The 115343-nt window shown below is 67.5% G+C and carries 106 protein-coding genes, 3 tRNA genes and 1 pseudogene (1 of these 110 only partly in view); 43 read left to right on the top strand and 67 right to left on the bottom strand.

Features of this window, described 5'->3' with window-relative positions; genetic code table 11:
- Positions 1-134: 134 nt before the first annotated feature.
- The 14 genes from cls to tilS all read right to left on the bottom strand — a co-directional run bounded on the left by cls (position 135) and on the right by tilS (position 14210).
- Positions 135-1592: a cardiolipin synthase gene (gene cls, locus ET475_RS08475; protein ID WP_129388568.1), complete on the bottom strand. Its 1458-nt coding sequence runs from the start codon at positions 1590-1592 to the stop codon at positions 135-137.
- Between the two features lie 97 nt (positions 1593-1689).
- Positions 1690-1878 (bottom strand): hypothetical protein, encoded by a 189-nt coding sequence (locus ET475_RS08470; protein ID WP_129388565.1) that lies wholly within the window; start codon positions 1876-1878, stop codon positions 1690-1692.
- A 51-nt stretch (positions 1879-1929) separates the two neighbouring features.
- Positions 1930-3447, bottom strand: coding sequence for a lysine--tRNA ligase (lysS, locus tag ET475_RS08465; protein WP_129388562.1), 1518 nt, complete (start codon positions 3445-3447; stop codon positions 1930-1932).
- A 570-nt stretch (positions 3448-4017) separates the two neighbouring features.
- On the bottom strand, positions 4018-4710 hold the full coding sequence (locus ET475_RS08460; protein ID WP_129388558.1) for a DUF2520 domain-containing protein: 693 nt from the start codon (positions 4708-4710) through the stop codon (positions 4018-4020).
- Complete coding sequence (locus tag ET475_RS08455) at positions 4707-6833, bottom strand: PH domain-containing protein (protein WP_242497815.1); 2127 nt, start codon at positions 6831-6833, stop codon at positions 4707-4709. Before ET475_RS08455 ends, ET475_RS08460 begins: the two co-directional genes overlap by 4 nt.
- Positions 6830-7483, bottom strand: a complete 654-nt coding sequence (locus ET475_RS08450; protein ID WP_129388554.1) for a PH domain-containing protein — start codon at positions 7481-7483, stop codon at positions 6830-6832. The genes ET475_RS08455 and ET475_RS08450 overlap by 4 nt, the downstream gene beginning before the upstream one ends.
- Positions 7401-7922 carry a DUF3180 domain-containing protein gene (locus tag ET475_RS08445; RefSeq protein ID WP_129388551.1) on the bottom strand — a complete coding sequence of 174 codons (522 nt, stop codon included), beginning with the start codon at positions 7920-7922 and terminating at the stop codon, positions 7401-7403. The genes ET475_RS08450 and ET475_RS08445 overlap by 83 nt, the downstream gene beginning before the upstream one ends.
- Complete coding sequence (gene folK / locus ET475_RS08440) at positions 7919-8431, bottom strand: 2-amino-4-hydroxy-6-hydroxymethyldihydropteridine diphosphokinase (RefSeq protein WP_129388548.1); 513 nt, start codon at positions 8429-8431, stop codon at positions 7919-7921. The genes ET475_RS08445 and folK overlap by 4 nt, the downstream gene beginning before the upstream one ends.
- Positions 8428-8799: a dihydroneopterin aldolase gene (gene folB / locus ET475_RS08435; RefSeq protein WP_129388545.1), complete on the bottom strand. Its 372-nt coding sequence runs from the start codon at positions 8797-8799 to the stop codon at positions 8428-8430. The genes folK and folB overlap by 4 nt, the downstream gene beginning before the upstream one ends.
- Positions 8796-9602, bottom strand: coding sequence for a dihydropteroate synthase (folP, locus tag ET475_RS08430; RefSeq protein ID WP_129388542.1), 807 nt, complete (start codon positions 9600-9602; stop codon positions 8796-8798). The genes folB and folP overlap by 4 nt, the downstream gene beginning before the upstream one ends.
- Positions 9599-10189: a GTP cyclohydrolase I gene (gene folE / locus ET475_RS08425; RefSeq protein ID WP_129388539.1), complete on the bottom strand. Its 591-nt coding sequence runs from the start codon at positions 10187-10189 to the stop codon at positions 9599-9601. The genes folP and folE overlap by 4 nt, the downstream gene beginning before the upstream one ends.
- A gap of 8 nt (positions 10190-10197) precedes the next feature.
- The gene (ftsH, locus tag ET475_RS08420; protein WP_129388536.1) at positions 10198-12195 is read right to left on the bottom strand and encodes an ATP-dependent zinc metalloprotease FtsH; all 1998 of its coding nucleotides are present in this window, start codon (positions 12193-12195) and stop codon (positions 10198-10200) included.
- Positions 12196-12494: 299 nt separating this feature from the next.
- The gene (gene hpt / locus ET475_RS08415) at positions 12495-13046 is read right to left on the bottom strand and encodes a hypoxanthine phosphoribosyltransferase (protein WP_129388533.1); all 552 of its coding nucleotides are present in this window, start codon (positions 13044-13046) and stop codon (positions 12495-12497) included.
- Between the two features lie 168 nt (positions 13047-13214).
- Positions 13215-14210, bottom strand: a complete 996-nt coding sequence (gene tilS / locus ET475_RS08410; RefSeq protein ID WP_129388530.1) for a tRNA lysidine(34) synthetase TilS — start codon at positions 14208-14210, stop codon at positions 13215-13217.
- 849 nt (positions 14211-15059) lie between these two features.
- On the opposite strand from tilS, the gene ET475_RS08405 reads away from it, so the two are divergent.
- Positions 15060-15542: an inorganic diphosphatase gene (locus ET475_RS08405; protein ID WP_129388527.1), complete on the top strand. Its 483-nt coding sequence runs from the start codon at positions 15060-15062 to the stop codon at positions 15540-15542.
- A gap of 58 nt (positions 15543-15600) precedes the next feature.
- Here ET475_RS08405 and ET475_RS08400 read toward each other — a convergent pair whose 3' ends face one another.
- Entirely contained in the window at positions 15601-16995 is a 1395-nt protein-coding gene (locus tag ET475_RS08400; RefSeq protein ID WP_242497814.1) for a M23 family metallopeptidase, read from the bottom strand.
- Between the two features lie 269 nt (positions 16996-17264).
- On the opposite strand from ET475_RS08400, the gene ET475_RS08395 reads away from it, so the two are divergent.
- The 3 genes from ET475_RS08395 to ET475_RS08385 all read left to right on the top strand — a co-directional run bounded on the left by ET475_RS08395 (position 17265) and on the right by ET475_RS08385 (position 17581).
- A tRNA-Glu gene (locus ET475_RS08395) sits at positions 17265-17337 on the top strand.
- A 26-nt stretch (positions 17338-17363) separates the two neighbouring features.
- Positions 17364-17437, top strand: a tRNA-Asp gene (locus ET475_RS08390).
- 71 nt (positions 17438-17508) lie between these two features.
- A tRNA-Phe gene (locus tag ET475_RS08385) sits at positions 17509-17581 on the top strand.
- Between the two features lie 140 nt (positions 17582-17721).
- Here ET475_RS08385 and ET475_RS08380 read toward each other — a convergent pair.
- The 3 genes from ET475_RS08380 to ET475_RS08370 form a co-directional block, all read right to left on the bottom strand.
- A complete protein-coding gene (locus ET475_RS08380) occupies positions 17722-18096 on the bottom strand; it encodes a hypothetical protein (protein WP_129388521.1) in 375 nt (124 codons plus the stop codon).
- Between the two features lie 339 nt (positions 18097-18435).
- Entirely contained in the window at positions 18436-19251 is an 816-nt protein-coding gene (locus ET475_RS08375) for a hypothetical protein (RefSeq protein ID WP_129388518.1), read from the bottom strand.
- Positions 19248-19619: a hypothetical protein gene (locus ET475_RS08370; RefSeq protein ID WP_129388515.1), complete on the bottom strand. Its 372-nt coding sequence runs from the start codon at positions 19617-19619 to the stop codon at positions 19248-19250. Before ET475_RS08370 ends, ET475_RS08375 begins: the two co-directional genes overlap by 4 nt.
- Positions 19620-19778: 159 nt before the next feature.
- On the opposite strand from ET475_RS08370, the pseudogene ET475_RS08365 reads away from it, so the two are divergent.
- A pseudogene (locus tag ET475_RS08365) lies at positions 19779-20680 on the top strand (IS982 family transposase).
- A gap of 676 nt (positions 20681-21356) precedes the next feature.
- On the opposite strand, the gene ET475_RS08360 reads toward ET475_RS08365, so the two are convergent.
- The 4 genes from ET475_RS08360 to ET475_RS08345 all read right to left on the bottom strand — a co-directional run bounded on the left by ET475_RS08360 (position 21357) and on the right by ET475_RS08345 (position 23481).
- Positions 21357-21941: a GNAT family N-acetyltransferase gene (locus ET475_RS08360; protein ID WP_129388511.1), complete on the bottom strand. Its 585-nt coding sequence runs from the start codon at positions 21939-21941 to the stop codon at positions 21357-21359.
- A complete protein-coding gene (locus tag ET475_RS08355) occupies positions 21938-22213 on the bottom strand; it encodes a type II toxin-antitoxin system TacA family antitoxin (RefSeq protein ID WP_129388508.1) in 276 nt (91 codons plus the stop codon). Before ET475_RS08355 ends, ET475_RS08360 begins: the two co-directional genes overlap by 4 nt.
- A gap of 203 nt (positions 22214-22416) precedes the next feature.
- Positions 22417-22650, bottom strand: coding sequence for a hypothetical protein (locus ET475_RS08350; protein ID WP_129388505.1), 234 nt, complete (start codon positions 22648-22650; stop codon positions 22417-22419).
- Between the two features lie 585 nt (positions 22651-23235).
- Complete coding sequence (locus ET475_RS08345; protein WP_129388500.1) at positions 23236-23481, bottom strand: hypothetical protein; 246 nt, start codon at positions 23479-23481, stop codon at positions 23236-23238.
- Between the two features lie 291 nt (positions 23482-23772).
- On the opposite strand from ET475_RS08345, the gene ET475_RS08340 reads away from it, so the two are divergent.
- The 3 genes from ET475_RS08340 to ET475_RS18405 all read left to right on the top strand — a co-directional run bounded on the left by ET475_RS08340 (position 23773) and on the right by ET475_RS18405 (position 24589).
- Positions 23773-24027, top strand: coding sequence for a DUF2283 domain-containing protein (locus ET475_RS08340; protein ID WP_165310840.1), 255 nt, complete (start codon positions 23773-23775; stop codon positions 24025-24027).
- 95 nt (positions 24028-24122) lie between these two features.
- Entirely contained in the window at positions 24123-24347 is a 225-nt protein-coding gene (locus tag ET475_RS17965; RefSeq protein WP_207205445.1) for a DUF1016 N-terminal domain-containing protein, read from the top strand.
- Entirely contained in the window at positions 24239-24589 is a 351-nt protein-coding gene (locus ET475_RS18405) for a DUF1016 N-terminal domain-containing protein (protein ID WP_207205444.1), read from the top strand. The genes ET475_RS17965 and ET475_RS18405 overlap by 109 nt, the downstream gene beginning before the upstream one ends.
- 336 nt (positions 24590-24925) lie before the next feature.
- On the opposite strand, the gene ET475_RS08330 is transcribed toward ET475_RS18405, so the two are convergent.
- From ET475_RS08330 to ET475_RS08290, 10 genes are all read right to left on the bottom strand, one after another.
- Positions 24926-26161, bottom strand: coding sequence for an RNA polymerase sigma factor (locus ET475_RS08330; RefSeq protein WP_129388494.1), 1236 nt, complete (start codon positions 26159-26161; stop codon positions 24926-24928).
- Positions 26158-26481, bottom strand: coding sequence for a YciI family protein (locus ET475_RS08325; protein WP_129388491.1), 324 nt, complete (start codon positions 26479-26481; stop codon positions 26158-26160). Before ET475_RS08325 ends, ET475_RS08330 begins: the two co-directional genes overlap by 4 nt.
- 45 nt (positions 26482-26526) lie before the next feature.
- Positions 26527-26892 (bottom strand): MmcQ/YjbR family DNA-binding protein, encoded by a 366-nt coding sequence (locus ET475_RS08320; protein WP_129388488.1) that lies wholly within the window; start codon positions 26890-26892, stop codon positions 26527-26529.
- Positions 26893-27240: 348 nt separating this feature from the next.
- A complete protein-coding gene (locus ET475_RS17830; protein WP_165310838.1) occupies positions 27241-27465 on the bottom strand; it encodes a hypothetical protein in 225 nt (74 codons plus the stop codon).
- Positions 27466-27901: 436 nt separating this feature from the next.
- Positions 27902-29005 (bottom strand): enolase C-terminal domain-like protein, encoded by a 1104-nt coding sequence (locus ET475_RS08315; RefSeq protein WP_129388485.1) that lies wholly within the window; start codon positions 29003-29005, stop codon positions 27902-27904.
- Positions 29006-29015: 10 nt separating this feature from the next.
- Positions 29016-30842 carry a thiamine pyrophosphate-requiring protein gene (locus tag ET475_RS08310; RefSeq protein WP_129388482.1) on the bottom strand — a complete coding sequence of 609 codons (1827 nt, stop codon included), beginning with the start codon at positions 30840-30842 and terminating at the stop codon, positions 29016-29018.
- Positions 30830-32497 carry a GMC family oxidoreductase gene (locus ET475_RS08305; protein WP_129388478.1) on the bottom strand — a complete coding sequence of 556 codons (1668 nt, stop codon included), beginning with the start codon at positions 32495-32497 and terminating at the stop codon, positions 30830-30832. The genes ET475_RS08310 and ET475_RS08305 overlap by 13 nt, the downstream gene beginning before the upstream one ends.
- Entirely contained in the window at positions 32494-33150 is a 657-nt protein-coding gene (locus ET475_RS08300; RefSeq protein ID WP_129388475.1) for a gluconate 2-dehydrogenase subunit 3 family protein, read from the bottom strand. The genes ET475_RS08305 and ET475_RS08300 overlap by 4 nt, the downstream gene beginning before the upstream one ends.
- A complete protein-coding gene (locus ET475_RS08295) occupies positions 33147-33614 on the bottom strand; it encodes a hypothetical protein (protein ID WP_129388472.1) in 468 nt (155 codons plus the stop codon). The genes ET475_RS08300 and ET475_RS08295 overlap by 4 nt, the downstream gene beginning before the upstream one ends.
- Before the next feature lie 260 nt (positions 33615-33874).
- Positions 33875-34852, bottom strand: a complete 978-nt coding sequence (locus tag ET475_RS08290; protein ID WP_207205443.1) for a DNA topoisomerase IB — start codon at positions 34850-34852, stop codon at positions 33875-33877.
- A gap of 264 nt (positions 34853-35116) precedes the next feature.
- On the opposite strand from ET475_RS08290, the gene ET475_RS08285 reads away from it, so the two are divergent.
- From ET475_RS08285 to ET475_RS08270, 4 genes are read left to right on the top strand one after another with little or no spacing between them, the layout of a single operon-like run.
- Positions 35117-35668, top strand: coding sequence for a Dps family protein (locus ET475_RS08285; protein ID WP_129388469.1), 552 nt, complete (start codon positions 35117-35119; stop codon positions 35666-35668).
- Positions 35665-36732 carry an acyl-CoA dehydrogenase middle domain-containing protein gene (locus tag ET475_RS08280; protein ID WP_129388466.1) on the top strand — a complete coding sequence of 356 codons (1068 nt, stop codon included), beginning with the start codon at positions 35665-35667 and terminating at the stop codon, positions 36730-36732. Before ET475_RS08285 ends, ET475_RS08280 begins: the two co-directional genes overlap by 4 nt.
- 5 nt (positions 36733-36737) lie before the next feature.
- Positions 36738-38087 carry a bifunctional PIG-L family deacetylase/class I SAM-dependent methyltransferase gene (locus ET475_RS08275; RefSeq protein ID WP_242497813.1) on the top strand — a complete coding sequence of 450 codons (1350 nt, stop codon included), beginning with the start codon at positions 36738-36740 and terminating at the stop codon, positions 38085-38087.
- Entirely contained in the window at positions 38084-38851 is a 768-nt protein-coding gene (locus ET475_RS08270; protein WP_242497812.1) for a glycosyltransferase, read from the top strand. Before ET475_RS08275 ends, ET475_RS08270 begins: the two co-directional genes overlap by 4 nt.
- Here ET475_RS08270 and ET475_RS08265 read toward each other — a convergent pair.
- The 3 genes from ET475_RS08265 to ET475_RS17960 all read right to left on the bottom strand — a co-directional run bounded on the left by ET475_RS08265 (position 38824) and on the right by ET475_RS17960 (position 40944).
- Positions 38824-39681 carry a Rieske (2Fe-2S) protein gene (locus tag ET475_RS08265; RefSeq protein WP_129388463.1) on the bottom strand — a complete coding sequence of 286 codons (858 nt, stop codon included), beginning with the start codon at positions 39679-39681 and terminating at the stop codon, positions 38824-38826. The genes ET475_RS08270 and ET475_RS08265 overlap by 28 nt on opposite strands.
- Positions 39682-39848: 167 nt before the next feature.
- A complete protein-coding gene (locus tag ET475_RS08260; protein WP_129388460.1) occupies positions 39849-40277 on the bottom strand; it encodes a cytotoxic translational repressor of toxin-antitoxin stability system in 429 nt (142 codons plus the stop codon).
- On the bottom strand, positions 40270-40944 hold the full coding sequence (locus ET475_RS17960; RefSeq protein ID WP_207205442.1) for a ribbon-helix-helix domain-containing protein: 675 nt from the start codon (positions 40942-40944) through the stop codon (positions 40270-40272). The genes ET475_RS08260 and ET475_RS17960 overlap by 8 nt, the downstream gene beginning before the upstream one ends.
- 583 nt (positions 40945-41527) lie before the next feature.
- On the opposite strand from ET475_RS17960, the gene ET475_RS08250 reads away from it, so the two are divergent.
- A complete protein-coding gene (locus ET475_RS08250; RefSeq protein WP_129388457.1) occupies positions 41528-42187 on the top strand; it encodes a CAAX protease in 660 nt (219 codons plus the stop codon).
- A 404-nt stretch (positions 42188-42591) separates the two neighbouring features.
- Here ET475_RS08250 and ET475_RS08245 read toward each other — a convergent pair whose 3' ends face one another.
- The gene (locus ET475_RS08245; RefSeq protein WP_242497811.1) at positions 42592-43056 is read right to left on the bottom strand and encodes a (deoxy)nucleoside triphosphate pyrophosphohydrolase; all 465 of its coding nucleotides are present in this window, start codon (positions 43054-43056) and stop codon (positions 42592-42594) included.
- A gap of 200 nt (positions 43057-43256) precedes the next feature.
- On the opposite strand from ET475_RS08245, the gene ET475_RS08240 reads away from it, so the two are divergent.
- The 5 genes from ET475_RS08240 to ET475_RS08220 all read left to right on the top strand — a co-directional run bounded on the left by ET475_RS08240 (position 43257) and on the right by ET475_RS08220 (position 48971).
- Positions 43257-44855 (top strand): sugar transferase, encoded by a 1599-nt coding sequence (locus ET475_RS08240; protein ID WP_129388454.1) that lies wholly within the window; start codon positions 43257-43259, stop codon positions 44853-44855.
- Between the two features lie 140 nt (positions 44856-44995).
- The gene (locus ET475_RS08235; protein WP_129388451.1) at positions 44996-45829 is read left to right on the top strand and encodes a WecB/TagA/CpsF family glycosyltransferase; all 834 of its coding nucleotides are present in this window, start codon (positions 44996-44998) and stop codon (positions 45827-45829) included.
- Between the two features lie 41 nt (positions 45830-45870).
- On the top strand, positions 45871-46602 hold the full coding sequence (locus ET475_RS08230) for a hypothetical protein (RefSeq protein ID WP_129388447.1): 732 nt from the start codon (positions 45871-45873) through the stop codon (positions 46600-46602).
- Positions 46603-46611: 9 nt separating this feature from the next.
- Positions 46612-47943, top strand: a complete 1332-nt coding sequence (locus ET475_RS08225) for an MFS transporter (RefSeq protein ID WP_422879936.1) — start codon at positions 46612-46614, stop codon at positions 47941-47943.
- Positions 47940-48971: a PD40 domain-containing protein gene (locus tag ET475_RS08220; protein ID WP_129388444.1), complete on the top strand. Its 1032-nt coding sequence runs from the start codon at positions 47940-47942 to the stop codon at positions 48969-48971. The genes ET475_RS08225 and ET475_RS08220 overlap by 4 nt, the downstream gene beginning before the upstream one ends.
- 4 nt (positions 48972-48975) lie before the next feature.
- Here ET475_RS08220 and ET475_RS08215 read toward each other — a convergent pair whose 3' ends face one another.
- The gene (locus ET475_RS08215) at positions 48976-49410 is read right to left on the bottom strand and encodes a VanZ family protein (protein ID WP_165310836.1); all 435 of its coding nucleotides are present in this window, start codon (positions 49408-49410) and stop codon (positions 48976-48978) included.
- A 51-nt stretch (positions 49411-49461) separates the two neighbouring features.
- Between ET475_RS08215 and ET475_RS08210 the strand changes: the two genes are divergently transcribed.
- Both ET475_RS08210 and ET475_RS08205 read left to right on the top strand, forming a co-directional pair.
- A complete protein-coding gene (locus ET475_RS08210; RefSeq protein WP_129388439.1) occupies positions 49462-50409 on the top strand; it encodes a glycosyltransferase family 2 protein in 948 nt (315 codons plus the stop codon).
- Entirely contained in the window at positions 50406-51308 is a 903-nt protein-coding gene (locus ET475_RS08205; RefSeq protein WP_129388436.1) for a DUF6492 family protein, read from the top strand. The genes ET475_RS08210 and ET475_RS08205 overlap by 4 nt, the downstream gene beginning before the upstream one ends.
- Before the next feature lie 230 nt (positions 51309-51538).
- Here ET475_RS08205 and ET475_RS18090 read toward each other — a convergent pair whose 3' ends face one another.
- Positions 51539-51736, bottom strand: a complete 198-nt coding sequence (locus tag ET475_RS18090) for a hypothetical protein (RefSeq protein ID WP_242497810.1) — start codon at positions 51734-51736, stop codon at positions 51539-51541.
- 19 nt (positions 51737-51755) lie between these two features.
- Between ET475_RS18090 and ET475_RS08200 the strand changes: the two genes are divergently transcribed.
- Positions 51756-53501 carry a DUF4082 domain-containing protein gene (locus ET475_RS08200; RefSeq protein WP_277985773.1) on the top strand — a complete coding sequence of 582 codons (1746 nt, stop codon included), beginning with the start codon at positions 51756-51758 and terminating at the stop codon, positions 53499-53501.
- A 71-nt stretch (positions 53502-53572) separates the two neighbouring features.
- Here ET475_RS08200 and ET475_RS08195 read toward each other — a convergent pair whose 3' ends face one another.
- From ET475_RS08195 to ET475_RS08125, 15 genes are all read right to left on the bottom strand, one after another.
- On the bottom strand, positions 53573-54994 hold the full coding sequence (locus ET475_RS08195; protein WP_129388430.1) for an O-antigen ligase family protein: 1422 nt from the start codon (positions 54992-54994) through the stop codon (positions 53573-53575).
- Entirely contained in the window at positions 54991-55626 is a 636-nt protein-coding gene (locus tag ET475_RS08190; RefSeq protein WP_129388426.1) for a hypothetical protein, read from the bottom strand. Before ET475_RS08190 ends, ET475_RS08195 begins: the two co-directional genes overlap by 4 nt.
- Before the next feature lie 146 nt (positions 55627-55772).
- Positions 55773-56435, bottom strand: coding sequence for a hypothetical protein (locus tag ET475_RS08185; protein WP_129388423.1), 663 nt, complete (start codon positions 56433-56435; stop codon positions 55773-55775).
- Between the two features lie 197 nt (positions 56436-56632).
- Positions 56633-57445: a glycosyltransferase gene (locus tag ET475_RS08180; protein ID WP_129388420.1), complete on the bottom strand. Its 813-nt coding sequence runs from the start codon at positions 57443-57445 to the stop codon at positions 56633-56635.
- A 291-nt stretch (positions 57446-57736) separates the two neighbouring features.
- Complete coding sequence (locus ET475_RS08175) at positions 57737-58897, bottom strand: glycosyltransferase family 4 protein (protein ID WP_129388417.1); 1161 nt, start codon at positions 58895-58897, stop codon at positions 57737-57739.
- Complete coding sequence (locus tag ET475_RS08170; protein ID WP_165310832.1) at positions 58894-59988, bottom strand: glycosyltransferase family 2 protein; 1095 nt, start codon at positions 59986-59988, stop codon at positions 58894-58896. The genes ET475_RS08175 and ET475_RS08170 overlap by 4 nt, the downstream gene beginning before the upstream one ends.
- Before the next feature lie 10 nt (positions 59989-59998).
- A complete protein-coding gene (locus tag ET475_RS08165; protein ID WP_129388412.1) occupies positions 59999-61579 on the bottom strand; it encodes a lipopolysaccharide biosynthesis protein in 1581 nt (526 codons plus the stop codon).
- A complete protein-coding gene (locus ET475_RS08160; RefSeq protein WP_129388409.1) occupies positions 61580-62854 on the bottom strand; it encodes a glycosyltransferase in 1275 nt (424 codons plus the stop codon).
- Entirely contained in the window at positions 62851-63975 is a 1125-nt protein-coding gene (locus tag ET475_RS08155) for a DegT/DnrJ/EryC1/StrS family aminotransferase (RefSeq protein WP_129388406.1), read from the bottom strand. The genes ET475_RS08160 and ET475_RS08155 overlap by 4 nt, the downstream gene beginning before the upstream one ends.
- An 8-nt stretch (positions 63976-63983) precedes the next feature.
- Positions 63984-65084: a glycosyltransferase gene (locus ET475_RS08150; protein WP_129388403.1), complete on the bottom strand. Its 1101-nt coding sequence runs from the start codon at positions 65082-65084 to the stop codon at positions 63984-63986.
- Positions 65085-65101: 17 nt separating this feature from the next.
- The gene (locus tag ET475_RS08145) at positions 65102-65728 is read right to left on the bottom strand and encodes a NeuD/PglB/VioB family sugar acetyltransferase (RefSeq protein ID WP_129388400.1); all 627 of its coding nucleotides are present in this window, start codon (positions 65726-65728) and stop codon (positions 65102-65104) included.
- A complete protein-coding gene (locus tag ET475_RS08140; protein WP_242497808.1) occupies positions 65725-66867 on the bottom strand; it encodes a DegT/DnrJ/EryC1/StrS family aminotransferase in 1143 nt (380 codons plus the stop codon). Before ET475_RS08140 ends, ET475_RS08145 begins: the two co-directional genes overlap by 4 nt.
- Positions 66864-67859: an NAD-dependent epimerase/dehydratase family protein gene (locus ET475_RS08135; protein ID WP_129388397.1), complete on the bottom strand. Its 996-nt coding sequence runs from the start codon at positions 67857-67859 to the stop codon at positions 66864-66866. The genes ET475_RS08140 and ET475_RS08135 overlap by 4 nt, the downstream gene beginning before the upstream one ends.
- Positions 67856-68917, bottom strand: coding sequence for a Gfo/Idh/MocA family protein (locus tag ET475_RS08130; RefSeq protein WP_129388394.1), 1062 nt, complete (start codon positions 68915-68917; stop codon positions 67856-67858). Before ET475_RS08130 ends, ET475_RS08135 begins: the two co-directional genes overlap by 4 nt.
- Before the next feature lie 53 nt (positions 68918-68970).
- Positions 68971-74310: a DUF4082 domain-containing protein gene (locus tag ET475_RS08125; protein ID WP_242497807.1), complete on the bottom strand. Its 5340-nt coding sequence runs from the start codon at positions 74308-74310 to the stop codon at positions 68971-68973.
- A gap of 280 nt (positions 74311-74590) precedes the next feature.
- Between ET475_RS08125 and ET475_RS08120 the strand changes: the two genes are divergently transcribed.
- From ET475_RS08120 to ET475_RS08110, 3 genes are all read left to right on the top strand, one after another.
- The gene (locus ET475_RS08120) at positions 74591-75874 is read left to right on the top strand and encodes an integrase catalytic domain-containing protein (RefSeq protein WP_207205441.1); all 1284 of its coding nucleotides are present in this window, start codon (positions 74591-74593) and stop codon (positions 75872-75874) included.
- A gap of 141 nt (positions 75875-76015) precedes the next feature.
- Positions 76016-76618 (top strand): acyltransferase, encoded by a 603-nt coding sequence (locus tag ET475_RS08115; protein ID WP_129388391.1) that lies wholly within the window; start codon positions 76016-76018, stop codon positions 76616-76618.
- A gap of 66 nt (positions 76619-76684) precedes the next feature.
- A complete protein-coding gene (locus ET475_RS08110) occupies positions 76685-77059 on the top strand; it encodes a hypothetical protein (RefSeq protein WP_129388388.1) in 375 nt (124 codons plus the stop codon).
- A gap of 127 nt (positions 77060-77186) precedes the next feature.
- On the opposite strand, the gene lhgO is transcribed toward ET475_RS08110, so the two are convergent.
- Positions 77187-78389 carry an L-2-hydroxyglutarate oxidase gene (gene lhgO / locus ET475_RS08105; RefSeq protein WP_129388385.1) on the bottom strand — a complete coding sequence of 401 codons (1203 nt, stop codon included), beginning with the start codon at positions 78387-78389 and terminating at the stop codon, positions 77187-77189.
- Between the two features lie 241 nt (positions 78390-78630).
- Here lhgO and ET475_RS08100 point away from each other — a divergent pair, with 241 nt between their 5' ends.
- Together ET475_RS08100 and ET475_RS08095 are read left to right on the top strand one after the other, a co-directional pair.
- Positions 78631-78873, top strand: a complete 243-nt coding sequence (locus ET475_RS08100) for an AbrB/MazE/SpoVT family DNA-binding domain-containing protein (protein ID WP_242497806.1) — start codon at positions 78631-78633, stop codon at positions 78871-78873.
- Positions 78854-79279 (top strand): PIN domain-containing protein, encoded by a 426-nt coding sequence (locus tag ET475_RS08095; protein WP_129388382.1) that lies wholly within the window; start codon positions 78854-78856, stop codon positions 79277-79279. Before ET475_RS08100 ends, ET475_RS08095 begins: the two co-directional genes overlap by 20 nt.
- A gap of 98 nt (positions 79280-79377) precedes the next feature.
- Here the strand turns inward: ET475_RS08095 and ET475_RS08090 are convergent, their stop codons facing one another.
- The 4 genes from ET475_RS08090 to ET475_RS08075 all read right to left on the bottom strand — a co-directional run bounded on the left by ET475_RS08090 (position 79378) and on the right by ET475_RS08075 (position 84262).
- On the bottom strand, positions 79378-80535 hold the full coding sequence (locus tag ET475_RS08090; protein ID WP_129388379.1) for a glycosyltransferase: 1158 nt from the start codon (positions 80533-80535) through the stop codon (positions 79378-79380).
- Positions 80536-80640: 105 nt separating this feature from the next.
- Positions 80641-82308, bottom strand: a complete 1668-nt coding sequence (locus ET475_RS08085; protein WP_129388376.1) for a GMC oxidoreductase — start codon at positions 82306-82308, stop codon at positions 80641-80643.
- The gene (locus ET475_RS08080; RefSeq protein WP_129388373.1) at positions 82305-83237 is read right to left on the bottom strand and encodes a glycosyltransferase; all 933 of its coding nucleotides are present in this window, start codon (positions 83235-83237) and stop codon (positions 82305-82307) included. The genes ET475_RS08085 and ET475_RS08080 overlap by 4 nt, the downstream gene beginning before the upstream one ends.
- A gap of 80 nt (positions 83238-83317) precedes the next feature.
- The gene (locus tag ET475_RS08075) at positions 83318-84262 is read right to left on the bottom strand and encodes a zinc-binding alcohol dehydrogenase family protein (RefSeq protein WP_129388370.1); all 945 of its coding nucleotides are present in this window, start codon (positions 84260-84262) and stop codon (positions 83318-83320) included.
- A gap of 65 nt (positions 84263-84327) precedes the next feature.
- On the opposite strand from ET475_RS08075, the gene ET475_RS08070 reads away from it, so the two are divergent.
- The 15 genes from ET475_RS08070 (at position 84328) to ET475_RS07995 (ending at position 100911) form a co-directional block, all read left to right on the top strand.
- Positions 84328-85044 (top strand): TetR/AcrR family transcriptional regulator C-terminal domain-containing protein, encoded by a 717-nt coding sequence (locus ET475_RS08070; RefSeq protein ID WP_207205440.1) that lies wholly within the window; start codon positions 84328-84330, stop codon positions 85042-85044.
- Positions 85041-85295: a glutaredoxin domain-containing protein gene (locus tag ET475_RS08065; protein WP_129388365.1), complete on the top strand. Its 255-nt coding sequence runs from the start codon at positions 85041-85043 to the stop codon at positions 85293-85295. The genes ET475_RS08070 and ET475_RS08065 overlap by 4 nt, the downstream gene beginning before the upstream one ends.
- A gap of 516 nt (positions 85296-85811) precedes the next feature.
- The gene (locus tag ET475_RS08060) at positions 85812-87320 is read left to right on the top strand and encodes an HNH endonuclease signature motif containing protein (RefSeq protein ID WP_129388362.1); all 1509 of its coding nucleotides are present in this window, start codon (positions 85812-85814) and stop codon (positions 87318-87320) included.
- 190 nt (positions 87321-87510) lie between these two features.
- On the top strand, positions 87511-87738 hold the full coding sequence (locus tag ET475_RS08055) for a FitA-like ribbon-helix-helix domain-containing protein (RefSeq protein WP_129388359.1): 228 nt from the start codon (positions 87511-87513) through the stop codon (positions 87736-87738).
- Positions 87735-88139 (top strand): type II toxin-antitoxin system VapC family toxin, encoded by a 405-nt coding sequence (locus tag ET475_RS08050; protein ID WP_129388356.1) that lies wholly within the window; start codon positions 87735-87737, stop codon positions 88137-88139. Before ET475_RS08055 ends, ET475_RS08050 begins: the two co-directional genes overlap by 4 nt.
- A gap of 130 nt (positions 88140-88269) precedes the next feature.
- The gene (locus ET475_RS08045) at positions 88270-88863 is read left to right on the top strand and encodes a winged helix-turn-helix domain-containing protein (RefSeq protein ID WP_129388353.1); all 594 of its coding nucleotides are present in this window, start codon (positions 88270-88272) and stop codon (positions 88861-88863) included.
- Positions 88864-89007: 144 nt separating this feature from the next.
- Positions 89008-89331 carry a HEPN domain-containing protein gene (locus ET475_RS08040; protein WP_129388350.1) on the top strand — a complete coding sequence of 108 codons (324 nt, stop codon included), beginning with the start codon at positions 89008-89010 and terminating at the stop codon, positions 89329-89331.
- A 129-nt stretch (positions 89332-89460) separates the two neighbouring features.
- Complete coding sequence (kynA, locus tag ET475_RS08035) at positions 89461-90321, top strand: tryptophan 2,3-dioxygenase (RefSeq protein WP_129388347.1); 861 nt, start codon at positions 89461-89463, stop codon at positions 90319-90321.
- Position 90322: 1 nt separating this feature from the next.
- Positions 90323-91294, top strand: coding sequence for an amidohydrolase family protein (locus tag ET475_RS08030; RefSeq protein ID WP_129388344.1), 972 nt, complete (start codon positions 90323-90325; stop codon positions 91292-91294).
- Positions 91284-92543 carry a kynureninase gene (locus tag ET475_RS08025; protein ID WP_129388341.1) on the top strand — a complete coding sequence of 420 codons (1260 nt, stop codon included), beginning with the start codon at positions 91284-91286 and terminating at the stop codon, positions 92541-92543. The genes ET475_RS08030 and ET475_RS08025 overlap by 11 nt, the downstream gene beginning before the upstream one ends.
- 424 nt (positions 92544-92967) lie before the next feature.
- Positions 92968-94665 carry an MFS transporter gene (locus tag ET475_RS08020; RefSeq protein WP_129388338.1) on the top strand — a complete coding sequence of 566 codons (1698 nt, stop codon included), beginning with the start codon at positions 92968-92970 and terminating at the stop codon, positions 94663-94665.
- Between the two features lie 70 nt (positions 94666-94735).
- Positions 94736-96580: an aldehyde dehydrogenase family protein gene (locus ET475_RS08015; protein WP_129388335.1), complete on the top strand. Its 1845-nt coding sequence runs from the start codon at positions 94736-94738 to the stop codon at positions 96578-96580.
- 192 nt (positions 96581-96772) lie between these two features.
- Entirely contained in the window at positions 96773-97480 is a 708-nt protein-coding gene (locus tag ET475_RS08010) for a DUF2306 domain-containing protein (protein ID WP_129388332.1), read from the top strand.
- A 40-nt stretch (positions 97481-97520) separates the two neighbouring features.
- Entirely contained in the window at positions 97521-99350 is a 1830-nt protein-coding gene (locus ET475_RS18085) for a GMC family oxidoreductase (protein WP_242497805.1), read from the top strand.
- A 550-nt stretch (positions 99351-99900) separates the two neighbouring features.
- Positions 99901-100911 carry a malate dehydrogenase gene (locus ET475_RS07995; RefSeq protein WP_129388329.1) on the top strand — a complete coding sequence of 337 codons (1011 nt, stop codon included), beginning with the start codon at positions 99901-99903 and terminating at the stop codon, positions 100909-100911.
- A gap of 987 nt (positions 100912-101898) precedes the next feature.
- Here ET475_RS07995 and pip read toward each other — a convergent pair.
- Entirely contained in the window at positions 101899-102921 is a 1023-nt protein-coding gene (pip, locus tag ET475_RS07990) for a prolyl aminopeptidase (RefSeq protein WP_129388326.1), read from the bottom strand.
- 184 nt (positions 102922-103105) lie between these two features.
- On the opposite strand from pip, the gene ET475_RS07985 reads away from it, so the two are divergent.
- Positions 103106-104863 (top strand): cation:proton antiporter, encoded by a 1758-nt coding sequence (locus ET475_RS07985; protein WP_129388322.1) that lies wholly within the window; start codon positions 103106-103108, stop codon positions 104861-104863.
- Positions 104864-104894: 31 nt separating this feature from the next.
- On the top strand, positions 104895-105317 hold the full coding sequence (locus ET475_RS07980) for a recombinase family protein (protein WP_242497804.1): 423 nt from the start codon (positions 104895-104897) through the stop codon (positions 105315-105317).
- 91 nt (positions 105318-105408) lie between these two features.
- On the opposite strand, the gene ET475_RS07975 is transcribed toward ET475_RS07980, so the two are convergent.
- The 8 genes in view from ET475_RS07975 to ET475_RS07940 are tightly spaced (each overlapping or abutting the next) and all read right to left on the bottom strand, a layout consistent with a single transcriptional unit that may run on beyond the window.
- Positions 105409-106167 carry a hypothetical protein gene (locus ET475_RS07975; RefSeq protein ID WP_165310828.1) on the bottom strand — a complete coding sequence of 253 codons (759 nt, stop codon included), beginning with the start codon at positions 106165-106167 and terminating at the stop codon, positions 105409-105411.
- A complete protein-coding gene (locus ET475_RS07970; protein ID WP_129388312.1) occupies positions 106155-107720 on the bottom strand; it encodes a serine/threonine-protein kinase in 1566 nt (521 codons plus the stop codon). Before ET475_RS07970 ends, ET475_RS07975 begins: the two co-directional genes overlap by 13 nt.
- A complete protein-coding gene (locus ET475_RS07965) occupies positions 107717-109225 on the bottom strand; it encodes an FHA domain-containing protein (protein ID WP_129388309.1) in 1509 nt (502 codons plus the stop codon). Before ET475_RS07965 ends, ET475_RS07970 begins: the two co-directional genes overlap by 4 nt.
- Positions 109222-110076 (bottom strand): PP2C family protein-serine/threonine phosphatase, encoded by an 855-nt coding sequence (locus ET475_RS07960; RefSeq protein ID WP_129388306.1) that lies wholly within the window; start codon positions 110074-110076, stop codon positions 109222-109224. The genes ET475_RS07965 and ET475_RS07960 overlap by 4 nt, the downstream gene beginning before the upstream one ends.
- On the bottom strand, positions 110073-111356 hold the full coding sequence (locus ET475_RS07955; protein WP_129388303.1) for an RDD family protein: 1284 nt from the start codon (positions 111354-111356) through the stop codon (positions 110073-110075). Before ET475_RS07955 ends, ET475_RS07960 begins: the two co-directional genes overlap by 4 nt.
- Entirely contained in the window at positions 111353-113740 is a 2388-nt protein-coding gene (locus tag ET475_RS07950; RefSeq protein ID WP_242497803.1) for a transglutaminase-like domain-containing protein, read from the bottom strand. Before ET475_RS07950 ends, ET475_RS07955 begins: the two co-directional genes overlap by 4 nt.
- Positions 113737-114993, bottom strand: coding sequence for a DUF58 domain-containing protein (locus ET475_RS07945; protein WP_129388300.1), 1257 nt, complete (start codon positions 114991-114993; stop codon positions 113737-113739). Before ET475_RS07945 ends, ET475_RS07950 begins: the two co-directional genes overlap by 4 nt.
- On the bottom strand, positions 114993-115343 hold the 3' end of the coding sequence (locus ET475_RS07940) for an AAA family ATPase (protein ID WP_129388297.1). Its footprint extends 621 nt past the window's final position; only the last 351 of its 972 coding nucleotides appear in the window; its start codon lies beyond the right edge, outside the window; it ends in the stop codon at positions 114993-114995. The genes ET475_RS07945 and ET475_RS07940 overlap by 1 nt, the downstream gene beginning before the upstream one ends.

The following is a 115343-nucleotide window of genomic DNA, read 5'->3' as shown; positions in this document are numbered from 1 at the left end:
AAGGACTGCAGGGATGCCGCAGCGCGGCGATGGCGCAACACAACGCACCCGCAACGCAACGCACCCACAGCGCACCCGCACCCGCACCCACAGCGCGCCCGCAACACAGCGCACGCGCACCCGCAGCGCACCCCCTACTGCAGCGCCGAAGTCAGCCGCGCGATATTGTCGAGCACCGTCGAGCGCAGCGGCTGCTGCAACCACTCCTCGAGCGTGATCTCGCGCGAGAGCTCGCGGTACTGCTGTTCGACCTGGCGCATCTCGGTGACGAACTCCTCGCCGCGCACGAGCATCGAGATCTCCAGGTTCAGACCGAACGAGCGCATGTCCATGTTGCTCGACCCGATGATCGCAACCTCGTCGTCGATCGTCATCGACTTGGAGTGCAGAATGTACGGCGCGCGGTACAGCCAGATGCGCACGCCCGCGCGCAGCAGCGCCTCGTAGTAGCTGCGCTGCGCGTGATACACGAGAGCCTGGTCGCCGATCTCCGACACGAACAACTCGACCTGCAGTCCGCGGTGGCACGCGGTGGTCACCGCCAGCAGCAGCGCCTCGTCGGGCACGAAGTATGGGCTGACGATGATGAGCTTGCGCTGCGCGGCATACATCAGCCCGAGGAACAGCCGCAGATTGTTCTCGAACCTGAAGCCCGGCCCGCTCGGCACTATCTGGCAGTCCAGGTCGCCCTCGCTGGGAGTTATCGCGAACATCTCGTCTTCGGTCTGCAGCGCCTCGTCGGTCTCGCTGTACCAGTCCGAGAGGAACACGGCGTTCACCGATCCGACGATCGGCCCCTGCAGCTTCACCATCAGGTCGACCCAGTGCAGCCCGCGGCGGATGTTCTTGCGCAGGTTGTACGTCGAGTCGGTGATGTTCTGCGAGCCCATGAACGCGACCTCGCCGTCGACGACGAGAAGCTTGCGGTGGTTGCGCAGATCGGGCCGCTGATACGTGCCCCGCAGCGGCTGCACCGGCAGCATGAGCCGCCAGCGCGCGCCCATCCGGGTCAGCCGCTTGAGGGTCTTGCGATAGTGGGGTTTGCGCAGGTTCGCCCAGTGGTCCAGCAGCACGCGCACCGGGATGCCGCGGCTGCGGGCTTCTTCGAGCGCCGCGAAGAACCCGTCGGTCGCGGCATCCGTCTGCAGAATGTAGAACTCGACGTGCACGAACTTCTTCGCCCCGCGGATCGCCTCGGCCATGGCATCCAGGCTGCGCTGATAGTCCGAGATCAGGTGGGCCTCGTTGTCGCCCGACAGCGGCATGGCGCCCAGCGTGTGGTTCATCGTCACGAGCGAGGTGAACCAGGCGGGCGCGTGCGGGCGCAGCGAACCCAGGTCGAGCTGCGAGCTGGCATCGCGGATGAAGTCGTTGATGGCGTCTTGCTTGCGGCGCCGCTTGCGGGGCAGCCGCGGCGTGCCGATGAGCAAGAAGAGCAGAACGCCGATGACGGGAATGAAATAGATCGCCAGCAGCCACGCCATCGCGGCGGTGGGCCGGCGATTGCGCGGCACGATGATGATCGCCGCGATGCGGATGATGATGTCGAAGACGAGAACGACGATCGGCCACCACTCGACGATCAGCGCCATCCCGCCTCCCCCGATCTTCTCGGCACTCAGCGTATCCAAAAAGCGCCCGCCGATTGGCGCGGCGGGCGGGCAGAGCGCGCAGAGGGAGGGGGATGCCTCAGTGCGAGGCTGCGGGAGGCGTCGGCGGGAGCCCGCGCTTCGCGCGCTCCTCAGCCTGGACCTTCGCATAGGTGCGTCGCTCGTTGCGGTCCATGTGCACAACCGAGCGCAGGATGAAGATCAGCAGTCCGAGCACGACGACGGTGGGGATCAGCGACCACACCGCGGCGACCCAGAAGTTGTCCATGCCTCTATCGTACCCGTGGCCCCTGTGCCGGGCGGCGGCATCCCTTCGTCGCTACTTGACGAGCGGGAACAGGATCGTCTCGCGGATGCCCAGCCCGGTGATCGCCATCAGCAGCCGGTCGATGCCCATGCCCATGCCGCCCATCGGAGGCATGCCGTGCTCCATGGCGCGCAGGAACTCCTCGTCGATGCGCATGGCCTCGTCGTCGCCGGCGGCGGCCAGCTTCGCCTGCGCGACGAACCGCTCGCGCTGGATGACCGGGTCGACGAGCTCGGAGTATCCGGTGGCCAGCTCGAAGCCGCGCACATAGAGGTCCCACTTCTCGACCACGCCCGCGATGGAGCGGTGATCGCGCACGAGCGGGCTGGTGTCGACGGGGAAGTCCATCACGAACGTGGGGCGGGAAAGGCCCGGCTTGACGAAGTGCTCCCACAGCTCTTCGACCCACTTGCCGTGGGTGGGATGCGACGGTTCGTCGACCCCGTTCGCGGCGGCGAGCGCCTCGAGGTCGGCCAGCGAGCTCTGCGGGGTGATATCGACCCCCGCTGCCGCCGACAGCGAGCCGTACATCGAGATGCGGTCCCACTGCCCGCCCAGGTCGTATTCGGTGCCGTCGGCCCAGGTGACGGTGGTCGACCCGGCGACGGCGACCGCGGCGTTCTGCACGAGCTCTTGCGTGAGGTCGGCGATGCCGTTGTAGTCGCTGTAGGCCTGGTAGGCCTCGAGCATTGCGAACTCGGGGCTGTGCGTGGAGTCGGCGCCCTCGTTGCGGAAGTTGCGGTTGATCTCGAACACGCGGTCGATGCCGCCGACGGCGGCGCGCTTCAGGTACAGCTCTGGGGCGATGCGCAGGTACAACTCGGCGTCGAAGGCGTTCGAGTGCGTCACGAACGGACGCGCCGCCGCCCCGCCGTGCTGAATCTGCAGCATCGGCGTCTCGACCTCGATGAAGTCGTGCGCCGTGAAGGTCTGGCGCAGACTCGCGTTGACTTTCGCGCGGGCGCGCACGGTCTGTCGGGCCTGGTCGCGCACGATCAGATCGAGGTAGCGCGAGCGCACGCGGCTCTCTTCGGAAAGCTCGGAGTAGAGGTTCGGCAGCGGCAGCAGCGCCTTGGATGCTATGGCCCAGTCATCGACCATGATCGACAGTTCGCCGCGGCGGCTCGAGATGACCTGTCCGCGCACATACACGTGATCGCCGAGGTCGACGAGTTCCTTCCAGCGCTGCAGCGACTCGTCGCCGACCGAGGCGAGCGAAACCATCGCCTGGATGCGACTGCCGTCACCCGACTGCAGTGCCGCGAAGCACAGCTTGCCCGTGTTGCGGCTGAACACCACGCGTCCGGCAACCGCGGCGGTGACGTCGGTTTCGGCGCCGGCCTCGAGATCTCCGAACCGCTCGCGCAGAGCGGGGATCGTGTCGGTCACCGGCACCGTGACCGGATACGCGCCGCCTGCGGCATCCCCCCGCTCAGCGATCAGCCGCTCGCGCTTGGCCATGCGCACGGCCTTCTGCTCGACGACGTCGTCTTCGCTCGTGTCGAGCGTGGGGGCAGGGGTGTCGGTCATGCGGCGGGCTCCTCGGAAAGTCGCGGCCCAGTCTATCGGGGCGGCCTCACTGCGCCCTGCGCGCGGGGTGGATGCCGCGGCATCCCCCGTCTGGTGGGTGTGGCGGGCGAGTGCGGCGCGGCGGGGCGCTGCGGGGGCGAGTGCGGCGCGGGGCGCTGCGGGAGCGGGTGCTGCGGGTGGGGCGGGGCGCCGCGGGTGGGGCGGGGCGCTGCGGATGGGGCGGGGCGCTGCGGATGGGGCGGGGCGCTGCGGATGGGGCGGGGCGCCGCGGATGGGGCGGGGCGCCGCGGGTGGGGCGGGGCGCCGCGGGTGGGGCGGGGCGACTGCGGCATCCCCCGCCTGGCGGGACGCCGGGGTCGTGGCGCCGCGCCAGAACCGTGCGTGCCGTCGGTTGAGTCGTCGCATATGGCCCCTTCCGCGCCGATCAAGGGGCCACACGTGACGACCGAACGAGACGCTCGACCGTTGAGTCGTCGCATATGGCCCCCGCCACGCGCGAAAAGGGGCCATATGCGACGACCCAACATCCGCTAGGGGCTCGTGATCCGGGATGAAAACGCCCGGCGCGCGCTACGCGTGCAACTCGGGGTCGCCCGGGTCGGCAAGCGCGTCATCAACGGTCGAGTGGACGATCACCGACAGGAACGCTCGGGGGTTCTCCACCCCCGCTGAGGCGAGAAGATCGGATGCCTGTCGCACGATCGAACGCGAGAACTCGGTCGCCGTCGCGATGGCCTCGGCGTACGCCGGGCGGTCGGCGTCGGCGATGACGACGGGCTCGCAGCCAAGCTCGACGGCGAGCGCCTGTGCGATCGGCAGCACGGCGGCGGGCGCGGTGACCGCGGCGAACGCGTCGGCGAGCCGGCGCAGGTCCATCGAGGTGCCGGTGAAAGTGATCGCGGGGTGGATCGCCAGTGGGATCGCCCCCCGGCCGGCCGCCGGTGCCAGCACGTCGAGGCCGTACCCCGGGTCGGTGTGCACGACGAGTTGTCCGATCTGCCACGCCCCGAGCTCGGCCATTCCCTGCACGAGGCCCGGCAGCTCGTCGTGCGGCACGGCGAGCACGACCAGCTCGGCGCGGCGCACGACCTCGGGTGTGTCGAGGAACGGCACGTCAGGAAGCACGGACTCGACGCGGTCGTCGTCGGAACCATGCGAGATGCCCACGACGGCGTGGCCGGCGCCGGCCAGCGCCGCGCCGATCACGGGCCCGACCCGTCCGGCGCCGATAACGCCGACGCCCAGGCGTCCATCGCGGGTCATTGCGTCCGTCCCTCTTCGTCGATGGATGCCGGTGCGTCGGGTGCCGCGCGCGCGGCGGGTTCGGGCGCGGCAGCTTCGGGCGCGGCCTGCGGGGCGGCTGCGTCGCCCTCGCCTGCGTCCCCCGCCGAAACACGCTCTACCGCGCGAGACTCGCCGCGTTGCGCTAAGTCTCGCGCGCTAGACCAAGTCTCGACCGGTGCCCCGTCGCCCACGTCGCCAGGACCACGCGCGCCGAGCGTGTGCGTGCCGCCATTCAGGTCGTCCGCCGCGGGCGCGGTAGGCGCACCAGCATCCGCCCCGTCACCTGCGCCCCCCGGCGAAACATACTCCACCGCGCGAGACTCGCCGCGTTGCGCTAAGTCTCGCGCGCTAGACCAAGTCTCGACCGGTGCCGCCGCGCCAGCTCCACGGGAGGCGGCATCCACCTCGGCCGCACCCGCCGGTGACGCGACATCCACTACCTCGAACGGGGCCCCACCCGCCTCAACGGCGACATCCACCACCTCGAACGGGGCATCCACCGCCTCGAGCCGATCATCCGCACCCCACCGGTGGCTGCGATCGGTCAGCCCGGCGGCGACCGCGGCGGCTTCGGCGTCGGCGAACAGCTGCACCGCGGCATCCCGGTCCAATCCGGCGAGTTCCCCCGACACCCGCCCGGCGATGGTGTGCGCGTGCATCGAGGCCACCCCCAACGCGCGCGAAAGCGGGCCCTGGTGCAGCCCCACGCTCTGCAGCCGCGCGAGCGGAAAGACGCCGAGGCTGCGCCAGATCACTCCGCGGCGCAGGAACAGCGCGGCCGGCGTCAGATCGAACCCGTTGCGCCGCCACGAGAACGGGCGCAGCACCCACGCGCGGCGCGGCGTGTTGGTGTACGGGTCGTCGTGCCGCGGGCCGAGAATGCCGTGCTCGAATACGAGCGGCCACTGCTGCTCGGGCATGCCGGGCATCAGCAGGCGCAGCACGCGCTCGACGTCGTGCCGGTCGCCGACCGGCAGCACCTCGGCGAACTGGTCGGCGTCGTTCGAGCTCGCGCTCTTTCCGGTCATGCGGTTCACGCGCACCGCCCACCACCCGAACGGACGCCAGATCAGCGGCTGACGCACCTCGATGGCGTGGATACGTCCGGGCGGCAGCGTTTCGGTGACCGTGGTGAACAACCCGTATGTGATGCGCACGCCGTCGGGCGTCGGGGCGATCGCGTACCTCAGCGACTTGGTGATTGAACGGAAGAACACCGCCGCGAACCCCAGGAACATCGGCACGATCGTGAACAGGATCCAGGGCGTGCCCACGATCGCGCCGACGATCGCGGCGATCACGAGCACGATGAGGGTGATCAGCCGGCCGCTGAACACGCGCGACAGGATGATGCGCACGACCGGGATCTCGACCACTGACGCCGGCTCGGCAACGGGTTGCTCGGCACCGAGCACGAGTCCGGTGAGGGCATCGGTGACCACGGATGCCGCGGCCTGCACGCGCGAGCCATGCGCAGCATCGCGTGCCTGAGCGTCGGCCAGCCGCCGGCCCGACGCGAGGCGCAAGATGTCGGCGCGCACCGCCTCGGCGTTGGAGGTCGACAGATATTCGAGCTTGACGTTCGCGTCGGATCCGGCGCCGACGACCTCGAGCTTGGCCATGCCGCACAGGCGAGCCAGCATCGGCCGGGTGAGGTTGACGCCCTGCACACGGTCGAGCGGCGACCGCCGGTGGCTGCGGAAGAGCACACCCTGGCGCACCTCGACGTCGTCACCGGTGATGCGGAAGGTATGGAACCGCCAGGCAAGGTAGAAGATGCCCACCAGCACGACGACCACGACGAGCACGGCCAGCAGCGCGATCAGCACGAGGTTGTGCGACAGGATGAAATCGACCGGATCCCCCGACTCGTCGCCCTCGAAGTCGGGGCCGGTGGGCACCGCCTGCCGCAGGAAGAAGTCGACGATCCGCTCGCGCAGGTTCGAGATGACGATGCCCGCGACGATGACGAGCACCAGTCCGCCGCGGAACAGCGGGGTGAGCGGATGCATCCGATGCCATTGCCCGTCGCTCAGCGGCGAACGCGCCCCGGGCAGCGGCACCGCCGGCGGGGGTGCGGGCGTGGGAGTGGGGTTGGTCACAGTCCGGTCCTGCGGGTTTCGGCGACGGCGACCAGCGTGTCGCGCAGCCGCTCGGCGGCCTCTTGCGTGAGGCCGGGAATGGAGACGCCGGTGGATGCCGCGGCCGTGACGAGCTTGAGCTGCGCGATGCCGAACGCCCGGTCGAGCGGGCCGTGCGTGACATCGACCAGCTGCATGCGCCCGTAGGGCACCGCGACCAGGCGCTGCCAGAGGATGCCGCGGCGGAACACCAGGTCGTCGCGACGCAGCTGGTACCCGAACGAGCGCGCCTGGCGTGGGGTGATGGCGGCGGTCACCGCGGCGATGAACGCGATGATCCCGGCGGGGATCCACAGCCAGAACTGGCCGCTGAGCGCCGAGATGATGCCCGCGGCCGCCAGCACGACGACGAACAGCGCCGTCTGCGAGATGAGCCGCACCCACACATAGGCGCGGGCCAGCTGATGCCAGGTGCCGTCGCCGAGCGGAAGGCGCTTGTCGCTGCGCGGCTCGAGCACCTGCGCGAACGCGTCGCGGTCCAGGACGTCGTCGGGGCCGGATGCCGCGGCCGCGGCATCCCTCGACTCGTCAGTGCGAGGCGTAGTGTCCGCCGGCGTCGTCGGGGCGGGAGTCGTCGGCTCCTGGGGCCCCAGCTCCGGTGTGCTTGTCATCGTCGTCCTTCCGGATCGTGCACAGGTGCTCGGCCACGAGGCCTGCCACCAGCAGCAGCACCGCGCTGACCGCCGTGCCGATCAGTGCACTCAACGAGCCTACCGAGGGCTCGGCCGGACGCGTCAGAAGAAACAGGATGAGCCCGACCGCCACGCCGCCGAACGCGGCGCCCACCAGGCTCGAGGCCTTGGCGAGCATCGCTATGCGCACCGCGTGGAAGGGGTTCAGCGGCGTGGACGTGTGTCCGTGACTGGCGCGGTAGATGGGCACGGCGAGCAGAATGACGATCGCCCCCAGCACCAGCAGCAGCACCGGCAGCGACAGTTGCGGGGTGAAGGTGGGCCGGCCGGCCGAGGTACGCAGCTGATCGAACAGGTAGCCGGCACCGCCGCCGAGCACGGCGGCGACGATCAGCGAAGCGGGACCCGTGCGCTTCATCGCGCCAGCCCCTCGCGTAGCGCGTCGACCCGGCCGCGCCCGGGCAGCTCGGCATCGGGGTCGAGTGTCAACCACGGGTCGAGCACGAACGAGCGCTCGGCCGCTCGCGGATGCGGCAGGGTCAGCGCGGGGTCGTCGCTGCGCACCTCGCCGTAGGCGATGATGTCGAGGTCGAGCGTGCGGTCTCCCCAACGCTCGGTGCGCACACGGCCGTGCCGGTTCTCGATCTCGTGCAGCGCGCGCAGCAGCACGCTCGGGGCCAAGCGCGTGGTGAGCGTGGCGACCGTGTTGAGGTACTGCGGGGCTGCGGCATCCGGCCCTTCGGGCTTGATCGCCACCGAGGTGATCGGCTCAGCCACCCGCACCTGATCGGTCAGCGGCAGCGCCCGCAGCTCGTCGACGGCCGCCTGCAGGGTCGCGTGCAGATCGCCCAGGTTCGCCCCCAGCGCCACCACCACGGGCACGCCGACCGGCGTGGGTGTGAAGCCCTGCGCAAGGCGCCGGTTCATCCGCGCCTCCGTCGAATCGTGAGCGTCACATCGTCGAACGGCACCGTGATGGGCGCGTCGGGCTTGTGCACCGTGACGACGGCCTCGTGCACGCCGGCGAAGCCGAGCAGCGCGTCAGCGATGCGCGCGGCGAGGGTTTCGATCAGGTCGACCGGGTCGCCGGTCACCAGCTGCGTGACCGCGGTCGCGACATCGCCGTAGTGCACGGTGTCGGCGAGGTCATCGGATGCCGCAGCCGCGCGGGTGTCGCAGCGCAGCGTGACATCGACCACGAAGATCTGCCCCTCACGCCGCTCGTGCGGAAAGACGCCGTGATAGCCGAACGCGCGCAGTCCGTGCAGGGTGATCTCGTCGAGTTCGTCCGTCATCGGTTGCTCCAGGCCTGCCACACCCGCAGGGCGTCGCGGGTGGCGGCCACGTCGTGCACGCGCACTCCCCAGACGCCCGCCTGCGCGCCCAGCACGCTGGCCACCGCGGTGGCCAGGTCACGGCGCGCCTCGCTCGCCTCGCCCGCGCCGCCTTCTTCGAGCAGGTCGGCGAGGAATCTCTTGCGGCTGGTGCCGATGAGCACCCGTGGGCCGAGCCCGACGAGCGTGGGGAGTCCGTGCAGCATCTGCCAGTTCTGGATGCCGCGCTTGGCGAACCCGATGCCGGGATCGAGGATGATGCGTGCCGGCGGAATCCCGGCCTGAGCGGCGGCCTCGAGCCGGTCGACGAGTTCGGTCGTCACGTCGCGGGCGACATCGTCATATCGCGCCTGCGCGTACATGTCGTCGGAGTGACCCCGCCAGTGGCTGATCACCAGGTCGACGTCGAGGTCGGCGGCGACCCGCAGCATGTCGGGGTCGGCCAGCCCTCCCGCGACGTCGTTGATGATGCGCGCGCCGGCCTCGACCGATGCGGCCGCGGTCGAGGCGTGCATGGTGTCGACGCTGATGACCGCGCCCGCCGCTGCCAGCTCGCGGATCACCGGCAGCACCCGGCGCTGCTCTTCGGCGGGGTCGATACGCGCGGCGCCGGGTCGGGTGGACTCGCCGCCGATGTCGAGGATGTCGGCCCCGTCGGCGCGCAGCTGCAGTCCGTGCGCGACCGCGGCATCGGTCTGCAGGTAGCGACCGCCGTCGCTGAACGAATCGGGGGTGACGTTGACGGCACCCATGATCACGGTCATACGCCGTCCCTTCCGATCAGCGCCATGATCTCGGCGCGCGCGACCGGGTCGGCGAACTCCCCGCGCGCGGCGATCGTCACGGTCGAGGCATCCAGCTGCTTGCCCCCACGCATCGTCACGCATTGGTGCACCGCTTCGAGCACCACGACCACACCGCGGCAGTCGAGCGCGCCGGCGATAGTGTCGGCGATCTGCTCGCCGAGGCGCTCCTGCACCTGCGGGCGCGCGGCGAGGATGTCGACGACCTTGGGCAGCGCACCCAGACCGACGACCTGCTCGCCGGGCAGGTACGCGATGTGCGCCCGCCCGGCGAATGGCAGCAGGTGATGCTCGCACATCGACCGGAAGCGGATGTCGCGCAGCATCACCGCGCCGGAGGGCACGGTGTCGGGCGCTGGTCCCTGCGACACCGAGATCGTGCGCGACAGCGGAGCTGCGGCATCCCTCCCCACGCCGTCGAAGAAGTCGGCGTACGCGTCGGCGACGCGCTGCGGAGTCTGCCGCAGGCCGGGCCGGTCGGGGTCTTCGCCGATCGCGACGAGAAGCTCGCGCACGAGCACGCCGACGCGGTCACGGTCTACGGCCATGGCCGCCCTTACGCCGTCGCGGGACGCGGAGGCAGGCTCGGGCGGCGGCGGTGCGATTTCTCGGTGGACTCGGGCTCCACCGCGGCGGCCACTCCGACCTCGCTGCGCCGCGGAACCTCGATGGGCGGCAGTGCCGACACCGGACGATCGTCGCTGGAGAGCCACTGCGGGCGCTCGGGCAGCTTCGTCACGTCGCTGAAGATCTCGGCGATCTCGGTGTGGTCGAGGGTCTCTTTCTCAAGCAGCGCGAGGGCCAGCTTGTCGAGCACCTCTCGGTTCGCGTTGAGCACCTCGTAGGCCTCGTTGTGCGCCTGTTCGAGAAGCACCCGCACCTGCTCGTCGACGGTCTCGGCGATCGAGTCGGAGAAGTCGCGCCCGTGACCCATGTCACGACCCATGAACACCTCACCCGACGACTGACCCAGCTTGACCGGGCCGATGGCCGAGGTCATGCCGTACTCGGTGACCATCTTGCGGGCGATGTCGGTGGCCTTCTCGATGTCGTTGGCAGCCCCGCTGGTCGGGTCGTGGAACACGATCTCTTCGGCGACGCGGCCACCCATGGCCCACGCGAGCTGGTCCTGCAGCTCGTTGCGGGTGATGGAGTACTTGTCTTCCAGCGGCATCACCATGGTGTAGCCCAGGGCCTTGCCACGGGGCAGGATCGTGATCTTCGTGACCGGGTCGGAGTGGTTCAGCGCCGCGGCGGTGAGGGCGTGGCCGCCCTCGTGGTAGGCGGTGATGAGCTTCTCCTTGTCCTTCATGACGCGGGTGCGTCGCTGCGGACCGGCGATGACGCGGTCGATGGCCTCGTCGAGCGCGCGGTTGTCGATCAGCTGCGCGTTCGAACGCGCCGTCAGCAGCGCCGCCTCGTTGAGCACGTTGGCCAGGTCGGCACCGGTGAAGCCCGGGGTCTTGCGGGCGACGACCTCGAGGTCGACGCCGTCGGCCAGCGGCTTGCCGCGGCCGTGCACCTGCAGAATCTTCAGGCGCCCGGCCATGTCGGGGGCGTCCACGCCGATCTGCCGGTCGAAGCGGCCCGGGCGCAGCAGCGCCGGGTCGAGGATGTCGGGACGGTTGGTGGCCGCGATGACGATGACGTTCACCTTGGGGTCGAAGCCGTCCATTTCGACGAGCATCTGGTTCAGCGTCTGCTCGCGCTCATCGTGCCCGCCACCCATGCCGGCGCCGCGGTGTCGGCCGACGGCGTCGATCTCGTCGATGAAGATGATCGACGGCGCGTTCTCCTTGGCCTGGTTGAAAAGGTCGCGCACGCGGCTGGCGCCCACGCCCACGAACATCTCCACGAAGTCCGAACCCGAGATGGAGTAGAAAGGCACGCCCGCTTCGCCGGCGACCGCCCGGGCCAGCAGCGTCTTGCCCGTTCCGGGAGGGCCGTACAGCAGCACGCCCTTGGGGATGCGGGCGCCCACGGCCTGGAACTTGGCCGGGTCCTTCAGGAAGTCTTTGATCTCCTGCAGCTCTTCGATGGCCTCGTCGGCACCGGCCACATCGCCGAAGGTGACCGTCGGCGACTCTTTCGAGACGAGTTTGGCCCGCGATTTGCCGAACTGCATGACTTTGCCGCCGCCGCCGTTGGCCGAGGCCAGCAGAATCCAGAACAGCACACCCATCAGCAGGATCGGCACCAGGAGCGTCAGGAAGCCGTCGAACCAGCTCGCCTTCGGCACGGCGTCGTTGAAGCCGTCCTTGGGCGATGCCGCATCGATCGCCTGCACGACCTGGTCGGCACGGGCCTCGACGTAGTAGAACTGCACGTCGGTGGCGCCCTCGTATGCCGTCGACAGCTGCATGTCGACGCGCTGATCGCCGTCGGTGTTGACGATCTTCGTGACGGTGCCGCCCTTGAGCAGGGTCAACCCCTGCTGTGTCGTGATCTGCTTGGCTCCGCTCAGACTGGAGATGAGCGAGAACCCCACGATCAGCAGAACCCCGATCAGCAGGACATACAGCAGCGGGTTGCGGGTGATCTTCTTGAAGTCCATGGTGCGGGGGCGGCCCCCGAGCCCTTTCGTCGCCGTCCGCCCTCTCGCGGACTTTCGTTTCAGGGTATCGCGCACCACCAAGCCTGGTCTGTGCATTCGCCCATGGCGTACAGGCGGCATCCCACCCCCGGTCGTCGCGCCGCGCTGCGGCATCCCGCCCCCGGTCGTCGCGCCGCGCTGCGGCATCCACCCCCGGTCGTTGAGCGAGCGCTGCGGCATCCCGCCCCCGGTCGGCGCGCCGCGCTGCGGCATCCACCCCCGGTCGTTGAGCGAGCGGCGCAGCCGCGAGTCGAAACGCCTCAGCTGTACACGTGCGGCGCCAGCACCGCGACATCCCGCACGTTGCGGTACCGCTCGTCGTAGTCGAGGCCATACCCGATCACGAACTCATTCGGGATGTCGAACCCGATGTACTTGCTGTCCACCTGCACCTTGGCGGCGTCGGGCTTGCGCAGCAGGGCGAAAACCTCGACCGAGGCGGCGCCGCGCGAGGCGAAGTTCTCCAGCAGCCAGCTCAGCGTCAGGCCCGAGTCGATGATGTCCTCGACGATGAGCACATGCCGATCGTGGATGTCGGTATCGAGGTCTTTGCGAATCTGCACGACGCCGCTCGACTTGGTGCCGCTGCCGTACGAAGAGACGGCCATCCAGTCCATCGGCACGTTGTAGGGCAGCGCCCGGGCGAAATCGGCCATCACCATCACGGCGCCTTTCAGCACGCCGACCAGCAGCAGATCTTTGCCCTCGTAGTCGGATGCCACTTGCGCAGCGATCTCGCGGAGCTTCTCCTGAATCTGCTCCTCGGTGACGAGGATGGTCGTGATCTGATCGGAGATGTCCGTCGCCCGCATACGTCGAGTGTACGGGGCGATCGCCGGCCGTCGCAGGGAAAGCGTGCGGCGGGCGCGTCGGCGGTCGCTGAGCGAGTACCCGCCCCTGCGCGAGCTCCGCACCGGTCGTTGAGCGAGCGCAGCGAGTCGAAACGACCCATTCGCCCACTCCAGCTCGGGGCCGCTCGGTCACTCCCCCGCGGCGGTGAATACAATCCGCGCGCCGACGCGTCGTGCCGCGCATCCGGGCAGGTCGATCGGTCCCTGCCCTGCCCAATCGGTGACCAGCCGAGCGACCTCGAGCGTCTGCGCGCGGCTCAGGCTCTGCCCGAATTCGCTGGCCACCACATGGCGGATGATCCGATGCCGCAGCGCGGCGGGATTGGCCGCCAGCGCCGGCACCGAAACCGAGATGCCCGCCTCGGCGTGCTCCACAATGTCTTCGATCGTCTCGTCGACCATGTCGGCGAAGGCCGCGGCATCCTCCCGCGCCTGCTCGGCGGTGCGCGCCAGCGCTTCGGCGATGCCCGGCCCGAGTTCGGCTTCGAGCACCGGCAGCACCCGCTCGCGCACGCGCACGCGCGCATAAGAAGGGTCGGCGTTCTGGGGATCGTCCCACGGCTCGAGCCCCTGCGCGGCGCACGCGGCGCGGGTCGTGGCACGCCCCAGAGCGAGGAAGGGCCGCAGCAGCGGCATCCCCTCAAGAAGGGATGCCGCAGCCATCCCCTGCAGGCTTGCGGCGCCCGATCCGCGGGCCAGACCCAGCAGGACCGTCTCTGCCTGGTCGTCGAGCGTGTGCGCGACGAGCACCGCGGCGGCGTCGACCTCGCGCGCGACGCGAGCCAGCGCGGCGTAGCGCGCCGTCCGCGCCGCGGCCTCGGGGCCGCCCGCCGAACCGACATCGACGCGCTCGATGCGCGCGTCCATGCCGAGGCCCTCCGCCTGACGGGCGGCGGCTTCGGCGACCTCGGCCGAGCCGGACTGCAGACCGTGATCGACAGTCGCGCTGATCAGCGTCATCCCGAGCTTGGGCGCCTCGAACGCCGTGGCCGCGGCGAGCGCGAGCGAGTCGGCGCCTCCGGAGAGCGCGACCACGACCGCGCCGGGACGCACATCAGCCAGCGCCGTGCGCACGGCGAGCCGGGTCTGGGCGACGGCGGGGTCGAGGCTCGGGCGATGCTCCACCGTCTCACCGTAGCGCCGCGCGCGCCCCTCTTCCGCGCGGCGAGGAAGCTCGCGCTACTTCAATCCGCGTCCGCTACCCGATTCTGCATCCGCTGCCCGATTTCGCGCCCGCGTCCCGATTTCGCGCCCGCGTCCCGAATCCGCATCCGCGCACCGATTCCGCATCCGCGCCCCCATTCCGCATCCGCGCCCCCATTCCGCACGGCCAGATCGCTCGCGCTATCCCAATCCGCGTCCGCGCATGCAAATCACAATCGCGAACGCAGAATCGAGCAGCGCGAGCCAAGACGACGCCCCCAGCACGCAGCCCGCGCTACCCCGCCCTGCATCCGCGCGCCCATTCCGCGCCCGCGCCTCGATTCCGCATCCGCGCCCCCATCCCGCGTCCGCGCACCGATTCCACGACCGCGCCTCCCTTCTGCACGGCCAGATCACTCGCGCTACCCCAATCCGCGTTCGCGCATGCAAATCACAAGCGCGAACGCGGAATCGAGCAGCGCGAGCCAAGACGACACCCGAGCGCTCAACTCGCGCTACCCCGTTCTGCGCCCGCGCCCCCGTTCCGCATCCGCGCCCGCGCCCCCACTCCGCATCCGCGCCCCCATCCCGCATCCGCGCCCCCATCCCGCATCCGCGCACCCATCCCGCATCCGCGCGCCCACTCCGCGTCCGCGCCCCGAATCCGCACGACCAGATCGCTCGCGCTACCCCAATCCGCATCCGCGCATGCAAATCACACGCGCGAACGCAGAATCGAGCAGCGCGAGCCAAGACGACGCACCCGTGCTCGCGACGCCACCCACCCGACTAGGCTGGTCCGCGGAATTCCCGTCATCGAAGGAGCACAGCATGGGCGCGTACGACGCCGTCATCGAGATCCCGCGCGGCAGCCGCGTGAAGTACGAGGTCGACCACGAGACCGGAAACGTCCATCTCGACCGCATCCTGTTCACCTCGTTCGGCTATCCGGCCGACTACGGCTTCTTCGACCACACCTTGGGTGAGGACGGCGACCCGCTCGACGTGCTCCTTCTGCTCGACCAGACGCTGTTCCCGGGTGTGCATGTGAGTGTTCGACCGGTCGGCGTGCTACACATGACCGATGAGGCCGGCGGCGACGACAAGGTTGTCGCGGTGATCGCGAAGGACCCGCGCTGGGCGCACATCCAGGATGTCGGCGACATTCCCGAGCACACGAAGAAGGAGATCTCGCACTTCTTCGAGCACTACAAGGATCTCGAAGAGGGCAAGTGGGTCAAGGTCGATGTGTGGGGCGACGCCGCCGAGGCCGAGCGCCTGGTCGCCGAGGCCGCCGCGCGCTTCGAGCACTGACACCGAATGCAAGAGGGGGTGGATGCTGCGGCATCCACCCCCTCTTCGTCTGTGTTCGTCAGACCGAGATTCCGCGCTTGGCCATGAACGGGATGGGGTTCGTGGTGCCACCGTTCACGTACACCTCGAAGTGCAAGTGGCAGCCGAACGAGTTGCCGGTGTTGCCTTCGCTGGCGATGACCTGACCCATGCTCACATGCTGGCCGTAACGGACGAAGATGCCACCCTGGCGAATGTGGCCGTAGCCGGTGGCGATGCCGCCGCCGTGGTCGATCTTCACGTAGTAGCCGTACCCGCCGTTGTATCCGGCATAGACAACGGTGCCCGAGTGCGCGGCGTAGATGTTGCTGCTGCAACTGTCGGCGAGGTCGACGCCCTCATGGAAGCCACTCGCGCAGTATCCGTTGCCGCACTGCACCGTGCGCGGACCATAACCCGAGCTCTGCCAGCCGCCGTTGGGCCGGCACCAGCCCGACGAACTACCGCCCGCACTCGCACTTGACCCGCCACCGCTTGAACTGCTCTGGTTCTTCTTGGCCGCGGCCGCCGCGGCGGCGGCCGCCTTGCGCCGCTCTTCGGCTTCACGTCGCTTGCGCGCCTCTTCGGCCTTGCGGCGCGCTTCGACGCCCTCCTGGTACTTGACGACGGTCTTCGCCGTCGTGTCATGCAGGGCCGAGAGCTGCGCCTCGAGGTCGTCGAGGTGCGAGTCCTGCGCCGCGACGGCGGCTTCGGCGGCGTCGGCTGCTTGCTGAGCCGCGACCATCTTCTGCTCGGCGATCTTCTGCAGCTTGTCACGCTCTTCGCGCTGCTCTTTCGCCTGGTCGCTGAGGCTCTGCGCCGAGTCGCGGGCCGAGACCGCCTCGGCGTAGACGGCTTGGTTCGCATCGAGCAGCTTGTCCATCGTGCCCAGGCGGGCCAGCAGATCGTCGGCGTTGGCCGCCGATCCAGAGAGGAAGAGCTCGAGCGACGCGCTGTCGCCGCCCTTGCGATACAACTGCGCGGCGACGCGGCCGGCCTTGTCTGCGGCATCCTTCGCCGTCGCCGCCTGCTTGTCGGCTTGATTCTGCAAATCGTCGGCGCGGCGTGCTGCGTCAAGATAGGCCTGCTGGGCCTCGTAATACTCGTCGCCGGCCTTTTCGGCGGCGGCCTGCGCCTGCGCGGACGCGACCTTCAGGTTCTGGATCAGCGTTTCGATCCGGCTGATCTCAGCCTTCTTCGCCGACTCGTTGCTCTTCGCCTTCTGCACGTCGTCCCACGAGGGGTAGTCGGCGGCATACGCGGCCGGAATGCGCGGAGCGGCGGCGACACCGAGCGCTGCGACACCGAGAACACCCAATGCCAGGGCGCTGCGCCGCGTGACCATGCCGGGATTGTTCGGCCACAGGGTGCGGCGTTCGCGCTCCGAGGGTGCGCAGTCGCATTCCTCGAGGTCTGTCGATCGCTCGTCGATCACCCCGGCCTCCTCTCGCACCGCGCGTCGGGATGCACGGCACAGGTTCTCCCACGGTAGCAACATCTTTCACAGATGCAACACCCTTCACAGAATGGCGTGCTATCGAGGACAGTTGTTCCCATGATGCGCCCGCGCGGGCTCTGGCGAAAGAACCCGGCGCGCGGGTCGCCCGATCCGATCTCGTCGACGATTGGCGATTCCGCTCGGAATCTCTTATGCTTGAGCGTCGGCAAGCGTGAGACCAAGCCTGCGAGGGCGAGGATTCATCCGGCCCCATCGTTTAGCGGCCTAGGACGCCGCCCTTTCACGGCGGTAGCACGGGTTCGAATCCCGTTGGGGTCACTCTTCCGATACAATTTCATAGTTCTGGCCCTGTAGCGCAGCTGGTTAGCGTGCCGCCCTGTCACGGCGGAGGTCGCGGGTTCAAGTCCCGTCAGGGTCGCTCTCAGCGACGGGCCCTTTTCGAAGGGCCTTTCGTCTAGGAGGCGGCAGCTGTTTGAATGGATGCCGCATGGCTCTGTAGCTCAGTTGGTAGAGCGCACGACTGAAAATCGTGAGGTCACGGGATCGACGCCCGTCGGAGCCACAAGGACCATCATTACAATGGTCCCAGAAACCCTCGCCTAGCTTCTACATGGCGGGGGTTTTGCTTTGCCCTGGTGAGACCTGATTTCGCCCCGGCCGTTGAGCGAGCGCAGCGAGACGAAACGTCCCAACCAGCCGCATTCAGGGCGCTTTCGAACCTCTGTTTCGACGTCTGTGCCGGGAGTGTGCCGGGAGCTCCTGCTGGCCAGCTCCGGACCGCGCGGCCGCGTCCACGAGCGAACCGAGGGACAGCGGCCGCGCCTCCCTGTCGGGCAGCTGCCTGACGACCCACACGCCGACACGCACCTCGAGTACACACATGCGCGAGAGGATCTGCCTGCGGCGGCTGTCGTTCTCGCTCTTGAAGTGCAGGCGCCGTTGCCCGGGAAGCAGGAGTCCCCGCAGCGCGCGCTCGGAGTCTCGAACATCGCCAACCGCCGCCGCGGTGGCCACCACGTAGTAGCCGAGGGCCTTCGACTCGTCGACATACACGCGGTCGCCGGCACGGAAAGTCACCGGACCACCGTAACCGCGTCCTCCCCCACCGACCGCGGACACCGGCGACGACGATGGCAAGGCGCGCCCGTAGAACCGCGCTCCATTCTCACTCGTCCCGCTCAGAGGGAAGAAGACCCTGCGTCTCGCTAAGCGGACATCACGGTGTCACCACATCAGGGCTCCACGCCGGGGCGCGACAGCGAGGGATCTCCAAACGGGCAGTGTGCGTGAGAGGGGCCGCTTCGTGCCCGCGAGCGCGCGCTATCCGGCGTGGCTCGGACCAGGACAGTTGACGGTTCGGACGGAAGGTACGGGATGCCCAGCCGTGGAGGTTGAGAAGCCAGGCGTCGATTCTTGTCACCAGGCGCCGATGGCCGTCCGCGGTGGGCGGGATCTGATCATCCGGGCGAGGAAGAATGCGCCCACCAGGCAGCCGATCGCCAGGATCCAGCCGACGTACGGGACGACGAGGAGGATGAGGGCGATGATAGCGGCGACGATCCACACCCCCTTTGCAGAGTTGGCTGCCGGAGCGGCTGGCACGACTGCCGGTTTTGCGTAGGCGCTGGGCAGCTGTCTAGTGACCTCTCTTGGAAGGACAGGGACGATGCTCGGAGCGCCGTCGAGCCACTCGTCGCTGATGTCGGTTGCACGAGGGAGCGACAATGTGATTTCTGCGGCCACGCGAGAGCCGGTGAGCTGACCCCACACAGCCGTCTGGAGTCCGCGAGCGCGCTGGGCGTCGATGAGTGGTAGAGCGTTCTTTGAGGTTGTCGGTGACAGTTCGCCGATAACCTCGCCGTCGAGAACGACGGTAGCGACACTCTTGATCCCGTTCCGGGTCTCGACGTCACGGCGCTCAAGCGTGAAGAGCAACTCCGCCACACTGCGCGGCGACAGATACGCGGTCAAGTAGTCAAGGTGCTGGTCCTCTCCAGTGACCTGGATCCTCCGACCGCGCGGAACGATCGTGTACGGACCAGACGGCGGGTGGTTGTCGGGGAAGATTTCGGTCGGTGCGGGGAGCGCGATTCGTATGGCGCACTTGAGTTCGGGGCCACGCCTTGTGTTCCTCGTCACAGCCCAGATCCGAGTCGCAACGACAGGGACCAGGCCGCGCCGCACGATGCCGGCGATGAACGGCTGGACTACTCCCGCGACTTCCGCGCTCACGTAGCCGAGACTGTGAATCCTCCAATCCGAACGGCAACGGCGTTTCGGTCATGGGGATTGTCGGGTTCAGGGACGAGTTCGGCGACCGTCATTTCGATGACCTCCTGGTCAAGACCAGGCCGAGATCCGAGCGCGGCGACGATCTGGGCCTCCCGGTAGGCCTCGCCCACGATGTCGACAATCGGCCCGGAGGGGGACGAGATGTCCACCCGTGGAAGCTCGGGAGCGTAGGACAGCGGCTGCAATCCTTCCCGCGCTGGCCAGAACGTCTGATGCCAGCGCCGGCCGTCCCACCATTGACGGAATCCGTCGCGCGTGTCGGTTGGGTACCACCCTGCCGTAGCCGACTTCTTGACAACTTGCGTCATTGCACTCCCCAAATCAGCTTGCTCCCCAGAGGCCGGCTCACCCATTGCCAGACACGCCGCACCATTGACCTCACCCTAGATGAGTGAGTCCGATTGGCTGATCGTCGTTGATCGGCGTGGGCGCTGTTAACGAGGGGCGGAGGGTGTTAACCCCAATGTGTGAAAACCGAGCTCAACACCCTCCTTGTCACACTCTACGTGCACCTCGATGACCGGATTCTCCCGGCGCTCGGGTTCACCAGGGACCACCGGCCGGGTCGTAAGCCCGCGCTCAACGATGTCGAGTTGCTGTGTCTACTGGTCGCGCAGCACCTGCTGGGCATCGCGTCCGACAGGAAGTGGATCCGTTACGCCCGCGCACACCTGCGGGGCATGTTCCCGAACCTGCCCGCCCAGTCCGGGTGGGGCAAACGCGTCCGTCAGGCGACCGGACTGCTCTCCGCTGTGATCACCGAGCTGGCCCGCGATACCCCTACCTTCGGTGAGGTGACCCGGCTTGTCGATTCCACACCGGTCCCTTGCGGCAAGTCCCGGGAGACAGTGAAACGCTCCGATCTGGCCGGGCATGCCGGCTACGGGTACTGCGCCTCCCACTCCCGGTTCTTCTGGGGATTCCGGCTCTACCTGATCTGCACGCCAGAGGGATGCCGATCATCTGGGGGCTGGCCAACCCGAAGATCGGAGAGCGAGAAGTCACCGAGCAGCTGCTGCGTCACGATCGGCACCTGATCGCACCCGGGCAGGTGATCGTCGGCGACAAGGGCTTCGCCGGCCGCCAGTTTGAGACGTTCGTCACCGAGGAGCTGGGCGCTCACCTGATCCGTCCAGACCGTAAGGACGAGCACAAACGTTTCGGGAAACTCGGCGGCATCCGGCAATGGGTCGAGTCCGTGTTCGACACATTGAAGGGCCAGCTCACACTCGAAGAACACGGCGGCCGAACCGTCGCCGGCGTCTACTCCCGCGTCGCGGCCCGCCTACTCGCCCTCGCCGCCGGCATCTGGCACAACTGGCTCACAGGCGCACCCTCAAAGAGATCCCTCATCGCCTACGACCACTAAAGACAATCGGACTCACTCATCTAGAGGACCCGGGCGCGCGCTTTGATGCAGGTATGACGAGGGTGAGGATCGCGACGACATGGCGAAGGTGAAGGCGGCGGGCCACGGAATCCCGGAGTGGGCACGCCCTCACGACGATGCGCCCGTAGATCTGTGGCCAGACATCTCGAAGCTGCCTACCCAGCGAGCGGTGGCCGTCCTCGCCGCTGCGCGGCGCTCACGCCCTGAGGACTATCTCGCAGTCGTGAACGGACTCCGATGGGCGACGACGGGTGACATGACGTCGGCGTGGTCCTTCATGGCGGTATGAGTGGCCATGCTCGCACTCGTCTTCGCCGCGCTCACCGCGCTCAGCCCATGGGCCCTGATCGCCGTATTTCTCTTCTTCGTCCTATTCACCGTAATGCTCAACCACATCGCGCGCCTCGTGTCGGACCACTCGGACCGGAGACGACACGCGGAAGTCTGGCTCGCAGCGCTCGAAGACGCGAATCGTTCGAGGCACCGCCGCACATACCGATGGCGATAGCGCGAGCACGGTCGTCGACACCCGGCCCACCACTCTTACCGTGCTCGTCGACTGGCCAGCAAACGATCGCATCGGGCCGACGATCCTCAAACGGGCACTGCGCGTGAGCGGGGCGTTGCGGGCGGACGATAGGCGCGCGATTGGCTTTCAGCTATCGGACAGATTCGTCGGCTGACGGTCGAGGACGCCGCCGCGGAGTTGTTCCGACGGCCTCTCATCCTGTGACGGTTCGCCTATCGACTTCTCGATGTCCGCCATGAGCATGTACATGACGCGTCCGCCGTGTGGCACCATCTTGAAGCCGTATTTCTCGTAAAATCTCGCCGCCGACTCGTTGAGTGCATGGACGATTAGCGCACGCGAGCCGACGATCCGCGCAGCGGTGACAGCCTTGCTGAGGGCGTCTTGCAGGAGCGATCGGCCGAGGCCGAGGCCTTCGTACTGCGTGTCCACCGCGAGCCGCCCTATCAGAATGACCGGGATCGGGTTGGGCGAGTTCTTCTTGAGTACCGCGTTCGCGTCCTCGTGCACGAGCGCGCTCGCACACATGCAGTAGTAGCCGGCGACGAGACCCGTATCGAGGTCGATCGAAACGAATGTTCGGGAGTTTCCCGCACGTTCGTTGCTGAGCGCGCGGTCACGCAGCCAAGCGTTCAGTGACTCTTCGGACGACTGGAATTCCCGCACCGGGTCCGTGCCGAGGGGTGCCCGCGGCGTTGAGAGCCGGGTCAATCCTCAAACACCGACGGCTTGCGGAAGAGTTCCTTTAGTCCTGCAAGTGACTGCGCGGGCTGGTCCAGTACTTCGTTGAAGGCTTCCCATGCGTCGTCTGACATGCGAAGTTCTCGCTGCCGCCGAATCACATCGGTCGCTTCCGCGACGAGTAGGGGTACTGAGAACTCCGTAACAGTGCGCCCTTCGATGCTCGCGGCCTGCTCAATCTCCCGCTTCTGTGAACTTGAGAGCCGCAGCTCGAGCCTGCTGTCCTTAGTTGCGGTAGACATACCAGTCACTGTACGGCAATTTTCCGTACGTTTCTAGAGAGAGGTCCGTAGCTGACTGCACAGCGTCGATGCGGAAGTGCGCCGCACAATCGGGTCCGCGCCGGCGGCGCGTGCGAACGTCGCCGAGAATCTCGACGCGACCATCGGGCGGACAGCGCGCGGAGAGGCGCGGCCCACTGCCGCCAACCTGCGGAGCAGGAGTATCAGTACTCGAAGTTCACCGCGCGCTCCCACTCCTCGGACACGCGCCGGTAGTACTCCATGTACTCCGTCCGTGGGAGCCGGTAGCTGCGCACATCATCCTCGAAGAATCGAACGTCAAAGCTGCTTTGGATCCAGTGGGCGGCGTTCCCGAGAACCGGGCCAGTGATCAACGACTCCACGTCATCGAGAGTGGCGGTGATATCGGCGAAGCGCTCGTCGTCGTAGTGGTCCATTCCAAAGTCGGGCCACGACCGCAAGCCGGTCCTCGAACGCGCGGCTCCCCTGTCTTCACCGTTCAGCGCCCACGGCGTTGGATAGGTGCCCGTAAAGCCCGCCCGCCTTTGTGACCGGCGGCGGCACCCTTAACGAACCGCCGCGCCAGCGACGGATCGGTGCGGGCATGAGCGGAGTGGCGTGCGCGACCGAGGTTCCGCTGGCCCGAAGGCCTATTCCCCGATCTGTGCCGGGAATGTGCGGGGACCCCCACCGAAACGATGATGACTAACGAGGGCCAATGAGCACTCGACGCGCGGGATCACGCGACCAATGAGAATCAACGAGTACCAATGAGGCCATCGAAACTAACTGAAAATCGTGAGGTCACGGGATCGACGCCCGTCGGAGCCACACGGACCATCATTACAATGGTCCCAGAAACCCTCGCCTAGCTTCTACATGGCGGGGGTTTTGCTTTGCCCTGGTGAGGGGTGATTTTCTCGCTGGCGCACACGGCTCGGATCCCGCGGTCGTTGAGCGAGCGGAGCGAGACGAAACGAACTCGCCAGGGGCGTTTGCGCCGGCCTGAGGCCGGTCGCGGCTCATTCTGCGTTGAGATCGGCAGGCGGATGCACGTCAGGGCAGTCAGCGAGACAGCATCCGCAGATCGGATGCTCGATGCGTCCGGCATCCGCTTCGTTCTCGCATGCGCACCGTGAACACGCGCACATCGTTCCCCGCGCCGGCAACCCCAGATCGGCACGCTGGGCATCATCGAGCTCGCTACTAAAGGCCACCTCGTAGATCACCCCGTCGATCTCAATGCTCTCGTCGCCCTGATTTTTCATAACCGGCCAGTTTAGCGCGGGATGATCTCATCGATTCATGCGGCCAGTGCTTCGAGTTCCACTTTACCGAGGCGCAGAGCCACCTCACCGTGGTGCACGCGCCTGATCGCCACTTGGGCCCCGAGACCATTCGAGATGACGGTTATTTCCTGAGTCGTCGCGCCGTTCGACCCCCGCGCCTTCCAGCTTCGACGGCGACGAGGTGATCTCCTGCAACATTGCCCCTCCCTTCGCACCGAACATCCCACCGAGTGCCGACTACGCCGCGGGGACCCCCGCGATCTTGTCGAAGTGAGCTATCCGTACGCTTCCCCACATGCGCACCACGTTCGACGCCAAGCAGATGCTGCCTACATCTACCTCGTCCCCGACATCGAGCCAGGACGCTCGGTGCGGAACGTCGTGGCGGAGAGCCCGACGGGATCGATGAAGGTGCTGGACTTCGATCTCGACGACATCCGCCTCGGTGTCGAGGTCCTCGATGCGAGCAGTGTCATTGACGCGTCGTTCCTGGCGAGTACCGAGAGGCTCGACCAGGAGTCGTAGTCGTCGTCGGACGACGGACTCATCGCGTGGCGAGAGCGCTATCGCGAGGGTGTACCGGCACCGGTAATGTCAGCCCTCACCCATACGGTGGGGGTATGGCGACCGAGCTGATTCCTGACGACTACGCGGCCACTCTTGAGGAGCTGAAGCGGCAGGTGCACGCCGCGCGCCTACGGGTGCAGCGCGCGGCCAACACCGAGCTGCTACGACTGTGGTGGAACATCGGGCAGACAATCCGCACTCTCAAGAGCAGGCCGCGTGGGGCGACAAGATTCTCACCAGGTTGGCTGCCGATCTGCGAACCGAGTTCCCCTCGATGAAGGGCTTCTCCCTGACGAACCTGAAGTACATGCGACGATTCGCCGCAACGTGGTCTGAGCCTAATCCACTTGGTCAACGACCCGTTGACCAAGTGCCGTGGGGCCAGGTCATCGACCTCATCACGAAGCTCGACGACCAGCAGCGGCGCGACTGGTACGCAGCGAAGTCTGCCTTCCACGGCTGGAGCAGGCGGTTCCACGACTTACGCCACGCGAACGGAACCTTACGTCCGCGGCGGTAGTCAAGCCGTACGAACGTTGGCAGGTGGGTGGGTGCGTCTGTGTCGGTGACGGACGGTGACCACGTGCGCCTGTACCTGGGCGACTACACCGCGCACAGCGCGCCTTCGAAGTGTTCGTGTCTTGGTGCTAACCCTCTCTGTGACAACAAGTGCGATACCACTGTGAATCCGAACAACCGGCAGGCGCGCCCACGAGACGTCACCTATGTGGGGCTCACGCCAACTCCGGTGCCGAGTAGATCAGCTTCCGCGGACCAGGAGGAGGGAGCACCTCGGGCTGCACCGAATGGGCCGTGACGGGCACTCGGCGGACGAGTACCGCCGGCTGAACGCGCGCTACCGCAGCTCATCGCGACGGCGTATCAGGTACGCCGCTTCGGCGATGTTGCCTGCCAATTCAATGGCCTTGTCGTAAGCGGCACGGGCATCCTGACCGCGGCCCATTCTGCGCAGAAGGTCGGCGCGCGTCGCATGCCAGGCGTGATAGCCGTGCAATGCGTCTTCAAGCCGGTCGACGATGGCGAGGGCGGCTCTCGGACCGTCCACCTCGGCGACCGCGATGGCCCGGTTGAGGGCGACGATCGGCGACGGGTCGAGGCGCGCGAGCTGATCGTAGAGTGCGAGGATCTGCGACCAGTCGGTGTCACCCATCTCGCGGGCGAAGGTGTGCACGGCGCTGATCGCTGCGAGGATCTGGTAGCGACCGGGAACCTCACCGGCTGCCGCAGCGGCAAGGCGCTCGCGCACCAACCGATGGCCCTCGGCAATGAGCGCCGGGTCCCAGGCGCCCCGGTCCTGCTCATCGAGTGGAATCAGTTCGCCGTCTTGGGAGATCCGGGCGGTGCGCCGGGCCTCGTTGAGGATCATCAGCGCCAGCAACCCAGTGACCTCGCCGTCCTGCGGCATGAGAGCGCGGACCAGGCGAGTGAGCCGGATCGCCTCGCTCGTGAGGTCTGCGCGTATCGGGTCGGTGCCTGGACCGGTCGCCAAGTAGCCCTCGTTGAAGACCAGGAACAGCACCGTGAGCACTCCCGAGACGCGGTCGGGCAGATCCGCCGCAGTCGGCATCCGGTACGGGATGCGAGCTACCTTGATCTTGGCCTTGGCGCGGGTTATCCGCTGCCCGATCGTGCTCTCGGAGACAAGGAACGCGCGGGCGATCTCGGCCACGGTCAGGCCGCCGACCATGCGCAGAGTCAGTGCCACCCGGCTCTGAATCGCCAACGCTGGATGGCAGCAGATGAAGATCAACCGCAGCCGGTCGTCGCCGATGGCACCGATCGGCTCGGGCAGCTCGTCATCGAACATCGCCTGAGCCTCCCTGTGCTTGCCGGCACGTTGGCTCTCGCGCCGGAGCCGATCGATACCTTTGCGGTTAGCGGTGGTGGTGAGCCACGCACCCGGATTGGGCGGCACACCGTCGGTCGGCCATCGAGCGACCGCGGTCGCAAAGGCCTCGGCCGCCGCCTCCTCGGCGAGGTCGAGATTGCCGAACCGCCGTGCCAGACCGGCGACTACGCGGGCCCACTCGCCCCGGTATGCCTGGGTGATGGCGTCCTCGACGTCACTCACTGGAACGGTCGCACCTCGAGCTTGCGGTCACACACCTTCGACGCCTCGGCGGCGAGGGCGAGGGCGACATCCAGATCGGGCGCCTCCCACACCCAGACACCGGCGAGGTACTCCTTCGACTCCACGAAGGGTCCGTCGCTGAACACCGGCCGCTCACCCCTGTTGTCGATCACCGTGGCGGCGTCAGGGTCGGCAAGCCCACCTGCGAACACCCAGTGGCCGCCGGCGATGAGACGCTCGTTGAACTCGCTGATCGCTGGCCGCCTGTCCGTACTGCCGGGATTGCTCTTGTCATCGATCACAGAAACGAAGTACTGCATGCGAGCATCTTCTCCTTCGGTGTGAATAAGCACTCGGGTCGCGCATCAGGCTGACTGCGGGCCCGCGGGATGCGCCAGATCGTAGGCGCGGGAGACCTTCGCGGGAACGACCATGCGCCAGGCATCGACGACGAGTTCGCGGGCCTCGGCCGCCTCCAGGGCCGCGAGGTCGGCGTGGACCCAGTTGAAGCGCAGGTCTGAGTGCGAGGGCATTTGGAACTTGCGCGGATTTCCCCCGACGAGAGCTTCCCGCTCTTCCTTGGGGAAGGCGAACCCCATCACCCTCTCGTCGTCGGAGAACGCGACGTAGACCATCTGACCGACGCGGAATTTCAACCGCCCGCGCACGTAGGCATGGTAGGAGCGCTCCAACTCCGCGCCCAGCGCTCGAACGTCCTCGATGTCCGCCATGTTCACAGCCTCTCAGTCGGTTCCGACACGGGGCGATCCGCTCCGGTCTTCGGTCGTGCCGCCATTGCCCTGTGTCACTCCGTCGAGGGATGGTCGTGAGCTCCATCGTTGTTCGCCATCGCTTCGGCGCCCACGCATTGGGCACCTCTCAACCACTCAACGAACGACTCCGCCCGGATCCGACAACACAGATCCGCATCCGATGAAGCGGGATGCCGCGGGCGCCGCGTGAAGATTCCGAGCGAGGTCGCCGCCCCGTCGGCGCCATCCTGTGCGAGATCGGACGATGAGCATCTCGCTGGCTGTTCCGCCGATGAACGTTATGACGGACGCGATGGAGGCTCGCTGTCAGCCGACCCCTTCCTCCGCTTCCCCCAGCGCCGAGCGCCACTCTGGACGGAGACCATCGTGTCGCCGCCGCGCGAGTTCTGCACAGATTCCGCGCTCGCGTGATCGCAGTCGAAAACAGTCTTTCTGTTCGCGCTCCTTCTCGATGCCATCCAACTCGACGAGAAGCTCTCGGATGGTGGCAGTCCGAAGGCCATCACGCGGTGATTGCTCGTACACGTCCATGGCGACCGACCTTCACTTGTTCGACGAACGTAGCTCGGGCGTTCCGAGACCAGAAGGGGCTTGCCAACGGCGTAGTGGCAATGTACGCGGCCGAACCGTTCCTCAGGTCTCGTCAAGGTCAGCTCGGCCGGAGGTACGCGCCGTCTCTGGCGAGGCCGCGCCGCCGATGCCGCCTGCGCGCACCGACGAGAAGCACCAGCCCCGCGACAACCACGACCCAGGTCGCCATCCCTCCGCACACGCACGGTACCGACGGCGGGCACGACGCGACGGCGAAAGCGTGCGGCATCCTGCACTTTCGCCTTCAGCGCGGCCACGTCGTCAGCCAGTTCGGCGCGGGCCCGCTCGACGTCGGTCATCGACTCTGTCGTCATGCCGATCCAGGGTCGTTCCAGCTCGTTCTGCCATCGCACGTTCACACTGAGACCTCCGCCCGTCAGCTCACCCGAAAGCGTGCGACGTCGTTCTCGCGCAGGGTGAGCCCGGTGCCGGGCGCAGTGCCGTCCAACACCAGCATCCCGCCCCGCGGGTCGAGCACGCCGTCGAAGAACAGCGTCTCGATCCGCACGTGGTCGTGGAACCATTCCAGATGGCGCAGATTCGGTGTCGCCGCCGCCACATGCGCGTGCAGGTGCGGGCTGCAGTGCGCCGACACGTCGAGCCCATAGGATGCCGCGACCGCGGCACCCCGCAACCACTCTGTGATTCCGCCGCAGCGCGAGGCGTCGATCTGCAGACAGTCCACGGCCTGTGCCTGGCACATGCGACGGAAGTACACGAGGTCGAAACCGTACTCGCCGGCGGCGACGTCGGCATCGATGGCATTGCGTACCTCGCGAAGCCCCGCAAGATCGTCGGAGCTGACCGGTTCTTCGAACCATCGCACGTCGAGGTCGGCCGCCGCATGCGCGAGCCGGATGGCCTGCTTGCGGGCGTAGGCGCCGTTGGCGTCCACATACAGCTCGGCGGTCGGGCCGATCACCTCCCGCGCTTGCCGCATGCGTTGCAGGTCGCGCCGCACCTCGGTGCCCCACGATTGCCCGATCTTGATCTTCACCCGAGGAATGCCCTCGTCGTGCACCCAGCCGCCGAGCTGCTCGGCCAGCCTCCGGTCGGAATAGGTCGTGAATCCGCCGCTCCCATAGACCGGAACCGTGTCGCGCACCGCGCCCAGCAACCGGTAGAGCGGAACTTCCAGCAGCCGAGCCTTCAGATCCCACAGTGCCGTGTCCACCGCCGAAATGGCGTAGCCGATAGCACCTTGTCGTCCACTGTTGCGCACCGCGTGAACCATCGACTGGAAGCAACGTCCGGTCTCCAGCGCACTGTGACCGACCACGAGCGGCGCCAGGGTACTGCCGATCACGGCACGGCATTGTGCGGCCCCATACGTCCATCCGGTGCCGACAACCCCGCCGGCGTGAGCCTGGACCAACACCATGGTCGTCGAATCCCATGCGATAGTGCCGTCTGCTTCGGGCTCGTCGGTCGGCACGGTGTACGCGTGAACGTCGAGACAATCGATCTGCGGGTCCATCATCCGTGTGACCTCAGTCGTCGCGCTTCTTGTCATGGTGAAGGGTGTCTTTGATGCGCTCGATACCCTCGGTGACCAGTGCTTTGGCGGAGTCGATCAGAACGGTCGGTTCCTCGGGATCGCCCCGCAGCAGCGCTTCGGCGGTGTTCTTGGCGAACTCGAGCGTGATGTGCGGAGGAAGCGGGGGCACGTTCTTGCTCGTATGCGCGTCGATGAGGGTGACCCCGCGGGTGGCGAAGGCGGTGTCCCAGGCGGCGGCGACCTCGTCATCGGTGGTGACATGGATGCCGGTGAACCCGAGCAGCTTCGCCCATCCGGCGTAGTCGACGGATTCGACATCCTGCGATTCGGGCCAGACCGGGTTCGCGTCTTCGGTGCGCATCTCCCACGACACCTGGGTGAGGTCGTTGTTATGCAGCACCATGATGATCAGCTGCGGGTTCTCCCACTCGTGCAGGTACTTCTTGATCGTGATCAGCTCGTTCAGACCGAGCATCTGGAACGCGCCGTCGCCGATCGTGCAGACCACGCACCGCTCGGGGTAGGCGAACTTCGCGGCCGTGGCGTAGGGCATGGCCGCGAGCATGGTGGCCAGGCGGCCGGAGAGGTCGCCCATCATGCCGCGTCGAAGCCGGATGTGGTGCCCATACCAGTCCGCGGTCGAACCAGCATCGGCGGTGACGATCGCCTGCGGCGGCAGGCGCTTGTTGAGCTCGAAATACACCCGACGCGGGTTCACCCCATCGTCGTATTCGACGTGCGCCTGGGCCTCCATCTCCTTCTCCCACGCCGTCATCTCTTCGGCCACCGTGTTCTGCCAGGCCCGATCGGTCTTCTCCTCCAGAAGCGGAATGAGCCCGGTCAGCGTGGATTTCACATCGCCCCACAGGTTCAGCTCGGTGGGATAGCGCAGCCCCATCTGTTCCGGCTTGAGGTCGACCTGAATGGCGCGGGCCTGTCCGCTGGGCGGCAGGAACTGGCTGTAGGGGTAGTTCGTGCCCAGCAGCACGAGCGTGTCGCAGCCGTTCATCTGGTGCACGCTGGGCAGCGAGCCCAGCAGTCCCAACTGCTGGGAGTGATACGGGATGTCGGACGGCACCACCTGCTTTGCCCGAAGTGTGGTGATGATCCCGGCACCGCACAGCTCCGCGGCCTTCAGAACATCATCTGTCGCACCGTTCGCGCCGTGCCCGACGAGGAAGGTCACCCGGCTGCCGGCGTTGATGATGGCCGCAGCCTGACGGATCTGGGCCTCGGGAGGGGTCACGGCGATCGAAGGGGCGACGGCGCTGGAGCGAGACACCCAGTTCGCGGGCTGCAGCTCGGGCATCTCCATCCCCTGCACATCGTGCGGCAGAATGACCACGGCCGGCCCGAGCCGCACCCTCGCGGTGCGGAACGCAGTGTCCACGACAGCCTGCGCCTGCGCGGGTGAGACGACGGTCTGCACGTATACCGCGACGTCCGACAGGGTGCGCTCGAGGTTGCTCTGCTGCTGCGTGAAGGTGCCCAGCGCATCCAGCCCCTGCTGCCCGATGATGGCAACGACCGGCTGGTTGTCCATCTGCGCGTCATACAGCCCGTTGAGCAGATGGAAGGCGCCGGGACTCGAGGTCGCGATGCACACACCCACCTCACCGGTGAACTTGGCGTGAGCTGTCGCCATCAGCGAGCAGATCTCCTCGTGCGTGGGGCGCACGTACTGCAGCCCGTCGTCGGCGCGTTGTGCTGCGCCGAGGGCTCCATCGAACTCGCCGATGCCGTCGCCCGGAAAGGCGAAGACCCGATTGACACCCCACTCTTTGATGCGCTGGATCACGAAGTCGCTCACCGTTGCCATGACTGTCCCTTCTCTCTGCGTCCGTCGCCGTCCGGTGCCCGGACGAAGCGGTCTGCGGCGCGTGCGGCGATCGCCATGATCGTCAGGGCCGGGTTCGCGCTGCCCTGAGTGGGCAGCACGCTCCCGTCGACGATCAGCAGGTTCGGCACCGCGAAGCTGCGGCAGTCGGCGTCCACGACACCTTCTTGCTCGGATGCCGCCATCCGGGCACCTCCGACCAGGTGGGCATAGCGGTCGATGGTCATGACCTCTTCGGCGCCGGCCGCGGTGAGGATGCGCTCCATCACGGCCGTGGCCGCACTGACGAGCGCCTTATCGTTCTCGCTCTGGGTGTAGTCGAATCGGGCAACCGGCGTCCCGTGCCGGTCCTTCTCACCGGCCAGCGTCACCCGGTTCTCCGGCCGCGGCAGGAATTCGCAGAGCGCTCCGAGGCAGGCCCAGTGCACGTAGTCGCTCATATAGTCGCGCAGCGTGGCCCCCCAATGTCCCTGAGCGGCAACGTGCTCGGCCCATGTGATGGGCAACGGCGAGACGGTCTGCAGCGAGAAACCGCGCTTATAGGGCTTGCTCGGGTCGGTCTCGTAGAAGTCCTCGGTGCTGACTTCTGGCGGAGGGCCCTTCCACATCCGCACCTCGGCAGCGAAGCGACCGCCAGTCTGCGGCGCGCCCTGCACCATGAGGTATCGGCCGACCTGGTCGAAGTCGTTGCACAGGCCGTTCGGGAAGCGGTCGGATGTCGAATTCAGCAGCAGCCGCGGCGTCTCGATGGAGTACCCCGCCACGGCCACGGTGCGCGCGCGTTGGAAGCGCTGCACCCCGCGGCGCACATAGTGCACGCCGGTGGCACGGCCGGTCCGCTGGTCGATCTCGATACGAGTGACCATCGAGTCCGGACGCACTTCGGCGCCGTGCGCGAGGGCATCGGGAACGTGCGTGATCAACGGCGACGCCTTGGCATTGACCTTGCATCCCTGTAGGCAGAAGCCGCGGTAGATGCAGTGCGGACGGTTGCCGAAGCGCCCGCTCGTGATCGCCACCGGGCCGACCCTGGTGGCGATGCCGCACGCTTGTGCGCCGCGCTGGAACACTTCGCCGTTGCCCGACACGGGGTGCGGGCTGTACGGGTACGAATGCGGATCTCCCCACGGCCAGTGCTGGCCCGAGACCGGAAGCTCCTCTTCGATCTGCTGGTAGTACGGCTTCAGCTCGGCGTACTCGAACGGCCAGTCGGCACCGACGCCGTCGGTGGACAGTGTGCGGAAGTCGCTCGGGTGAAAGCGGGGCGTGTACCCGGCATAGTGGACCATGGAGCCGCCGACGCCGCGGCCGGAGTTGTTCGACCCCAGGGGAACGGGATCATCGCCGCCGATCTCGCGTGGCTCGGTCCAATAGAGATCGTGCGAGCCCGCCTCGTCACTGACCCAGTCCGTCTCGGGCTCCCAGAACGGCCCGGCATCCATCCCGACGACCGACATCCCCGTCCGCGCCACGCGTTGCAAAAGTGTCGCGCCGCCCGCTCCACAGCCGACGATCACGAGATCGATCTCATCATCGTCATCGAAAGTGCGCATGCCCTCCCGCAGCTCCGGCACGAGCTGCGATCCGGCCGGATTGAGCAACCACGCCGACTCGTTGCGCTCGCGCACCGCACTCATCGTGCATCTCCGCTCGCCCGTCGCGAGGCGACCGGGTCGTGGCGAGGGTGCGCGTCAGCGACCTCAAACGGTTCTCGTTTGTCGAGGCCGAGGTTCTTGTACCCCCGGGGGTAGGCAGGACCGTCGAAGCCGATCTCGTTCCACGCCCACGGGTGCGAATAGAAGGCTGTGCAGGCGTAGCGCGTCCAGAGGCTCCAGACCTGTGCGGCCACCATGCCGTGCCAGCGCTGAGTGCCCAGATCCTGAATCGCCTGCAGCAACGCGGTCTGCTGCGCCCACCGGCATTCGGCGAATGTCACATCGTGCACTGTCCGCGCGTCGGCGTCCAGGCCGGCGAGGGAGTCGCGCCACGCCTGTGCATCCGGGGGCATCGTGCGGTAGTGCCAGCCGTCGGTCTGGTTCTCGGCCAGCCGCGCGTCCACCATCTGCACGACGGGGATGCGCGGCTCGGCGCGCTGAGAGAGGAGTTGATCGAACAGCGCGGATGCCGCTGCCTCCTCTTTTTCCGTGAAGAAGCGGATCGCGGGCTGTCGCCCCAGGCGCCCTTGGACGACCGCGCGCGTCGCATCGTCCCAATGCCGTGCCTGTGTGCTCACGTCGAAGTGGGGATACCGGCCGCCGCCCTGCGACGGCTCGAGGGGAAGAGTGTTCACTTCTCACGCCTCAGAATCGCTGCCAGCAACCCCATCCCGCCGACCAGGGTGACCAGAAGGGGCGCCATCAGGGGCGGGCCCATCTCCATGTTGTAGCGGAAGTTGCGCCAGCCGCCCGGCTTCTGTCTGATCCCCCGGCCATGCAGCCACAGGCCCTGGACCCCGTTGGCGATGATCGTCGCCGACGCGAGCGGCAGCAGCGTCTTCGCCGCCCGCTTACTGCACACTCCCGCGATGCCGGCAACGGCCCCGACAGGTCCGAGCACGATAGGCGCCCACATCCACCGGTTGCCGAAGCTTGCCTTGTCGTGCTCGAAGAAGATCTCGGCGGTGGTCACCAGTGCTCCTGCGGCCGTCAGAGCCGCCAGGCTTCGCTCGAACCGACCGGTGCGCACGTTTCGCAAGAGTCGATCAATGCCGTAGACGGTTTCAGCGATCGGGGCGGCAGAGCTGCGTCGTGACATGGATTCCTCCCGATCCGGGTTGTCCGGGCGTACCCGTGTGCTTGGAGACTGCGCTGGGTGAGGGTCGGTCACAAGGGGGTGGCCAATGGATCGTTCACGGTGTAGACCGCGTGTGAGGCGATCTCCTCCGCCATGCTCGTGGCGCGAAAGCAGACCGCATGCGGGAGCATCCCCGTCATGTCAAGGGCCGAGGTCACTATCGTCGGTGCCATCGCGAGTCGGCTCTCCGGGAAGTCGAGGAGATCGCCGCACCGCTGTCTTCATCCTGATCGGCCGGTCGCAGCCAAGAGTCGGCGGATGGCTGTCTCGGGGCTGACGTCAAGCTCGAGCAAGCGGCCCTGCCGGTAGCGCTGGAAGACGCGCGGATCGATGTAGCTGGCGCGGGCGACCGATGCGGTGTTTCCGAGGGCCTGGGCGCTCGCCTGCACCGCGAGGGCCTCCGCGTGCTTGCGCTGCCCGGCGGTGTCCACCGTGCCGATGCGCGCGAGGGCGTCAGCGGCGAGGATCGTGCCGCGCAGAGTCCGAAAGTCCTTGGCGGTGAAGCGCCCGCCGGTGAGTGCGCGCACGTGCGCATTCACGTCCGCCGGGGTCAGCGCGCGCTGCCGCCGGCCCTCGGGGTACCACAGCAGCGGCGATCGCGGAGAGCGCGAGACCAGCATGGCGATCGTCGACGCAAGATCGGCGTCGTCGATCTCAAGCAGCGCACGCTTGCCGCTCTTGGCGGGAAACGACAGGGTGACCACCCGTTCTGCGACCGATGCGTCGCGTCGCCGCAGCGTCGTCAGTCCCCTGCTGCCATGCGTGGCGAGGTACCGCGCCGAGCCGACGCGCGGAGCCGCCTCATCAAGCAGCCGGAACGCGACGGCGAGGACACGCTCGCGATCGTGCCCTTCCCCACGTAGCGCCACGGTGACCCGCGTCCGAGCCTGCGGGAGCGCCGCGGCAAGAGCCAGCGCACGAGCGAACTTGCGACGATCGCGGGGAGCGCGCCACCGAGGGTGATACAGGTACTGCCGGCGCCCGGCCGCATCCGTGCCGACGACCTGGATATGCGCAAGCGGCTCACGGGCGATCCACACGTCCTCCCATGCCGGCGGGATCACCAACGCACGGATGCGCTTCTGATCGCTGTCGCTGGCAGGTGCACCGTCCTCAGCGAGGTAGCGAAACGTGCTCCCCGCCCGCACACGTCGGAATCCGGGATCGGTGTCGGGTCGCACGCGCACCAGCCTGGCCACGGTGTCTCTCCCCGCATTCAGCGATGGCGCAGCATCGAGATGAGCTCCGGATCCTTCAGACTGTTCCATCCACATCGTCTCGGCATGACATCCTCCGCAGTCCCGCCCGACGCTATCCGGGACGCCCGATGACGCCCACGGGGTTGACAAGAGCGTGCCCACGCATCAGCACACAGCCGCCTATACCCCGGCAGAACCGAGAGTCAACCCCCGCGACGGATGCCCTGGCGCGTGACACGGTCATCATCTACAAGGAGGAACGACATGGCAGGCAAGACACCACCGAAGAATCGCCGGCGCACCGCGAGCGGCGGCTCGGGTGCCAAGCGCACGGCCGAGCAGAACGAAGAGAAGGGTTTCCTCGCTTCTGCCGGGCTGAAGAATCATCTTCAGAGCGTCCTCGTCGATCTCATCGAACTGTCCCTGCAGGGTAAGCAGGCGCATTGGAACGTGGTGGGCACCAACTTCCGTGACACGCACCTCCAGCTCGATGAGGTCGTCGCGGCAGCGCGCCGATTCAGCGACGTGATCGCCGAGCGCATGCGCGCACTGCACGCCCTCCCGGACGGACGCAGCGACACCGTTACCGAGACCACGACCCTTCCGGAGTATCCACAGGGAGAGATCGACACGACGACGACCGTGGACCTGATCACCGAACGGCTGGACGCGACGATCGGCACCGTTCGCGGGGTGCACGACGCCGTGGACGAAGACGACCCGACAACCGCCGACATCCTGCACGACATCTTGTCCACTCTCGAGCAACTGTCCTGGATGGTCAGCGCCGAGAACCGTTCACCGGCGGTCAAATGAGCCCGGCCGCCGACCGCAGCGGCATTGCACTCACCCTCACCGACGCGCCGTCCGAGACAGCGCGCGAGGTCGAACGCGCCGCCGCGGAGGTCAGCGGGCTCGGGACGCAGGTAGAGGCCACTATCGAGTGGGCGGTGCGACTTTCCGGACGCATCCCTCTTCCCGGGCAGGGGCGGACGGCCGACCGCTGGAGCGCGCTGGCGACCGCGGCGGCGTTGGATGTCGGTGCGGCGCGGATTCTCGAACCGCACCTGGACGCACTCGCCATCCTCGACGAGGCACGCACAGCGGGCGGCATTGCGTCGGATGGCGTGGATGGTCTCGGCGCGGATGAGCACTCATCCTGGGGCGTCTTCGCGGCCGAAGGCGCCACGCGATTGGACGCATACCAGGACGCTTCGGGGAGTTGGCGGCTCCGTGGCACCAAACCCTGGTGCTCTCTGGCGGCCCAGTTGACCCACGCCCTGATCACTGCCTGGGTCTCACCGCAGTCCCGCCGGCTGTTCGCCGTGCCGCTGCAAGCCCCGTCGGTGCACCCGCACACCGGGCCGTGGACAGCTCGCGGCCTGCGCGCGATTGTCAGCGCAGCGGTCGACTTCGATGACACACCGGCCGCCCCGGTCGGGGACCCGGAGTGGTACCTGCATCGGCCCGGCTTCCGCTGGGGCGGGATGGGCGTTGCCGCCGTCTGGTGGGGAAGTGTCATCCCGATCATCGATGCGCTGGCCGAGGCGGCCAGGCGCCCGAATGCCGACCAGATCGCACAGCTGCTGTGCGGTGAGGCGGATGCCGAACAGTGGGCGGCGAAGGTCGTCCTCGCCGATGCTGCCAGGCGGGTCGACGCGCCGACGACTTCCCACCCGCGTGAGCTGGCCGAACGAGTGCGCGCCGTTGCTGCCGGAGCCGCCGAGCGCGTGCTGACGCTCGCCGACCATGGACTCGGTCCCGGCCCGCTGACCACAGACGAGCAGCACGCGCGCCGCGTCGCGGATCTGCGGATCTACTTGCGTCAGCATCACGCCGAACGCGACCTTGCCCGACTGGGGCGATCGGTCGTGGCGTGATGGGCGTGAGCTTCGACCATCGAGAACCGGGAACGTCGGAGGACGCGTGGGCGGATGCCGCGCCCTGGCATGCCGCGCCGGAGGTAGCCCTGGACATGGAACGACTCATCGTCTTGGCCGCGCACCCCGACGACGAGACGCTGGGGGCAGGCGGTCTCATCGCGACGGCCGCCGGACGCGGCATCCCTGTCACGGTCGTCGTCATGACCGACGGCGGGTCGTCCCATCCGGCTTCTCCCTCTCCTCGCGATCTGCGCCGCGAACGCCGGCACGAAGTGCTGGATGCCATAGCGGATCTCGCGCCGCGGGCAGAGATCCACCTGGCCGGGTTCCCCGATGGCAAGATCCGGGAGGCCGCACCGGCGGTGCGGCAGCACCTGCAGAACCTGCTGTCGCGCACAGAAGGGACCGCGACGGTGCTCGCCGTCCCCTGGTGGGGCGATGGGCACCGCGACCACCGCGTGCTCGGCGAGATCGCGTGCGAACTGCGCACGGTCGGCGCACGTGTCATCGGCTACCCGATCTGGTTCTGGCACTGGGGGGATCCGGCATCGTCGGTCCCCGACAGCTGGTGCGTCCTGCACCTCGATGAGGCCGCGCGGGCGGCAAAGGCGCAGGCGCTGCGGCGCCACGTGAGCCAGATCGAGCCGCTGTCAGACGAGCCCGGCGACGAGGCGATTCTTCACGGCGAGATGCTGCGGCACTTCGACCGCGCGTTCGAGGTGTTCATTCAGCCCGAGCCCGCTCCGAGCGTCGGCGCCTCGTGGTTCGACGAGCGCTACGCGCGTCGCTCCGACCCTTGGGGCGTCGACTCCCGATGGTACGAGCAGCGCAAGCGGAACGTGATCGCTGCGTGCCTGCCCCGGGAGTGGTACCGGCACGTTTTGGAACTCGGCGCCGGAACCGGCGCATTCACGCAGGTCCTCGCCGACCGCGCCACCGACGTCGTGGCGGTGGACGCCTCCGCGCACGCGCTCCAGCGTGCACACGATCGACTTGCCGACGTTGGGAACGTGCGGCTGGAGCAGGTGGATCTGCTCGCGGACTGGCCCGAGGGATGTTTCGACCTCATCGTGCTGTCCGAGATCGCCTACTACTGGACGGCGTCAGATCTCGACGCGGTGCTCGCGCGCATCGACCAATCGCTCGACGTGGATGGCGAGCTCGTCGCCTGCCACTGGAGACATCCGATTCCCAGAGCCCCACTGTCGGCAGCCGCGGTCCACGACACGATCCGTTTGCACGCGAACCTGTCGCCGTCAGTGCGGCACCTCGAAGAGGACTTCATCCTGGAGGTCTTCGCGCGCCCGGATCGGCTCCACTCGGTCGCTACCAGAACCGGGGTGTGGCCGTGAGAGGACTACCTGCGAGAAGCCTCGACAGCACCGTCGATGTCATTGCGGTCGTCGTTCCGGTGCACGACGAGCAAGAGCTGATCGCGGGCTGTCTGCAATCTCTCGTGGCCGCAGCGCGCGCGGTACGCGCGATCACCTCCATACACGTGGTCCTCGACGCCTGCACAGACGGATCGGCACTCATCGCCGCACGCTTTCCCGTGTGCACGAGCGCGGTTGAAGCCGGCTCGGTTGGAATCGCCCGCGATGCCGGGGTGCGAGCCGCGCTCCGCGCATTCGCGCACGTGCCGCCCGCACGGCTGTGGATCGCGCACACCGACGCCGACTCCACCGTCCCGCTGCACTGGCTCGCGCACCAGATTATGCTCGCCGAGCAGGGGGCCGACGTCGTGATCGGCACCGTCCGTCCCGACTTCCGCGACCTGACCCGGGAGCAGACGGATGCGTGGTGGGCGACCCACACGCCCGGTGTCGCGAACGGTCACGTCCACGGCGCGAACCTCGGCACCCGCGCAAGCGTTTTGGTCGACGCCGGTGGCTTCCCGCCGATCCCGTTGCACGAGGATGTGCGCCTTATCGAACAGGTGCGGATGCGAGGTGCATCCATCATCGCGTCGGACGGTGCGTGGGTGCGCACGAGCGGGCGGCAGTACGGCCGCGCCGAAGGAGGCTACGCCGAGTACCTGCGCACGCAGCTCGTTCCGCTGGCGGCGTCGATCAGAGGCATCGACGAGTCTCACGCGGCGAGTGAGATCTCGACCTGACCTTCGCTGATCCTCGTGCGGAACCGCAGCTGCGGGCTGGTGGCCGGTCCATGCACGACAGACCCGTCCTGCAGAGAGAACGTGCTGCCGTGCCAGGGGCACACCACACACATCCCCTTCTCGGGGTTGTCGTCGAGCGCTCCTTCATGAAGAGGTCCGGACAGGTGAGAGCACCGGTCGGCCAGAGCCGTGACCTTCTCGCCTTCTCGGTAGAGCAGAACTGGAACCGCGTCGACCACGCGTCGGGTCAGGGCCTCGTCGGGCAGCTCGTCAAGCGCAGCCACAGCGTGCCACCCCTCGGCCAACACGTGCGGGATGTCCTCCACATGATTGGCACCCAGCGCCTGACGATAGGCCAGATGGCCGCCCAGGTAGCCGCCGATCGTCGCCGCAGAGAGCCCCGCCAGCGCGAGCCGCTTGCCCGCCGCGGTGCGCCCGCGCACGCGCTGGACAAAGGATGCCGCGAAGCAGCCGACCGCGACGGCGTTCGCCGCCCAGTGCACGACGCCCACCCTCATCTGCGATTCGTGAGCCTTTGCCCAGTCCAAAATCCCGGAGGCGGCCGCCGGCACGGCAGCTGCCGTTCCGAGCCCGATCAGAACCGTGGCAGAACGCCCGGTCCCCGGCATCCTGTCCAGCACCACCGCCGACAACCAGGCGCCGACCGGAACCTGTACGAGCATCGGGTGCAGAGGATGGCCGAGCGGAACGCCATGAAGCAGGTCACGCACCTTCCCGACCGGGATCAGTCGGTTCACGAAACCGCTGAGCGGTAGCGTGATCCGGTCGAGATCGCGTGCGGACTCCAGTTTCTTCAGCACCCGGTTCATGAGATCGCTTCACTCAGCTTCGCGTTGAGATCGGTCATATGCACACGCTAGGCACGGACACCGCCGTGATGCCGGGGGCTTGACCAGGCTGACGCGGTGCACTACGGATGCTGCGGGGCCGGAAGCTTGACGGTGCTCGGTTGTCTTCGGGACGGCAAGGCGAGGCTCTACTCCGCCAGCAGGTTGGGGTACAGCTGCGCAGCGGAGGCAGCATCCAGGCCGAGGACCTCCGATTCTGAGACCCCCAGCCGGGTGAGCTCGCGCACGAGATACAGCGGCACAGTCTTGCGCGACGGCGCGACCTCGGGCGCGCCGCGATCGGGCAGAACATCATCCCTGGCACAGAGCCAGAAGACGTCGGCGGTGACTTCGAGCTGATTGCGGAGGATGTGCGACCACATCCGTGCCACGTAGTCCGTCCGATCGATCGGACGGGAGATGCGCGTCCGGAGGATGCGACCGTCCCAGAGCGTCAACTCGTAGGTCTTGTGGTGTGTGACCGACTTGCCTGCAGCTCCCGTGACGAGCGCCCACCTCTCGTTGACACAGAAGTCGTCGTGGTCCTCGCGAGTGGGGACAGGATGCTTCTCACTCACCGCCGCGCTCAAACCACTCCAGGACCTCCTGGTCGGAGGAGAGCTTGATCAGCTGTACCAGTGCCCAGTTCTCACGGTGGTTGGATGCGTGCTGCAGTCGCGTCTCCCAGTCTTCGGCGTACTCGCGCAACGACAGCAGCAGATCCGCGAGAGCGTCATCGACCGTGGCGCCTTCCGAGACGAACGAGCGGCCAGCCATCAGTGCGATCACCCGGTCGTTCTCGCGGGCGAGCTGGACGTGGGGAGAGACCGTCCGGAAAAAGAACTCGCGAAGCCGCTCTGCAGGAACGACAGCAGACACGCGGCCTTCACGAGCGACCGTCACGGTCTGACCGCGGTCGGTCGCATCGAGAACATCCTTGAAGTGGGTGCGCGCGTTCGTGTACGACGGATAGTCGACGACCGCTGACTCGCCCATGACTTCCCCTCTGACCAGCTTCGCGCGATCGACACGTTCGCGCAGCCGATCAGAGTATGCGGCATCCAATTCAGAACCCGGGCCCGACGACATGCCTTCACTCACGATTCCGCGCAGCCGCGTTCGCGCCTGCTCCCGCCTGATCAACTCGCGCACGAACTCGCTGCTCGTGCCGAACCCGCGCTGTCTGACTTGCTGCTCGACGAAATCCTTGAGGGCGTCGGGCAGCGACACATTCATCGTGGCCACGCGCCCATCGTATGCAGCTTGGCAAGGTTTGCCATCGAACCCTCGGCGCGTCACGGCCATGCCCGCGGCGTGCCCCGCCGAGACAAGGGATTCCGCCCGAAACCAGGTGCGACGCCCTGGGTCTCGGCACGAATCCTTTGTCTCGGCGAAAGTCCGCAGCCAGGTCTCGGCGAACGCACGGAATGAGTCTCGGCGAAGGCCCATGCCCGCGTGCTCGGCGAACGCACGGCGTCGGAGCCTTCTGGTAGAACGAGAAGACACAAAAGCGGCATATGACGGCTCCGGAGCCGCCTGTCACTGTCGTAGAACTGGCCTGGCGCGTAGCGGATCGTCACGAATGTGCCCGACCAACCTCCGCGAGCGGAGCGGAAGCAAAGTCCGAGCTGGAGCAACGAGGACAAAAATGAACCCCGGCCGTCACACTCACGTGCGCTGCGCCGGGGGCTATGCACCCATCGTAAGCCAGGAGAGCTAAGGCCGCAACGCGCGCGAGAGAGACCCAATGCACCGACTCCGAGCGACCATCCCAGAAGCCCGATTCCACCGGTACGACGCCGCTTGCAACGGAACCGCCGTAGACCCGATGGACCTGTACCGCTGGGCAAGCCGAATTGCTCTCGCGACATTTGACGATCTCTCAACTCTCGAGGTCGCGATGCGCTCAGCTATGGCTCGCGAGCTGGCGGCGGCACACGGGCTTTACTGGTATCGGCGAACAGATCTGCTGGATGATGACACGCTCAAGCTGGTCGGCGAAGCGTGGCGAGTCGGTCGGCTGAGCACGCTCGACGCGCCACCGGAGGTTTTGCACGGCAAGCTGGTGGCGACTCTCATGTTCGGCTTCTGGGTCAAGGTTCTCGGTCGCGGTGGCTATCAGGGCAGCGGTGAAGATCGTGAGCGGCGAATATACGACACGTTGCTCTGGAAGCCCGCATTGCGAAACGCCTTCCCAAACGTTGGCAACTTCGACCGCTCAACGGTGGAGACCGCCGCCCGACGCGTCCAGTCACTTCGGAACCGCGTCGCGCACCACGAGCACATCGTCTGGGGCGTGCCACTTGCGGGTGAGCGTCGCAAGGACGGCTCAGTGCGGCGCATCAGAGTGTCCGAAATGCATGAGACCGTCCTGAACCTTGCGGGATACATCGACACCGGTCTCGAGTCGTGGCTGCGGGAGAACTCAGCCGTTCCCTCCCAGATTGCGAACTGCCCGCTCCCAGATCGAACCGCGCTGCTCCTCTGATCCACCGCCGCCGGCCAGCACGCCGGAGCATGGAGCGGTGCGGAACGGCGCAGCCAGTGACACTCGCCAACCCGATGCCCGGGTACTCGCTGATCAGGTCTCTGAGGGCTTCGAGCTCGGCAACGAAGGCGTGAGCCGCATCCGGGGCACCCCTGCCACGAAATGGTCTGCGACCGCTTCGATGTCGTCATCGGCGCGTTGCGTCGCCTCCCGTCGATCCCCCTCACCTCGCCGAAACAAAGGATTCCGCCCGAAACCAAGTGCGACGCCCTGGGTCTCGGCGCGAATCCCTTGTCTCGGCGAAAGTCCGCGGCGCGGGGGCGACGAAAGCCCCGGCGCGTCAGGCACGGCGAAGAGCCACGCACGGGAGCCCGCGTAGGCCCAGACAGCCCCCGCGCCACCCCTCACACCCCCGCGATCTCCCCCACCATCGGCAGATCGGGCTCGGCCCAGTCGAGCATCGGCAGCTCTGCCGGGCGCACCCACTCGAGCCGATCGTGATCGGTGCTCGAGACAGGCCGCCCCTCGGCCAACACGGCAGACATACACGTGAGCCGGATGCTGCGACCCGCGGCATCCGTCACATCAGAACGCAGCACCTCACCGACCCGCACCTGCACGCCCAACTCTTCGCGGATCTCGCGCGCCAGCGCCACAGCCGCGGACTCCCCCGGCTCGATCTTGCCGCCCGGGAACTCCCACTTGCCCGCGTCGACCTTGCCCTCACGGCGCCGGCAGGCGAGCACGCGATCGCCGTCGACGATGACGGCGGCGACGACCTCGAGGGGCTCCATGCAGGCATCGTCGCACGGGGTCACCCCGCGCTCGGCGAGGCGCACGCGGATGTTCACCACGACGTCATGTGACATTTCTCATCGAAGTGCTTTCGCTCGCCGAGGGAACACTGTAGAGTGACTGGCAATCGAGGCGGTGGGACGCATCGATGACCGCATTTGGGATGCGGTGAATCTGGGGAAATTGGGTGACCGGGACGTCGCCCAGACATTACTGGGGAGCGAATGTCTACTGGGGACGCGCGTTTGCGCGTGCACACCTGGGGGTGTGCGAAATGACTGCCGTCGACGTGCAATCAGCGACGGCACTCGAAAGGGCCTCGACGCACGCGGCGTTCAGCACGCCGCGCGTCGCCCTCTTCGATTCTCTGCAGCCGGCTGAGGCGGGCCATCTTCTGCCCTTCCCGGCTGCGGGAACTCTTCATCGCGCTGCGGCCGTGGCGCCGCGCCTGCAGCCCTCGCTCGAACGCCGCCGGCTGTGGGAGCGCCGGCTGCGCCGACGCCTGCGGGTGACCGATGCCGCGCTCGTGATCGCGGCCGTCGCCGCCGCCGGCGCGGTCAACCTGCTGCTCGACCGCGCCAGCGCCAATGTGTGGGGTCTGACCCTGATCGGCCTCATGACCGCGCTGGTGTGGACGACGACGCTGACGCTGTTCGGCACGCGGTCGACGACCGTGCTGGGTTCGGGCGCGGGCGAATACAAGCGGGTGGCGCACGCGACAGGGCTCGCGTTCGGCATCGTCGCGATGACATTTGTGGTTTTCCAGTGGCACGGCGTGCGGATGCAGTTGATGGTCGCCTTGCCGCTGGGGTTGTTCGCCGTCCTTGTCGGACGGTGGACGTGGCGACGCTGGCTGATCGGCCAGCGTGCGTACGGGCACTATGCCGCGCGCACGCTGGTGACCGGCACGCGTGACGATGTCGAGTACGTGGTCCGGCAGATTCTGCAGGACTCGTGCCATGCGTTCACGATCGTCGGCGTGGCTCTCGCCGACGCATCGGTCGACCGCATCGTCGTCGAGGGTCACACCATTCCCGTTGTGGGGACAACGGAAACGGTGGCAGACCGCGCGCGGATGTTGGAAGCCGACTCCGTCGTGGTGGCAAGTCGGCTGGACGGGGAGTTCATCAAGCGCCTTTCCTGGGAGTTGGAAGGCGCCGCATCCGAACTCATTCTGTCCAGCCGACTGGCCGACGTCGCAGGCCCCCGCATCTCACTGAGCCCGCTCGATGGGATGCCGCTGATCCACGTGAAGATCCCCGAGTTCGAGGGAGCACGTCACGTTCTCAAGCGAACGATGGATGTCGCGGTGGCGACACTGGCGCTGATCCCGATCACGCTCATCGGTGTGCCGCTGGCCCTGCTCATCAAGCTCGAAGACCACGGTCCGGTCTTCTTCCGCCAGACCCGCATCGGGCGTGACGGCAGCGAGTTCAAGATCCTGAAGTTCCGCACCATGGTCGTCGACGCCGAAGCGCGGCTGGCCGAGCTGCAGACCGAGAACGAGGGCGCCGGCCCACTGTTCAAGCTCAAGCGCGACCCGCGGGTGACCCGGATCGGCGCGGTGCTGCGCAAGTTCTCGCTCGACGAACTGCCGCAGTTCTGGAACGTGCTCACCGGCGACATGAGCGTCGTCGGCCCCCGGCCGCCGCTGCCGAGCGAAGTCGTCGAGTACGACGGCGACGTCTCGCGGCGCCTGTTCATCAAGCCGGGTATCACCGGCCTGTGGCAGGTGAGCGGCCGCAGCGACCTCTCCTGGGACGAGAGCGTGCGCCTCGACCTGCGCTACGTGGAGAACTGGTCGGTCATGACCGACCTGATGATCATGTGGCGCACGGCGCGGGTCATGCTCCAGCCGGAAGGGGCCTATTGATCCGTCGGGTGGCCTAGCCACCCGACCTCCAGACCGGATCCGCGGTCGTGCTCCCCACTTGGCGCCGTTCTCACCCGTCACGGGCAGGCACCGAAACCACGATCGCGGATCCCTAGGAAAAAAGAGCGAGGGGACAGCTCATGACAGACCTGGCACAGACGCAGACAGAGACATCCGAGCACTGGGGTCTCGGAACTCTCGGGGCGATTCCGGCGGTGGACATCGCCGGAATCCCGGTGCACCTCGTCTCTGAAGAAGACGCGATCGACACCATCATGGCCGCGACGCGCACCGAAGCGCGCCGCCCGCTGGCCGTGGCATCCATCAATCTCGATCACATCCATCACTTCGCCAGGCACGGGCAGCACACACCGTTGGCGGCGCTGCGCGGGCCCGAGTGGTTCAACCTCGTCGACGGCGCGCCCATCGCGGCCCAGGTCACGCGCGTGAGCGGCGTCGATTACCCACGTCTGGCCGGCAGCGACCTGATCGAGCCGATCTTGACCAGGGCTGCTGCCGACCACCTGAGCATCGGCGTGGTCGGTGGCAGCACCGAGGTCACCGGGCTGCTCACCGACCGGCTGTCGCGCGACTGGCCGACGATCCGGTTCGCCGGCCACTGGGCGCCCGACCGGTCGGCGCTGGCGGATGCCGCAGCTCAGCAGCAGCTGGCCGCTGAGATCCGCGCGGCGCGCGTGGACATTCTCTTGGTCTGCCTCGGCAAGCCGCGGCAGGAACAGTGGATCGAACAATACGGCCTGCTCAGCGGGGCGAGGGTGCTGCTGGCGTTCGGCGCGGTGGTCGATTTTCTCGCCGGCCGCGTCAGCCGCGCACCGCGGTGGGTCGTGCGGATGGGGTTCGAATGGGCGTGGCGGCTGCTGCTGGAACCACGGCGGCTCGCCAAGCGCTATCTTGTGCAAGGGCCGCCAGCATACTTGGCGGTGCGGGGACGACCGCGCCGGGTGCCGTCATGAGCGCACGTGGACGCGTCGATATGAGGCAGTAAACAGGGGATGTGAGCATGAACGCTCAGCGCGAGATGGGGAGATCGGCGCTGACACCGGCGATGAAGATCGTGATCGGCGTCGTCGCAGTGATAGTGGTCGCCGGCATCATCACGGTGTCGGCGCTGCTCAGCGGTGGCACGAACCCGAACACGGCGGCCACGACCACGCAGCAGCAGAACGGTTCGGGCAACAATGGCGGCAACGGCACCGCCGGCAACGGCACGCCGGGTGCGACCGCGGGCACGTCCACCGCACCGGGCGGCGCGAAGGGTGCGGCATCCGGTGCCCCCACGATCGGTCCGCTGCCGCAGGCGACGCCGACGACAGGTTCCGAGGTGCTGCCGCCGACGGCAACCCCGATCACCCGGCTGCCATCGATCACACCCCAGCCACCGTTGGTCTCGGCGCCGCTGCCCAAGACGGCGTCGAAGAACAACGGCCTGGTCAGTGGCTATCCCGAGAAGGTGATGGGGCCGGCGACCAAGTCCACGGTGCTGTCGAGCTCGATCGCCACCGAGAAGACAACGATGCAGGTCAGCCTGGTGGCCACCACGACAGCCTCGCAGGCTTCGGTGCAGAAGCACTACGAGGAGCTGTGGGGATCGCTCGGCCTGCGCCGCGGCACCGCGGCCGACGGCACCATCACCTATGTCGGAGCGCATGAGTCAGTGGCCCTGTCGTTCGGCACCACGGGAACCGGCAACAGGTACACGATCTACGGCGTGTTCCGCACGAAGTGAGGCCCTTTTTTGTACATCTCTTTCTCGAACAAGCCCAAGCAACCTGAGGTGACCGAGGCCGGCGAGGCCGCGGCATCCCTCACCCCTTCTGACAAGCCGCGCCGCCGTGGTGTGCGGTCGGTGTCGTCGGCGGTGTTCGCCTTCGGTATCGTCTCGATGCTCACCGACATCTCGTCGGAGTCGATCACCGCGGTGCTGCCGCTGTATGTGACCGCGTACCTGGGCCTGTCGACGATAGCGTTCGGGTTCATCGACGGGCTGTACCAGGGTGTGAGCGCGCTGGTGCGCATCGCCGGCGGGTACACCTCCGACCGGCTTGATCAGCCCAAGTGGGTGGCGTTCGTCGGCTATGCGGTGGCCGCGGTCGCCCGCGTCGGACTGCTGTTCGTCGCCGGTTTCGGGGCGCTGGTGGCGGTGATCACCGCCGATCGCATCGGCAAAGGCATTCGCACGGCACCGCGTGACTCGGTCATCACAGCATCGTCGCACCCCGACAACCTCGGCACCTCGTTCGGTGTGCACCGCACGCTCGACAACATCGGCGCCGCCGTCGGGCCGCTGATAGCGTTCATCATCCTGCTGCTGATCCCGAACGGCTACGGCACGATCTTCGTGGCCTCGCTCGCGTTCGCCATCATCGGCGTGACGATCCTCGGCCTGTTCGTTCCGAACGTGCGCACCCGCGAGCCGCTGGCCAAGACGAGGGATGCCGCGGGCAAGACCACCCGCGAGCCGCGGCCGAAGTTCGACTGGGGCGTCATCACCTCACGGCCGATGCGCCGGGTGCTGGCCGCGTCGGGCATTCTCGGGCTGCTCACGATCGGCGACGGTTTCGTCTACCTCGTGCTGCAGGCGCGCAGCGACTTCGCGGCCGCGTGGTTTCCGCTGTTGTACGTCGGCACGAACATCGCGTTCCTCGCGCTCGCGATTCCGCTGGGCAGACTGTCTGATCGTGTCGGCCGCGCGCGTGTATTCGTTTTCGGGCATATAGGGCTTCTGGCCGCCTACCTGGTCGCGGCTTTGCCGATGGCCGACATCGCCGCCACGCTGCTGTGCCTGGCGTTCCTCGGCGGTTTCTACGCGGCCACCGACGGTGTGCTGGCGGCCCTGGCCGCGCAGCTGACGACCCCCGAGACCCACGGTACGGGCATCGCCGCCGCACAGACGGTCGTCGCGGTGACCCGGTTTCTGTCGGCGACCGGCTTCGGCTTTCTCTGGTACGCGGTCGGACGTGAGACGTCGATGTGGATCATCTCGGGCCTGCTCATCGTCGCGATCCCGCTCATCGCCCTTCTGCTGCGCCCGTATCTGTCTGCGCGCGGGCGGGTGAGCGCGGCGTGAGCGCCCGCGTCAAATGGCTGGTCATCGCCCTTGTCTCGGTGCTCGCGCTCGGTGCGACCGCCGGTGTGGGCGTGTATGCGTGGGCGCAGTACCAGGCGCGCAGCAACGCGCCCTCACAGGCGCAGACCGTGGCCCCCACCGACTGGGCGCAGGGTGATCGCATCGTGTTCCGCAACACCGCCGCGGGCGAGGGATACGGGCTTGTCGCCAGTGTGCCGCTGAGCGATCCCACCGGCCCGCGGGCCGTCACCGACATCGCCTGCGATCGCGTCGACGCCATCGAGACAAAGGTTTCGTGCCTGCGCTCCGAACGCGGAATCACCCCCACCTACAACGCGCGCATCTTCGACAACGCGGGCACCGAGCAGCTCGAGTGGCCCCTGCCCGGGGTGCCCAGCCGCACCCGCTTCTCCCCCGACGGATCGCTGGTGGCCACCACAGCCTTCGTCACCGGCCACGCCTACGCGACCATCGGGTTCTCGACCGAGACCGTGATTCGCAAGACCAGCGACGGGTCGAGCTTCGGCAACCTCGAAGACTGGAAGCTGTTCATCGACGGCAAACCCAGCGCGCCCGTGGATCGCAACTTCTGGGGCATCACGTTCGTCGACGACAACACGTTCTATGCCACTGTCGGCATGACCACTATCGGCCTGACGTATCTGGTCAAGGGCGACATCAAGGCCAAGACCGTCACCTCGGTGCTGAAGACCGTGGAGTGCCCCTCGCTGTCACCCGACGGCACCCGCATAGCGTTCAAGCGCGTCGTGTCGGGCGCCGGCCCCACCGTGCACTGGACGCCGGCCGTCTACGACATCGCCACCAAGAAGGTCACCGTGCTCGATGTCGAGACCCGCAGCATCGACGACCAGATCGAATGGCTCGACGATGACACACTGCTCTATGGCATGCCCAACGACACCCCCGGCGACTCCGACATCTGGGAGTTGAACGCCGACGGCTCATCGAAGCCGTCGATCTTCATCCACCATGCCTGGTCACCGGCGGTCGTGCAGGAGGGGCGATGACGATTCAGACAGTGGATGCCGCAGCCCGACTCTTGCGATGCTCGCGTCGCAGCACGATGAGCCAAGCAAGGAAGGCGCCGATCGCCGCGCCGAGCGTGTTTGACACGACGTCGCGCACGCTGGCGACCCGGTCGGGAATGACGATCTGCGCGATCTCGACCCCGGCCGACAGCACGAGCGCAAGGATCGTGCCGTACCAGGGATGCCGGAACACCAGCGTGAGCAGAAAGCCCAGCGGCACGAACATCACGACGTTGCCTGCGGCCTCGACCCAGCCCGCGCCGAAGGAGTCGATGCCGAGGTCGTTGCGAATCCACGACCAGACGGCGACCACGATGTCTGAATACGACACGGGTGTCAGCACGATCAGCGCCACCACGACGATGTACACCGCCAGCGCCCAGACCGCCCACCGATGCGAGCGCACGAAGATCCTCACAGGAAGACTGTGGCATGAAATCGGCCGCCGAGTGTGTTCGGGGGGCGGGTCATGACCGAGACAGAGCCGAGATTCGTCTCAGCCGATGAGCACGCTGATGTCGCGGTGATCATCGTGACCTACAACAGCGCCGACGATCTGCCGGCCCTGATCGCGTCTTTGCGACCAGAAGCATCGTCGAACCGACTGCGGGTTGTCGTGGCAGACAACGACTCGAACGACGACACGGTGACCGTCGCATCGCAGATCGCCGACATCGTGTGCGTGCCCACAGGCGGCAACCTCGGGTATGCGGGGGGCATCAACGTCGCCATGCGGCACATTGGCGACTGCGATGACGTGCTCATTCTCAACCCCGATCTCACGGTGGATTCGGGAAGCGTGACCGCTCTGCGAACTGCGCAGAAGGAGAGGGTCGCCGGCATCGTCGTGCCCCGCATCCTGACGAACGACGAGCTGACGCGATCGTTGCGCAACGAGCCTTCACTGGTGCGCGCGCTCGGCGATGCGGCGTTCGGCAGTCGTTTCCCCAACCGGCCCGCCGCGTTGAGCGAGACCATCTTCAAGGCCGCGTCGTATGGCTCGCCGCGCGAGGTCGACTGGGCGACGGGCGCGGCGCTTCTGATCCGCGCCGATGTCGCCCGTGAGGTCGGCCCCTGGGATGAACGGTTCTTCCTCTACTCCGAAGAGACAGATTTCTTTCGCCGTGTTCGCATGGCCGGTCACGCGGTCTGGTACGAGCCCTCAGCCACCGTGCATCATTCCCAAGGTGGTTCGGGTTCGTCGATCGAACTCGACCAACTGCTGGCCGTGAATCGCATCCGTTACTCGCGCAAACACAACAGTCAGATCGCGGCCGCGCTCATGCGGGGCGTCGTGACACTGCACGAGCTGGTCCGTGCCGCTGCCCCCGCGCATCGCGCAGTGCTTGGCACTCTTCTGGCTGAGAGAAGCTGGTCGCAACTCCCACGGGCCTCGAAGACGCGGAGCAGAGCATGAGCCTTCAGGTCGTCACTCCCAGTCACGCTCCGGACTTCCCCAGCTTCGCGCGTCTTCATCGCTCGGTGATTGAGCACACCGACCCGATGGTGCGACACATCGTTGCGGTTCCCGACCGCGACGTCCCCCTCTTCCGGTCCGTCGACACCGGGCGGCTCGATGTCATCGGCTACCGCGCGGTTCTTCCTCGCCGCTTCGTCTCGACCATTCCTCTCGCGCGGATTCCCGGGCTCCCCCGCGGGTTTCGCATCAACGCCGTCAACGCGACCCGCCCGTGGCCCCCGATCCGCGGGTGGATGCTGCAGCAACTCGTCAAGCTCGCGGTCGTATCAACGCTTGAGGCCGACGTCGCCCTGCTCATCGATTCCGATGTGCTCATCGTCCGGCCTCTCGTCGAATCGACGTTCCGCGATAAGGCCGGCGTCGTCCGGCTGTACCGGTCACCGCACGGGATCACCCCAGCGATGACCCGGCACCTCGCATGGCAGGCAGCCGCACGCGCGTTGCTCGGCACCAGCAAGGTCGAACCCGACTCCCCCGACTACATCTCGGCCTTCGCCAGCTGGGACCCCGAGCTCGTGCGCGCTTCTACCTCCCGAGTAGCGGAGACAACGAGTCGCGATTGGCGTGATGTGATCGGCAGCCGCCTCGACTTCTCGGAGTTCATCTTCTACGGCACCTACGTGATGACGCTGGCCGATGCTCGCTACCGCACCAACACACAACAACGAAGCCTCTGTCATAGCCACTGGGATCCCACGCCGCTCGACCTCGAGCACGCAGACCGGTTCCTCGACCGGCTGCACCCCGACGACGTCGCCGTGCACATCCAGTCGAACTCCTTGACTGACGAGAACGTGCTCCGGCATATTGCCGAGCGGATGAGAAGCGGCTCATAATCGGTTCATGCGGTTCTGTGAGCCGTCTCATCTTGACACTCTGAGTCTCACGTAATTATCATGCGCACGAATACGTCTCAGATGCTACGGTTTTGCGAGTACTGCGACGCGAGCCGAGGGACCCCCACCCTCGACCAAAGCTCGTGATCCCGACCCCCAACTGCCCCCGGGAGGGGCAACGTTTTGAGCAATACCGATACCCCCAACGGACAGCACACCACCAGACGACGTCACGCGACACGGCCCCGCTTCAGTTGGCGAATCATTGCGTTCGGCGCTGCGGCGATCCTCACCTCGGGCGTCGTGCTCGCGACCTCGGCAGCCGCCGTCCAGAAGCCGGACGCGGCCGACGCCTCCACGAGGAACTCGGCGCGCACGGCCTCGGCTGCCGCCGCGACGAAGGCAGCCTCGGCGCCGACAGCGACCACGGGGGGCTTCGGGGAGACTATCGCACCCCGCACGCCCGTCGACCCCGACAGACAATCCGTCGAGCTCGGCGTGAAGTTCTCTGTCAAGAAGGCGGGCACCATCACCGGCATCCAGTTCTATCGGACACCTTCGAACCGCGGGACGCACCACGCGACGCTCTGGGATGCGAAGGGTCACGCGCTGGCGACCGTCACATTCCCGTCGGGCTCGTCGACGGGATGGGTGACCGCCCACCTCTCGACTCCCGTCGCCGTCAAACCTGGCGCGACGTACGTTGCGTCGTACATCTCCCCGCGCGGTGGTTACTCCGCCGATGAGAACTACTTCACCCACACGGTCACGCGTGGCAACATCGTCTTTCCCAAGGGCGCTGGCGTGTACAAGTACGGCAACGGAGGCTATCCGACCAAGAACTTTCGAAACTCGAATTACTACATCGACGTTGTCTTCGCGGCCGAGAGCGCACCCGTAACCGGGTCACCGAGTCCGACGTCCAGTCCCACCCCATCGGCCCCTGTGACCGCTCCGTCGCCGACGCCGACGCAGACACAGACTCCATCGCCGACGCCGTCCCAGTCGGCGCAGACCCCACCTGTAACGGGGACCGTTGCGGCACTCGACCTGCCGCAGGAGCCCTGGTACGGAGGCTCCAGCTACTACGCGAAGTTCCCGAAAGCGGCCGCTTCGGGGTGGACGGACTCTTCGTTCTTCCCGATCTCGGTCTTCCTGGGCAAGCCAGAGCACGCTTCTGCTCTGAAGGCAGCGGGCATCAACACGTACATGGGCGTCGAGCACGATGGTTCGGATATCTCGACCGTCACGCGCACAGGCATGTCCGTGATCGCGCAACAGCAGGAATGGTCGACTTCCGAGATCGGCTCAGATCCGGGCGTCGTCGGCTGGTTCCTCAGCGACGAATGCGAGATGGGCCTCGGCGGTTGCGACTCCGACACCGAGCAGGGCCGGCTCGCGCAGCAAACGTCGTATGCGAAGAAGATCCGGGCGCTCAATGACGGTCGGTTCGTCCAGGCGAACTTCGGCAACGGCGTGCTCGGAACGTACTGGGCTCCGAACACCATGGACGACCAGCTGAACCTTCTCGATGTGTCTGCCGTCGACAAGTACGCGTACACCAGCCCACACGTGCAGGATCTCATCAAGTACGACCCGTACTGGACGACGTCGAAGAACCCGTCGAGTTCCGCGGCATACGGGTGGCTTCAGGATCGGATGGAGACGTTCTCCACCACGCCCAAGCCGAACTGGGTCTTCGTCGAGACGGGAATGCCGTTCCTCACCGAAGACGGCCGCACGACGATTACCACTGGGCAGATCGGTGGCGCGGTGTGGAGCGCTCTCATCCACGGGGCCGCGGGTGTCGCGTACTTCCAGCACAACAACAACGGAAGCTGCGGAACGTACTCGATCATCCAGTGCGGCTCCGACCGGCTGAAGGCGATCACGGCGATCAACGCCCAGGTGGAAGAGATGGCCCCCGCGCTCAACTCGCCCACCTACACGTGGAAGTTCGGCGACGGCCTGGACACGGCTCTCAAGGTCTCGAACGGCTCGGCCTACGTCGTCGCCATGACGACGGGCGGCACCGGATCGCGCACGTTCACGCTTCCGCCGCAGCTCGCGAAGGCCACCTCCGTCGAGGTCGTCGACGAGGGTCGCACGGTGAAGGTGACGAACGGAACGTTCCAGGACGACTTCGCCGCCGAGTACACCCACCACATCTACCGGGTGACCGTGGGCGGCTGAGCGGCACCTCGCCTGTCGTTGCGACCTTGGGCTGGAACGGAATCGCTCCTTTCCAGCCCGGGGTCGCTTCATCATTGTGCGAGACGGTCGACAGGTGAACCCGCGACTCGACGTCGATTCACAGCTTTCGACGTCATGGAGTTCTGAAGTTCGACGTCGGAGTGCGCGATCCGGCGGAGAGAAGCCGAGAGCCCCACGAAGAGGAAGAACAAGCCTGCTGCTATCGGGAAGCTCAGTCCATCGAAGAAGAGGAACAACACCGCGATCGTGACCGTGCCGGTGAGAATCGCTCCGGCGAGCAGCTTCGTCTCTGGGAACGGAGACCTTCTCGCCGCGTACGCCGAGCTCCACACCGCGCAGGCGATGAGCACAATGAACGAGAGCGTTCCCGCAATGCCGAGTTCGACCAGCAGCCCGGCCCACTGGTTGTCGAACACGTAGTAGCGGGACATAAACGTGCCGAGCCCCGATCCGATGACGGGCGAGTCCGAGATGAACTCGGGGAGCCGCTCCAAGCCCCCTGTTCGTGATGCTGTGCCGGGATCATCCGACACGTCGGCGAAGAGACCGAGCGATGCCCTCCACACCCCCGGAACCGCAACGACGATGACCGCGATCCCCACAAGTCCGCCGAAGAACCCACCCCAGCGGTACCTCGAGGGCACAAACGGCGCAAGCAGCACGAAGACGACCAGCAGTCCGATCATCGCGGAGCGCGACACGGAAAGGAGACATATTCCGACGATTGCAACGACGACCAGCCACCACAGGAACCGCCTCCGTGACGTCGAACGGAACCCCCCGGTGATCGCCGCTGTGATGGCGATGGGCAAGACGGCAAGAATCGACGTCACGAACTCGAGCGGGTGCGTGGCGGTGCCTGCCGGGCGGATGTAGGCACCGCGAATGTCGATGCCGCCCCAGTCGAACGAGATCCCGGGGATTCGCGCTATCCATTCCGTGAGGCTGGATCCCGTGAAGAACTGGGCGTACCCGAGAAGTGCCATTCCCCCCGCTGCGATGACAGCAACCTTGACGAGTCGAACGATGTCGCCCTGCGTACGAATGCCGTCCATGGCAACGAGTGTCACGCCCGACCACGACGCCACGCGCACGACGGCCGTCATCGCGGGGCTCACCTGATCGGCGGGCTGGCCGCGGAGCATCGCCGCCGCAAAGCTGACCAGAACGATGATGATGAAGGCCCCCAGCGCCCAACGGACCGGCTGGGCAGGAGGTTGCACATCCTTCGTCCTCGTCTGCAAGTGGGTGAGCGCCCACCACACTGCCAGCACAAGCCCCCACAGCAACGAAGGACGCCCGAGGGTGCCCAGGCCGACAATCGACACGTTCGACGGGATGACGAAGAGCAGCAGAACGAACACGATCAGCATCGCGACGGCCGACGACCTGCTCGGCGGCGCGATCCCCTGATGCTCCTGTGCCGCCACAGGGCGGAACTCCGCGCTGTCTGCGCGCCCCCACTCGATCATTCCGGCACCGACGCCCGCGCCCTCTCGTGGCTGTCGATCCCATGCTGCTCGATGACCTCGGCACTTCCCTGCGGGCTTCCGGCCGGAACCGATCGAGGCCCATCTAAGATCTCACTGTCGTCGATGAGCGGATCGAGATCCTCCATCCGAGCATCTGCGCGGGCGGTGGATTCTGTACGCTTCCCGCGTCGCCTCTTCGTCTTCAAACCATCGATGACGCTTGCCAGGATCAACGCGACCATAGCGATCGCCACACCCGCGGCACCCGCCCTCACCATCCTCGACCGTTCATGGACCGTGCTCTTGGTGTCGACCGATATCGTCGACACGGTGACCCTGTCGTCTTCTGGGATGTTCTGAGCTGCTTGCAACTGGTCGAGTGTCACTGCCGTCTGCGCGACGATGTCGTCGATCATCGTGGCTGCGGCATCGTCGCTGTCGGCCGTGACCGTGAGCAATATGACGGGGCCGGTCGCTGATCCATCCCTGGCGATCGCCACCTCCGCGCCGTTCTCACGCATGGTCTGCACCATCTCGTCAGAATCAACTGCCCGCGTGAGTACGTCCGCGACCGGAGCGAGGCCGCCCATGTACAGGTATTGGTTCGTCGCTCCCTTGGGGAGCACGCCCACTCCCGGAAGGAGAAGCTGCGAAGCCGATCGCTCATACTCGGAGGGTGTGATGAGCCAGACGCCCACAGCAGCGGCAACCGCAATGATCACACCCGGCACAGCGATGTACCACCGCCGCATCAGTCCCCGAAGGACATCCATGAAATTCATTGCGCCATTGCTCCACTCAACTCACCCTCGTGTCGGTGCGTGCTGCTTTCTGCGCCCGACTGGTGTCGCCGCACGCTGCGCCGGTCGGTGACCCACGCGATCGCTCCTCCAAGAATCAGAGCTGTGCCGAACAGCGCCATTGCGGCCAGTATCTTCGCCATCCGCGACGCAGACACATAGGCGATCTCTTTCGTCAGCGACTCGACGTGCACCGCGATCTTCTCATCCGCGGGCACCTCGTCCCCGCCCTGTTCGGCGACCGCCACTTCTTCGATCTTGTCAAGTAGCGCTTGCTGTCGCGTCTCCACCCAGTCGTGCGTGCGACCGACGACCTGCACTTCGATGACTGCCGAGTCGATATCCGATACCCACTGGCTTCCCTCATCTCTGACGGTCACGGTGCTCGCCTGCCTGACACCAACCCCGTACAGGGGCGCATCGACGTGCGAGTAGTACTGGGTGTCGGTCTTCCCCCCGTTGACGATGGTCGTGACCGCTTCCGCGAACGTGATCACGCTCCAGTCATTCGTCCCGTTGTACGGACTGACTGCGGTGGACCCGGGCCAGGTGAGAACCACGATCGTTCGAGAGGTGTAGATGCCTCCATCGCGGGCGAGCATGACCGTGCTCGTCGCAGCAAGCGCCACGGCGACGACCATGATGTACCAGCGCCGACCGAGCAATCTCAATAGCTCACGCAAAGACAATTTGAGCTCACTCTCCCCAATCTGAGCCCATTCCCCAACCAATCTCCCGATGGTAGCGGAATTGCCTGAATCATACCTGTGCTGCAGGCATGAGCGCGGAGTCGCCGCGTTCTCCTCAGCTCCCCAGGGTTGCCCCACTGCGCCTCTTCCTACACCGCCCCGAGGATGCGAGCGAACACCTTGCTGAGGTCGTCTGCGAGTCCCTGCACGTCATAGTGACTTCGAATGGCGTGAGAAGCGCGTTCGCCGGCCTGCGCGAGTTCTTCTTCCGGCGTCGATATCGCTGTCTCGATCGCTCGCACGAGCTCCGCGGTCGATGCGACGGGTGAGCAGTAGCTCGGGTCGAAGAACTCTGACCCACCGCCACCGGGATAGCCGACGACGTAGCATCCGCACGCCATCGCCTCTGCCGGAGGCAGGCCGAAACCGTCGCGGTCGCTCATGCTCAGGAACAGACGGGAGCGCCGCAACCGCTGCGCCACTTCGCGCTCGGTGAGTCCCTCCATCGGCGAGAACGTCCAGTTGATGCCGCGTGCACGAAGGATGTGCATGATCTGATTAATCTCGCCCGCTCGCCGGCTGGGCATGAAGGCGATCGTCTGCTCACGTACAGAATCGCCCGGGTGAAAGAGCGATGAATCGACCACGGGTCTGACGATGTCGACGGGAACGTCCGGGTAGGAGAGCGAGAGAAGATCAGCGCTGTCGTGGGACACGGTCATGATGCCTTCTAGGCCACGGACACCCCGGTACGGCGCCCCGGGCGACGTCTTCGCGTAGTCCAGCCCGTCAAAGGTGATGTATGCCCCCTGATTGAAGACAAGCACGCGCACGTCGGCGGGAAGATCCGTCAGCGTGCGCCCGTACACCTCGGGGACGACAAGAACGTCATTCGCGTGGAACTCCAGCCGATCGAACGAGACGATCGGAGTCGAATTCTCGAACCAGCGGGGTCGGGCCACCGTCCCCCTCTGCAAGATCGACGCTCTCCACCCCAACTCGTTCAACGCATCGACGTGACGAAAGGCGACACGAACCCCACCTTGAGGCCGCACAGTGGTGGGGGTCAGATAGTAGACGACCGGCTCACCGGCCGCCGCAGAAATCGCGAACTTCGGGATCCTCCGCCACTTCAGGTCCGCAGACCGCCGATATCTGTGAACTGCGGCACGTAGGGCGTGACGTGCCGTCGACGGAACGGTCACCTTGTATGAGCCCTTCTGTGTGCCTGATTCACCACCACGGTACACATGTCACTGCACTCGCTCGGTCTCACCAGCAGACACCCCCAGTGCAGCGAGAATACGAGACGCGACGTGTTCCCAGGTAGATTCCGCGGCCCGTTCCTTCGCGAGCTCTCCCCGTCGCCGCGCTTCTTCCGGGCCCGAGAGAGTCAACATCGCATTGAACAGAGCCGCGTCATCGAATGGAGACACGACGATCGCAGCCTCTCCGAGTAGTTCACCGGCGCCGCCTTCGGATGTCGCGATGACAGGAATGCCTGCGGAGGCAGCTTCCAGATATGCGATCGGAGAGGGGTCGAACCGGCTCGGAAGCACAAAGGCCGTCGCCCGCGCGAGCAGGTTATCAAGCGTATTCTGCGCCTCAGGATCGTCTCGTGCGAGCAGACCATGATCCACGATCCCCGGGCCGGATACTGGGGCATGTCTGCCGACAAGATGGAGAGTGGCATCTCGGTGAACCCGTCGCACTGCCTCGAAGGCGCGCACAACCGCCTCCCCGTTCTTCCTTCTCCAGTCAACGCCGACAAAGAGAAAGACAGGAACGCTCCAGTCGCGCGCGACCACTGGACCAGCCGTGCGCGGGCGGTGTCCCATACCGACCGCAACGACCCGATCGCTCGGCACACCATAGTCAGAGACGATGGAACGCGCCGCCCACGTCGTGCTCGCGCAGTTGACCGTCGCTGCGCGAGCGGACCGCGCCTGGGTCTCTATCCACCGTCGAACGTCACGTTCTCTGAAGCCGGCATTGCTCGTGTCGGACTCTGGGCTCTCCCACATCGTCGAAAGGGTGGTGTCGTCGTATGTCGCAACGGGCGCGTGGACGACAAGGCGCTCGAGCTCGTAGCAGTCCGTGCCGACGGCGAGCACTCCGTCAAGGTGCCCAAGACGATCCAGCTGGTTCTGGAATGTGCGCCGACGCAGCCATATCTTGATGCTGCTGCGCTCCGCGGCCGTCAGATCGTGTGATATCACGCGGGAGACGACGTGCGCCAAGCGGCGGACAAGCGTCGGAACCTTATACCCGACCTCGATGACCTCGACCCCGAGGCCACGCATCGCAGTGACGAGTCCCAGCGGTGTGCCCGACCAATCGCGCTCAGTGATCGGGCCGCGCGAAGGGTGCAAGAAGGCGACACGCGGCGCAATGCGTTCGGCATCGTGCATCATATCCCGAACCTCCGCCACATTCGGAACCGAATCCTCGCAGCGAGATCCCGCCGCACACGCTCAAGACGCACGGGGATCCCGTTGTATCCCGGGTCGGCGACACGTCTCCTGTTGATCTTCCAGGCACGTGTCCTCACTATGCGGGAGTCGAGCCTCGCAGCGTCATCGAGGTATTCCTGTGCAGGATTGCCCGCTTCGTGTTCCTCAAATGCCAAGCGCACAGCATCCTTTGCCAACGAGCGTCGAGACAGCACCCGCATATCGGAAAGACCCTTCACCGTGTTGGGTGCTTCCGCGAAAAACAGGTCGAATGCGTCTCTTCTCGCCCGGAAGTCCACCAACTTTCCCGTGTGAACAGTGTGCTGCATACTCAGCGAATGCTGTCGATAGAAGCCCTGGACCACGCCTCCGATCCGCGCGACCGAACCCTGGGACGCGAGACGCAGCCAGAGATTGAGATCGCTTGCCGCCGGCACCTCAGCACGATGACCTCCAACGGTCTGCAGCGCACTGGTACGAATCATCACCTCGGGCTGATAAATGACGTTTCGGCAGCGCTTCATTCTGAGCGTCAGCCACTTTCTGCCAGGCCAGATCTTCAACCGCCGCGCTCCCACCGCTCTCACCGATGTCGGCGGCTGCCCGCTGAAAGAGGTCACCGGTCCATACACGAAGACGACGTCGGGATGCGTCTCCAGAACCGACACTGACCGCGACAACGATCCCGGCGGCAAGAGATCATCGGGGTCAAGCTTGACCACATACGGCGCCGTCGCGCTCTCCAGGGCCTCGTTGAAAGTGTGGATGTGGCCGAGATTCACTTCGCGTGCGATGAGACGAACGCGAGGATCCGCATCCACGAGTCTGCGCGCAATCTTCACGCTGTCGTCCGTCGATGCATCATCCACGATGGTCACGTCGACCTCGACACCTTCCTGTGCCAGCGCCGATACGACGGCTTCCTCCAGATACTGTGCGTAGTTGTGGCAGGGAATCACGACAGAGACCCGTGCCCGCGTCTCACCGTCGAGGCGTTGACCTCGAACCATGTCGGGCGCGCCACCGCCGGCCAATGCCTCGTCCTCGTGCATGCGCATGGTCTCACATGTCCTTTTCTACGGAATCGCTTGACGCTGCTCTCTCTCGCACGCTTACCGTGCGAGAGAGACGTTGGGTCCAATTCGTGGTCGACTTGCTAACGATAGGCAGACGTTGTGACACCAGACGGACCACTTCCCTGAACGTGGCTCGCATGATGACGAACATCGCTCCGAACTGCGCAAGGAGGACCGCTGTTCCGGTCAGAACGACACACGCAACAGGACCGAGAGGCTGGGAGAGAACGTACGCTGCGTATCCGAGCGCCCCTGAGACAGCAGCTGTCGCCATGGCTCGAAAGAACGGCGAGGCGACGCTCTGCCATCTGACAGCCAGTACGTGAGCCACCAGCGCCCATCGCACAATCGTCGCAACAATCGCAACCACAAGAAACCCGAGCGCCCAGGACACGAGTCCGAATCGTGCCGTCAGCGCAGCCGACAGTATGGTGAGGCCGTCGATAGCAGTGGCATATATCAGCCACATTCCCGGCTTCCCGACACCGTATAAGAGGCCGTAATCGATCAGTGCGCCGGTCACGAAAATGGATGCGACTGCGAGTACCTGCGAGGCAGCAACACTTGGCACCCATACCTGGCCGAAGAAGGCTGGAAGAATGATCGGGGATACGAGCGCGATGACGATCATCACCGGGATGATCACCCCGTAGCCCATTGACAGAGATCTCGAGTATGCGGATCGAAGTCTGTCTGCCTCCCCACGGACCTGTGCGAACACGACGGTTGACACCGGCACGATCGCAGCAGCTGACACGTCTTGGACGACTTGGATCAGCCTTTGGGCGATATTCAGGTACCCAAGCCCCGCCGGTCCCAAGGCAGCCACGATGATCGCGTTTTCGGCCAGTGAGCGACCTACCCCGACGATTTCGACGCTCACGACCTTGATGCCGAATGTACTCATCGCTTTGAACTCAGCAAGCGAAAACGAGAGGCGAGGGATCCATCGAGCGGAGAACCAGCAGAACACAAACGTGACAAGCTGATTGAGCACGGTCTGTGCAATGAGCGCCCAGACTCCGAATCCCATGAGCGCGAGCGCCACAGCGGCAGCCTGCCCGACGAGCGCGGCGCATATGGATTGGGCTGCAAGAGCACGGAAACGCATTCTGCGACGCAGGAGAGACATCGGAACGGTGCTCGCAGTGACGAGCAGGACTGCGGGAACGAGTCCCCTGACGACACCCGACACGTCCGAAATGTTGAAGATCAGTGCGATGACAGGGGCAGACAAGAACAGACCACCGGCGAGCACGACGCCGGCTGCCGTCGTGAACCAGAAGGCGGTGCTTAACATGCGACGGTCCACGTGCGATGCCTGCATGATGTAGGAAGAGAACCCCATGTCAGCGAGGACATTCACGATAGGCAACATGGAAGTCGCAATCGCAACCGTGCCGAAGTCCTGCGGAGACAGCAAACGTGTCAGGATCAGGATCGTGACGAATCCCGCGATTCGCACTACCCAGCGCTGAGCCGCGCTCCACATCACGGACGTGATGGCTTTGTCCGCGAGTTGTCCGTGCTCGTTGACGCGGCCGTCGGCGCCGCCACCCCCAGCCACTCAAGCACCCACTTGTTGTGTGATCGCGTGGCCGCGGAGCTCCCGCACCTTTCGCTGGATACGAGGGAAGCGGGTCGAAATACGAACCTTTGCCAACTCCAGCGCGAGCCGCGCCGCTGCGACCAGCCGTTGGAACGCGGTCTGGCGCGGCATCGAGACGACATCCGCGTAGACCGCCCGCAGCTCGAGTCCGGCTGCTTGCAAGCTGTAGCGACGCATCACGAGATCACGGCCGAATTGCCCGAGGGCAGCGCGTTCTGATTCGTCAAGCGCCAGCATGCGCGCCAGCTCAGCGGTACAACGCTCTGTCGCCCCCGTACCCTCCCCGATGCCATACCAACCGTGTTCGAGAAACTGCGGTAGCGACTGCTCGTCTGCCATCGCCCAGAATCCCTGCTCGCCCTGGACCAGGAGCGGTTTTGCCACTGCCATCGCCCGAAGTGCCGATCCTCCCATCCCAACGGCGATATCCGCCGCGAGATAGTAGCGAAGAGGCTCAGAGCGTGATCCTAGGAGGGAGATCACTTTCCGACGCGCGTGGGCATTCGCCCTGTCAACCGCTGCTTGCACGGCTGGGCGCTCGGGCCCATCCCCGACGATCGCGAGCCGAACGGGCGCGGTTCTGCCGAGGTTCCCGATCGCCTCGACAAGAGTCAGGATCCCTTCCAGTTTGAGCGCCTGCGCAAGTCTGCCGACGACGACGACGAGATCGTCGTCTTGGCCTGCGCCGCACTCTGCGCGTGCCGCTGCGATCTCGTCCGGCCCACATGCGTTCGGCCGGAACTCCTCCGTGTCCACGGGGGGTTCGATCAATCGTGCGACGCGGCCTTCCCCTCTCGCACGGTCGACGAGCTGTTGAGTTCCCAGCACAAGCGGAACAGTCGAAGGGATGAAGTACGGATAGTCCATCGACAAGATCGTGGAGACCAGCGGCACCCCGACACCCACACCTGCGGCGAATACCGCATCGACGGTGGGGACCCATTCGTAGGTGTGAATCACATCGATTCCTCGCGTGCGGATGAGTTTTCGGAGGTCGTGAATCCTTCTCAACGACAATGCAGACTCTCTCAGCTTCGTGAGATGCAGTTCCACGCCGATGCGTCGGGCTCGCTCAACCAACTCACCGTCCGGCGCATAGACGATGACCTCGAATCCGGGGTCTCTGGCGACCTCGCTGATGAGTTCGAGGGCGTTGATCTGGCTCCCGCCGAGCTCGAAGTTGTGCGGAACAACGAGAACTCGCGTCCGCCGTTCCACATTGCGGACTGTCATTTCCGGCGCACTCTCGTAAGGCGGGTCAGGCACGTCGCGACTTCGATCTGCTGCTCCTGCGTCAGATGCGGGAACATCGGCAGCGACAGAATGCACCCGGCCGCCGCCTCAGCGACCGGGAACTGCCCCGGCCGGTAGCCGAGCGACGCGTACGCCTCGGTCAGCGGCACGATCGTCGGATAGTGGATACCGACGCCGATGCCCGCGGCGCTCAGCTCGGCCATCACGCGGTCGCGCTCGGCGACCCGAACGACGTACAGATGCCACACGTCCTTATTGCCCGGGCGCACCGACGGTGTCCGCACGCCGTCGACATCCGCCAGCAGCTCGCCGTAACGGGCTGCGGCCGCGCGGCGCGCGGCGTTCCACGTGTCGAGTCGGCGCAGCTTCGCACGCAGCACGGTCGCCTGCACCGCATCCAGACGCGCGTTCATGCCGATGTTGTCGTGCACGTACTTGACCGAGCTGCCGTGCGCGGCAAGATTGCGGATGAGCGCGGCAGCACCGGAGTCGTCTGTCATCACCGCGCCTGCGTCACCGGCGGCGCCCAAATTCTTTCCCGGATAGAAGCTCGTCGCCGCGAACCGCCCGAGTGAACCGGCGCGCCCTGCGGCCGAGCTCGCGCCCTGTGACTGCGCGGCATCCTCGATGAGCACGAGATCGTTCTTCTCGGCGATCGGGGCGATCTGCTCGACGGGCGCGGTCTGCCCGAACAGGTGCACCGGCACGATCGCCCGCGTCCGCAAGGTGATGGCCGCTTCCACGGCATCCGGGTCCATCAGCAGATACTCGTCATCGACGTCGATGAAGACCGGCACGGCGCCGATCCGCGACGCGGCCTCGGCCGTCGCGATGAACGTGTTCGCCGGCATGATGACCTCGTCGCCCGGACCCACCCCTGCCGCACGATACGCGAGCTCAAGCGCGTCGGTGCCGTTGGAGACGCCGATCACGTGACCCACGCCGATGTACTCGGCGTATTCACGCTCGAACGCGTCGACCTCAGGTCCACCGACGAAGCCCGCCGACGCGAATTGTCGTTGCCACACTGGAAGCACCTCGTCGGCGATCTCGTCCTGCTGTGCGACAAGATCGAGGAACGGGACATTCGTCGTGTTCATTCTGGACATCAGTGCCGCTCTCTCGCCGATTCAAACAGTTCGATATGTTCGGTGGCAACCACGCGCGGAACAATGTCCGGTCGCCCCGAACTCACAGTCGCCAGGCGAGAATGCTTGAGCCATTCCGCAATAATTCCGTCCAGCGCGTCAGCCCAGACTTGCGGTGGCGCCCAGGGGTCGACCATGACCCCGGAGCCGGCAGCCGCCTCGGGCAAGCCGCCTCGGTCGCTATAAACACTGGGGACGCCACGAGCTCCGGCCTCTGGAACCACTCGTCCGAACGCTTCCTGCCACTGCGACGGGACGAACAGTACTGAACTGCGGTCGTAGACGCGCGTGATCTCGTCCGAATGGCGTTCAAATCGGACGTTGGGAAGCGACCTGATCCGTTCGTTCAAGTCGGCCCGCTGCCTATCGTCCAAGTGCCATGATTCGAGCAACAGGAATTGGTATTGGGGCCGGATCTTCGCGACTTCAAGCGTGATGTCGATCCCCTTGATGGCAATAGGGTTCACCATCAGGATCGTCGACTCAGTTCTCGACGGCACAGCGCCGGTGTCATCCACAGTGATGGGCGGATAAATGACGGTCGAGTCGATGCCGGTAAGTGCCTTCGTCTCACGAGCAAGGAACTGAGAGTTCGAGATCACCATCGTCTCGCCTGATCGAATACGCTCACGGAAGTCCCGTGATCCCCATGACAGCCCCGCTATCTCCGCGGCGCTCTCGCGAGTGACCAATCGGAGAGCCACAAGCCCGTCATGACCCGATAGGGCATCCAACAGCATGGCGAACCGCGATCCCTGAAGGACAACGACATCGGGCTTCTCAGCGTCCACCCAGTCCGAAAGGTTGTCCACATACGCGTGGGAACCAGAGCGCAGCACGAAATAGCCGTCCAGCACTCCTAGAAATGGATGCTGACGCCACCCCATCAGGCGGAGAATGCGCCGAATGCGGCGGCGTATTCGCGACTCGCTCCTGCCCGCAAAGACAGTGACCTCGTGACCATCCTTGGCCCATTCACGGCACAACTCGTGAATGTCTAGGAGTCCGCCCCCGTGAGTCTCCGGCAGGTAAGGCTCTGCAATCGCAACCAATATCTTCATAGCGCCTATATGGTCTTTCAAGCTCTCGTCGGCAGAAGGCGGGCTGGTACTCCTGCCCAAGTCTGCTCATGTGGCACCTCGGTGATCACCGCGGCCCCCATCCCGACGGTCGACTCGGCCCCGATCGAAAGGCCCTGACGCACCGACGCGTTCATGCCCAGGTAGGCCGCCTCGCCGACGTGCACGCCGCCGCCCAGCGCGACGCCCGCGGCGAGCGTGCTGAAGTCGTCGAGCACGTCGTCGTGGGTGACGGTGCAGTTCGGCATCACCACGACGTGGCGGCCGATCCGTGCGTCGGCGGTGACCACGACACTGTCGAGAAGGATGCTGCCGACACCGACGTCGCTCGTGGCGCCGATGCGAGCCGAGCGCGCGACGTACGTCGCGTACTGATCGTCGGCGACGCCGAACTTCGTCAGTCGCCGAACAACATTGCGGCGGCTGATGCTCGGCCCGACGCACACGAGCAGCTGCTCGTCGCGCTTGGCCGCGAGCGCCAGGGGGCCGAGCACGGGCAGGCCACACACCTCGCTGTCGTGCAGGTTCACATCATCGTCGAGGATGCCGACGACGCCCGTGATACCTGCCGCGAGCACTTCGCGCGCCAGCCCGCTCGCCCCCACCAGCAGCACTCCGTCGGTCATGACACCCCCACAGGGTTGCGCAGCACAGCGATCACGCGATCCTGATCGGCTTCGCTGAGAGTGTGGAACAGCGGCAGGATCAGTGTGCGGTCGTTGAGTCGTTCGGTGACCGGCAGGCCGGACTCCGGCGTCAGGTCGCGATACGGCGGCTGGCGATGCGAGGCCATGATCCCCCGACGCGCCGAGATGTCGGCGTGCGCCAAGGCTTCGAGCAGCCCCTCGCGGTCGACGGGATATCCTTCGTCGACCTCGACCCAGAACGACTGGAAGTTGCCGGTGCCGTACTCCGGGTCGACGACGGCACGCAGCCCGGGAATGTCGGCAATGTGCTCTTGATAGCGGGATGCCAGCTCCCGACGGCGCGCGACGATCTGCGGCAACCGACCCAGCTGCACGAGCCCGACGGCTGCCTGCAGGTCGGTCATGCGGAAGTTGTATCCCACTTCCGTGTACTCCTCGGCCGGCGGCAGCACCGAAGTGTGCCGGTCGGCGGCCGAGACGCTCATCGCGTGCTCGCGCAGCTTCTTCGCCCGCGCCGCCCACTGCGCGTTCGCCGTCGTGAGCATGCCGCCCTCGCCGGTGGTCAGCAACTTGCGGGGATGGAACGACCATGCCGCGATCTCGGCACCGGCCCCCACGGGGCGCCCCTTATATGTCGAGCCCGCACCACATGCGGCATCCTCGATCACCACGATCTTGAAGGGATCGGTCGCCGCGCGCACGTCGTCGAGGTCGAGCGGCACGCCGCCCTGGTCGACGCCGATGACCGCGCGAGTGTTCGACGTCAGCGCGGCGCGCACGGTGTCGCCGGTGAGGTTGCCGGTAAGCGGGTCGACATCGGCGAACACCGGGTTGGCCCCGACATAGCGGACCGCGTTCGTCGTAGCGATGAAGGAGAACGACGGCACGACGACATCGTCGCCGGGGCGCACATCGGCGACCAGCAGCGCGAGGTGCAGCGCCGTGGTGCAGCTCGTTGTGGCCACGGCGTGCGGCGCCTGCATTGCGGCGGCGAACTCCTCTTCAAAACGCGCGACGCGAGGGCCCTGCGCCACCCACCCGCTGGCGATCGTCTCGGCGACAGCATCCGCCTCTTCCTGGCCGAGCCAGGGGACCATGACGTTGATGCGGTCGCTCATGATGCGATCACCGATCGCTGAGCCGCGATCTCGTCACGCAGCGGACGCCACCACTCGACGAGCTGGCGCAGACCCTCTTCGAGGCCGATCGTCGACTCCCAGCCCAGGTCGCGTCGTGCGGCGCTGACATCGGCCAGCCGACGAGCGACGTTGTTGACGGTGCGGGCAGGGCCGAATTCAACGCCGAGGTCGGAGTCCATCACGCGCAGCAGCGCTTCGGCGAGTTCGAGCAGACTCGTCTCGGTTCCGCTGGCGATGTTGTAGGTGCCCTCGACGATGTCACTCTGCGCCGCCAGCACGTTGGCTCGCGCGATATCGGGCACGCAGACGAAGTCCATGGTCTGCTTGCCGTCACCGAAGATGAGCGGCGGCTTACCATCAACGATCCGCTCCATCCACCGCACCAGCACCTCGGTGTACAGGCCATGCACATCCATGCGCGGCCCGTACACGTTGAAGTAGCGCAGCAGCACGTAGTCGATACCTTCCATCGCGCGGAAGCTGCGGATGAGGCCTTCGTTGAACGTCTTCGACGCCCCATAGAGCGTGTCGTTGTTCTCGTGGTGATGGCGCTCCGTGGTGGGGAATTCCTCGGCCATGCCATAGACCGAGGCGCTGGATGCGGCGACCAGCTTGCCCACCTTGTGCCGCGCGACGGCCTCGACGACATTGAAGGTGCCGTCGACAAGCACCTCAAGGGCGAGTCGCGGCTCTTCCGCACACTGCGTGATGCGAATCGCCGCCTGGTGGAACACGATGTCTTTGCCCGCGGTGACCTCGTCGACGACCTTGCGATCGCGAATGTCACCGTCGATCTGGGTCGCCCGGCCGGTCGCGATAGCGCCGTCGAGGTTCGCCAGCCGTCCCCGCACGAGGTTGTCGAGCACGTCGACGTGTGCCGCACCGGCATCGAGCAGCTGGTCGACAAGGGTGGATCCGATCGTGCCGGCACCGCCGGTGACCAGGATGTTCGCGCCTTCGATATGGGTCATGACACTCTTTCGATCGTGGTGTTCTGTACAGGGTGGGGAGCGCCGCCGGCACCGAGGCTGCTCTTCGCAGCCTCGAGCACCGAGAGCACGCGCAATCCCGACGCTCCGTCGGTGCGCGCGGTGCGCTTTTCACGAATGGATGCCGCGAACTCTGCCGTCATGTTGGAGAGGGCTTCTTGCTCGGGAAGGGCCGGAGACCAGGTGTCTCCCAGGCGGTACGAGATGTTCGCGGCCCGCGCGTCGGTCGTGGTCACCTTGGACTGTTCGGCGATGTCGACGCCGCGGTCGTAGACGCTCAGGCGCTGCTGCGGGTTCAGGTCGTCCCACACCAGCGTGCGCTTGGTGCCGCCGATCACCATCTGGCGGATCTTGGTGGGGCTGAGCCAGTTGACGTGCACGTGCGCGATCGCCCCGCCTGCCAGCGGAAGCGTGAGGTACCCGACACACGCCTTTCCGGTGTGCAACGGGTCGGCACCGTGGGCGGCGACGGTGGCCGCGTCGATGCCGCCCGGCAGCACGAAATCGATGATCGACAGATCATGCGGGGCGAGATCCCACAGCACATCGACGTCGGGTTGGATCAGGCCGAGGTTGATCCGCACGCTGTCGATGAAGAGGATGTCGCCCAGCGATCCGTCGGCGATCAGCTCACGGATCTTCATCACTGCGGGTGTGTAGCAGTAGGTGTGGTCGGTGAGCAGCACCAGGTCGTTCGCGCGGGCGCGGTCGACCATCTCGGCACCCCGATCGACGGTGTCGGCCAAGGGCTTCTCGACAGACACGTGCTTGCCGGCGTCGAGCGCCGCCATCACGATCGGATGGTGAGTGCGGGCCGGCGTCGCAACGGCGATCGCGTCGATCGCGGGGTCGGCGAGCACATCGTCGAGACTCTGCGAGACGGGTACGCCCCCTACGCGATCGGAAACCTGCTGTGCACGCTGCAGGTCGAGATCGCACACGACCGCGAGGTTCCAGTCCGGGCTCGCGGCGAAGTTGCGCGCCAGGTTCGGTCCCCAGTATCCGGCACCGACCACAGCGACGTTGAATCGTTCAGTCACTGAATTCCTTCTGTCTCGGTGCGACGCCCTCCCCCGACGGCGCACCGAGGCTTCTACTCGGCAGGCGTGTACAACACGTCCACCCAGTAGTTGTTCGTCGAAACATTGGAAGGGAAGTCTGTTGAATAGATCCACGCACTGCCGCTGGCAGGAATCGTGAACGGGCCCACGGTCGTCTCCTTGGCGAGAGTGCCGATGTCGACGGCATAGCGCCCGGTGGTGCTGTAGAGACCGACGCGGTACTCGACATCAGGCTCGAGCTCGACGGGCTCGGCGAACTGAGCCGTCTGCCAGCCGTCGGCCGTCTCGCCCGTGAACTGGATCTCGGCGAGTTGTGTGCCGTCGGCGTTCCAGAGGTAACCCGTGTGCTGCCCCGTGTTGGCGCTGCCCTTGTAGAAGCGCACGCCCGTCGCCTCACCTCCGGCGTCCACGGTGAAGCGCGTCGCCACCTGCACGGCGTCGGGGTCATCCCACCACGCGTTGGCGGGCAAGGAGTCGCCGAAGATCGTCTGCGCGGTCTCGACGGCAGGAGCATCGGCCGTTGTGAACGACCAGGTGCCGTCCGAGACGGTCGCATCATCCACTGTGATGGTGACGTCGTAGGCCGTGCTCCACGCGAGGGGCTCGGTCGGTGTGAACGTGACGGTCTTCGAATCAGAATCATAGACGGTCGTTCCCGCCACCGGAGTGGTCCCGCTGGACACCGACACGTTTGCCGTCCCCGGATCACTGGCGAATGTCGTCGTCACCGTGGTCGTCGGCGCGACGTCATTCCCGGCATCGGGGGCGTGCGCGGTGACGCTGTAGTACACCTCAGGAGAGGTGTCCGTCGGTTCCGTCGTCCCCGACGTATCCGTTGATCCGGTGTCGTCCGACGGATCGGGGCTCTCGGTCGGGTCAGGGCTCGGGGATGGTGCCGGGTCGGCACTCGGAGACGGTGAGGGGGACGATGTCGAACCTGAGCCCGCACCCTGATCGGAGAACAGGACTTCCACGTCGACGAAGTATGCCGTGGCCTGGAACGAGTCCGTCGGGAAGCCCCCCGAACCGCCATACAGGTACCGCCCGTTCTGGGTCGCGATGCCGGTCAGACGCCCGCTCGTCCGTTCGGTGGCGAAGTATTTACTCTGTGCGGCGTAGTGCCCGTTCGGAGCGAAATAGGAGACCACATACGTCTGCCCCGGTGACACCGCGACCGGACTCGCCAACGCAGCCCTCTGCCAACCGGAGTCACTCTCGGCGTCGAACGTCACCGTGGCGAGCTTCACGCCGTCTGCCGTCCAGAGGGTGCCGACATGCGTGCCGGTGTTGCCGGAGCCCTTGTAGAACCGAATCGCTTGCACTTCGCCGGCCTCTGAGACAGTGAACGCCGTTCCCACCTCGATGGCGTCGGAGTCTGCCTCCGCCGTTACGGACGGTGTCACTCCGTTGAACAGCGTGTCGACCACACCATCCACAGATGCCGTGAACTCGACATCGACGAAGTAGTTCGTCGAGTTCCAGGACGAGGTCGGACGCCCCGACGACCCGTACACGAACGTTCCATTGTTCGGCGACACCGCGGTCAGAGGCCCACTGGTCACGGGGTCTGCGAACGCTCCCGACTGGTAGGTGTAATTGCCGTTTGGCGCCAGGTACGAAACGGTATAGGTCTGGCCCGGAACCAGATCGACAGGAGTGCTCAAGCTCGCCCGCTGCCAGCCGGTGTCACTCTCGTTCGTGAATGTCACCGTCGCGAGGGGGGTGGATCCCGACCCCCAGAGCCAGCCGATGTGAGTACCGGTGTTCCCCGCCGACTTGTAGAACCGCAGAGCACGCACCTGGCCCTGCACCGAGGTCGTGAAGGACATGCCGAGGATCACAGAGTCAGGGTCATCGGTCGCTGTGACGGCGCTGGCCGACGGCGGTCCGTCGAACATCGTCACGACGGTGTCACCTGAGGCTCCGATGGTGGCGAACGACCATGACTTGTCAGCTCCCACACCGCCGTTGGCCCCGGTGACGCCCGACAGCGCGGCGGTGATCGTGGCAGCGGTCGGGAGCGCATTCGAAGGTGTGAACGTGGCTGTGAGGCCGTCCGCCGACAGCGCGACCGTGCCCGGAATGGCCGCACCGCCACTCGAGAGCGCCAGGGTAGCTGCGGTGACCTTGGCATCGAAGGTCACGGTCACCGCGGCATCCGTCTCAACGCCTGCGTCGCCCGCAACAGGTGAGACCTTCACGACCGCAGGGCCCGTGGCCAAAGGCTCGAAGACCACATCGACCGCGTATTCCGTCGTCGACGATTGGCTGGGGAACCCTCCCGCGTACGTGTAAACCCCCCCGTTGACCGGCACTGTGAGGGGGCCTCGCGAATACGCCGTCGAGAAGATACCCGAGCTCACCGCGTACCCACCGTACGGGGCAGTGTATGAGACCACGTACGTTTTGCCCGCCGAGATCGATACCGGAGTCGACAGGGTGGCGGTTTGCCACCCCACGGTGGATTCATCGTCAAAGGTGACGGTGGCGAGCGCATTTCCTGAGTCGCTCCAGAGCGTTCCAGTATGCGAGCCTCCGTTGCCGGCGCCTTTGTAGAAGCGAAGCGCCGTGATCGTTCCCGCTTCTGCGCTTGAGAATTTGACGCCGAGCGTCACCGCATCGGTGTCTGCCGCCGACGCGATGTCCGGCCTTCGGAGATCCGTGAAGAGCGAGCACGGGCATGTTCCGTCCGGCAGCACAGCAGCCGCGGTACTGATCTTCCACGTGTGCGTGCCATCGGCGAGTCCCACCCCGTTCGCATCCTTCGCCGTGACCGAGACGGTGTAGGTCGCCGATGTGTTGAGAGAAGATGCCGGAGTAAAGGTCGCGGTGCGCGTGTCACTGTCGTACGTGACGGCACCGTCCACGACAGAACCGTCGGAGTTCGTGACGACGAAGGATAGAGCGGCCCGATCGACGTCGCGCGAGAAGACGACCGATACGGGCCCGTCAACCGGATTGCTCGAAGACCCTTCGACGGGAGTGGTCGACAGGATGCGCAACGGCGAGTTGTCGATTGTGTCGAAGAGGACATCGACGTAGTAGTTCGTCTCGTGCCACGTCGAGGTGGGGAACTCACCGGGTGCTGCGAACACTCCGGGTGCGGCCGAACCGACACCGGAAGCGACGGACACGGGACTGCTCTCGCGAGCATCGTATGGCCAATAGAGGGTCTGGGCTGCATAACCGCCGTTGGGAGCGGTGTAGGAAACCGTATATTTTTGTCCCGCCACCACCTCGATCGGGCTCGAGAAGAGAGCCTGCTGCCAACCGGACGACGTCTCGTCGGTGAAGGTCACCGAGCCCAGACGCTGCCCCGTGGAATCCCACAACGAGCCCACGTGCGTTCCTGTGTTGGCCTCGCCCTTGTAGAAACGCACGCCAGTCACATAACCGTCGGAGGTCGGCGTGAACTGAACTCCGAGTTCCACCGCAGCCGGGTCGTCGGCGCTGGCCGTGGGCGGCGTGGCGTCACCGAATGCACTGTACGGACCACCGACGGACACCGTCACGGAGGTGCCCGCTGACGAGAAGTTCCCACTGTCGTCGATTCCCCGAGCCATAATGTTGGCGGATCCGGAGCCCTGCTGGATGTACGTGTACGTCCAGGTGGAGGTACCCGTTGCCGGGTGCCAGCTGGTGCCGCCATCGGTCGAGATCTCGACACCCGCCACCACTCCCTGGGTGTCCGATGCGGTTCCGGTGACCGTCACGGACGTTCCGTTCGGGATGGATGCCCCCGACGTCGGGCTTGCGATCACCGTTGTCGGGGCGGTCGTATCGGTACTCTCCGTCGTCTGCACCAGACCGCTCATGAGTGTCTGCGGTTGAACCCCCATATCGGCGAACAAATTCACCTGGGCCTGCTGCATACGAGGGTCGGGCGGCGAGTCCGAACCGTCGAAATCATCGGCGAGGCCCCACGCCCAGCCCACGCTGCCCGCAGAGAAAACCAGAGCCCCGCTTGCGGCGCGATACATCGTCAAATGATGTTCGGTCGTCCCATCCGTGGCGACGTTCCCATAGTCCTGCAGATATTGTGGCGTCGGCCCGACCGTGGTGGACAGATGGATCAGGCCCGCAGGTCTGAACCCATTGTCGACATCTTCGTCGGACTCATACCCAATGGTGTGTGGGGCCAGTTCGGCGCTCGTCCCTGCCGCGAGATCTGCCAGGCTGGTGTCACGCCAAAGCCGGAGTTTGCCTTCCGCGGCGCTCACTGTCACAGCGAGGTCGTCATCGTTGACCATGTACATCGTGCCCGTGAGCGCGTTCTCGGGCAGAGTTCCCCCTTCGGAGGCGTCGGCGAATCGTGGATCACGCCAGGTGCCGGTCCACTCGGTCGTCGAGGAGTCGATCTTTCCGCCGTCCCGGTTCGCTGAGTTACCCCATGTCTCTTTGTAGGAGACAAGCGTTCGGTAAGGGGTATCGGACCCGTCGACCGACGCCTCGTAACGGGTGTGCCAATACATCTCATTGCCCGAGAGGAATTGCAGATTGACTCCGGCATCCCGCGCATCTTCGACGTTCTGCCGCTGCGCTGCGGACCAGTACTCGTCGTGGCCGACCGAGAGGTACACCTCGTGGTTAAGCAATTGCGAGCCGTAGCGGTCGACGTCGACCGCAGCCATGTAGCTGACGTCGTAGCCGTTGCGCTCGAGGAACTTCACGGTCGCGAACTCAGAGCTGAAATAGAAGCTTCGCTTTTCGATCGTGCCCCGGGTGACGATCGGCCTGTTGTAACTGATCTTGTAGGCACGGCCGTTGGCAGCACCCTGATAGAAGTCGGACCCGCCGTAGGGGTTGTACGCCTGCCATGTGGAGTCCGACGTCTGGAAGACGATGTCGGAGTGGTTGCCGTCGTTGCGGACGACGAAGACGATCTGGCTCTCCCCTCCGGTGTCAGTCCGGCGAAGGAGCGCGAAGTAGACACCCGATACCGCGTCGGATGGAACGTCCCAGGATGCGGAGACACCCCAGGTGCCGCAGTCGTAGAGCTCCGTGGTCACATCCGAGATGCACTCGGGCTGAATCTGGGGAAGCGTGGCGGTCACAGGGATGGACTGAATGAAGCGTGCACCATCGCCCTGATACCAACCCGTCCGATAGATGTCGATCGTGTAAGCCGAGGCGTCCGTGTCGATCTTGAAGTCGATCGTGCTGCCGGCGTTGACACTGATGTCGGTCGAGAATCCTTGGATGCTCGTATCGCCGGCACCATCGATGTCCCACACATCCGGATCGGTGCCGGGCTTCTCGTTCTCGCAGACGATCGGGTTTACGTCGGCGCCGCATGAACTGCCGGCCGCGGCGGCAGGCTCAGGTTGCACAGCGTCGATCGCGACGAGTCCGCCGGAGACGGTGGCGAGCACCGCCGTCAGTACGAGCGCGCGCCAACCACGCCGATGCGTCCAGGTACGCCCAGCCCCAGTGCTCCCCATGTTCCCCAGTTCCCAACCCGGAGAACGCCGCACCGCACGTGCGCCACGTTCCCCAATATTCAAGACCCGCGAGCCATCGCTTTGATACCCCATGTGCGAGGATTCTCGGGTCTCCCCGTTCGGGAGTATAGCCCGGGGCGGCGACTTCGTCATCACTTCGACGTGCCTCAGGTTCTTTGAGCGTGTGGTTGGTGCTGGTGCCTCAGGTTCTTTGAGCGCGAAGCTTGCCCGTGTGGAAGGCAAGATTGCTATGGCCGCGAGGCGTCAGGTCACGAACAAGCTGCGTACTGCGTATCAGAGGGCGTCCAAACGGGATCGGGGGCGGATTCTGGATGAGGTGATGGCTACGACCGGGATGGGCAGGTCCACGGCCCGGCGGATGCTGACTGGCCCGGCGCTGCCCGACCCGGCCGAGCAGATCGATCGGCGCCGGCTGCGGCCGAAGGGGTTCAGCGACGAATCGAGGCTGCTGCTGGAGCATGTGTGGGCTTTGATGGGCTGCCCGTGCGGGAAATACATGGTCGTGATGCTGCCGATCTGGCTGCCGCTGCTTCGGGCGGCCGGCGACCTTGACAAGCCGTTCGCGAGCACCGCGACTCTCGCAGAGCTTGAGGCGATGAGCCCGGCCACCATCGACCGGTACCTGACCCCGGCGCGGGAGCGGATGCAGCTGCGGGGCATGGCCACCACGACCCCGCCTCCAGCCGTGCTGCGCAACTCGATCAGTCTGTCCAAGGCCGGCGACAAGCCGCCGACTGAACCGGGCGTGATCGAGGCGGACACGGTCGCGCACTGCGGCCCGACCCTTATCGGCGAGTTCTGTCGGACGTTGACGATGACCGACATGGTCACCGGGTGGACCGAGAACACGTCGATCCGCAACAACGCGTCCAAATGGATCGTGCAGGCCGTCGGTGAGCTGCAGGGCATGTTCCCGTTCCCGCTGCGCGTGTTCGATTCCGACAACGGGTCCGAGTTCATCAACCACGATGTTGCTAACTGGCTGCAGGAGCGAGACATCGCGCAGACCCGCTCGCGCCCGTACCGGAAGAACGACCAGGCCACCGTCGAATCCAAGAACAACCACGTCGTCCGCAAGCACGCGTTCTACTGGCGCTATGACACTCCCGAAGAGCTGGCCGCGCTGGGCGAGTTATGGCGACTCGTGTCGCTGCGGTTGAATTTCTTCACCCCGACGAAGAAACCCACCGGGTACGCCACTACCGCCGGTGGACGCCGTAAACGGCTCTACGACACACCGAAGACGCCATGGCAGCGCGTACTGGATTCCGGGGTCCTCACCACGACGCAGGCCGCGGCTACCGCCGGCCGGATCGCAGGCGTCAACCCCGCAGACCTGACCCGGCAGATCAACCACATCCAGCTGAGACTGATCGAACTCGCCAAAGAGAAGACAGAGGCCCTCGCCACCGCACGCGGCCTGGACCTGGCATCCTTGGAACCGTCGATCCGTCGACTGCAAACAACAAAATGAAACCGCGAGCCTCGCGCTCACAACACGTGAGGCACCAACACAACTCTCACGCTCACTTACAAATGAGGCACCTCGCACTTGATCGCGATGTGCGTCATCCGTTCTCTATGCTGAGGGCACTGTTCCCGACCGGAGGCACCCATGACCATCGCCGATTCGGCCACGATCCAAGCCACTGCAGACGTCGATGAGCGCGCCGAGATCGGCGAGAACACGCGGATCTGGCACCTGGCACAGGTACGCGAAGGCGCGCGAATCGGAACGGGATGCAACATCGGGCGCGGCGCGTACGTCGGGCCGGACGTCGTGATCGGCGATAGTTGCAAGCTGCAGAATTACGCACTCGTATATGAACCGGCCCGGCTCGGCAACGGCGTGTTCATCGGCCCGGCGGCCGTGCTCACCAACGACGAGTTTCCGCGCGCGGCGAACCTTGACGGGTCGCCCAAGTCGACCGAGGACTGGACTGAGGTGGCGGTGATCGTCGAAGACGGGGCATCCATCGGTGCTCGCGCCGTGTGCGTGGCGCCGGTGACGATCGGCGCTTGGGCCCTGGTGGCCGCCGGTGCCGTTGTGACGAAGGATGTTCCGGCTCACGCGCTGGTCGTGGGCGTGCCGGCACGGCGCATCGGATGGGTCGGGCGCGCAGGGCGACCGCTCACTCAAGACGGCGACGACTGGGTGTGCCCCGACACCGGCGAGCGCTACCGCGAAGACGGGGAGACGCTGACCCTCGTCGACTGACAGGCCGGCCCCGCGATTCCTCCACAATCGGGCTCGACGCCCTCTTCTCCACATTTTCGACACCCGGTGCGCGCGGGCGTGCGTGGCATGCGTACGGTTGATGACAACGTCGCCGGGCGGCGCGAGAATGGAGGCGTGACCGTGACTCCGGATGTGATCAGCGTGATTGTGGCGATCTTTGTCGCCGCCGTCACGTTCCTCGGCGGCGTCGCAGGGTTGTTGTCGCGACAGGACAAGCAGACCGACGCACGGTTCGACAAGATCGACGCACGGTTCGACAAGTTCGCCGCGCAGGTAGACACCCGATTCGACAGGGTGGATGCCCGGTTCGAGCGCGTCGAAGCAGAGATCGCCGCAGTCCGCAGCGAAGTCGTCGATGTGAAGATCGCAGTGGCACGGCTCGAGGGGCCACCACCGCGCCTGCTGCACGCATCGCGCTGAAGACGACGTCGTTTCGACTCGCCTTCGGCTCGCTCAACGACCGGGGCTGCGCAGTGCGTTTCGACTCGCCTTCGGCTCGCTCAACGACCGGGGCTGCGCAGTGCGTTTCGACTCGCCTTCGGCTCGCTCAACGAGCGGGTGGGCTCAGGTAGTGCTCGATCAGGTAGTCGGCGATCGCCAGTGAGCTGGTCGCCGCCGGCGACGGCGCGTTGCGCACGAGGGTGACGCGCCCGACCTGATCCACCGCGAAATCGTCGAGCAGCTCGCCGCCACGGCCCCACGCCTGGGCGCGCACGCCGGCCGACGAGGTGCGTTGGAGATCCGACATCCGCAGTTCTGGCACGAACCTGCGCGCTTTGTGAAAGTACCGCGGCTTGAGCAGCGAGGCGCTGATCTCGTCGGCGCCCATGCGCCAGTGCTGCCGGGCGAGCGGCCACGCGCCCGGCCAACGGAGCGACTCCCAGGTGTCCTTCGCCGACCAGCGCAGCCAGCTGTATCCCTCGCGGGCGAGAGCCGGCACGGCGTTGGGCCCGACGTGCACGTCGTCGTAGACGCCGCGGGTGAAGTGCACGCCCAGGAAGGGAAAGCGCGGGTCGGGGACCGGATAGATCATGCCGCGCACGAGATCCACACGGCTGGGACGCAGCGCCCAGTACTCGCCGCGGAACGGCAGGATCTTGGGCGATGGATCGGCACCGACGAACCGCGCCACGACATCGGAGTGCAGCCCCGCGCACACGATGACGCGGTCGAAGACGTGCTCTGAGACCGGAGTGACCACCCGCACCTGCTCACCCTCGGTGCGCATCGCCGTCACCTCGCTGCCCAGCAGGATCGTCCCCTCGGCGGCGCGGACGTCTTGCGCCATCGCCTCGGTGATCGACGCATAGTCGACGACCGCGGTGTGCGGCGAGTGCACCGCAGCGACACCGGCGACGTGCGGCTCGATCTCGCGCAGGCGGGCGACATCGTCGATGCGCTCCAAATCGGGCACGCCGTTCTCGCGCGAGCGGCGTTCGATCTCGGCAAGCGCACCGAGTTCGTTCTCGTCGACTGCGACGACGAGCTTGCCGACCTCGCGATAGGGCAGGCCCTTCTGCTGGCAGAACTCCCTGATGCGCACGCGTCCGGCGGCGCACAGCGTCGCCTTGAGCGACCCCGGCGCGTAGTAGAGGCCGGCATGGACCACCCCGGAATTGTGCCCCGTCTGATGGGCGGCCAGCCGCGGTTCCTTCTCGAGCACGGTGACCTCATCGCCACGCTGAGCGAGGGCGCGCGCCAAAGCCACGCCGACGATTCCGCCCCCGATGATCCCCACGCGCTCGCTCACCGGGTCAGCTTATCCAGCCTCGGGGTGGGTCGTTTCGACTCGCTCCGCTCGCTCAACGAACGGGAACGTGGCGCGTTTCGACTCGCTGCGCTCGCTCAACGAACGGGAACGTGGCGCGTTTCGACTCGCTCTGCTCGCTCAACGGGCGGGAAGGCGACGCGTTTCGGCTCGCTTTGCTCGCTCAACGAGCGGGAAGGCGGGTCGTCGACCGTGATGGTATTCATCTGGTAGCTTGAATACCATGCACACTACCATCGATCGAGCGGGCCGCATCGTCATCCCGAAAGAGCTGCGTGATGCGATCGGGCTCACGGTGGGGCCGGTCGATGTCCACGTCGTCGGGAACGCGATCCAGATCGAGATACCCGACGCAGACGCGCCCCTTGAACAGGACGAAGACGGTCTCTGGACGATCGGAACCAGCGGAACAGCGATCACCGACGACGACGTGCGCGAGCTGCGACATGGCCTCCAGCAGCGCTGATCACGCGCTCCTCCTCGACACCAGTGCCGCGATCGCCCTCATCGTGCGCGACCACGAAGGTCACGCAGCGGTGACCGAGCGCGTCAGGGGATCACGCCTCGGCCTGGCCGGTCACGCAATCTTCGAGACGTTCTCGGTTCTCACCCGGCTGCCGCCCCCGCTGCGGCTGTCACCGTCGAGCGCCCACGCGGTGATCGCCCGGAATTTTCCCGACAGCCACCAGCTCTCCCCCGACGGAGCCGAAAAACTGTTCGCGCTTCTGGCTGTCAGCAGGATCACCGGGGGATCGGTCTTCGACGCACTCGTCGCAGCCGCGGCACACGAGGCGGGCGCGTCGCTGATCAGCCGCGACCGCCGCGCCGTGCGCACCTATGACGTGGTCGGCGCCAGGGTGGAAGTCGTCTGAGTAGCGCGACATTCGTGTGCGTTTCGACTCGCTGCGCTCGCTCAACGAGCGGGAAGGCGACGCGTTTCGACTCGCTGCGCTCGCTCAACGACCGGTGACTAGAGCTCCCCCGGCGACATGGCCTGGGTGTCGAGCTCGTCGACGATTTCGCGAGCGACCGAGCGCGACGCCGCCGAGCGCGACGCCGCCGGGCGCGGCGCGTAGACGATCAGCGAGTGGAACATGAACCGCACCACGAACGCCACCGCGAGGGTGATTCCCGCCGCGATCACGCTCGAGATGTGCCACGTGTTCACCAGCAGCGCTATCACCGGGATGCGCACGATGGCCTCGACGTTGTTGAAGGTGAACGACTTCGCGAACCGTGACCAGACACCGGATGCCTCACCGGTCATGTCTTGAAAGACGAAGCGCTCCTGCAGCACGAAGTTGCCGATGATCGTGACCTCGGCACCGATGATGGCAGCCGGAATGTAGTTCATGCCCAGCTGGATCAGCGCCCACATGATCACGAGGTTCAGCACGGCGCCCAGCGCGCCGATCGCGGCAAACAGTGACATCTTGCCGAACCGCAGCCCGGTCAGCTGTACGAGGAAATTGATGCCCTGGCGCACCGAGGCCTTCGATTCACCGGCGAACCGATCGGCGAACTGGAACGGGATCTCGACCACGCGCAGGCTCTTGCGCGCGAGAATCTCGAGCAGGATCTTGAACCCACGCGGACGCAGCCCCGCGAGGTCGATGCGCGTGCGGTCGACGAGGAAGAACCCGGTCATCGGGTCAGAGATCCCGCGCAATCGAATCGGGAACATCGCCCGGGTGAGCAGGGTCGACAGCTTCGAGACCCACACCCGGGTGCGGTCGGCCAGGCCCTTCGCCGACCCGCGCTCCATGTAACGGGATGCCACGACCACATCAGCGTCTTCAACCCCGAAGCGTCCGAACAGGGCGGGGATCTCTTCGGGCGGATGCTGCAGGTCGCCGTCCATGACGATGCAGATATCGCAGGCCGCGGCCTTCATCCCCTCCACGACAGCGCCACCCAGACCGCCGACGGCCTCGTCGCGATGGATCAGGCGCACCGGCAGGGTGCTGGATGCCGCGACCTCGGCGATCACGTCGGGCGTGGCATCCGTGCTGTCGTCGACGAAAATGACCTCGGCGTCCATTCCGCGTACCGCATCGGCCACCCGACGAACGAGTTCGGCCACATTGGGCGCCTCGTTGTATGTCGGAACGATGATGGACAGCTGCATGGACTCGCTTTTCGAAGGAAGAACGGACCTCCATCGTCGCACGCCATCCTGGGCGAGATCTCGACTATGGGCGACCGCATAGCAGCCGCTGAGCAAGAGTTCGGCTCACCCGGCGGTCTCGTCGGCCCTTTGCGTCTGCGCGGCACGGGTCTCAGCCAGATGGTGCGCGAGGCGCACCGCGAGCACTGCGGCGAAGAACGTCGGGTTCGCTTCGGCCGAGGTCGGAAAGACGCTGCTGGAGGCGAGGAACAGGTTGCGCGTGCCGTGCACGCGCAGGTCGCGGTCGACCACGCCCTCGGCGGGGTTCTCGCTCATTCGGGTCGTGCCGATGCTGTGGAAGCCGTCGGTGGCCTGCTCCCATGCCATCGCCCGCACGCCCTCGGCGTCGTCGGCGAGGTACTCGATGCGCCCGAGCCCGGCCGCGCGCAGTTCGGCGTCGAGCAGCTCATGGCAGCGCAGCAGCGAATCGATGTCGGCTTCGAGGTAGCGGTAGTCGACATCGAGCACCGCCGTGCCGTCGGATTCGGTGCGCATCGTGAGCCGGCTGTCGGGGTTGGGCAGCTGCTCGGCGTGGTAGTGGATCGCGTAGCGTCCGCCGTCGTTGCGCAGGATGAATCCGGGCTTGCGCACGTGCGAGAGGTAGCGACGCCGGATGATGTCGAAGACGTCGGCGGCGGCCCGGAACGGGCGGCGCACGATGTTCGCGATGTGTTTTCCCACATGGTACGGGCGGGGTCCGACATGCCGCAGCCGGATGCCTTCGGCCAGGATGCTGCGGCCCACCGGCGGGATCGCGAGCCCGAGAAAGACCGCCGACAGCGTCGCGTTGCGGTGCTCGTATTCGTAGAACGGCGGATTGTCGAGATAGAAGCTCGTGTTGAGCACTCGGTGCCGGCGCTGCGCTTCTTCGGTGAGGGTGAACCGGCGGCGGATATAGGTGTCGTGCTCGTCGCGCACGAAGTCGAGGTCGGCCGCCCGCGCCGGGTCGTCGAGCACGATGTCGGCGATGCTGCCGGTCGCGTGGCCCATGTAGTTGCGGCCGAGCGCCCCGTCGGTGCCGCCGAAGGAATCGGGATGCCGCTGCTGCACGTCGAGCAGGAATCGGGTGATCTCCAGCCCGCCCATGGCCAGCACGTAGTCGCCGGCGTGCAGTCGCAGCCGCACGCCGTCGTGCTCGACCACCAGCGACGCTATCGACCCGTCGGCGCCCAGATCCAGATCCACCAGCCGGGCGTCGAACAACGCCGTCACCCGCGGATGCGCGAGCACGCGCGCGCCCAGACCCGGCGCCAGACGCGGTTGCCGGGCCCACCGCTCGAGGTTCGACATCTCGAACTCGCCGAGCCCCGGCCAGTCTGCGGCATCCGACCGGAAAACCGCGGCGCCACAGTCGAGGAGGCGTGCGGCCGGCTCGTACCACGGCGTGACATCGCCGATCGAGATCGGCCATTCGCTGCCGGGCACATAATCGCGCTTCTCGAAGTCGATGGGTTCGAAGGCCACGCAGCGCCCGCCCCACAACCGCGAGGTTCCGCCGAGCCCGCGGCGCGTGGTCAGCTCGAGCGGCGCGTGCCGCGCCGGGTCGGCCAGCTCGGTGCGCTGCCCCGGGAAGGGGGCGACCGGGTTCTTCGCCGAATCGCGGTCACCGGCATCCACCAGCAGCACCCTGCTGCCGGCCTCGGCCGCCTCCATCGCGAAGGCGAGACCGACCGGCCCCGCTCCCACCACGATGCAGTCGTTGTCGGTCTGATCCGTTGCAGAAAGAGCAGTCATCGAGTGTCCCCTGTACCCGTGCGGCTGGAAGCGTCGCGTTCCCAGTCACGTTCGCCCTGTCGCAGAATGCCATCTGCGCGGCGACGCGACGCGACGGTGAGAAGCGTATACCAGCCGACATCCATGGCGCTGCGCACACCGCGGATCGATGAGAGCAGCGCGCGGCCGCGCGACGATGCCTCTGACGAGATGCCGAGCTCGAGGTAGCCGCGACGCTGGCGCGTGAGCACGGCCAGCAGACCCGCGAGGTTGCGCGGCGTGCGCACGCGCATGGGCGGGGCGGCGACGACCCGCTTGGTCTCGTCGTCGAACTGCTCGTCGAACCACGAGTCGTCGGCGGTGACGTCGTCGAAGCGGCCGAAACGGCGATGCCCCTCTTCGTTGGTCGCGTACCCGCCGGCGCCCCACTGCCGTTTCGGCGGGGCGGGGATGCGGCTGCGCGCGCGGTAGTACGAGCGCACCGGGATGCTCGCCCCGATCGCGTCGTACACGTAGCGGGCACGGGCGGCGAGAACGCCGGGCTCGGCCAGGGCGTCGAAGACGGCCAGCACCGTCTGCGGCTCGATCTCGATGTCGGCGTCGAGATACAGCCGCGGCCACGCGGTGGCCAGCTCGTCGCCGAGGTTCATGGCCGCCGTCTTCGACCCGATGCCTGTCTCGGCCACCTGCACTCCCGCGAATCGGCGGGCGATGTCTGCGGTGTCGTCGCTGCAGCCGTTGCACACGACGATGATCTCGATGCCGGGAAGGGACGTCAGCGGAGCCAGCGCGGTCAGCGTGCGCGCTATCACCGCCGACTCGTCGTGTGCGGGGATGATGACCGCGCCGTGCGCGTCGGGGGGCAGCGCGGGGGTCACACGCGCGGGCGCCGGCCGAAACTGGACGGAGCCGTCGGCCGGATATGCAGGCACGTTGGTGCTGCGCGTCATGCGGAATCGCCCCCAGGTCGAGATTCGCTCGGACGATTCCGAGGGTACTCGACCCGGTGCGGCACAGGCGCCGGCGCTCGTCAGTCGGGCACGACGACGGCACGATCCGGGCCCGTGTAGGCCCAGGCATCCGCCACCTGCGACAGGCCGAAGGCGCGCACCGGTGCCGTGACCTCGCCGGCGGCGATGCGCGCCATGAAAGCGGGCAGCTGGGCCATGATCTCGGCGACCGGGGTCGATCCCGCACCGGCGCCGCGCACCACGAGGTTGCGGCTGCGCAGCAGCGCACCGGGCAGTGCGGCACGAGCCCGGCCCGACGTGCCGATCTGCACATGGACGATGTCGGCGTCGTCGTCGCCGAGGCCGCGCACCGCCAGGGCGTCCCACACCGTCTCGGCGGCGGCGCCCCACACGTAGTCGAGGATGAGGGTCGGCGCCACTCCGTCGAGCGACCGGGCCACGGCATCCGCCCCCTCGTCGAGGGCGACCGGGGTGGCACCGAGCGCGGCGACCTCGGCAAGGCGGGCGCGGTCACGTCCCAACCCGATCACGCGGTCGGCGCCCAGGGCACGAGCGTTCTGCACGGCGATGCGGCCGGCGACACCGGTCGCGCCCACGATGAGCACGGTGCCCAGCGCCGGTACCTCGCGCGTGCGTGCCACGAGGGGCAGCCACGAGCTCAGCCCGGGGTTCATCGCCCCGGCCACCACGATCGGGTCGGCACCGTCGGGTACCGGCAGGCCCATTCGCGACGCCGCCCGCTCGGCAAGCGTGCCCCAGGGCACACGGATCCAGCCGACGTATCGCGCTGTGCCCGCGGCATCCATCGCCACTCCGTCGACACCGGGCACGAGCGGATATGCACCCTCGCTGCCATAGTGCGCGCCCGCGGCGAGACTGCGCACGACCGGATGGATGCCGGCGGCGAGCATGCGCACCTCGCTCTCGCCGTCGGCGGGTTCGGGGTCGGCGAAGTCGCCGTAGCGCGGCGCCGCACCGGCGCCGTGGATGATCGCTGCCTTCATGACTCTCCCCTTAACATCGTTAAGCAATGCGGCCATGATCCCTTAACACCGTTAAAGTGTCAAGCATGGCGAAGGGCATCACACGAGACGCGATCGTCGAGGCGGCGCTGGCCGTGCTCGACGAGGCCGGCATGGACGGACTCACCCTGCGCGCCGTCGCCCAGCGGCTCGACGTGAAGGCACCGGCGCTGTACTGGCACGTGCGCGACAAGAAGACTCTGCTCGACGAGATGGGCACGCGCGTGTGGACCGAGATCGCCGCCGCCGCCGGGTCGGGCGAGCGCTCTGACTGGCGCGATGCGCTGACCTCGTACGCCACGATCGCGCGGCGCGGACTTCTGGCCCATCGCGATGGCGCACGGGCCTTCAGCGGCACCTACCTGACCGACGCGAGTGTGCTGCGCGATCAAGAGGCAGACCTCGCATGGATGGAGCAGCAGGGCTTCACCGTGGATGCCGCCACCGACGCCTTTGCGATCGTCACGGCGTTCACGATCGGAACCTGCATCGAAGAGCAGGAGCGCCTGCAGGCGGCCGACGCGCGCTATGCCCTTGCGCTGCGAGACGAGCGAGTGGATGCGGCATCCCACCCGCGCGTCGCGGCATCGGGGCGACGCGCGGCGTCGGGGAACGCCGACGCGCGGTTCGCGGCACAATTGGCGGCGGTGATCGAGGGCGTCGGGGGTCTGCGCGGGGGTTTGCGCGGGGGGTTGCGCGAGGGTTTGCGCGAGGGTTTGCGCACAGCGCCGGCCCAGGCGGAATCGGGGAGAATGGAAGCATGACGACCACCCCCATCAAGATGTTCGGCGCCGCCTGGTGCGGCGACTGCCGCCGCACGAAGAAGCAGCTCGACGAGCTCGGTGTCGACTACGAATACATCGACCTCGTCGCCGACCCCTCGGCCGCCGACGTGGCCAAGGAGATCTCGGGGCGCATGAACATTCCGGTTGTTCTGTATCCGGATGCCTCGCACCAGGTCGAGCCGAGCAACGCCGACGTCGAGGCGAAGCTGCGCGAGCTGTCGCTGATCTGACGCGCGGGGCGCTGCGGATCTGACGCGCGGGCGCGCAGCGGTCGTTGAACGCGGGCGCGCAGCGGTCGTTGAACGCGGGCGCGCAGCGGTCGTTGAACGCGGGCGCGCTGCGGTCGTTGAGCGTGCGAGCGTGCGCACTGTCTCGGTCGTTGAGCGAGGGAGCGCAGCGACCGAGTCGAAACGCGCGTCTCGGTCGTTGAAGGAGCGCGCATTGTCTCGGTCGGTGAACAAGGAAGCGCAAGCGACCCGTCCCGGCCGCTGAGCGCGGGCGCGCAAGCAACCCATCCCGGTCGTTGAGCGCGGGCGCACCCCGTCTCGGTCGTTGAGCGAGGGAGCGAAGCGACCGAGTCGAAACGCACGTCTTGCCCGACGTGCCCATCACAGCCCTCCCTCTGGTGAGGGCGAGTGACGTCGTTTCCTCCCCAGGCGGGGTGCGTGGGTGGTTATCCACAGAAACAATGGCTGACCTGGGGAACGTCGGGCGTGAGTGTCGGTGGTGGCGACCATGATGGGGGTATGACCACGGCACCGGATGACCTGTTGGAGACGCTGAACCGTCTCGACGAGCAGCTCAGCGATGCCGTGCACGACACGCTCGACGATGACCGGGTACGCGCTCTGGGTGACGACGAGCTGCTTGCTCTGGCGCGGGTGGTCGAGTCGCTGGGCCGCCGGATCGACGCGTTGCGGATCGCCGCTGCCGGGCAGGTCGATGACCGGTCGCGCAGCGAACTGGGCGAGCAGCGTCTCTGTGCACGCAACGGGTGCATCAACGCGGTCGACCTGCTGTGCCGGGTCACCGGGGTCTCTGCGGTCACCGCCCGCGCCCGAGCACGCTACGCCCGGGCAACCACCACCCGGGCCACCCTGACCGGGCAGAGCCTGCCCGCCCCGTTCCCCGCCGTGGCAGCAGCCCTGACCTCAGGTGTCATCGGGGTCGACAGCATCGCGGCGATCATCGGGGTGCTCGGCCCGATCACCGACCGGTGCCACCCCGCACAGCTGGCCGCCGCCGAAACCGAACTTGTCACCGCCGCGACCGGCACCGGCCCCGACGGGGCGCCACCCTGCACCGCCGATGACACCCGCCTGCAAGCCAAGGTATGGGAACTGGTCCTGGACCCCGACGGCACCCTCCCCAAAGACCAACACGCCGCCCGCAACCGGGGCCTGCACTTCGGACACGAAAACGGCGGGCTCGTCCCCGTCAACGGCAACATCCTCACCGAGGTGTATGAACAGTTCCGGCTGCTCTACGACGCACACACCAACCCACGCGTCCACGACCACACCCGAGGCGAGGCGGTCGCGTTCTGTGAGAACGCCGACAGTGCCGACACCGACAGTGCCGATACCGACAGTGCCGACGCCGGGGACGACCAACCGCGGGATCCGCGCACGCGGGCGCAGAAGATGCACGACGTGTTCGCCACCATCCTGCACGTCGCCGCCCGCTCCGCCGAAACCCCCACCATCGGCGGCGCCCCACCGGCCGTCATCGTCACCATCAACGCCGACGACCTGAACCGTGACAACGGGGTCGCATTCATCAACGGAACAAACTGCACCGTCCCCGCCTTCGTCGCCCGCCACACCGCCTGCAACGCCGGCACCCAACACATGATCGTCACCGACAACGGCCGCATCATCCAACTCGGCACCCCCAACCGCACCTTCACCACCCAGCAACGCCGGGCCATCATCGCCCGCGACGGGGAATGCGTGATCCCCGGATGCCACATGCCCGCCACCTGGTGCGAAATCCACCACGTCACACCCCACGCCCACGGCGGACCCACCCACACCGACAACGGCGTCCCCCTGTGCTGGTGGCACCACCGCACCATCGACACCAGCGGATGGGAAATCCGCATCATCAACGGCATCCCCGAAATCCGCGCACCCCGCAACCTCGACCCCACCCGCACATGGCACCCCACCACCGGATCACTCCACCGCGCACAAAACCGACTGCGGCAACGACTGGCAAGACAGCGCGAACCAGCCACACCGCGAACCGGGTAACCCGTCACGACACACGACCCGCACAATCAGGACAGAGCGCGCCCGCACGAGAGCGCAGCCCGTGTCGGTTCGCTGCACTCGCTCGACGACCGGGCACGCAGGAGCGCTCGACAGGGTGCACCACTCAACAGACCAGCACGCTCTCACGCTTCAACCGCGCATGTGCGGCGCATGAAACTATACTGACCACATGACAATGATCCAGATTCGCAACGTGCCCGATGAGGTGCACCGACGCCTCAAGGCGCGCGCAGCGATGGAGGGCGTGTCACTGTCAGAGCTCGCTTTGGCCGAGCTTCGGCGCTCCCTCGATCGGCCCACGCGCGCAGAGTTGATCGATCTCGTCGCGTCTCGCGAGTCCGTCTCCGATGGTCCTTCTTCGGTCGAACTGGTGACCGCGGCGCGCTCGACACGATGATCGTGCTGGATGCCTCGGCAGCAGTCGAGTGGCTGTTGGGCCGGAGTGGCGCCCGGTTCGTCGCCGAACGCATCGCGGATCCAGATGTCTCGATCCATGCGCCCGCCCCGATCGGTGTCGAGGTGGTGTCTGCCCTGCGCGGACTCACGCTCAGGCACCACATGAGCGCAGATCGTGGTGCCGCCGCGATCGCCGACCTGGCTGCCGCCGGCGTCGACCTGCACGACCCCACCCCATTGCTTCCCCGCGCCTGGCAACTGCGCGCCAATCTGTCGGCGTACGACGCCGTGTACGTGGCACTCGCCGAGGTACTGGATGCCACTCTTCTCACGACGGACGCCCGCATCGCGCGGGCACCAGGCATCGCGGCCGAGGTCGTGGTCGTGCCGACGGGCAAGTGAGGCGACGGGGCGCGGCATCCATTCGTCGTTTCGACTCGCTGCGCTCGACCGAGACGAAACGCGGTGGACGTCGTTCTGATGACCCCACGAGGCCTTGTTCTTGCAATAAGCGCAAGACAACATCGCTTTTATGAAAGCGTCCGTTCCTTTGCTGGCCCCAATCCTTCGGTCGGACACCCAGGGACGTCTGCTCGCAGACCTCTACCTGAACCCCGGGGTCGAGCGAACCGGCACGGAACTCGCGCGACGAGCGGACGCGACTCTTCCCACTGTGTCGCGCGAGATCGCACGCTTGGAGGACGCCGGGTATGTGACCTCCCGCACGTCGGGACGCAACAAGTACGTGCAGATAAACACCGCACACCCACTGTTCGCTGCGATGGCAGACATTCTCACGTATTCGTACGGACCACTCGCGGTGCTTCCGAAGGTGCTCAAGGATGTCAGGGGGCTGACATCCGCGTACATCTATGGTTCGTGGGCGGCCAGGCTCGCCGGAGAGCCTGGCCGCGATCCGCACGACATCGATGTCCTCGCCATCGGCGATGATATTGACCTCGACCAATTGGATGCAGCCGCCGAAGAAGCACGCCGACGGTTGCATCGCGAGGTCAATGCGCGGGCTGTCACGCGCCAGGCTTGGGAACACGCCGATGACGTGTTCCTCAAACATCTGAAGGAGCGGCCGCTCGTGCAGTTGCCGCTCGCAGAGGAGGACAAATGATCACCCGCTGGGAAGAGGGTCGCGAAGTGGTCGAACAACTGCTCCGCGACCAAAATCTGCAACGAGTCCCACCCAACCTTTCACTCGCGCATACGTACATCGAGCAGGCCCAGGCTCATCTCTCGCTCTCTGAGCGCGGCGTTGATGACGACCCCCGTCGGATCGTTCCAGCTGGCCTATGACGCCGCCCGCAAGGCCCTCGCATCGCTCCTCATTACACAAGGACTGCGTCCCACCTCGTCGGGTGGACATATCGCGGTGTACGACGCGGTGATGGCGCAATTCGGGAACGTTCTCGGCGATGTGTTCCGTCGATTCGCTTGGATGCGGCGTCTACGGAACACGAGCGAGTACCCGGCGATTGATCAGCCGGTGGCCTCTGCCACCGAGACAGCGCAGGCGCAGAAATATGCTCGGGCGATGCTCGACTCTGCGCGGCGGCTCATCGACGAGTTACCCGTCTACTGACCTGTCGCTGCGCTCGCTCAACAACCGGGCGCTCAACAACCGGGAGCGCGACAACCGGGAGCGCAACGACAGGGGGCGTGACGACCGGGGGCGCAACGACCTCGGGCGCGACGACCTAGAGTTGAGGTCGTGGACGAAGCGGTCGAACGCAACACCAGGGCCATCGAAGACACGGTCGTCACCGACTTCGAAGACCGAATGACCTATAGCGGTTACCTCGAACTTCAGACCCTGCTGCGGGCGCAGCATCCGCTCAGCGAACCCGAGCACCACGACGAGCTGCTGTTCATCATCCAGCATCAGACCACCGAGCTGTGGCTCAAGCTGATTCTGCACGAGCTGGGTGCCGCATGCGCGCACCTGCGTGCCGACGAGCTCGCGCATGCGTTGAAGTGCATTGCGCGGGTCAAGCACATTCAGAAGACGATCACCGATCAGTGGTCGGTGCTGGCGACCCTCACTCCCACCGAGTACGCGCAGTTCCGCGGCATCCTCGGCAATGCCAGCGGGTTTCAGTCGGCGCAGTACCGGGCCGTCGAGTTCACCCTCGGCAACAAGCACGCCGGCATGCTGCGCGTGTTCGAGTCCGATCCCGACAACCTCGCGCTCGTGCGCGCGGCGCTGGAGGCCCCCAGCCTGTACGAGGAATTCCTGCGGCTGCTCGCGCGGGCCGGGCACGAAGTTCCGCCCGCGGTGCTCGAGCGCGATGTCACAAAGGCGTGGCAGTTCACCCCCGAGCTGGTGCCGGTGTTCGCCAAGATCTACGCCGACACCGACGCCCACTGGGGCGCGTACGAGACCTGCGAAGAACTCGTCGACCTCGAGGACAATTTTCAGCTGTGGCGCTTTCGGCATCTGAAGACCGTCGAGCGCATCATCGGACATAAGCGGGGCACCGGCGGATCCAGTGGCGTGAGCTTTCTCAAGCGCGCGCTCGATCTGACATTCTTCCCCGAGTTGTATGCAGTGCGCACCGAGATCGGGGAATGACATGACACACGTCGATCCGGAGCGACTCAAGGCGCTCCTGGGCACTCGGGTCAGCGCCTGCCGGCGCGCCCTCACCGGGCAGGAGGGCATCGCCCTGCCGTCGTTCATCGACCACCACCTGCACCTGCATCTGGTCAACGAACACGCGCTGCCGGCCCGCGGAATCGCCGCGGCTCTCGACCTCGGCGGCGATCCGGCATATTTCGCCCGCCGCCCCAAACGCGGTATTCCGCAGATCGCATATGCAGGTGCCTTCCTCACCGTGCCGGGTGGATATCCGACCTTTCAGCCGTGGGCACCGGCGCAGATCGTGCACATGGTGACCTCGCCGTCGACCGATCCGGGAGTGGCCGGCGGAGCGCGCACAAGCGTCGACGAGATGGCGGATGCCGGAGCCAGCGTGATCAAGGTGGCTCTCAATTCGGCAGCCGGGCCGGTCTTCGACCGTTCCACGCTCCATGCGATCATCGCGGCGGCGCACACCCGCCGGCTGCCGGTGGTCGTGCACGTGGAAGGGGAGGGCATGACCCGCATGGCGGTGGATGCCGCAGCCGACGCGCTCGCGCACACGCCATTCAGCGAGCACGTCGACGATGACCTGATCGCGACCGCCGTCGCCGCCGGTCAGCGATGGATCTCGACCCTCACGATCAACGACGACCCGTCGCTGGCGATCGAGAATCTGAGTCGCTTCGCCGCGGCCGGAGGCACCGTGCTGTACGGCACCGATCTCGGCAATGGGCCGCGCCATGCCGGACTTCTCGTCGAAGAACTGCAGGCGCTGCACACCGCCGGCGTGCGGGGTCCGGCCCTCATCGACGCGCTCACCGATCCCTGGCCGTTGGCCCGCCCCGAGACGGCGGTCGCCACGTTCGTGGCCGGCCCGCCGCCGGCCGATGAGGGAGAGATCCCGGAATGGCTGGGCGCGGCAACGGTCGTGCCGACCGAGGAGCTGACCCCGCATGAGCCGTGATCTTCTGCCACTGGCCGATGCGCGGGCCGAGGCATCCACCCTCGACGCCACCGACGCGCTACGCGAGCATCGCGCGCTGTTCGTCGGAGCCGAATCGCCGCTGGTGTACTTCGACGGCAACTCGCTGGGCCGCCCGCTGCGCGCGACCGCCGATGCCCTCGGCACCTTCGTGCGCGATGAGTGGGGCGGCCGGCTCATTCGCGGATGGGATGAGCGCTGGATGGACGAGCCGTTCACACTCGGCGACCGGCTGGGCACCGTGGCGCTGGGTGCCGCGCCCGGGCAGACCGTGATCGGCGATTCGACGACCGTGCTGCTGTACAAGCTGTTGCGCGCAGCCTTCGATCACGTGCACGGGGCCGATCCTGCCCGCGTGGAGATCGTCGTCGACCGCGACAATTTTCCCACCGATCGCTTTCTCGTCGAGGGCATCGCGCGCGAGCGTGGCGGACGGGTGCGGTGGATCGACGTGCCGCGCGACGGCGGGGTCACGGCATCCGATCTGTCGTCTGTCCTCGGCGCGTCGACCGCCGTTGTGCTGCTCAGCCACGTCGCATACCGCTCAGGGCATATGGCGGATGCCGCAGCACTCACCACTCTCGCACACGACGCCGGTGCACTCATCGTGTGGGACCTCTGCCACTCGGCGGGGGCGGTTGCGGTGCAGGCGGACGCGTGGGGTTTCGATCTTGCCGTCGGATGCACCTACAAGTACCTGAACGGCGGGCCAGGCTCACCCGCGTTCGCGTACGTCGCCACCGCGTTGCAGGAATCGCTCACCCAGCCGATCCAGGGGTGGATGGGTGCGGCCGACGTGTTCGCGATGGGCCCGACGTATGCGCCCGGCGCGGGCATGCGGCGTTTTCTGTCGGGCACTCCGCCGATCACCGGCATGCTCGCGCTGCGCGACATGCTGCCGCTGCTCGAAGAGGTCGGCATCGACGCCGTGCGCGCCAAGTCGGTCGCGCTGACGTCGTTCGTCGTGCGGCTTGCCGACGCGTGGCTCGCGCCGTTGGGCGTCGAGGTCGCGTCGCCGCGGGATGCCGCGGTGCGAGGTGGGCACGTGACGCTCTCGCATGCGGCCATGCGAGACGTGACCGCCCGGCTGTGGGAGCGGGATGTGATTCCCGACTACCGCGACCCGGGCGGGCTGCGCATCGGACTATCGCCGCTGTCGACCTCGTTCGCCGAGATCGTCGAAGGGATGGCGGCGGTGACGGACGCGCTGCGCGCCCCCGGCGATCGCTGAGGCGCTGTCGTCACCGCGCCTGGCGAGTGACGCCGAGGCGCTCCCCCGGTTCGGCACGCGCTCCCCGTATCCGCACGCTCCCCGGCTGTGCACGCGCTGCCCGGTTCTGCACGCGCGCCCCGATTCAGCACGCGCGCCCCGGCTCTGCACGCGCCCCGGCTCTGCACGCGCGCCCCGATTCAGCACGGTGGTGACGCTCGCGCTGCCCCTTTCTGCACTCGCGCATGTCATTCGCATGCGCGAGTGCGGATTCGGGCAGCGCGAGTGCGGATTCGGGCAGCGCGAGTGTGAACCGGGCAGCGCGAGTGTGAACCGGGCAGCGCGAGTGTGAACCGGGCAGCGCGGGTGTGAACCGGGCAGCGCAAGCGAAGACCGGGCAGCGCGAGCGAATCGCCGACGTTGTCAGTCGGCATACACTGGCCGGATGAGCATCGACGCTCCCGACGCCGCTGCACCCGAAACGGCCGCGTCGCGCGCCCCAAGGCTGCGCCCCAGCGTGATCACCCGCTACGCGATCGGCTCGATCGGCACGGGCGGATTCGCGACCCTGCCCGGACTGGTGCTGACCTACTACCTCACCGACTCGCTCGGTGTCGCCGCGATCGTCGCCGGCATCGTCATCACGGCGGCGAAGGTCTGGGACGTCATCATCGACCCGATCGTCGGCGCCCTCAGCGACCGCGACCGCGCGCGACACGGCACGCGCCGACGCCTCATGCTCGTCGGGGCATGCACGATCTGGCTGTTCTTCGCTCTCACCTTCGCGACACCGCCCGCACTGGGGCCGGTGCTCGGCGCGATCTGGGTGCTGGTGGCGTTTCTGCTCACGGCGACCGCGTTCAGCCTGTTCCAAGTGCCGTATATCGCGCTGCCGGCAGAGCTCACCCCCGGCTACAACGAGCGCACCCGGCTGCTCACCTGGCGGGTCGTCGTGCTGACGCTCGCCATCCTGCTGTTCGGTGCCGGCGGGCCCGCGCTGCGCCGGCTCGGCGGCGACCCCGCCACCGGATATCTGATCATGGGCGCGGTCGCGGGAATCGTGCTGACGGTCGGGATGCTGGTGGCCACCACGGTCGCGAAGCACGCAGGCGCGGGCGCGGCGAGCGCGCTGGGCGGGTCGGACCGAGGTCGCGGGGGCGTTTCGACTCGGGCCTTCGGCCCTCGCTCAACGACCGAAAACGGACCCGACCCGCACTCAACGACCGAAAACGGACCCGGCCCACGCTCAACGACCGGGGACGGACCCGACCCGCACTCAACGACCGAGAACGAAGCCAACCCGCGCTCAACGACCGGAAACGGATCTGCCCCGCACTCAACGCCCGAGAACAGACCCGGCCTTCACCCAACGAACGAGAACGGACTCGAGCCGCGCTCGGCCACCGGGCGGCTGAACATCCGCGCGCAGTACGCGGAGGGGATCGACACACTGCGGCGCAGCGCACCCTTCCGCACCCTGCTGTCGGCGTACCTGCTGCAGGCCCTGGCCACCGGACTCATGCTGACCGGCGCCCAGTACGTCGCGACCTGGGTGCTGCACTCCGAGGCCGCCGTCGAACTGCTGTTCGCTGCCCTCATCGCCCCGGCATTCCTGGCGGCACCGGTCTGGGGCGCGATCGCCGCCCGGCTCGGCAAGGAGCGCACCTTCGCGTACGCGAGCGTGCTCTTCGCCCTCGCCGCCCTCTCGCTACTGGGGCTGCGGTTCGCACCCGGCGCCTGGGCGTATGCGCCGGTCGCTGTCGCGGGGATCGCCTACGCCGGAATGCAGTCGCTGCCGATGGCTATGCTGCCCGATGTCATCTCGCACGACGAGCGTGCACACGGCCCGGGCCGCGCCGGCACTTTCAGCGGCGTCTGGACCGCCGGCGAGACCACCGGCATGGCGCTGGGCGCGACCGTACTGTCGATCATCCTCGCCGTCACCGGTTACGTCTCCTCGACAGCAGACATGACGGTGACGCAACCGGATGCCGCAGTCACGGGCATCGTCGTGAGCTTCAGTGCCGTTCCCGCGGTGCTCATCGTGCTGAGCTTGGTCGCCCTGGGAAGATACCGACTGCGCCGCAGCGACATCGAGCCTGGCCACACCGCACCCGGTGCCACCGGATCGCACGGATCCTGACACGCAATTCCACCGGTGGCGATACGCGGTTCCACCGTAGACTGAGAAACCCCGCGCGAAGGAGAGCACCGTGCCGACATCCGCGAACAGTCCAGAGCAGACCGGCCACAGCCCGGCACGTTCCCGACCGCGATCGGGCCGCGCACCTTCGCAAGGCCCGGCGACAGCCAAAGCTCCCGCGCGTCGCGCGGCCGCGGCATCCCCCACTCTTCCCGACAGCACGCGTGCCGACCTCGACGCCGCGATCGCCGCCGTGCAGACGGGCACCCGGTCATGGAGTCTGCTGACCCTCGAGCAGCGAGCCCGCCTGTTCGAGCGGGTGCGCGCGGCCGTGGTCACCTGCGCCGAGGAATGGGCGACGGCGGCCGCGCATGCGAAGGGTCTCGACGAGTCGAATCCGCTGTTCGGCGAGGAATGGCTGGCAGGGCCGTACGCCGTGCTCGAAGCCATCGACGGGTACATCTCGACCCTGCGCGCGCTGGCGACGGGCGTGAGTCCGCTGGCGAGCGCGACCCTCGACGCCGCACCCGGCGGACGCGTGCGGGCGCACGTGTTCCCCGCCGAGAGCATGGACCGGCTGCTGCTCTCGGGCTTCACCGGCGAGGTCTGGCTCGAACCAGGCGTGACCCGCGACGAGGCCATCGCCACCGCCGGCCTCGGCCAGCTCCATCCCACCGATCCGGCCACCGTGGGGCTCGTGCTGGGCGCCGGCAACATCACGGCGATCCCGGTGCTCGACGTGTTCTACGAGCTGTTGGCCGCAAACCGCCTCAGCGTGCTGAAGGTCAACCCCACGCAAGACACCCTGGTGCCGATCTTCGAGCGCGCGCTGGCGCCGCTGATCGAACCCGGCTTTCTGCGGATCGTGCGCGGCGGCGGCGACGTCGGCGCATATCTGACCGGCCACAAGGCGTTCTCGCACGTCCACATCACCGGGGCTGCGACCACGTTCGACGCCATCGTGTGGGGCACCGGGGCCGAGGCCACCCGCCGCAAGAAGGCCGGCGACCCGAAACTGACCACGCCCATCACCGCCGAGCTGGGCGGTGTCTCGCCGATCATCGTGGTGCCCGGGCGCTGGACCAAAGCCGACCTCGCCTACCAGGCGTCGCACATCGCGACCATGCGGCTGCACAACAGCGGACACAACTGCATCGCCGGGCAAGTCGTCATCGTCAGCCGCGACTGGCCGCAGCGCGACGCCTTTCTCACCGCGCTGCGCGCCGCATACGCGTCGGCCCCGCAGCGCCCGGTCTGGTACCCGAACAGCGCCGGAAAACTGGATGCCGCATCCGCCGACTATCCCGACGCCCAGTGGAGCGCCGACCACACCCGGGCCCTGGTCGAGCTCGGCACCGACGACGATGCGCAGGCGCTGGAGACCACCGAGTACTTCGCCCCGGTGCTCGGCGTGGTCGAACTCCCCGGCAACGGGCAGGAGTTCCTCGACGCGGCCGTCGCGCACGCCAACGACAAGCTCGCCGGCACGCTGGGTGCGAACGTGCTCATCGACCCCGACACCGAACATGCGCTCGGCGACGGCTTCGAGCGGGCCATCGCCGAGCTGCGCTACGGAGGCATCGCGATCAACGCCTGGACCGGCATCGTGTTCGCGACCCCGGTGCTGTCGTGGGGCGCGTACCCCGGCGGCACGCTCGCCGAGGTGACCAGCGGCATCGGTGTCGTGCACAACACTCTGCTGCTGAGCCGGGTCGAACGTTCGATCATGCGCGGACCGTTCCGTCCGTTCCCGCGATCGCTGGGCCGCCGCACCCGCTTCTCGGTGCTGCCCAAGCCGCCGTGGTTCGTCGATGCGCGCACCGGCACCGCCGTGAGCGAGGGCCTGACCCGGTGGGACATGCACCACAGCATCCCGGGGCTCATCGCCACCCTGACCCGGGCGATGCGCTCGTGACCCGCGGCCTGCTCGCGGCGAGCTGCCCGCCCGAACCCGTCGAATGCGCACCGCCCGAGCCCGTCGAATGCGCACCGCCCGAGCCCGTCCAATGCGCACGACCCGAGCCCGCCCGATGCGCACGACCCGAACTCATCCGATGCGCACGAATGGACAGTGGCGACTGTCTGACCCCGGTGGCACACTGTCTGCGTGGCCGCATCCGACGCCGCCTCGACAGCCCTGACAGCAACATCCCCGCACCGCGGATACCTCTCCGTGATCCTGCTCGTGCTGGTGCCCAGCGCGCTGGTCGCGCTCGCCATGAGCACGCTGTACTTCGTGATGCTGCCGGCGATGCCGTTTCTGCGCGACTACTACTTCGAGCAGCAGGAGCAGACGTACGCGACCTACGTCGTACCGTTGCTCGGCCACATCGGCGCCGGAACCATCGCGCTCGCCTGCGGACCGGTCAACCTCGTCAACGCTCTTCGCAACGGATACACCCGCACGCACCGCTATGTGGGTGCGGTCTATGCGGTGGCCGTGGCGATCTCGGCGACATGCGCGATCTTCATGTCGTTCCATGCGTATCCGGGCATCATCCCCGGCGGCCGACTGATAGTGACCAGCGGATTCTGCACGCTGGGGATCCTGTGGCTCGGCACCCTGATGATGGCGCTGCGCGGCATCCTGATCCGGCACGATATCGTCGCACACCGGTTCTGGATCATCACGAATTTCAGCCTCACCTTCGCCGCCGTAGTGATCCGGGCCGAGAACGGCGCGATCATCGCCGCCGACCAGTTCGACCGGCTCTATCCCTGGCTCGGCTGGGTGTCGTGGGTGCCCTGCCCGATCGTCGGATCGCTCCTCGCGCGACGGGTGAACAGGCGGCGGCGCGGGCGCGTGCCGGTGTGACCTGCGCATCGTGTCTCGGCAGTGATGCGGCGGTGTCGTCGTGAGGGGCGCCCTCGAAGCCGACTACATCATCGTCGGCGCAGGCTCCGCGGGAGCGGCGCTGGCCGCACGCCTGAGTGAAGACCCGACCACCCAGGTGCTGCTGCTCGAAGCCGGCGGGCCCGACAAGGCGCTCGAACTGCACGTGCCGGCGGCGTTCTCGAAGCTTTTCCGCGGCGCGTACGACTGGAATTACGACACCGTGCCGCAGCCGCACCTCGAGGGGCGCACCGTGTACTGGCCGCGAGGCAAGACGCTCGGCGGTTCGTCGTCGCTGAACGCGATGATGTGGGTGCGCGGATTCGCCGCCGATTACGACGCGTGGGCGGATGCCGCGGGCCCGCGGTGGTCGTGGGATGGCTTGGTGCCGTACTTCCAGCGCCTGGAACGCACGCAGGATTCCGCCGATGCCACGCAGGGCACCGCGGGTGCGCAGCACGTGCAGCACCAGCGCGACCCGCGTGCGCACACCGCCGCTTTCCTGAACGCCGCCCGCGAGGCCGGATACCCGGTCACGCCCGCGAACCTGCCCGCGGGCCAGGGGTTTTCGCAGACGATGGTGACCCACGATCGGGGTGCACGCGCCTCGACCGCCGATGCGTATCTGCGCCCGGCATCCGGCCGCCGCAATCTGCGCGTGATCACCCACGCGTTCGTGCGGCGCGTGACTTTCGGTGAAGGGGCGCGGGAGAGCGGCTTGTCTGGTGAGGCGGGGCGGGCCGGCGGCGTGTCTGGTGAGGCGGGCCGGGCCGGCGGCGCGTTTGGTGAGGCGGCGGGGAGCGGCTTGTCTGGTCAAGCGGCGGCGAGCGGCTTGTCTGGCGAGGCGGTGCCGAGCGGCTGGTCTGGTGAGGCGGCGCCGAGCGGCTTGTCTGGTGAGGCGGCGGCGAACAGCGCGCCCGGTGAAGCGGTGCGGGCCACCGGCGTGTACGTCGAGATCGACGGCGTGACTCGGCACGCGCTCGCGCGGCGCGAGGTGATCTTGTGCGGCGGGGCCATCAACACTCCGCAGCTGCTGCAGCTGTCGGGCATCGGACCGGCCGCGCATCTGCGGGACCGCGGCGTCCCGATCATCGTCGACGCCCCCGAGGTGGGCGCGAACCTGCAAGATCACCTGGTCGCCGGGCTGGCGCCGGCCGCCCACGGCGGCACGCTGTACACGGCCGAGAAGGTCGGGCAGCTGCTGCGGTACCTCACCCGGCGGCGCGGGATGCTGACCTCGAACGTCGCCGAGGCGTATGGGTTCGTGCGCACCGATGTGGCCGATGCCGCCGGCGAGCCGGCCGGACTGCCCGACATCGAGATCATCTTCGCGGCCGCGCCGTACGTCGGCGAGGGGTTGGTGCCGCTGCCGGGCGAGGGGATCACCGTGGGCGCGATCTTGCTGCAGCCGCACAGCCGCGGCACCGTGCGGCTGGCCTCGGCCGATCCGGCCGACAAGCCGCTGATCGATCCGGCGTATCTGTCCGATCCCATCGACACCGAGACGATGCTGGCCGGACTCGCCGCGTGCGAACGGCTGCTGGACACCTCCGCGCTGCGCGCCGTCACCACTGGCGGCTGGGTGCAGCCGGTCGGCGGCGAGCGGATGAGCGCCGCCGAGCGCGCCGAGTTGTCGCTGCGACGCTACTCGCACACGCTGTACCACCCGGTGGGTACCGCGCGGATGGGTGCGGATGCGGCATCCGTCGTCGATCCGCACCTGCGGGTGCGCGGTGTTCAGGGGCTGCGGGTCGCGGACGCCTCGGTCATGCCGCGCATCATCCACGGGCACACGAACGCCCCGGCGATCGTGATCGGCGAGGTCGCTGCCGATCTGATCCGCGGGCGGTAGGGGCGCCGGCGCGCTGCGCGCGGCGCGATGCACGCGGCGTGAACTGGGTGTTGAGCCGCTCCACCGTTCAAAACTCAGCCCATCTCGACCGCGGCCGCCCGATGAACCGCTTTCCCGACCGGATCGGCGGCGATCTAGCTGAGATTTGAACGCCGCGCGGCGCCGTGCGCGGGGCGCGGCGGCCCGTCGCCACGTCGACGCGGACTCGGACTCGGACTCGGACGCTTCCCGCCGCCGCGCCTCCCCCGACGCCCCACTCGCCCGCCCCGCCTCCCCACTCGCCCGACGCCCCACTCGCCCGCCCCGCCTCCCCACTCGCCCGACGCCCCACTCGCCCGACGCCCCACTCGCCCGCCCCCGCCTCCCCACTCGCCCGCCTCCCCGCCGCCCCACTTGCCCGCCTCCCCGCCTCCCCGCTCAAAACTCAGCCCATGTCGAGCCCGACCACCCGATAAACCGCTTTCCAGACCGAATAGACGCCGATCTAGCTGAGATTTGAACGCCGCCCGGTGCCCATGCGCCGAGCGCGGCGGCAGAATAGGCTCGCATCATGACAGCCACCACCGTCACCATCACCGGCGCGGGGGGCCAGATCGGCTATGCCCTGCTGTTCCGCATCGCGGCTGGCGACATGCTCGGGCCCGACCACCCGGTGCGGTTGCGTCTGCTCGAGATTCCGCAGGGGCTGAAGCCGGCCGAGGGCGCGGCGCTCGAGCTGCAAGACGGAGCGTTCCCCCTGCTGCGCGATGTCGAGGTCACCGACGACGCCGCGGTCGGCTTCGATGGCTGCAACATCGCGCTGCTGGTCGGCTCGCGCCCGCGCGGGCCGGGCATGGAACGAGCCGATCTGCTCGCGGCCAATGCCGGCATCTTCGGCCCGCAGGGCGCAGCGATCCAGAAGCACGCCGCCGCCGACGTGCGCGTCGTGGCCGTCGGCAACCCCGCGAACACGAACGCGCTCATCGCGCGCACATCGGCCCCCGATCTGCCCGATGACCGGTTCACCGCCCTCACCCGCCTCGATCACAACCGGGCCGTCGGACAGCTCGCCGCCATCCTCGACGTGAGCCCCGGCGCGATCCGCGACGTGGCGATCTGGGGCAACCACTCGGCGACGCAGTTTCCGGATGTCGCACACGCGACGGTCGATGGCACCCCGGCGCTCGACGCCCTGGCCGCACGCCTGGGCGGGGCGGAGCAGGCAGCCGCCTGGGTCGACGACGAGTTCGTGCCGCGAGTGGCGCGGCGTGGGGCCGAGATCATCGAGGTCCGCGGGTCGTCGTCTGTGGCATCCGCGGCCAACGCCACCATCGACCACGTGCGCGACTGGATGCTGGGACGCAGCGACGGGTGGACGTCGGCCGCCGTCGTCTCGCACGGCGAGTATGGGGTGCCGTCCGGCTTGATCTCGTCGTTCCCGGTCGCCAGCGACGGCAGCGGATATCGGATCGTCGAGGGACTGGACGTGGATGCCCGGGCCCGGGCCCGCATCGACGCGTCGGTCGCCGAGCTCGTCGCCGAGCGCGATGCCGTGGCCGCGGCCGGGTTGCTGGGGTCTTAGGACCCTGCTGGCCTCGGGCTTCGAGGCGTCGAGGCGTCGCGGTGTCGCGGCGTCTCGGCGTCTCGGCTTCGCGGCCAGCCCCCGTCGAACGCCGGCCCGAATCGTCGGTTCAGCCCGACGAAACGACCACACGGGACGGCGAACGCCGCCGGCGCCAGGAGACCCGGCCCGAACCGTCGCACCAATCCGATGAAGCGACCACATGAGACGGCGAGCGCCAGACACGCTGCCGACCCCACGAAGCGCCGGCCCCAATCGTCGCATCAGCGCGGCGAAGCGACCATATGGGACAGCGAACGGCAGCAGCACCAGGAAGGGCCGCACAGGAAGCACCGCCGAGCACCAGGAGCGCCGGCCCAGTTCGTCGCATCAGCCTGACGAAACGACCACACGGGACGGCGAACGCCAAACACGCTGCCGGACCCGACAAAACGCCGGCCCGAATCGTCGGTTCAGCGCGGCGAAGCGACCATTCGGGACGGCAAACGCGTCCGGCAGCAGACACGCCGGCCCGAATCGTCGCATCAGCCCGGGGAAGCGACCACATGGGACAGCGAACGGCAGCAGCACCAGGAAGGGCCGCACCGGAAGCACCGCCGAGCACCAGGAGCGCCGGCCCGAATCGCCGCATCAGCCCGACGAAACGACCACACGGGACGGCAAACGCGTCCGGCAGCAGACACGCGGGCCCGAATCGTCGCATCCGCCCGGGAAAGCGACCACATGGGACGGCGAACAGCAGCAGCACCAGGAAGGGCCGCACCGGAAGCACCGCCGAGCACCAGGAGACCCGGCCCGAATCGTCGCATCAGCCCGGGGAAGCGACCATTCGGGACGGAAAACGCGTCCGGCAGCAAACACGCCGGCCGGAATCGTCGCATCAGCCCGGGGAAGCGACCAGATGGGACGGCGAACGCCGGCAACGCCCCGCGCCCAACGCCCCGCCCTGGCGCCCGCGCCGGCGCCCGCGCCCGCGCGGGGAGCGCCTCAGCGCTCCGAGGCCGCGAAGCGCTCCGAGGCCGCGAAGCGGTCGGTCGCCGCGAAGCGGTCGGTCGCCGCGCGCAGCGCGCGGGCGATGCCGGGCTCGCTGGCGGCATGGCCGGCGTCGGGCACGACGACGAACTCGGCCTCGGGCCAGGCACGGTGCAGCTCCCACGCGGTCATCATCGGCGTGCAGATGTCGTAGCGGCCCTGCACGATGACGGCCGGGATGCCGCGCAGCGACGCCGCCCGCTCGATGAGCTGCCCCTCGCGGAACCACCCGCCGTGCAGGAAGTAGTGGTTCTCGATGCGCGAGAACGCCACGGCGTGGTCGGGCTCGACGGCGTGGGCCACATAGTCGTCGTCGGGAAGCAGCGAGATGGTCTCGGCCTCCCACCGCGACCAGGCCACGGCCGCCGGCACGTGCACGGCCGGGTCGGGGTCGCGCAGCCGCCGATGGTACGCCTCGATCATGCGCGAGCGCTCGAGAACCGGCACCTGGGCGACGAAGTCTTCCCAGACGTCGGGGAACAGCGCCGAGGCGCCGCCTTCGTAGAACCATTCCAACTCGTGGCGGCGCAGCGTGAAGATGCCGCGCAGCACTATCTCGGTGACCACGGAAGGATGCGCCTGCGCGTATGCGAGCGCGAGGGCGCTCCCCCACGACCCGCCGAAGACCTGCCAGCGGTCGATGCCGAGGTTCTTGCGCAGAAGTTCGAGGTCGGCCACCAGGTGCCAGGTGGTGTTGTGGCGCAGGTCTGCGTTCGGCTCGGAAGCGTGCGGTGTCGACCGCCCGCACCCGCGCTGGTCGAGGAGCACGATGCGGTACCGCTGCGGATCGAAGAACCGCCGGTGCCAGGCCGATGCGCCACTGCCGGGCCCGCCGTGCAGGAACACGACCGGCTTTCCGTCGGGATTTCCGCACTGCTCCCAGTACATCCGATGACCGTCGCCGACCAGCAGCATCCCCGTGTCGTACGGCTCGATGTCCGGATACAGGACGTCGTCCAAGTGCGTCGGACCGCTCACATCTTCCCCCCGACGTTCGAGTTTTCATTGAACGTCATGCGCTAACGTTATCGCGAGCGCACCGCCGGGGCGATGATGCCGCCGCCCGCATATGCGCATCGGGCAGGCATCCCGTGGTGGTTCGTGCGGGAGACCCTGCCCTGGGGCATTCTCCCTCCCACACCCGCCGTCGCGAGGAGGACCGATGGAAGACCCCCTGCTGTTCGGACTTCTGATCGCGGTCGCGGGCACCGTATTGATCGTGGTGATCAACACGCTCGCCCAGCGCCTCGGCGTCGCGGGCCCCCTGCTGCTGGTGGCGGTCGGCCTCGTCATCTCGCTGCTGCCGTTCGTGCACATTCCGCCGATCCCGCCGGAATGGATCCTCGTGGGCGTGCTTCCTCCGCTGCTGTACTCGGCGGCGGTCAAGCTCCCGGCAATCGAGTTCCGGCGAGATTTCGGTCCGATCGCGGGCATGGCCGTGATCCTCGTGCTGGCCAGCGCGCTCGTGCTCGGTGTCTTCTTCTGGCTTGTCATCCCGAGCGTGTCGCTGCCGGTGGGCATAGCCCTGGGCGCGATTCTTTCACCGACGGATGCCGTGGCCACATCGATCGTCAAGAAGCTCGGGATCTCGCCGCGTGTGGTGACGATGCTCGAGGGCGAGAGTCTGCTCAACGACGCCACCGCCCTGGTGCTGCTGCGCACCGCGGTGGCCGCCATCGCCGCGGGATTCTCGGTCTGGGGTGCCGTCGGCACCTTCTTGTGGGGAGTGATCGCCGCCGTCATCGTCGGCGCCGTGGTGGGCTGGCTCGTGCTGACAGTGCGCACGTGGATCGGCGGCGCCGCCGCGAATACGGCCATCAGCTTCTGCGCGCCGTTTCTGGCGTATCTGCCCACCGAGCACCTCGGCGGATCGGGCCTGGTCGCCGCGGTCGTGGCCGGCATCGTCAGCGGCCAGGGCGCGCGGGGCCGGCTCACGCCCGAGCAGCGCCTGAGCGACAACCTCAACTGGCGCACCATCGAGCAGGTGCTCGAGGGCGCCGTTTTCCTGGTCATGGGCCTGGAGCTGCGCGAGATCGTCACCGAGAACATCGCCGATGCGGGCAGCATCTGGCAGGGCATCTGGCAGGGCGTCTGGCTCGCGCTGGTGGCCCTGGCAATTGTGCTCGTGGTGCGCACCGGATACATCTCCGCCATCGTCTGGGGACAGAGCAGACGCGTGGAACGCATCGACCGCGATCGTCTGGAACATTTCAGCGACCGGCTCGACGCCGTCGCCGACGGCCGAGAGAGCTTTCCCGACGGCCCGGGCATGCCGCGCAGCCCACAGCAGCAGGAGCGGCGGATCGCGATGATGCGCACCCGCATCAGCCGCAGCCTGGCAGACCTCGACTATTACCAATCACGGCCGGTGGGCTGGAAGAACGGCGTGGTCCTGGTGTGGGCGGGCATGCGCGGCGTGGTCACGCTCGCGGCCGCTCAGACGCTGCCGCGCGATGGCGTCGACCACCGCGCGCTGCTCATCTTCGTCGCGTTCCTGGTGGCACTGATCAGCCTCATGCTGCAGGGGCTGACGCTGCCCTGGGTGGTCAGGGTCCTCAAGCTGAGCGACACGGACGAAGACTCGCCGCTGGCCGGCGAGAAGGGACGATTGGATGCTGAGCTGCGGGCGGCGAGCGCGCAGGCACTGAGTTCGGGAGACCTGCGCAAGCACGACGGCACGCCGTTCACCGAGACGGTCACCGAGCGCATCCGCGACCAGCTAACCATTCCGCCCGACGAGACCCGCTCGCTGGTCGCACGCGAGATGCTCGAGTTGCGCCTGATCTCGATCACCGCGATGCGCCGGCGACTGGCGGCGCTGTCGCACGACGGCACATACAGCTCGGCGACGCTGCGGCACGCGCTGGCCGAACTCGACGCCGATGAGATGAGCCTGCGGCTGCGGATCGATGATGAGTGACAGCGTCGCAGGTGAGAGTCAGAATAGAGGGATGAGCGAGACCGGTCCCCTTCCGGAGCACGTGGCCGCCGAATGCCCCGAGTGCTTCGAGCAGCTGCAGCACGACCACGACTGGTGGCAGGCGCGTCCCACCGGATCGCGATTGGTGGGTCTGGTCGTCTCCCGCGATGACATGCCCTCCATCAAAGAACAGCGCGACGATCTGACCCGGTTCGGTGTGCCGATCGAGGGGTTTCGGCATCCCGCTCCCGAGACGTTGGAGAGCTGGGAAGAGCGGCTGGTTCGACTGTTCGGCACCTTGCAGAACGGCGACGTGCTCGTGGTGGCCAGCATCCACGCCCTGGGCCGGTCTCGTGAAGAAGAGAATCGCACCCTGGCCGAACTGCGCCGCCGCGGGGTCATGGTGAAGGTCCTCGGTCACAACAGCCGACACTTGTCCGACGTCGGCCGCTGAACCGGCTCAAACGCCCGCAGACCAACACAGCCAGCCGCAGACCAACACAGCCAGCCGCAGACCGGCATACGCCGAGCGCCTCAGATGCGCCTCAGATCGGCTCGTCGGCCGCCGCTTCGTCGGCGTTCGTCACCTCGTCATCCAGCAGCGGCAGATCGTCGCGCGTCACCAGTCGCGCCGCGATGGCGTGCTCGACGAGCCGCACGCGTCGGTTCGTGGCATATGCCCGGGCGCCGCCGCGCAGGCCGGGAACCCCGATGCGGTCGAGCTTGTCACACACATTGTCGAGTTTGCGGTTGAAGCGGGTCAGCGACCAACCCAGCCGCTGGGCGGCTTGGGCCGAGGTCGGCAGCTCGCTCATGCCGGTGCCTTCGCGGCGCAGCAGCGGCTCGGCGAGCGCGAGGATCATCGCCTTCTGGCTGGCGGTGAGCGGCACTTCGCCGATCGTGGACTGGCCGGCGTCGTCAGAGAACCGCACCGTCTCTTGGAAGGCCGGCTCGGCGGCGTGGATGATCAGCTCGTACGTGGTCGGGCCCGCGCTGAAGATCACCGTCGTCGTCTCGAAGACCAGCGGCAGACGCGCCCCCGGCGCCAGCCACGCCTGAACACGCCCGCCCGAGTCGGTGACGGTGGCGGTCAGTCGCGATCCGACGTTCGCGAGCAGCCAGAGCCCGTCGACGCAGTGGATGGTCAGGAAGTGGCGGTGCAGAAAGAGATTGTCCTCGATCGCGAGATCGCCCTCGCGTCCGACCGTGAACACCTCGCCCGGGCGCACGGGAAACTGCTCGCCGGCGAAATCGACGATGATCTCGGCGCCGTCCTCGGCCTCGGCGGGGGTCACGGCACGCACTCCGTCGCAGGTTCCGAGAACGCCCCGTCGGTGCGCAATGTGCTCACTTCGATGCACGTGCGGCCGCCGGCATCCACCGGCTGCGTCGTCGTGGCCGAGGTGACCTTCTGCGGCGAACCGGGCGCGTCGGCACGGGACACATCACGCCACAGGAAGACGTCGCCGTCGGCACCGTCGGTGTTCTTCCACGTCCACACGATCGACTCCCCCGTGCGCGTGCCGGTCAGCTCGGTGGGGGCGGCGACCGTGGCCGGGAGGGCGTCTTGCGGCTTGGCCGGAGCGCTGGTCTCTGTCTGGGTCGGGGGCGCGGGCGTGCCGAGCAGGGCGGGAAGGGCGAAGGCCACGACCGCGATCACCCCGACCAGGAACACGCCGCCGCCGACACCCGCCCACAGGCCGACCTTCGAACGGCGGCGCGGGGCGGCATCCTCCCCCGGCAAGGCCGCAGGCTGCGCGGTCACGGCGTGCCCGGCGGCATCGGGTACGGGTGGGGCGAGCAGGTGTGGCGCCGGCGCTCGCAGCACCGTCGCGTCGGCCGAGGTCGTCTCGCCCACGCTCATGCGGGTGACGTCGGCAGGATGCGTGAGCCCGGCCGCCGGCGAGGTCTGCGGGTTGATGCCGACCATGCCCCGCACCCGGGTGAGGCCGTCGTCTTCGTCTTCGACGATGTCGTCGGGTGCCCCGTCGTCGAGGATGTCGATGGGGGTCACCGCCAGCGACAGCTCGATCTGCACCTTCTGCAGCGCGCGGGCGAACTCCAGTGCGCTCGGGTACCGGTCGGCCGGATTCTTGGCCATGCCGCGTTCGAGGGTGCGCTGCAGCGACAGCGGGGCGTCGTGGCGTCCGAGCGGGGCCAGCGGCGAGCGTTCGATGCGCTGGATGAGATCGGATGCCCCGTTGCGCTGTCCCTGCAGTTCGAACGGCGATCGTCCGGCCAGAAGGGTGTAGACGGTGGCCGCCAGCGCATACACGTCGGAGCGCACGTCGCTGCGCGGAGCGTCGGCGAACGATTCGGGCGGTGACCACGGAATCGACAGGCCCGCCGATTCGGCGGCGGCGTCGGTGGTGGACGCAATGCCGAAGTCGGTCAGTGCGGGCCGGTTGTATTCGGTGACGAGAATGTTCGCCGGCTTGATGTCACGGTGCAGCACGCCGGCGCGGTGGGCGGTCTCCACCGCTGCCGCCACCTGCACGCCCACCCGCAGCGACTCGGCCACCGAGAACGGCTCGCGGCGGTAGCGCGCCTGCAGGTTGGGCTTGGGGCAGTACTCCATGACCAGATACGGCCGGCCGTCGCCGGCCACACCGGCCTGGTAGATCGTGACGATGGCGGGATGCGTCGACAGCATCGCCATGACGTTGGCCTCGTCGGTGAACTGGCCGATCGATCCGCTCGACATGCGGCCGGCCAGCAGCACCTTGACCGCGACGCGGCGGCGTGGCAGCTGCTGCTCGTAGAGGTACACGTCGGCGAACCCGCCCGAGCCGAGCAGCTCGATGAAGGTGAAACCGGGCAGCTCGGGCGGTGGTGCCGGGGGTCGTCGGGCGCTCACGCGATGCTCTCCACGGTGACCGTCACGCCATCGCCGAGATCGAGCACATCACCGGGGACGACGACGTTGCGCTCGCCCGGGTGCAGGCGCACCGGGTCGGCTCCGGTGCGGTGCAGGGTGGTGCCGTTCGTGCTGTGCAGGTCGGTGGCCAGGATCGAATCGCCCTCGACGCGCACTTCGAGGTGGCTGCGCGAGATGTCTTGCTCGGGGCTGTCCACGGCGATCAGCCGGGGCAGATCGGTGCCGGTCACGCGCGTGGAACGCGGGCGTCGGCCGATCACGACCGTGCGGTCCAGGGGCACTTGTTGACCGGTCGACAGGCGCAGCCGCCCGGGGGCGGCCGGACGCGGCGGGGCGAGAGGCTCGGGCGTGGAGTCACTCGCCGGTTCGCCCTCGCCGCGCGCACGACGCGCCTCGGCGAGCGAAATCGTCTCGCCGTCGTGGTCCCCCCGAACACGCACGGATGCCACTGTATCGAGGTCATCGCCCCCCGTGGGGGCGGCGGCCGCGTCGGCAGCTGCGAGAGCGTCCGCAGCAGCGGGAGCGTCGGCAGCTGCGAGAGCGTCGGCAGCGAGAGCGTCCGCGGCAGCGGGAGCATCGGCAGCGGGGCGCCCCTCCGCCGACATCGAGGTGGCATCGAGGGTCAGCACCGGCAGCTCGTGCGCCCCGGGCACGACCGGCGGCGGCGCGAGCGGCGAGGCGGAGGCCCGCGGCACGTCGCGGGAGTCGAGCGGCACGTCGCGGGAGTCGAGCAGGCCCGGGGTCGTATCGGCGGTGGATGCCGCGGCCGCGCCGCCGGCGCGCGGTACCGACTCCGAGCTCTCGGCGGGCGGCGCGGGCGCAGCGGTCTCGGCGGCAGGTGCCGGCTCCGGGCTCTCGCCGGAAGGCGCTGCCGGCGGCCGCTCCGCGGCACGCGTTGGACCCTCGGCGGAAGGTGCTGCCGCCGGCCGCTCGGCGGAACGCATTGGGCCCTCGGCGGGCGGCGCAGTCACAGCCGGCGCCATCGCCCCGCGGCCGGGTGCGGCATCCTGAGCCGGCGCGTCCTGGCCGCTCGCGGCATCCCTCGTCCAGTCCACGACCAGCGCCGACACTCCCACGACCCCGTCGCGCAGGGGCAGCAGCGCGTCGGCCGTCGCGCCCGACTGCAGGCTGATCTCGGTGCGCACGACCCCGGCGATCACCTGCTCGGACCATGTCGTCACCCCCGCACCGGTGAGATGCGTGGTCTGCTGGGTCGGGGCGGTCGCCGTCACGGTGATCTCGCCGCGCACCGCTATGCGCACCCCACCCGATTCGGCCACCGCCACCGCGAACGGCGGAATCGCCGACAGCGTCGTGCCGTACGCGCCGGTCAGCGCCTGCAGCACCGCCGCCAGACCGCCCGCGCCCACCTCGCGCCAGATGGCAGCGAGCAGGTCGGCCGAGGCCTCGCCGTCGATCACGACGATAGCCTCACCCGCGGCGATCAGGTGTGCGGAGCCGGGGGCGTAGCGCAGAGAGGTCATTGGCTGCTCCCCTCCCTCACGCGCCGCGCGCGGGGGCGGGTGTCGGCATCCAGCTCATCGTCATCGTCGGGGAAGGCCGGCTGCGTGCCACGATCGTCCACGCGCCCATCGCCACCGACCACGCTGAGCGCATCGACCACGACCGCGGTGATGTTGTCGCGGCCGCCGTGCAGCAGCGCCTCGTGCACGAGCCGGGTGGCCGCCGCCTGCGGGTGCGCCTCTTCGCGCAGCACCCGGGCGATGTGGTCGACATCGAGTTCGCCGGTCAGCCCGTCGGAGCAGATCAGCATGCGGTCGCCCTCCTCGGCGGGAATGAGCCAGTAGTCGGGCGGAGCGGCGCTGCCGGCGCCGATCGCCCGGGTGATGACGTTGCGGCGGGAATCGCCGGCCGCTTGGGCCCGGTCGAGCTCTCCGCGGTCGATGAGCTCTTGCACCACGGAGTGGTCGACGCTGATCTGCTCGAGCCGGTCGTCGCTGAAGCGGTAGGTGCGCGAATCGCCCACATTGACCGCCAGCCAGTATCCGTCGCCGTCGAGGTCGGCGATCGCCACTCCCGACAACGTCGTGCCGGCGCCGGCTCCCCCGCCGACAGGCAACGCGTCGACCCGCCAGCGCGCACGCCCGAACGTGTCGAGAAGCTGGTCGACCGTCACACTCGGCCGGCCGGTGAGCCGCCCGAATTCCTCGACCACGGCGGCGCTGGCCACCTCGCCGGCCCCGTGCCCGCCCATGCCGTCGGCGACGAGGAAGACGGGGGATGCCGCGAGAAACGCGTCTTCGTTGTGCGGGCGGCGCAGTCCCACGTCGGTGGCGGCGCCGGTGAGAACCGAGATGGGCGACGTCGCTGTCATTCTGCCTGCTCCACGGTCGCACTGCGGTCGCCGAACTCGAGCCGGTCACCGGGGCGCACCGGCGTGTGCTGCCCGGGGACGAGTGCGGCGCGCCGTCCGTTGCGCACCAGCACGACGCCATTGGTCGAGTGCCGGTCGATCACCCGGATGCCGTGCGCGTCGACATCGATCTCGAAATGGGTCTTCGACAGCGACAGCGTCTCGTCGCGCACCGCCACCACGCTCGCGCCGTCTTCGCGGGCCGGGTTGCGGCCGAACAGGGTTCTGCCGCGCACTCCGGTGCGGCTGCCGTTGTCCCACACCAGCAGGGCGGCGCCGGCGGGCACAGCTTCGGCGATGGGGCTGCGCACGACGGTGGCACCCAGCACCGGGTCGGACGGGTCCGCAGCGTCGGGCGCCGGGCGCGGGGCCGGAACAGAAGCGGCGGCGGGCGCCGAGACGGGAAGGGATGCCGCGGCGGGAGCGGATGCCGCAGCCGGTGATGCGATGGGGGCGGGTGCCACGGCCGGCGGAGCGACGGGGGCGGGCGCCACAGCCGGCGGCGCGACGGGGGCGGATGCCGCAGCCGGTGCGACGACACCCGGCACCGCCGAGATGACCTCGCGCGACGGTATCGCGGCCGGTTGCGCAGCGGCGTCGGGGACGTCGGCCCAGGCACGCGACCCGGCCGATCCGACGCTCGGGCGAGCGATGGCCGCTGCCGACGTGAGGCTGATCCCCTCGTCGATTTCGGGGGCGGGTGCCGCCGCGATCCAGGCCGGAGCGGGGGTCGACGTGACGGCGGGGCGATCACCGGCCGGCACGACGACGGCACGCGCCACCCGGTCATGCCAGCCCTGCCGGTGCACGCTCGGGTCGAACAGCGGGCTGAACCAGCCGACCACGATCGACCCCGCCGCGCTCCACACGATGGTGCGCAGCAGCGCACGACCGAACCCGATGGGCCCGGCCGTGTCACGGTCGACCACGCGCACCCCCAGGGCGCGCTGGCCGATCGATCCGCCCCCGCCCTGCAGTCCCGACAGCACGAGCAGCCAGACCACCGCGACGGCGAAGACCAGCCCCTGCACCGTGAGCGCGGCGCCGGCCAGCTCGGCAGCGGTGGTCGGGCGCGCACCTGCGACCACCACGATCGACGCGACGATTCCGACCACCAGGGCCAGCACCGCGCCGATCACCACGTCGACCACGCAGGCGCCCGCCCGTCGACCCAGCGGCGCCGCAGCGGGCGCCCCGGCGATCTGCCCGGGAAACGGCGGCGGGGGTGCCGGCCAGCTCATGCTTTCTCCTCCTGCGGCCGCGCGGCCGCGGCATCCTTCACATTCTGCCGCGCACGCCGACGTGCCCCGGGCAACCAGCGCCCGGCCCAGGTGCCGGCCAGCAGCGACCGCAGACTCAGCCGGGCCCGCAGCCGGCGCCAGAATCCACGCTGCTGCCCCATCTCGTCGACGGTGGTGTCGATGTGCGCCCAGAACTGCTCGACCTCGGCATCGCTCGGCTCGGTGGGCCCCCAGACCTGCGCGTCGGCGTGCCGGGCCAGCACCGCCACCGCCGGCTGGCCGAAGGCGCCGCCCACCACGGCGGCGTCGTCGGCACGCGTCGCCCCACGGGGAACCTCGACGCCGTAGTCGACGGCGCGGTCCTTCAACTCATCCCAGCCGCCGGTGATCCGGTCGGCGGGGCGCGCGGCGTCGCGGCGTCGTCGCCGGCGCGACGACTTCAGCGCGCCGATGACGACGAAGGGGCTGGCCAGAACCGCGAGCGAGCCGACACCGATGCCGGCCGCCGCGAGGATCACGGGAAGGATGCCGCTGCCCTTGCTGTCGTCGTCGTCTTTCTCGCGATCGGCGGGAACGGTCGGGGGCTCATCGGCAGGCTGCTGCTCGGGCGGCGGCGGCTGCAGCACCTGCGGCTTGGGCTGCGTGCGAGGCTTGGTCGCCTGATCGGTGGGGATGTGGTCCTTCGGGGGCGTCGGGTCGAAGGTGACCCACCCCACGCCCTCGAACGGGACCTCGACCCACGCGTGCAGGTCGTCACCGGTCGCCGCGAACGTGCTGCCGGTCTCGCCCTCACCGGGATAGAAGCCCATCACCACACGCGCCGGAATGCCCAGCTCGCCGGCCATCAATGCCATCGCGACCGCGTACTGCTCATCGTCGCCCACCATCTGCGCCGACTGCAGAAGCGTCGCGATGCGCGCGGCGCCGTGTCCGGGCAGCGACCAGACTTCACCCTCGAGCCCGTGGCTGAAGTATCCGCCGTCGGCGAGGTACTTCTCCAGCGCCCGCGCCTGCGCAATGGGAGTCGCCGCGTCGGCGGTGGCCTTGCCGGCGATGGTCGCCAGCTCTTGCGGCACATCGCGCTGCTTCGGGATCGTGACCTTCGCGAACGGCGTCTTGGCCAGCGCCTTGTCACTCGGCTGCGCGGCGAGAGTCGTCTGCAGCAGGTAGCTGTCGCCGGTGGCGAGCGGGTCGGTGACCAGCCCGGTCGAGGTCACCTCGTTGTAGCGGGCGGCCCGGCGCAACGTGTCGGCGCGGTCGCCCTCGAACGTGATGGTGTGCACGGCACCGACATCGGGCAGCCACGCGCCCTGCAGCGCGCCGATGGTGATGCGCACATCGGCGCGGGTGCCGGTCGCTGCCTCAGACATGTTCGAGCGTGCCGGAGAGAACGCGCTGGATGACCCGAATCCCGCATCGGCGACGTTGTAGACCACGCCGTTGTAGGCGTCCATGACCGCCAGACGCACCCGGGCGTTCTGCGGCATGTCGTCGACCGTGAACAGCGTGGTCGTGCGGTCGTCGCGCACATACTTGCGGAACGACTGCAGCGGGCTCGCATAGTCGTGGATGTCGAACGGTGGGATCACCACGTCGCGCAGAATGTAGCGGGGGGATGCCGGAGCCGCCACCGCTCCCCCGGCAATGCCCACCACCGCGGCGACCGCGAGAATCGCCGCGCCGCCGGCCACACGCCGGCGCGCTCCCGCACGCGATGCCTGCCCGGTCTCACCGAGTGAGACCACGGTCGTGGTCGGCACCCACGCCGCGCGCACCGCCAGCCAGGCGATGGCCACGACGGCGAACACGACGCCTTCGATCAGGGGCGCGGCCGGCGCCGGGGTGCCCAGCGCTATCTGCGCGAGCAGCGCGGCGGTCGCCGGCAGCAGCGCCCACGCCGCGTGCCGCAGGCGCAGCGCGAGGCTCGCCGAGAGCACGCCGGCCACGAGCAGCAGCAGGAACGGCACGAGTCCGAGCCCGTCGGCGACCGAGACCGGAGCCACGGTGGTCAGCAGCTGCTTCCACGACGTGATGACCCCGGCCGCCAGCTGCTGCAGCGACTCCAGGCTCGGCACGACACCGCCGATGCCGCTGGCAGGCACGGCCAGCGCGGTGCCGAACACGAAGTAGCCGATCAGGGTCGCCGCCGCCACCAGCAGCACACCCCAGCGCAGACGCGCACCGATGGCCGCGATGGCCAGGCCCAGGGCCAGTCCTCCCAGCGCGGGCAGCAGGTAACCGGCGCCACCGAAGGTGGGCCAGAACCCGATGACCGGCACCAGCAGCAGCAGCGCGACAGCCGTCAGGTCGAGCACCCACCGCCGGCGTGGCAGCGGTGCAGGGCCGCTCGCGGGCGCGGTCATGGGGCGCGCGGGCGCGGTCATGACAGCACCCGCTGCAGGGCCGAGGGAAGCTGGTCGAGCCGCGAGACGGTGACAACGGCCGCGTCGCCGATGCGCCGCAGCTCCGGGTCGTCGGCCCGGGTGTCGACCTGCACGGCCAGCACGCGGGTGCCGTAGGGCAGCCGCGAGCAGGCGACCCGCAGGCGGGCGGCATCCACCGTCGATCCACACACCAGCACAGCAACCGCCGCCAGCGGCACGGCGGCCGCGACCGTTCCGGCCAGCTCTTCGAGACGCCCGTCGCGCGGGCGGGAATGGTCGAGGCCGGCCAGCGCGTCAAGGAACCGCTTGCCGGTGGCCGCGGGCAGCGCCCGCCCGGGCACGTGCACATCGACGCGACGTGAGTCGCGCAGCGCGCGCAGGCCGAGCGAGCCGGTGACCGAGACAGCAAGCTCGAACTCGTCGTCGCCGCTCACATCGCCGGGGGCTGTGGACAGCCCGATCACGAAGTGCGAACGCCGGGTCTCTTCGTACTGGCGCACCATCAGCTCACCCACGCGCGCCGACGAACGCCAGTGCACATGCCGCAGGTCGTCACCCGGCTGGTACTCGCGCAACGCGTGGAAAGACACATCGTCAGGCGACAGATCGGCGGCCGGTAGCCCTTCGAGGTCGCGCATGAAGCCGAGCGTCTGCCCCGCGAACGACACCGTCTTCGGGTGCACGTACAGGTCGATGGGCTCGTCGCGGTGGTGCACGCGTTCGAACAGCCCGAGCGGGTCGCCGCGCACGACGCTGACCGGCCCGACGGCGAGCACTCCGCGACGGCTCGTCGGAATCGCGAAGAGCTCTTCGACTGCGGCGCCGGGGGCCAGGCGGTCGACAGCGAACACGCCGCGCCCGGCGCCGACCGGCAGGATGACGCGGGAGGGAAGGATGGCGCGCTCGCCGTGGTTCGCCAGCGTCAGGGCGCCCACGGCCCGTTCCCCGACCACGACGCGCGAGCGGCCGAGGTCGAGGTCGACGTCGTAGGCGGTGCGGCCGATGAGCAGCAGCGCGCAGAGCACTATCGCCACGGTGAGCACGAGGGCTGCCACAACCAGCTCCCACCAGCCCAGACGCTCGCCGACGATCCACAGCACCGCGGTGACGGCGATCAGCACCCAGCCCACGGGGCGCACGACCGCGGCGACGGCCTTCGCCGCACGCCACAGACCGCCCAGGGCCCAAAGACCGACGGCCACCGGGGCCGAAGCCTCGGTGTGCCCGCTCGTGGTGCTGACCGTCGATGCCATCAGGCCACGGCCCTCGCCTGCGGCACCGCAACGCTCTCGAGCACGCGGGCGATGACGGTCTCGGCGGTGGTGCCGGCGAACTCCGCTTCGGGGTCGAGCACGAGCCGGTGCGTCCACACCGGCGCGGCGAGCGCCTTGATGTCGTCGGGCACGACGAAGTGCCGGCCCTGCGCGGCCGCCCACACCTTGGCGATGCGCACCATCGCGAGAGATCCGCGCACCGAGACGCCCACCCGGCAGGCGGAGTCGGTACGGGTGGCCTCAGACAGCTGGGCCGCATAGCGCAGCACCGCAGAGTCGACGTGCACGCTGGCGGCGAGGTCGGCCATATCGGCCACCGCGGCGGTGGT

It is taken from the genome of Microbacterium protaetiae, assembly GCF_004135285.1.
Lineage (GTDB): Bacteria > Actinomycetota > Actinomycetes > Actinomycetales > Microbacteriaceae > Microbacterium > Microbacterium protaetiae.
The sequence above is the reverse complement of the archived record's forward strand: the minus strand, read 5'-3'. Positions and strand labels throughout refer to the sequence as shown.

What these genes read in the sequence shown, in the direction of transcription:
- ET475_RS08195 (WP_129388430.1), bottom strand. Translation starts at nt 54,994, where the DNA reads ATGATCGAGTGGGGGCGCGCAGACAGCGCGGAGTTCCGCCCTGTGGCG.
- ET475_RS07985 (WP_129388322.1), top strand. Translation starts at nt 103,106, where the DNA reads ATGGAAGACCCCCTGCTGTTCGGACTTCTGATCGCGGTCGCGGGCACC.
- ET475_RS08445 (WP_129388551.1), bottom strand. Translation starts at nt 7,922, where the DNA reads ATGAAGCGCACGGGTCCCGCTTCGCTGATCGTCGCCGCCGTGCTCGGC.
- folP (WP_129388542.1), bottom strand. Translation starts at nt 9,602, where the DNA reads ATGACCGTGATCATGGGTGCCGTCAACGTCACCCCCGATTCGTTCAGC.
- ET475_RS08295 (WP_129388472.1), bottom strand. Translation starts at nt 33,614, where the DNA reads ATGTCACGACGCAGCTCTGCCGCCCCGATCGCTGAAACCGTCTACGGC.
- ET475_RS08280 (WP_129388466.1), top strand. Translation starts at nt 35,665, where the DNA reads ATGAGCCCGGCCGCCGACCGCAGCGGCATTGCACTCACCCTCACCGAC.
- ET475_RS08100 (WP_242497806.1), top strand. Translation starts at nt 78,631, where the DNA reads ATGCACACTACCATCGATCGAGCGGGCCGCATCGTCATCCCGAAAGAG.
- folK (WP_129388548.1), bottom strand. Translation starts at nt 8,431, where the DNA reads ATGAACCGGCGCCTTGCGCAGGGCTTCACACCCACGCCGGTCGGCGTG.
- ET475_RS07945 (WP_129388300.1), bottom strand. Translation starts at nt 114,993, where the DNA reads ATGGCATCGACGGTCAGCACCACGAGCGGGCACACCGAGGCTTCGGCC.
- ET475_RS08025 (WP_129388341.1), top strand. Translation starts at nt 91,284, where the DNA reads ATGAGCCGTGATCTTCTGCCACTGGCCGATGCGCGGGCCGAGGCATCC.
- ET475_RS08065 (WP_129388365.1), top strand. Translation starts at nt 85,041, where the DNA reads ATGACGACCACCCCCATCAAGATGTTCGGCGCCGCCTGGTGCGGCGAC.
- ET475_RS08145 (WP_129388400.1), bottom strand. Translation starts at nt 65,728, where the DNA reads ATGACCGACGGAGTGCTGCTGGTGGGGGCGAGCGGGCTGGCGCGCGAA.
- ET475_RS08205 (WP_129388436.1), top strand. Translation starts at nt 50,406, where the DNA reads ATGAGCCTTCAGGTCGTCACTCCCAGTCACGCTCCGGACTTCCCCAGC.
- ET475_RS08070 (WP_207205440.1), top strand. Translation starts at nt 84,328, where the DNA reads ATGGCGAAGGGCATCACACGAGACGCGATCGTCGAGGCGGCGCTGGCC.
- ET475_RS08080 (WP_129388373.1), bottom strand. Translation starts at nt 83,237, where the DNA reads ATGACGCGCAGCACCAACGTGCCTGCATATCCGGCCGACGGCTCCGTC.
- ET475_RS08170 (WP_165310832.1), bottom strand. Translation starts at nt 59,988, where the DNA reads ATGCACGAGGACGAGGCATTGGCCGGCGGTGGCGCGCCCGACATGGTT.
- ET475_RS08305 (WP_129388478.1), bottom strand. Translation starts at nt 32,497, where the DNA reads ATGAGTGCGGTGCGCGAGCGCAACGAGTCGGCGTGGTTGCTCAATCCG.
- ET475_RS08095 (WP_129388382.1), top strand. Translation starts at nt 78,854, where the DNA reads ATGGCCTCCAGCAGCGCTGATCACGCGCTCCTCCTCGACACCAGTGCC.
- ET475_RS08085 (WP_129388376.1), bottom strand. Translation starts at nt 82,308, where the DNA reads ATGACTGCTCTTTCTGCAACGGATCAGACCGACAACGACTGCATCGTG.
- ET475_RS08310 (WP_129388482.1), bottom strand. Translation starts at nt 30,842, where the DNA reads ATGGCAACGGTGAGCGACTTCGTGATCCAGCGCATCAAAGAGTGGGGT.
- ET475_RS08155 (WP_129388406.1), bottom strand. Translation starts at nt 63,975, where the DNA reads ATGAACACGACGAATGTCCCGTTCCTCGATCTTGTCGCACAGCAGGAC.
- ET475_RS07960 (WP_129388306.1), bottom strand. Translation starts at nt 110,076, where the DNA reads ATGACAGCGACGTCGCCCATCTCGGTTCTCACCGGCGCCGCCACCGAC.
- ET475_RS08075 (WP_129388370.1), bottom strand. Translation starts at nt 84,262, where the DNA reads ATGAAGGCAGCGATCATCCACGGCGCCGGTGCGGCGCCGCGCTACGGC.
- ET475_RS08040 (WP_129388350.1), top strand. Translation starts at nt 89,008, where the DNA reads ATGACGACCCCCGTCGGATCGTTCCAGCTGGCCTATGACGCCGCCCGC.
- ET475_RS08285 (WP_129388469.1), top strand. Translation starts at nt 35,117, where the DNA reads ATGGCAGGCAAGACACCACCGAAGAATCGCCGGCGCACCGCGAGCGGC.
- ftsH (WP_129388536.1), bottom strand. Translation starts at nt 12,195, where the DNA reads ATGGACTTCAAGAAGATCACCCGCAACCCGCTGCTGTATGTCCTGCTG.
- ET475_RS08090 (WP_129388379.1), bottom strand. Translation starts at nt 80,535, where the DNA reads ATGCAGCTGTCCATCATCGTTCCGACATACAACGAGGCGCCCAATGTG.
- ET475_RS07980 (WP_242497804.1), top strand. Translation starts at nt 104,895, where the DNA reads ATGAGCGAGACCGGTCCCCTTCCGGAGCACGTGGCCGCCGAATGCCCC.
- ET475_RS08115 (WP_129388391.1), top strand. Translation starts at nt 76,016, where the DNA reads ATGACCATCGCCGATTCGGCCACGATCCAAGCCACTGCAGACGTCGAT.
- cls (WP_129388568.1), bottom strand. Translation starts at nt 1,592, where the DNA reads ATGGCGCTGATCGTCGAGTGGTGGCCGATCGTCGTTCTCGTCTTCGAC.
- ET475_RS08460 (WP_129388558.1), bottom strand. Translation starts at nt 4,710, where the DNA reads ATGACCCGCGATGGACGCCTGGGCGTCGGCGTTATCGGCGCCGGACGG.
- ET475_RS08235 (WP_129388451.1), top strand. Translation starts at nt 44,996, where the DNA reads ATGACAGACCTGGCACAGACGCAGACAGAGACATCCGAGCACTGGGGT.
- ET475_RS08160 (WP_129388409.1), bottom strand. Translation starts at nt 62,854, where the DNA reads ATGACAGTCCGCAATGTGGAACGGCGGACGCGAGTTCTCGTTGTTCCG.
- ET475_RS08405 (WP_129388527.1), top strand. Translation starts at nt 15,060, where the DNA reads ATGGGCGCGTACGACGCCGTCATCGAGATCCCGCGCGGCAGCCGCGTG.
- ET475_RS08055 (WP_129388359.1), top strand. Translation starts at nt 87,511, where the DNA reads ATGACAATGATCCAGATTCGCAACGTGCCCGATGAGGTGCACCGACGC.
- ET475_RS07995 (WP_129388329.1), top strand. Translation starts at nt 99,901, where the DNA reads ATGACAGCCACCACCGTCACCATCACCGGCGCGGGGGGCCAGATCGGC.
- ET475_RS08135 (WP_129388397.1), bottom strand. Translation starts at nt 67,859, where the DNA reads ATGACCCATATCGAAGGCGCGAACATCCTGGTCACCGGCGGTGCCGGC.
- lysS (WP_129388562.1), bottom strand. Translation starts at nt 3,447, where the DNA reads ATGACCGACACCCCTGCCCCCACGCTCGACACGAGCGAAGACGACGTC.
- ET475_RS08045 (WP_129388353.1), top strand. Translation starts at nt 88,270, where the DNA reads ATGAAAGCGTCCGTTCCTTTGCTGGCCCCAATCCTTCGGTCGGACACC.
- ET475_RS17830 (WP_165310838.1), bottom strand. Translation starts at nt 27,465, where the DNA reads ATGGACGTGTACGAGCAATCACCGCGTGATGGCCTTCGGACTGCCACC.
- ET475_RS08265 (WP_129388463.1), bottom strand. Translation starts at nt 39,681, where the DNA reads ATGAACCGGGTGCTGAAGAAACTGGAGTCCGCACGCGATCTCGACCGG.
- folB (WP_129388545.1), bottom strand. Translation starts at nt 8,799, where the DNA reads ATGACGGACGAACTCGACGAGATCACCCTGCACGGACTGCGCGCGTTC.
- ET475_RS08150 (WP_129388403.1), bottom strand. Translation starts at nt 65,084, where the DNA reads ATGAAGATATTGGTTGCGATTGCAGAGCCTTACCTGCCGGAGACTCAC.
- ET475_RS08320 (WP_129388488.1), bottom strand. Translation starts at nt 26,892, where the DNA reads ATGGCGGACATCGAGGACGTTCGAGCGCTGGGCGCGGAGTTGGAGCGC.
- ET475_RS08140 (WP_242497808.1), bottom strand. Translation starts at nt 66,867, where the DNA reads ATGAGCGACCGCATCAACGTCATGGTCCCCTGGCTCGGCCAGGAAGAG.
- ET475_RS08185 (WP_129388423.1), bottom strand. Translation starts at nt 56,435, where the DNA reads ATGGTCGTCGCCGTGGCGCTTGCTGCGACGAGCACGGTCATGCTCGCC.
- ET475_RS17965 (WP_207205445.1), top strand. Translation starts at nt 24,123, where the DNA reads ATGGCGACCGAGCTGATTCCTGACGACTACGCGGCCACTCTTGAGGAG.
- ET475_RS08325 (WP_129388491.1), bottom strand. Translation starts at nt 26,481, where the DNA reads ATGCAGTACTTCGTTTCTGTGATCGATGACAAGAGCAATCCCGGCAGT.
- ET475_RS08355 (WP_129388508.1), bottom strand. Translation starts at nt 22,213, where the DNA reads ATGTCTACCGCAACTAAGGACAGCAGGCTCGAGCTGCGGCTCTCAAGT.
- ET475_RS08315 (WP_129388485.1), bottom strand. Translation starts at nt 29,005, where the DNA reads ATGATGGACCCGCAGATCGATTGTCTCGACGTTCACGCGTACACCGTG.
- hpt (WP_129388533.1), bottom strand. Translation starts at nt 13,046, where the DNA reads ATGCGGGCGACGGACATCTCCGATCAGATCACGACCATCCTCGTCACC.
- ET475_RS08450 (WP_129388554.1), bottom strand. Translation starts at nt 7,483, where the DNA reads ATGACAAGCACACCGGAGCTGGGGCCCCAGGAGCCGACGACTCCCGCC.
- ET475_RS08050 (WP_129388356.1), top strand. Translation starts at nt 87,735, where the DNA reads ATGATCGTGCTGGATGCCTCGGCAGCAGTCGAGTGGCTGTTGGGCCGG.
- ET475_RS07965 (WP_129388309.1), bottom strand. Translation starts at nt 109,225, where the DNA reads ATGACCTCTCTGCGCTACGCCCCCGGCTCCGCACACCTGATCGCCGCG.
- ET475_RS08175 (WP_129388417.1), bottom strand. Translation starts at nt 58,897, where the DNA reads ATGATGCACGATGCCGAACGCATTGCGCCGCGTGTCGCCTTCTTGCAC.
- ET475_RS08250 (WP_129388457.1), top strand. Translation starts at nt 41,528, where the DNA reads ATGGACCTGTACCGCTGGGCAAGCCGAATTGCTCTCGCGACATTTGAC.
- ET475_RS08470 (WP_129388565.1), bottom strand. Translation starts at nt 1,878, where the DNA reads ATGGACAACTTCTGGGTCGCCGCGGTGTGGTCGCTGATCCCCACCGTC.
- ET475_RS08370 (WP_129388515.1), bottom strand. Translation starts at nt 19,619, where the DNA reads ATGACGCAAGTTGTCAAGAAGTCGGCTACGGCAGGGTGGTACCCAACC.
- ET475_RS08245 (WP_242497811.1), bottom strand. Translation starts at nt 43,056, where the DNA reads ATGTCACATGACGTCGTGGTGAACATCCGCGTGCGCCTCGCCGAGCGC.
- ET475_RS07950 (WP_242497803.1), bottom strand. Translation starts at nt 113,740, where the DNA reads ATGACCGCGCCCGCGCGCCCCATGACCGCGCCCGCGAGCGGCCCTGCA.
- ET475_RS08060 (WP_129388362.1), top strand. Translation starts at nt 85,812, where the DNA reads ATGACCACGGCACCGGATGACCTGTTGGAGACGCTGAACCGTCTCGAC.
- ET475_RS08210 (WP_129388439.1), top strand. Translation starts at nt 49,462, where the DNA reads ATGACCGAGACAGAGCCGAGATTCGTCTCAGCCGATGAGCACGCTGAT.
- ET475_RS08030 (WP_129388344.1), top strand. Translation starts at nt 90,323, where the DNA reads ATGACACACGTCGATCCGGAGCGACTCAAGGCGCTCCTGGGCACTCGG.
- ET475_RS08345 (WP_129388500.1), bottom strand. Translation starts at nt 23,481, where the DNA reads ATGAAAAATCAGGGCGACGAGAGCATTGAGATCGACGGGGTGATCTAC.
- ET475_RS08350 (WP_129388505.1), bottom strand. Translation starts at nt 22,650, where the DNA reads ATGGACCACTACGACGACGAGCGCTTCGCCGATATCACCGCCACTCTC.
- ET475_RS08020 (WP_129388338.1), top strand. Translation starts at nt 92,968, where the DNA reads ATGAGCATCGACGCTCCCGACGCCGCTGCACCCGAAACGGCCGCGTCG.
- ET475_RS07955 (WP_129388303.1), bottom strand. Translation starts at nt 111,356, where the DNA reads ATGAGCTGGCCGGCACCCCCGCCGCCGTTTCCCGGGCAGATCGCCGGG.
- folE (WP_129388539.1), bottom strand. Translation starts at nt 10,189, where the DNA reads ATGGCCGTAGACCGTGACCGCGTCGGCGTGCTCGTGCGCGAGCTTCTC.
- ET475_RS08240 (WP_129388454.1), top strand. Translation starts at nt 43,257, where the DNA reads ATGACTGCCGTCGACGTGCAATCAGCGACGGCACTCGAAAGGGCCTCG.